Raw genomic sequence first — 113,291 nt, 5'->3', positions numbered from 1 at the left:
TCGCCGTGTTCGCGTTCGGTATTGCCGGGTGGGGCGCCTGGTATGCGCTCGTCGGCCGGTGGTACGAAACGACCGACAACGCGTACGCGCAAGGCAACGTCGTCGAGCTGACGCCGCAGGTGACGGGCACCGTCGTGTCGATCGACGCGGACGACGGCGACCTCGTGCATGCAGGCACGCCACTCGTGCGCCTCGACCCGAGCGACGCGCAGGTCACGCTCGCGGCCGCACAGGCCGATCTCGCGGCAACGGTGCGGAAGGTGCGCGGCCTGTACAGCAACGAGCGCGGGCTCGCGAACAGCATTGACGGCGCGCGCGCCGAACTCGCCGCGCGCCGCACCGCGCTCGACAAGGCGAAGGCCGACTACCGGCGCCGCGAGGATCTCGGCCGCTCCGGCGCGATTTCGCACGAGGAGCTCGCTCATGCACGCGACACATTGACATCCGCGCAAAGCGCGTATGCGGCCGCACAAAGTGCGCTCGCCACGTTGAGCGAACAGCATCAGACGAGCAAGGCGCTGGTCGACGACACCGCTGTCGCCTCTCACCCCGACGTTCAGGCCGCGGCGTCGCGCCTGCGTGCCGCATACCTGGCGCGCACTCGCACCGATATCGTCGCCCCCGTTACCGGCTATGTCGCGAAGCGCACGGTACAGGTCGGCCAGCGCGTGTCGCCGGGTGTGCCGCTGCTCGCGGTCGTGCCGTTGCGCGAGTTGTGGGTCGATGCCAATTTCACCGAGAAGCAGCTCGACCATATGCGGATCGGCCAGCCTGTCGAACTGACGGCCGACCTGTACGGCAGCAACGTCCGTTACAGCGGCCGCGTGCAGAGCCTCGGGGTCGGCACCGGCAGCGCATTCTCGCTGCTGCCCGCCCAGAATGCGACCGGCAACTGGATCAAGATCGTGCAGCGGCTGCCGGTTCGCATCGAATTGACGGACCCTGCACAGCTCGACGCGCATCCGCTGCGCATCGGCCTGTCGATGCACGCAAGCGTCGATCAGCACGATCGCAGCGGCGCAATGCTGTCGCAACGCGCGCAGCGAGATCCCGTGTTCCGCACCGACGTATACCGTGAGGAGCTCGCGCGCGCCGACGGACTGATCGCCGATGTCCTGCATGCAAACCTGCCGGCGACGGCGCGCGCGGAGCGTGTGCGATGAGCGGGCCGATGCCGGCCGCCGATGGCGGCTTTCGCCCACCGAGCGTCGCGCTGACGACGTTCGGTCTCGCGCTCGCGGTCTTCATGCAGGTGCTCGACGGCACCGTCGCGAACGTATCGCTGCCGACGATCGCCGGCAATTTCGGCGTGAGCACGACGCAGAGCGCATGGGTCGTCACCACGTTCTCGGTCAGCAATGCAATCGCGCTGCCGCTGACCGGGTTTCTCGTCAAGCGCATCGGGCAGGTCCGGCTGTTCGTGTGGGCCACGCTCGCCTTCACGTTCGCGTCGCTCCTGTGCGGCCTCGCGCAAAACCTGCCGCAGCTCGTCGCGTTTCGCGCGCTGCAGGGCCTGGTAGCCGGGCCGATGATCCCCACCACGCAAGCGTTGATGCTGTCGATCTATCCGCCGCAGCGACGCGGCTTCGCGCTGTCGATGATCGCGATGGTCACCGTCGTCGCGCCGATCGCGGGCCCCGTATTCGGCGGCTGGATCACCGAGCATTACTCGTGGCGCTGGGCGTTCCTGATCAATCTGCCGATCGGCGTGTTCGCCGCGCTCTGCGTCTTCGCGCAGATGCGTGCGCGCGTCGAAACGACCGTCGCCGCGCGCGTCGACTATGTCGGCCTCGCCGCGCTCGTGGTCGGCGTCGGCGCGCTGCAGATCGTGCTCGACAAGGGCAACGAGGCCGACTGGTTCAACTCGACGTTCATCGTCGTGATGTCGGTGGTCGCCGCATTCGGCATCGCGCTGTTCCTGATCTGGGAACTCAACGAGCCGAATCCGATCGTGAATCTGCGGCTCTTCGCCCATCGCAACTTCGCGGCAGGCACGCTGACGCTCGTGCTCGCATACTCGGCGTTCTTCGCGGTCAACGTGATCGTCCCGCAATGGTTGCAGCGCACCCTCGGCTACACGGCGTTCTGGGCCGGGCTTGCCGTCGCGCCGATGGGCGTGATTCCGGTGCTGACGACGCCGTTCATGGGCAAGTACGCGCCGCGCTTCAACATGCGCGTGCTCGTGTGCTGCGCATTCGCGATCCTCGGTGCGTCGTCGTTCCTGCGCGCAGGGTTCGTGCCCGACGTCGACTTCACGCACATCGCGCTGATCCAGCTGCTGCAGGGGCTCGGCCTCGCGCTGTTCATCATGCCGATCAACAGCATCCTGCTGTCCGACCTGAAACCCGACGAGATCGCCGCAGGCTCCGGCCTGTCGACCTTCCTGCGCACGCTCGGCGCGAGCTTCGCGGTATCGATCACGTCGTTCCTGTGGGATCGGCGCGCCGTCGTGCACCACGCGCAACTCAGCGAGCACGTGAGCGCGTTCGATCCGGCCGTGCGCGCCGAGGTCGCGCGGCTCGGCGGCGGCGACCCGCAACGGGCCGCCGCGCTACTGGGCAATCTGGTCGACGCGCAGGCCTATCAGATTTCGTTCAACGACGTTTCATTCGCGCTCGGCTGCGTCTATCTCGCCGTGATGGCGGTGGTATGGCTCGCCCGCCCGCCGTTCGGCCCCGGTGCCGGCGCGAAACGATGAAACGGGCGCCGCGCGGCCCGTTTCGACCCATGCTGTTCAACTCGAAGGAGATCGACCTGATGCATACCCAACACGCTGGAAAGATGTCGTCCGCACTGGCGACGCTCGCCGTATTCGATGTCACCGACTTTCCGCTCGTCGTCGTACGCAACGACGCGATCGCTTCCGACGGCTATGCGCAGCGCTGGCTCGACGACATGGATGTGCTGCTGCGGCACGGCGAGCCGTTTGTCATGATCTTTCCGCCGGCCCGCCCGGACGAAGCGCACGACGATCGCAAGCAACGCGGCAAGTGGCTCAAGGAGAACCGTGCCGCGCTCGCCGCGGTCTGCCGTGCGCTGATCACCGTCGAACCGGACCCGAAGGAACGCGACGCGGCCGTCGCAAACGGGGCTGGAATCGAAAAGGCATTCGGTGTTCCGTTCGACGTGGCGGCTTCGCTCGACGATGCAAGGCAGGCAGGCCGGCGACGCCTGACTGGGGCGGTCTAGCGCGGCCCGTGCGCGCGCAACGCCTCGAACCGGTTGCGCAAGTCCGCCTGAATGCAGATTCCAACGAATAAACGGGGTGGCTTGTATGAATGGACTGGAATGTCTGAATTGGTTGGTACCCGGCGACACGGACGCGTCATGGCAGCGGATGACCGACGCGGCCGCCGGAATGGGGTTCGACAAGGTCGTGCTGATCGTCTTGCCGTTTGCCGGCGCATCGTTCGATCTCGCGCGTAAATGGAGCAGCGGCGTGCCCGGCTGGACGGCACTGTACCGACAGCGCCAGTTCGACCGCGTCGACCCGATGCTGCGGCATTGCTTTCGTTCGGCGCTGCCGCTCGTATGGGACGGCGAGCTGTTCGCGCTGCCTGAGCAGCGGCGGTGTTACGAAGCGGCGTCCGCGTACGGCATGCGCACGGGGGTCGTGCTGCCGGCACGCGGCGCGAAAGGGGAGGTCGGCATGCTGTCGTGCGCGAGCGTGGACGACATCACCACGACGCGTGCGCGCTGTAACCGCCATCTGGCGGTGCTGACGCTGCTGCGCGACGTCGCGTGCGAAGCGATTGCCGGCACGCCCTGCCATGCCCCGCCCGACAGCGTGCCGCGGCTCAGCCGACGGGAAGTCGAATGCCTGCGATGGCATGCGGCCGGCAAGACCTCGTGGGAGATCGGCCACATCCTGAATGTGACCGAGTCGTGCATCAATTTCCACTTCATGAACATCCGTCGCAAGTTCAACGTGTCACGTCGACACGAAGCCGTGCTGCGCGCGGTCGAGTGGGGGCTGATCAGCATCTCCGACGTGACGGTGCCCGGCTAGTGCCGCAGCGGGCTCACCAGCGACCCAGCGGTCCAGAAACGCGCTGAGCCACGCTGCCGTCGCGCGATCGTGCCGCCGACCCTCGCGATTCTGCGTCGCGAGATCCTGCGCGCCGGGTGCCGACAGCTTGTGTGCGGCGGCCGTGCTCCAGCGTCGCATCATCGGATAGCTCACTTCCGGATGAAACTGGACGCCATATGCGCACGGTCCGTAGCGAACCGCCTGGTTCTCGAAATGCTCGCCGGTCGCGAGGACCTCGAGCCCCGCGACACGTTCGAAGCCCTCGCGATGCCATTGATAGACATGCGACGGCCATGAACCGAGCCGCCGCCCGGCGGGTGTCGCGGCAATCGGCCAATAGCCGATTTCCGCGCGCCCGTCCCGATGCGCGCTCACGCGGCCACCCAGATGGCGAATCATCATCTGCGCGCCGAGGCACACACCGAGAAACGGCGCGCGTTCGCGCAGCGGCACGCCGATCCAGTCGATCTCGTCGCGAATCCACAGATCGTCGTCGTTGGCGCTCATCGGCCCGCCGAACACCACGGCACCGGCATGCCCGGCGAGCGTCGCCGGCAACGGATCGCCGAGCGGCGGACGGCGAATGTCGAGCGGATGACCACGCGCGGCCAGCAAGCGCCCGATCCGGCCGGGGCTCGATTGTTCGCGATGCAGCACGATCAGGATCGGGCGAAGTGTGGAGTGCGTCATCTTGTGTGGACGGATGGAGGATCAACCCGGCTGGCCGCGCAGCGCGTCGAACGACACCATCACGTGTTCGCGATAGGCGGATCGACGGCACAGGCGAGCGTACCAGGCCTCGACATGCGGCAATGGCGGCCGCTCGACGTCGAGCGAGAAATAGCGGAACAGCGTCGCACCGGCCGGAATGTCGGCCAGGCCCGGCGTCGCGCCACCGAGAAACGGCTGCGTCGACAGCAACCGGTCGAGCAGCCGGTAATGCATGGCGCAGCGTGCGGTTTTGTCCCGCACGATCGCATCGTCGCGTTGCGCCGACGGCGTTCGGATCAACGCCCAGAACAGCCCGGTCATCACATCGGGTTCGAGCGCGGTCTGCGACCAGTCCATCCAGCGCTCCGCGCGCGAACGGGCGAACGTGTCGCGGCACCAGAACGGATTGTTCGGCACGCGCGCGGCGAGATAACGCAGGATCGTGTGCGATTCCCACACGACGTCGCCGTCCCAGTCGATCACCGGAATCCGGCAGGCAGGATTCAGCGCCGCGAATGCGGGCGTCTGCAGCGAACCGTATTCGCCGCCGGCCGGGATGTGCCGGTACGGCAGTCGCAGCTCGCCGACGAGCCATAGCACCTTCTGCACGTTGAACGACGTGCGGCGCCCCCAGACGGTCAGCATCGCGCGGCATCCTCGCAGCTACCGGTGCGCGCGAATGCAGCGTAGCGATCGAGGCCGGCGGCCAGATCGGCGATCAGGTCGTCCGCATCCTCGAGTCCGATATGCAGCCGCACACCGCGGCTGCCCGGTGGCCAGCGCTGCGCAAGACGATGCGCATCCAGCTCGAAGGGCAGTGCGAGGCTCTCGTAGCCGCCCCACGAGTAGCCGAGCCCGAACAGCGTCAAGTGATCGAGAAACGCGTCGACCGCCTGCCGCGGTGCGGGCTGCAGCACGATCGAGAACAGCCCGGACGCGCCGCGGAAATCGCGGCGCCACAGTGCGTGTCCGTCATCGCCGGGCAACGCGGGATACAGTACGCGCTGCACTTGCGCGCGTGTCGTCAGCCAGGTCGCGACCGCGAGCGCGTTGCGCTGGTGCTGCCGCAACCGCACACCGAGCGTGCGCAAGCCGCGCAGCGCGAGATAGACGTCGTCCGGGCCGACACATAGCCCGAGGTCGCCATGCAATTGCTTCAACGCGGACCACGCGCGCTCGTTCGCCGAGACGACGCCGAGCATCGCGTCGGAATGCCCGACCAGATACTTCGTGCCGGCCTGGATCGACAGATCGATACCGAGTGCATGCGGCCGGAAGAACAGCGGCGTCGCCCAGCTGTTGTCCGCGATGACCAGTGCGCCGTGCGCGTGCGCGAGCCGGACGAGCGCACGCACATCGTGCATGTCGAACGTGTAGGATCCCGGAACTTCGACATACACCGCGCGCGTGTTCGGCCGGAATGCGGCTGCAACGGGCGTATCGGCGTCGTACCAGCTCGTCTCGACGCCGAGCCGCGCGAGCACGCCTTCGCATGCGTGGCGCACCGGACCATACACCGATGCGGTCATCAGCAGGTGGTCTCCCGGTTTCAGACACGATAGCAGCGCGAGGGTGCACGCGGACAACCCGGACGGACACAGCACCGTACCGGCGCCACCTTCGAGACTCGTTATCGCCTGCTCGAGCGCTTCCGTAGTCGGCGTGCCGCGCCGGCCGTAGATGTATGGTTGCGTGCGGTTCAGCAGATCCGACACGGTCGGGCTGAGCACGGTCGACGCGTGGTAGACGGGCGGGTTCACGAAGCCGTGCCATGCCGCGCTGTCGCGGCCCGCATGCACGAGTTGCGTGTCGTCGTGCATCCCGCCGTACAGATCGTCGCACGGCTGCGATCGGCGTTCGGCAGGCGTCAAGGCCATAGCGCGCACCGGTCCCAGCGCTGGCCGGCGCGGCGGTACGCCTGCCGCGCAAAACGCCGCACACTGTCGGCACGCCAGAATTCAGCTTCGTCCGGCGCGAGCGCGTACAGGTGCCAGTCGTCCGATGCCAGATCCGGATCGGCGGCCAGCCGCGCCAGCTGCGCATCGATTGCGCGCGTGAGGTCGGCCGGATCATCGAGCCGTTCGCTTTGCCGGCCGGCCAGAATGCTCGCGCGCGAGCGTTCCGGGCGGCTTGCGAAATCGGCTCGGCCGGCCGCGGCCGGTAGCCGCTCGACCGGGCCGCTGAGCCGGACCTGACTGGCGATCGCCGGCCAGTAGAACGTCAGCGCGGCGTACGGCCGGTGTTCGAGTTGACGCCCCTTGGGACTGCGTGCATTCGCCGCGAAATGCCAGCCGCGCACATCGACGTTCAGCAGGACGACAGCGCGCGCATCGGGCCGCCCGTCTGGGCGGACCGTCGACAGCGTCATCACCTGCGGTTCAAGCGCGCCTGCCGTCACGGCCTCGCCGAGCCAGCGCTCGAATTGCGCATGCGGCGTGTCGGGCCAGTCGTGCGGGGCAACATGGGGCGCGGCATGTGCGAGTGTTTTCAGCGCCTTCAGACGCATTGCGATCGTGTCCATGGCGTGGCTCATGCGATACCGAATTGCGTTGCGCGGGCAATCAGTCGATGCGCGGCGAGATAGTCGGGAACTTCCGCGAGAAAGCCGTCGACGACGGCCGCTGCAACGCGGCGCCCGCCGGATTCGCGCCGTGCGGTATCGAACGCGTCGATCACGCGGCGGGCGAGGGCGACTTCGTCGGACGTCGGCGTGAGCACACGATTGACGACCGGCACGAACTGCGCGTTGACGATCGCTTTCGCCTGGTAACCGAGGCCGCGCGATACATGCATGTCGCGTTCCGCGCCCTCGTTGTCGGCATAACTGTACGGGCAGTCGATCGCGGTGACGCCGACCGCCGCACACTCGACGCGAAAGCGCGAGCGAACGTAGTCGAGTTCGCGGCCCGCGCGCGTGCGTTCGGCACTCATGTCGGCCACCATGTCCTCGGTCGCGACGAGCACGGCCGACACGCGCGGGCTCGAACGGGCGATCGCCATCGTGTTCACGAGACCGAGCGTCGTCTCGACGTTCGGCACCAGTTCAGTCGAGCCGGGCGCGATCTCATATTCGTGCTCGAAACGCGTCACCGCTTCGTCGAGCGCGGCGGCCTGCTCGGGTGTCGCAACGTAGGACATCATCACGATGTCCGGGCGGCCGCGCATCGCGGCACGCAAGTCATCGATTCCGCCCGCATCGAGCGGATTCACGCGCACGGCCGCCAGCACGCCGGCGTCGCGCCAGCCGGCCAGCACGCGTTCGCTGAGCTCGCGCGCGGCCGGACGGCGCTCGGGCGGCGTGAAGGTTTCGAGCTCCTGGATCAGGACGTCTGCGCCGCTCGCGGCACCGGCAACGAGCGCGGCGTGATCCGCACCGGCGAGGAATAGCCAGGAGCGGCGCAAGCGGGAAGGGCGTCGGTTCGTCGATGTCATGCTGGATTTCCTGTAACGCGCGTGGTGCGCATATCGATGACGCGGGCGTTCAGCCGGCACGCATCATCTGGTTGAAGATGTTCTTGCGGTGCATTTCCTCGGTTCCGCCGACGCTCATGAAACCCAGCGCATCCGATGCAAAAGCCGCCACCGGCCCGGCCTGATAGCCGAGGCTGCCGTACAACCGCACGAGGCCGAGCGCGCCGTCGACGAGATCCTGTGCGCCGACCAGCTTCGCGATCGAGCACGTCATCAGAGCTTGCGGGTGATTCGTCAGCAATTGCGCGAGGGCGCCGCGCGCGAGCCACGTACCGCGTTCGATACCAATCTGCAGGTCGACGAGACGCCGTTGCACGTACTGGTGAGCATCGATCGTGCTGTCGAAGCTGCGCCGGTTGCGGCAGTAGCCGATCGCGTCGCGCAGATACGGCACCGTCACCTGTGCGGCGACGAGGCCGTAGTAGAGGCGGCCGAGCGAAATGATGTCGATCAGGTTGCCGAGCCCCGCACCGGGGTCGCCGAGCAGCTGGTCGCGCGCAATCGGGCAGTCGTCGAAATGCAGCGCGCCGGTCGGCAGGTCGTCCAGGCCGAGCTTGCGGTCGGGCGCGGCGATGGTCATGCCCGGCTGGTCGTGATCGACGATCACGAGCGCGGTATTGCGCCGGTCCTGCGTTTCGATGCGCGTGACGACCAGGACGAAGCGCGCGAGCGGCGCATGCGCGATATTGAATTTGCTGCCGGCCAGCCGATAGCCGTTACCGTGCTCGACCAGCTTCGTCGCGATGCTGCGCACGTCGGTGCCGGTGCCCGACTCGGCAATCGCAGTCGCACTCAGCTCGCCACGCAGGATTGCGCCGAAATAGCGGTCCTGCTGCCTAGCGCTGCCGTATCGTTCGAGCGCGCGGACCATGCCGGCCTGCGCGATCACCGACAACAGCAGCGCCGGGCGGCGGACCGCCGATGCGAGCCCCTCGAGCGCAGCGGAAAAGTGCCACCAGCCATGGCCGTCGCCGCCGTACGTTTCCGGCACGATCATGTCCCACAGTCCTTCCTGTCCGAGTCGTGCCCACCCGGCATCGTCGAATCCGGCGGGCGCGTGGCCGTCGCGATCCGCGGCGGCTGCGATTTCCGCGCCGATTTCGCGAAAGCGCGCGAGCGTCGCGTGCTGTTCCTGCGTCCAGTCGAATGGCATCTGTCTTGTCTCCGATCGAGTCGGCGCAGCCTTCGATGGCGCGCCTGCGATGCCGACAAGATTAAGTGGGCACGGACAGCGGAGGTACTGGCAGTAGTGGTAGTTTCGGGGCCAACGACTGTCGGCCCGCGTGGGATTCGCAGGACCGCAGATCCGGCGATAACACCCGTGACGGTCTGCGTCGATCTGGTGAATTCTCGTCGGCCGCCGACGGACAGTGGCGGCGACCGCGACGATCCGCGCTGGTGCGGTCAGCCAGACTTACGCGGTTCGCCAATCTCGGGGCAGCGCCGGAGACAAACCACCGCCCGGATCTGAATGCCGGCCATTCTGTAGTAACGGAGCAGCAGGGGGTTGACGATCACCGGCCCCGGTTCACACGTATCGCCCGTCCCCGACCGCCACGACGGACATCACCCGCGCTCGTCCGTTCGTCCCCGATCGTAGAACATCGCAAACAGCTCGGATTGCGATCCGACGCCGAGCTTCGCGTAGATGTGCTTTTTATGCGCACGCACGGTCTCGAACGAGATCGACAGCTTCTCCCCGATCGCGCGTGACGAGAATCCGCTCAACGACAGCATTGCGACTTCGATTTCGCGCGTCGTCAATGCGCCGCGCCCGTTCTTTCCGGTCAGCATGCCGAAGCGCGCATGCGGATCGGGCGCGTCGATTTCCGCCGGGCGCGACGCGCCTTTGACCGCGAACGTTTCGAACCGCAAGCGCTGCTGCATCAGCGACAGCACCCATGGTGTGTACAGCGTGAGCAGTGCCATCTCACGCTCGTCGTACTTGCTCGTCTTGCCGAGCGAGAAGCCGAGCGTGTGATCGCGATCGATCACGACGTTGAAATGCACTTCGTCGCCGACGATATTCTTCTTGAAGTACCGCTCGTAGTACTCGGTCATCCGGAAGTTGTCCGGCGCGACGTCGGCAAGGGTATAGAAGCCGGGCGCCTGCGTTTCGAACGCGGCGAGATAGAACGGATCGAGCTGATAGAGCGCGGCCAGATAGTCCTGAAACATCAGGTCGATCTTGCCGTCGGGCATCGCCTGTTCGGCGAGCACGAGTGGGGCGGCGTCGCCCGCGAAACACAGCGCGACCCAGTTGTCGAAAGCGACGTGCCGTTCGAGCACCCGCGTGAGGCGCGCCCAGAAATGCGGGCCATCGAGGGCATCGATGGCCGAACCAATCTCCCGGTGAAAAGCGAGATCTCGCCATTCGAAGTCCATCGTGTCCTCCGGTGAGGGTAACCCTGGCGGGGAATTTCAGGTCAAAAATAATAACCCGATAATCAGCCTCACTTCGTCACGCAGCAGACCATGCAGCGCTTTGCTCGGCGCGAGTGGGATGAGACGTGCAACTGAAAGGCGATTGGAAGGAGATGACTTCATGCAGGTGGAACTCGCGCAACTGATGCTCGTCGACGGCGACGTCGCGCACAACACGCGCAAGGTGATCGATACGATCGAACACGTCGACAGCGCAGGCGGTACCCGGCTGATCGTGTTCCCCGAAACGACGCTGTCCGGCTTTCCGACGCGGGACACGGTCGCCGACGTCGCGCAGCCGCTCGATGGCCCGGCATTGTCCGCGGTACGCGACGCGGCTCGGCGAAAGGGCGTTGCCGTGGCCGTGGGCCTTGCCGAGCGCGACGGCGGCCAGTTCTACAACACCACGGTGCTCGTCGACGAGCAGGGCGATATCGTGCTGCGCTATCGCAAGACGCATCTTTGGGCGTCGGATGTCGGCGTCTTCACGCCGGGCGACCGATTCGAGACCTGCCGCTGGAACGGTCTGACGGTCGGCCTGCTGATCTGCTACGACATCGAATTCCCCGAGACGGCACGCGCCGTCGGGGCGCTCGATGCCGATCTGCTGATCGTCACGAACGGCAACATGGACCCGTTCGGTCCGGTGCATCGCCGTGCGATCGCCGCGCGCGCGATGGAAAACCAGATGTTCGCGGTCATGGTGAACCGCTGCGGTTCCGGCGACGACAACCTGACGTTCGCCGGCCTTTCCACGCTCGTCGATCCCTTTGGCGACACGGTGATCGAACTGGGCCGGGACGAGGCGGTCGTGCATGCGAGCGTCGATCCGACGCGTCTCGAAGCGAGTCGCGAGCACTACAACTATCTGCACGATGCCCGTGTGGCGCTCGGTCTGTCGCCCGTCGAACGGGCGGGCGGGAACCGCGCGGTCATGATCGAACCGCGCCGTCCTCGCACCGAATAGCCGGAATCCACGGTCCATTCGACGCATGGGGCACGGCGCAATGCCCTGCACGTGCTCGCCCGTCCCATTGAAATGCCGGCCCGACGGCATACAGCCATTCGTATCGGCCGCCGAGGCCCAGGAGACAACATGCAAGCGTCATCATCACCCCATGAACCAGCACGCCTGAAGCGCACACTCGGCCTGCCGTCCGTGCTGCTGTTCGGGCTCGCCTACATGGCACCGCTGATCGTCTACGGTACTTACGGCGTGCTGGCCAAGGCCAGCGACGACACGGCCGCGCTTGCCTATCTGCTCGCGCTGGTCGCCATCGCCTTCACCGCGCTCAGCTACGGCAAGCTCGCGCGGCTCCATCCGGCCGCAGGCTCGGCTTATACGTACACGCGCAAGACGTTCAACCCGCATCTGGGTTTCATGATCGGCTGGGCAACGCTGCTCGATTACTTCTTTCTGCCGATGGTGATCTGGCTGATCGGCGCGGCGTATCTGAACGCGGCATTTCCGCACGTGCCGACCTGGATCTGGATCGTGGCGTTCATCGTGTTGACGAGCGGCCTGAACATCGTCGGCATCGATCTGGCCGCGCGGTTCAACATCGTGCTGATGGTCGTGCAACTGGCGGTCGTCGCGATGTTCGTCGTGCTGTGCGTGCACTATGCGTCGGCTGCGGCAGGCGCGGGCGGTATTGCCATGGCGCAGCCGCTCTTCAAGCCGCACGTGCCGTTCGGCGCGACGATGGCAGGCGCCGCGATTGCCGCCTATTCATACCTCGGCTTCGACGCGGTCTCGACGCTGACTGAAGAGACGATCGATCCGAAAAAGAACATGCCGCGCGCGATCCTGCTGATTGCACTGATCGGTGGAGCGATCTTCGTGATCGCGGCGTACACGATGCAGCTCGCGCACCCGGGGGTGGACTTCGAGGATACGGATTCGGCCGCGTTCGAAGTGGCGAAGATGATCGGGGGCGATCTGTTCGTCACCGTGTTCCTCGCCGGCCTGATCCTCGCTCAGTTCGCGTCGGGCATCTCCGCGCAAGCGAGTGTCGGCCGATTGCTCTATGCGATGGGCCGCGACGAGATCCTGCCGAAGCGGATCTTCGGTTTCATCCATCCGCGTTTCAAGACGCCCGCGATCAACATCGTGCTGGCCGGCAGCGTCGGGTTGATCGCGCTGAAGCTGGATGTCGCCACGTCCACGTCGTTCATCAACTTCGGCGCGTTTCTTGCCTTTACAGCGGTCAATCTGTGCGTGATTCGCTTGTACCTGCGGGGGCAGTCAGGCGAACGCCGGATTGGCGTGATCGGCGGACTCGTGTTTCCTGCGATCGGCGCGGTATCCGATATCTGGCTGCTCGTGAGCCTCGAGAAGGCTGCACTCGTGCTCGGCGTCGCGTGGTTCGTGCTCGGGCTGGTGTATCTGTGCTGGATTACGCGCCTGTTCCGCCAGGCACCGCCGGAAGTTGCGATTTAAGCGGGTCGCGGAAGGATGGGCAGCGGGTATTCGAATTCGGCTGGGAACATCACAAACCTTCGGCGGTCGGTATCGGCGCGGAATCAACAATCCGGCGTTCGATCCGTTGCAGCGATCGCAGCGTCCGGCGCCGGACACCCGGCGGCCGGTCGCTTTACACGGCGCGAAAAATCCCGGATTTTCATCCGGGTTGGACATGGTGCGACATGGGCCTTACAAACAATTTTAGGGTCCCATCATTGAACCGCAATTCAACTTTGATAATTATGATTATGTCAAATACGAAATTGAGCCGGAAACATAGCTGGATCGACAGCCCGCAACGCCCCAACGGCGCCCATCAGACGCCGTTCTCATTCAACAAACCTCCCGCACCAACGCAATCAGGAAACCCACATCCCCTGCATCTTGTGCGAGAAATGCGCGCGCTCGGCCGTCTCCATCAGCGACAGGAATTCGTCCTGCGTCATATGGATCAGCGCTTCGTGGTCGCCGGCCTCGAAATACACTTCCGGCTGCTGCGCGAGCTGTTCCTCGAGGAACGTCTTCATCCCGTACGCCATGCACACCGGCGGCAACGCGCCCAGGTCGCAATCCTTGAACAGTTCGCGCAGTTCCATTTCCCTGGCGAGCACGAGATGGCGGCCGGTCTTGACCCAGAGATCCGACAATCGCACCGCGTGCGATGTCGGCAACACGGCGGCGACGTAGCCTTCGTCGTCCTCGAGCAGCACGGTTTTCGCGAGGCGATCGCCCGGGATATGCGCGGCGGCGGCCGTCTCCATGCTGGTATGGCTATACGGGTGGTACACGACTTCGTACCGCGATGACTTCTGGCGCAGGCAATCCTGCAGGGTGGCTGATACAGGCATGGCACACCTCGTCTGGGCGAATCGGGCGAACGGAGTTCGCTCCGGATTTGTTCAGCATAGGTCGCATTGCGGCCAATGGAAACGCCCTCCCGCGGCACCCCGTCCGGACGGCCCACACCGGCTTCGGCCCCTTTTCCGCTAACGCGACCGCCCTCGCCGGCATGTGAAATCCCGGGCCGGAATGCGCGTCCCATATGCTTCCCCAACCCACCTTGCCTGAAGACCAAACCTGCGATCAGCCGTCCGGTGCGATAACGCAAAATCATGCGACGGCGGAGTCGCGTTAGACCGTTAGTTGCATTAAAAGGACAGGTAACGAGATATCGAAATCATCCCCGGCAGCCGCCAAGGTCAGCCAGCCACGAGCGGCAAGCCGTCGCCAGCCGTCCCGACAAAGCCCGAATCGCGCCCTATACTGAGCCCAAGCGCCCGCCATCCCGCGGCGGCCGATTCCGGGAGCGACCATGCATTACCAGCTGATCTACGAACTCGTCGACGATTACCTGTCCCGGCGCGAGCAATACCGCGCCGAGCACCTCGCGCTTGCGAAGGCGGCAACCGAACGCGGCGAGCTCGTGCTCGCCGGCGCGTTGCAGGATCCGTCCGATCAGGCCGTGCTCGTGTTCGAAGGCGATTCGCCCGAAGCCGCCGAATCGTTCGCGCGCGCCGATCCGTACGTGCAGAACGGCCTCGTCAAGTCGTGGCGCGTGCGGCCGTGGCGCGTCGTGGTCGGCAAGCACGCACCGCACTAGGCGTCGCGGCTACAGCCACCCCGCCCGCTTGAAGCGCCACCACAGCGCGAGATCGGCCGCGACCATCACCGCGATGCAGCCGTAGAAACCGTACTTGAGGTGTAGTTCGGGCATGTTCGCGAAGTTCATCCCGTAGATGCCGGCGATCATCGTCGGGATCGCGAACAGCGCGGCGAACGAGCCGAGCCGCTTGGTCACCTCGTTCTCGGCGAGCGAGATCATCCCGAGATTGACCTGGACCGCGGTCACGACCATCTCGCGGCGCCCTTCGATCGTCTTCACGATCCGCTGCAGGTGGTCGTACACGTCGCGGAAGTAATGCTCCATGCCGCTGCAGAGCTGCGGAATGCGGCCGCCGGTGAGCTTCGCGAGCGGCTCCATCAGCGGCGCGGTGTGCTGGTGCAGCATCACGAGCCGGCGTTTCAGCGAATAGAGATCCTCGATGATCGCCCGCGACGACGCGAGCGTGGCCTTCGCGAAGATGCGATCCTCGAGTTCCTCGAGCTCGTTGCCGAGCGTCTCGAGGATCGGGAAATAGCGGTCGACGACCTGGTCCATCAACGCATAGAACACGAACGCCGAGCCTTCCTGCAGCAGATGCGGCTCGCGCTCGCAGCGCTTGCGCACCGCGCGGAAGTCCTGCTCGGTATGGTTGCGGATCGACAGCACGTAGTTCGGGCCGACGAACACGTTCAGCTCGCCGACATTGAATTCGCCGTCTTCCTCGAGCTCGACCGTATGCAGCACCGCGAACAGCGAGTCGCCGTACTCCTCGATTTTCGGGCGCTGATGCCCCTTGCGGGCATCCTCGAGCGCGAGTTCGTGCAGCGCGAACTCCTCGCCCATCAGGTCGATCTCTTCCGGTGTCGGATCCTTCAGGGCGACCCACACGAAACACTCGGGCTTCGACACGTAGTCGCTGATGGCATCGATATCGATGTCGGCCAGCTTGCGGCCGTCCTGGTATGCAGCACAATTGATCAGCATGGTGTCTGTAATGTTGCGGTTTGCGCATTAGTTTACCGGTTTGACGCGCGGGCGGCCCGGCTTGCGCGGCGCGCCGATATTGGTCATGATCAGGCTGCCTGCGCCGCGGCACACGCGCGGCACCGCTTCGGCAAACGCACGGCACGGCCGCGCGGCCCAACCATCAAGGAGACAGACCCATGTGGTATTTCTCGTGGATCCTCGGCATCGGCGTGGCGCTCGGCTTCGGCATCATCAACGTGATGTGGCTCGAGGCGGAAGTGTTCCCGCGCGACGACAAGCGCACCGACGCGGCGCGCGCGGGCGCGGGGAGCCGGTATTCGTGACGCACCTGGTGTTCTTCTGCGGTCATGCCGGCACCGGCAAGACCACGCTCGCGAAGCGGCTGATCGGGCCGCTGATGCGCGCGACCGGCGAAGCCTTCTGCCTGCTCGACAAGGACACGCTCTACGGCCGCTACAGCTCGGCCGCGATGGGCGCCCTCACCTCCGATCCGAACGATCGCGACAGCCCGCTCTACCTGAAGCATCTGCGCGATCCCGAATATCAGGGCCTGCTCGACACGGCCCGCGAGAATCTCGCGCTCGGCATCGGCGCGCTCGTGGTCGGCCCGCTGTCGCGCGAAGTGCGTGACCGGCGCATCCTCGACCGCGCGTGGCTCGGCATCGGGCCGGAGATCGCGCTGACGGTCGTCTGGGTGCATACGGCGGAAGACGTCGCGCACCAGCGGATCGTCGCGCGCGGCAACCCGAACGACGCGTACAAGCTCGCGCACTGGGACGAATACCGGCAACGCCGCTTCGTGCCGACCGGCCACGAATGCGACGGCATCGTGATGTTCGACAACACCGCGCCGTCCGACGCGGACATCGATGCGCTGCTGTACCGCATCGTGCCGCCGGCGCCGCAGGCAACGATGGTCCCGCCGCTGCCCGCCTGAGCCGCACACGCACCGCCCTGCTCCTGCCTGCTTCGACCAGCCTCAAAAAAAACGCCGGAAGCGCTGTTTGCGCTCCCGGCGTTGCACGGCCCTCGTGCCGGAGATCCGTCAGGCGACTTCGTGCACGCGCTCCATCGTGCCGCCTTCGTACAGCTTGCCGAAGCGGTTCGACAGGAACGCCTTCAGCGACACTTTCTCCTGAGGAATGAAGCCGCTCTGCGGCAGCTTCTTTTCGCGGAACAGATCCAGCACCGCGCACATCGCGCCGGCCGTCGTGATCTGGATCGCGCTCATGTGCATCCCGCACACGTCCTTCGCGAAGATCTTGCGCGTGAACACGTCCTGCACGAGCTGGCCGTCCTTCACGCCCGTCACCGTGACGAACACGAGCACGACGTCCTGCTTGGTCGACGGCACCGCGCGGCGCATGATCGATTTCAGCGTGTCGCGGTCGCTCGACAGGCGCAGGTCCTCGAGCAGGAACTGCACGAGTTCGCGGTGGCCCGGATAGCGCACCGACTTGTAATCAAGCGTCTCGACCTTGCCCGACAGCGTCTCGCACAGCGTGCCCAGGCCGCCCGACGTGTTGAACGCCTCGTATTCGGTGCCGTCGAGCGAGAAGTGCTCGAGGCCTTCGAGCGGCTGCACCCACTGCTTGCGGCCGTCGCGGATCGCTTCGCACGGCTGACAGTATTCGTTGATCAGTCCGTCGACGCTCCACGTCAGGTTGTACTTCAGCGCGTTGGTCGGATACTCGGGCAGCGCGCCGACGCGCATCTTCACGTCGCGCACTTCGCTGAAGCCGTTCACGAGCTCGTGCGCGGCGATGCCGATGAAGCCCGGTGCCAGGCCGCACTGCGGCATGAACGCACGATCCGAACCGTCGGCGAGTTCGCGGATCGCGTGGGTGGCGCGGACGTCCTCGGTCAGGTCGAAGTAATGGACGCCGGCCGCCTTGGCCGCCGCGGCGACGTTGACCGCGAGGTAGTACGGCAGCGCGTTGACGAGCGCATCGAAGCCCTTCACGGCCTCACGGATCGCATTGGCGTCGGCCGAATCGACGCGTTGCGTCGCGATCCCTTCACGCGACAGCTTGGCGAGCGCATCCGCATCTCGGTCGAACGCGACGACTTCGTAGTCGCCCGTTTCACGCAGCATGTGAGCAATGGTGTGGCCGATCAGACCTGCGCCGACGATGGCGATTTTCATGCGCTTATCTCCTGATGATGGGTTTGGTGTTGGTGTACGGCGTCGAGCCATGAACACAGTTTAGGGACGCGCAAAATCAGTTCCAAGACGAAGAATGATGCGAAACGACCGATAAATTCGACTAAATGACGATGCATTTCGTCATAACGACCAAAACGCCTAAAAATCGCGTATACGGCGCGCCGCAAACGGGTCGCCATCGAGGCGTGTGGACGGACAGGAAGAACAAGCAAAGGAGGACACGCGCCCGGCGAAGAAATCGTTACGCGCATGCAGGCCGGCATTCGACCCGACGACGCTCACGTGACGATGCACAAGGCAACTCCCCGCCCTTCGGCGAACGCCGACGGCCGGGGGTCAAGGAAAGGTAAAGGAGTAACAGCCTGCGCGACGATGCGCGAGAACGCCCCGCCCTGCGGCGAACGCAAACGGCGAGGGTTCAACGGAAGGTAAAGCAGCAACAACCTGCGCGACGAATCGCGCTGCGGCGTCAAGCCCGACGCCGCATGCGGCGCATCACCCGCCGATCGTGCCGCGATCGATCTTGCGCGACAGAATGATCGACGTCGTCGTGCGCTCGACGCCCTCGAGCGTGCCGATCTGATCGAGCAGGTCGTTGAGCCGCTCCGGCGAATCGGCGCGCAGCCACGCGACATAGTCGTATTCGCCGCTCACCGCGCACAGCAGCTGCACTTCGGGCATCCGGTCGAGCTTGCGCAATACGTCCTTGCCGAACTTCGGCGTGAGGATGATGCCGACATACGCATAAATGCTCGCATCGAGCACGTCCTGCCCGAGCCGCACGCTGTACCCGGCGATCACGTTCGTGCGCTCGAGCCGCGCGATGCGCGCGACGACCGTCGTGCGGGCGACGTCGAGCTGTCGCGCGAGATCGGCGACGCTTGCGCGCGCATCGGCTTGCAGCAGCGCAACGAGTTGCCGGTCGAGATCGTCGAGTTGGTCGAGGCGAGGTGGACGCATGAGGCTGGGCCGGCGGCAGCGCGCCGGCGAAATGGAACGTGACGCGATGATAGCGCCGAACGCCGGTGCGCCCAAACGGCGTCGCACGCCATCGCAGGTTCATGCGTTCGAACCGCGCTCCTCGCTCGCGCGCGACGCCCGGCGTGCCGACACACGCACAACCGAACGCCATCGCACGCCATCGTCCGCCGCCCATCCGCTATGTGCGTGACCCTTCAATTTCGATTCGTTTCGGATGTAAGCAAGTGTCGCTTTCACCGCCGCGTGACACGCAACGTGCTACTAATAGCAGGCGACGCGAGATGCGTGCTCGCGGCACAGGCCGCGGCGCCCGCTCGCACGACACCACCCCGGAGAGCCAACCATGAAGAAAATCTCGCTCACCCTCGCGATGCTCGCCGTTGCAGCAGGCGCATTCGCACAAACGCCGCCGCAACCGCAAACGCCCGCCTCAACGACGGCAGGGGCCGCGTCCGCGCCGAGCGCCGAACAGCGCGCGGCACGCCATGAAGCGCGCATCGAGCAGCGCATCAAGTACCTGCACGATCAGCTGAAGATCACGTCGGCGCAGGAGTCGCAATGGAAGACGTTCGCCGACACGATGCGCGAGAACGGTGAAACGATGGGCCACCTGTATCGCGCACGGATGGAAAACCACAACGTGTCCGCCGTCGACGACATGAAGCAGTACGCGGAACTCGCGCAGGCGAACGCGGACGGCGCGAAGAAGCTCGCCGACGCATTCGCGCCGCTCTACCAGAGCTTCCCGGCCGAACAGAAGGCGCTGGCCGACACGACGTTCCGCAGCTGGCTGCACCATGGCGGCGAACACCGCGGTTCGGGCAAGGGCAAAAAGGAAGGCAAGGCAGCCGCCGCGCCGGCCGCCAGCGCGCCCGCGCAACCCTGAGGTCCGCCTCGCCGGCGCCGCGTTGCCCAGACGGGCGAACGGCGTCGCGCATCCCGCGGGAATTCGGCGCGTCACACGGCGCGCCGAATTCGGGATAAGCTCCCGGCTTTTCCCGCACTTCCCCCCCGCCATGCTCGAACTCAAGCACATCGATCTGCGTACCGACCCGCAGGCCCGTCGCGTCGTCAAGGACGAAACCGTCACGGTCGCGTTCGCGGCTGCCGATGGCGAACTGATGAGCCTCGAAGGCCCGAACCGCTATGTCGCGGGCGACGCACTGATCACCGGCTCGACCGGCGACCGCTGGGTCGTGTCGCGCGCACGCTTCGACGCGAAGTACCTGCCCGCCGACCCGGCGCTCGCGCACGGCACGCCGGGCGCGTACCGCAATCGGCCGGCCGTCGTGCTCGCCCGCCGCATGGACGAGCCGTTCACGATCGCCCGCTCGGAAAACGGCGACACGCTGCGCGGCGTCGCTGGCGACTGGGTGATGCAGTATGCGCCCGGCGACTACGGCGTCGTGCAGGCGCAGCGTTTCGCGCAGGTCTACCGCGACGCGTGACCCACCGCAGGCGCGCGAGGAATCGCGTGCTGTCGTCGCGCGTCGCGGCCTGAACGTTGGCGTCATGCCTGCGTTGCCACAGCGGCGCTCCGCCGGCATCGCGCCGGCGCGCGCTCACGTTCACGCGAAGTCTTCGTCGAGTTCGAGTTCCGCGTCACGCTCGACGGCCTCGCCGGCCGCGTGGCGCTCTTCCAGCGAGCCCAGCATCGCTTCCGTGTACGCATGCAGCACCGCATGGCTGCGGGCGCGCTGCATCGGCTTGAGCGCCAGATAGCGCGCGAGCGCGGGCGGCACGATGCGGATGTCGAGCGTCATCCGTTTCGGCGCCGAGCCGAAACGCATCGCCAGCCAGTGCACGGACAGGAACCGCCCGCGCTCGTCGCTGCTTTCGGCAAAGCGCGTCTGCTCCGGAAAGAGATCGCAGATCACGCGCGCGAGCGCATCGAATTCGCTGCTCTGGCACTCGATCAGATAGTCGTCCATTCCGTCCTCCCGTCAGGCCGACGCACGCGGCGACCGGCCTGCCTTCACCAGCACGGCGACCAGGATCGCGGCCAGCACGACATATACCGCCTCGAGCGATCCGGCCGGCAACACGCGCACCTGATACAGCAGCGCGGGCGCGACCGCCAGCGCATGCAGCACGATCGCGAGCGGCAGCACGCCCGCGCGGCCGGCGCGCACGCCGCGCCACACCAGCACCGACAGCGCGAGCTGCACCACGAACGCCGCGCAGCGCTCGAGCAGCAACAGCAGGATCGACTGTGCCGACAGCGTCGCCAGCATCACGTGCAGCCGCACGACGGTGTCGCCGGGGAGATCCGCGAGCTGCGTCTCGAGCTGCCCGCGGCTCGCGAGCCATGCGAGATACGACCACTGGCCCCATACGAGCACGCCGACGAACCAGGCTTCGGCGCCGGCATGGCCGATCCCGTAGCCGATGCCGCGCCCGTCGCCAACCGACGCGCCGTAGCGGCGGTTCAGGATCCGCATCCCGAGATAGCGGCCGACTTCCTCGAACACGGCGGTGGCGAGCGCGCTGTACGCGACGAACGCGAGCGGCTGCGTGAGCCAGCCGCCGGCGGGCGTCTGGCTCAGCACGAAGCCGTGGAACGCGCGTTCGACGATCATCGCGAACAGCGTGAAGACGGCGACGCCGACGATCGTGTCGCGGCGGTCGAGCGCAAGCGGCTTGCGCAGGATACGGAAGAGAACGAACGGCAGTAGCGCGATGATCAGCGTGGCGGCGATCAGCACCGCCAGCGTGACGGGAGCGACAGTCATGAATTTCCTTGTTCGGGGCAGCGCACCTGGCGCGCTGCGTGCCCCGAATGATACTCAGCTTGCGGTCGACGCGCGCGCAATCAGCTCGCCGGGCAGCATCGCGACGCGCACGTCGCCGGCCGCGCCGTCGATGCGTTCGTGCACGAATTCGACGGCCTTGTAGCCGATCTCGTAGGTCGGCTGGCGGATCGTCGTGATGCCGATCAGTTCGGCCCATTCCGGATCGTCGATCGACAGCAGCGCGGCCTTTTCCTGCCACGCGGCGCCGAAACGCGCGCGCAGATGGCGCGCGATCGCGAGCGCGACCGGCGCGTTCGCGGCGAACAGTGCCGCCCGCACGCCGCGCCGGGTCGCGTCGTCGAGGCGCGCGTCCAGGTCAGCCAGCGCCGCGGCGGCCGCCGCAGGCTCGTTCAGGTCGAGCACGACCGTCGGCGGCACCGGCAGCCCGCGTGCGCCGAGCGCCGCGCGGAACGCGGCCTCGCGCAGGCGCCGCGAGCTGACGCGCTCGAATGGCTGCACGACGAAATGGATCGCATCGAAGCCGCGCGCGACCAGGTGCGCGAGCGCCGTTTCGATCGCATCGGTGTTGTCGAGCCCGATCAGGTCGGCCTCGAAGCCCTCGACCGTCCGGTCGACGAGCACCGCCGGGATGCCGGCGCCGCGCAGCGGGCGCAGCACGTCTTCCTCGGCGCCCAGCGCGTTGACGATCAGCCCTTCGACCCGGTAGGTCGTGAGCAGCTGCAGGAAGCGCCGCTCCATCTCGACTTCGTTCGCCGCGTGACAGATGAGCGGCATGTAGCCGAGCGCGTGGCACGCGGCCTCGACGCCCTGCAGCACTTCGATGGTGTACGGGTTGGTCAGGTCGGCCGCGAGCATGCCGAGCAGCCGGTTGCGGCCGCGCTTCAGGCCGCGCGCCATCTGGTTCGGCCGGTAGTTCAGGCGCGCGATCGCCGTCTCGATCCGCTGGCGCAGATCGGCGGACAGCACGTGCGTCTCGCCGTTCAGATAGCGCGAAACGCTGGTCTTGCCCGTGCCGGCTTCGCGTGCGACGTCGCTGATCGTCGCGGGACGCTGCGTGGAAGGTTGCGAATCGCTCAAGTCGTGCCTCGCGACGTACGATCCGCGCCGCTTCGTGTGCGGACGGACCTTTGTTGTTGGATACGAAAGCCACCGGGCCGACGCCGCCGATCCCGTGCCGCGCGCTCGCCCGAAGCCGGCGCACTTGCGCCCGCCCCGGTCGCCTGGCACGCACGGCGATCGGCCGCGCCGGACCTGGCACGGATGCCCGTCGTCGAACGCTGCCGGCCGCGTGGCCGGGTCATCGATGCAACGAGCGGGCGATCATAACGCAGCCTGCCCTCCCGCACCAAGACCATCGACTCTAACCGCGCCTGCGGCCCCGCCAGGCGGCCCGCGCCGGTCAAGCGCGCGCGAGCGCGTCGGGATTGACGAGATTCGTGCGCAGCGTGCCGGCCAGCGCGCCGACCAGGTTTTCCGCGGCGCAGCGCGCCATCGCATGGCGCGTCTCGTGCGTCGCCGAGCCGATATGCGGCAGCGCGACCACGTTGTTCATCCGCAGCAGCGGCGAATCGGCCGGCAACGGCTCCTTCTCGAACACGTCGAGCCCCGCGCCGCGGATCGTGCCGGCGCGCAGCGCGTCGATCAGCGCGGCCTCGTCGACCACCGGCCCGCGCGACGCGTTGATCAGGATCGCGCCGCGCTTCATCTTCGTGAATTCGGCCGCGCCGATCAGATGATGCGTTTCGGGCGACAGCGGCACCTGCAGGCACACGAAATCCGACTGCGCGAGCAGCGCGTCGAGCGTCACGCGGCGCGCGCCGTACTGCGTCTCGGCTTCGGCGTGCGCGGAACGGTTCGTGTACAGCACCTGCATCCGGAAACCGAGCGCCGCGCGGCGCGCGACGGCGCCGCCGATCCGCCCGAGCCCGACGATGCCGAGCGTCTTGCCCTGCACGTCGGTGCCGTACAGATCGGGGCCGATGCTGCGATGCCAATTGCCGGCCTTCACCCACTCCGCCAGTTCGACCACGCGCCGCGCGGACGCCAGGATCAGCGAGAACACGGTGTCGGCGGTCGATTCGGTCAGCACGTCGGGCGTATGCGCGAGCACGATCCCGCGCCGCGTGAGATCCGCGACGTCGAAGTTGTCGTAGCCGACCGAAATCGTCGACCAGGCCTTCAGCTTCGGCGCGCGATCGAGCATCTGCGGCGTGACCTTCAGGCTCGCGCCGATCGCGCCGTGCGCGTCGCCCAACGCGTCGGCGAGCGCGGCGGGGCCGTTGGCCTGCACGACGTCCGCATGCTCGCGCAGGTACGCGAGAACATCATCGGGCAACGGCTTGTACGCGACGATACGAGGCTTCATCGTTTTCATTTTCCTTGCAGCGGCGTCGCGAGCGAGTGCGCATCGCGCGCCTGGGGTTTGACGGACAGCGTGAGGATCACTGCGGCGACGAGCGCGGCGCTCATGAACGCATACGATGCGACGGGCGACCCGGTCGCACCGTTCAGGTAGCCGACGAAATACGAGCCGACGAACGAGCCGAGCGCGCCCATGCTGTTGATCAGCGCCATCGCGCCGCCGGCGACGTTCTTCGGCAGCAGTTCCGGGACGATCGCGAAGAACGGGCCGTACGGCGCGTACATCGCGGCGCCCGCGACGACCAACAGCGCATACGAGATCCAGAAATGCGACGAGCCGAGCGCATACGACGCGGCGAACGCGGCCGCCCCGATCAGCAGGAACGGCCATACGAAGCCGCGGCGCGAGCCGACCTTGTCGGACGCCCACGACGCCACCAGCATCGCGATCGTCGCCGCGAGGTACGGCAGCGCCGACAGCCAGCCGGTCGCGACCATCCCGAGCTCGGAGCCGTTCTTCACGATCGACGGCAGCCACAGCACGAAGCCGTACACGCCGATGCTCCAGCAAAAATACTGCGCGCACAGCTTGATCACGGCCGGCGAACGGAACGCCTCGCCGTAATTGCGCACCGGCTTGATCGCCGCCTGCTCGGCCGCGAGCGCGGCGTCGAGGTCGCGCTTTTCCTGTGCGGTGAGCCACGGCGAATCGGCCGGCTTGTCCTGCACGAGGAACCACCAGCACACGGCCCAGATCACGGCCGGCACGCCTTCGGCGATGAACATGTGGCGCCAGCCGAATTCGTGCACCAGATAGCCCGACACGATCGACATCCACAGCACGGTGACGGGATTGCCGAGGATCAGGAACGTGTTCGCGCGCGAGCGCTCGCTCTTCGTGAACCAGTTGCTGATGTAGATCAGCATCGCCGGCATCACGGCCGCCTCGACCACGCCGAGCACGAAGCGGATCACCATCAGCGACGGGATGTCGGCGACCACGCCCGTGAGCGCCGCGCACGCCCCCCACAGCACGAGGCTGACGAACACGAGCTTCTTGACGCTGCGGCGCTCCGCATAGATCGCGCCCGGAATCTGGAAGAAGAAGTAGCCGAGGAAGAACAGCGCACCGATCAGCGACGACAGACCCTTGCTGATCCCGAGGTCCTGGTTGATGCCGGCCGCCGCCGCGAACCCGTAGTTCGCGCGATCGAGGTAGGCAAGGCTGTAGGTGATGAAGACGATCGGCATGATCGTCCACCAGCGTCGGACTGCGAGATTGGCTGCCATCAGAATGTCTCCTAGATAGGTTGGAGTGGCGAGTCGCCTGGCTCCGCTCCCGTCCTGTCGGGAATCGACCGGCCTCGGCGTCTGGTCGCCTCGTCCGGCCTCATGCAAAACCGTGCGTGAAGCACGAAATGGGTCCGCGGATTGTGCCGTGTCCGGCCTCTCATTGCGCGGTGACGGTTTCCTCTAAGCGATCGGCGCGATTGCTGACGTTTTCGAGCTGATCGAGTGCCGCGCGGGTCGGCAGGCCTTCCGAATCGCCGATCACCTGGATCGCGAGCGCCCCGATGCGGTTGCCGCGCGCGACAGCCTGCTCGACGGAGCGCCCTTCCAGCAGCGCGCTGACCACGCCGACCGCGAAGCCGTCGCCGGCGCCGACCGTGTCGACCACCTTCGCGACACGCTCGCCCGCCACCGTGCCCGCGCGGCCGTCGGCCGTGCGGAAATACGCGCCTTCGGGGCCCAGCTTGATCACCACGCCGCGCGCGCCGCGTGCCAGATAGAAGCCCGCGATGTCGGCCGGCGTGTCGTGCCCGGTGAGCTGCCGCCCTTCGGCGAGCCCCGGCAGCACCCAGTCCGCGAGCGTCGCGAGCGCGTTCAGCGTCTTCGCCATCACGTCGGTGGACGGCCACAGGGTCGGGCGCAGGTTCGGGTCGAACGAGATCGTCTTGCCGGCCGCGCGCATCTCGCGCGCCAGCTGGAACGCGAGCTCGCACGACGTCGCGGAGATCGCCGGCGCGACGCCCGTCAGGTGCAGGTGCCGTGCGCCGAGCACGTAATCGGCGACGTAGTCGTCGCACGACAGGTGGCTCGCGGCCGAGCCCTTGCGGAAATATTCGACGGTCGGGTCGCTGCCGTCGTCGTTGCGCGACTTCAGCTGGAAGCCGGTCGGATAGCGCGGATCGACGGTCACGCACGACGCGTCGATGCCTTCGCGCGCGAGCGTGTCGAGCACGTAGGTGCCGAACGAATCGCGGCCGACCCGGCTCATCCAGCCGACCCGGAAGCCGAGCCGCGACAGGCCGATCGCGACGTTCAGGTCCGCGCCCGCGATCCGCTTCGTGAATTGCGCGGCGTGCGCGAGGTGGCACGGCTCGGCGGCGACGAACATCGCCATCGCTTCGCCGTAGGTCACGACATCGAGTGCTGCTTTCATGAGTGCATTCCTCCGTATCCTTCCGGCGTCACGCGGCGGCGAGCCACGCGACGCGCCGCCCGGCGTCGCCCGCCAGGTCGGCCGCATCGAACGGGAACTCGATGCCGCGCGGCACCGCTTGCGGCAGCGCCGCGAGCACGCCCGTGACGAGCGGATCGCCCGGCGCGGGCGCCACCGCGAAGCGGCGCGCGCCGTCGCCCACGACAGCCTTGCAATGAATGTATTCCACATGCGGCGCGAGCGCGTGCGCGCACGCGAGCGGCGCTTCGCCCGGCCACTGCCAGTTGCCGATGTCGAACGTCATGCCGAGTGCATCCGGCGTGCCGGCCTCGGTGAGCGCATCGAACAGCCCGCGGAACTGCGCAAGCGCACCGCCGATCAGCAACTGGCCGTTCTCGACCACCACGCGGGCACGCGCACCGCGCGACAGCGCGACGATTTCCGCCGCATGCGCGTCGCCGGCAAAGCCGCCGAGCTGGAACTTGACGAAGCGCGCGCCGAGCGCATCGGCTTGCTCGAGCGTGTCGCGCAGCGCGTCGGCGTCGAGCGCGCCGGCTTCCGTGTACAACGTGGCCGGCGTCGAATAGACCGACCACAGCCCGTGTGCGGAGAGTGCCGTGCCGAGCGCGGCCAGCGCGGCGGGCGTCGCGTCGTCGTCGGATGTGAACAGCTCGCGGCGCACCTCGAAGCCGGTCGCGCCCGATGCCGCCGCGGTCGCGAGAAACGCCCGGTGGCCCTCCTGACGCACGCGGTCCATCCCGAATGCGCTCGCCACGATCACGATGTCTGCCATTTCTGCCCTTTTTTTACCGGAATGGAACCGGTTCCATTTGCTTGAGACGGATGGTGCGCTTCGCTGCCGGTGCGCACCATAGAGGAAATCCCTAAGGCTGGCGGCCGCGCGAATCCGGTGCGCCGCGCAGCGGCGTCCGGCGTTGCCGGCAAGGGTTCCGCCGCTTATCGGGCGTCGTGCGTGAGGCTCATCTCGAGGAACCGGGCGGCCACGCGCGACGGCGCGGCGCCGTGCGGCACCAGAATCGAGAAATGGCGCGTGAGCGGCGCGGGGGCCAGCGAACGCGGCACGAGCGCCGCCTCTTCGTGACGCAGCGACATCGCGGACACGAACCCGACGCCCATCCCCGCGCGCACGGCCTCCTTCACGGCCTCGACGCCGGCGATCTCGAACGCGACGCGCATCGGCGCGCCGCCGTGCGCGAACACGCGTTCGACGAGCTGCCGCACGCCGGAGCCCTCCTCGCGCAGCACGAGCGGATGCGCGGCGAGTGCGTCGAGCGTGACGCCGGCTTCGTACTCCGGCGCGGCGAGCGGATGCCCGGCCGGCACGACCGCGACGATCTCGTCCTCGTGCCACGCATGCACGGCGGTGCCGGGCGGCAGCGCCTCGCCGGGCGGCCCTTCGATCATCGCGATGTCGAGCGACGCCAGCGCGGCGACCACGTCGGCCGTATTGCCGCTCATCGTCTGGATCGTCACCTGCGGCACGCGCGGCTGGAACGCCGCGATCAGGTACGGCAGCAGGTAGCTGGCCGGCGTCGTGCTCGCGCCGATCCGCAGCGTGCCGGCGTCGAGCCCGCGCACCGCGTCGCGAAACGCGCGCGCCTGCGCGAACGTGTCGCGCTGCGCCTTCGCGTATTCCGCGAGCTGTTCGCCGACCGGCGTCAGGCGGATGCCGCGCCCGTCGCGCTGGTACAGCAGCTCGCCGAACTCGTCCTGCAGCAGGCGTAGCTGGCCCGATACGGCCGGCTGCGACAGATGCAACGCCACCGCAGCACGGCTGATGTTCAGATGTTCGGCAACGGCCGCGAACGTTATCAGTTGATCCGGGGTCATGGGAGTGAATTATCGGATTTCCGGATAGTTTACGTCACAAATCACAATTTTTCATATCGATATATCCAAATTAGGATTAAGCCATCGCAACCTGCTTCGCCACGGTGCCCTTCATGTCCACTGCTCCTGCTCCCCATCTCAGCCACGCCGCGCCGTCGATGCGCGGCCAGTTGAACGGCGTGCTGTTCGTCGCGCTGTTCGCCGCCGCCGTCACGAGCCTGTCGGAACTCCCGGCGATCGCCGGGCTCGGCCTGTCGCCGCTGATCGTCGGGATCGTCGCCGGCGCGCTGTACGGCAACGCGCTGCGCGACGGCATGCCCGCGAGCTGGGCGGCCGGCGTCAACTTTTCCGCGCGCAAGCTGCTGCGCATCGCGGTCGCGTTCTTCGGCTTGCGCGTGAGCCTGCAGGAAATCGCGCAGGTCGGCCTGCCGGGCCTGACGGTCTCGGTGCTGGTGGTCGTCAGCACGCTCGTGATCGGCACCTGGGTCGGCATGAAGGTGATGAAGCTCGATCGCGACGCGGCGCTGCTGACCGCCGCCGGCAGCGCGATCTGCGGCGCGGCCGCCGTGCTCGCGTTCGAGTCGACGCTGCAGTCGAAGCCGCACCAGAGCGCAATGGCCGTGGGCAGCGTGGTGCTGTTCGGCACGCTGTCGATGTTCCTGTACCCGCTCGCGTATCACGCCGGCCTGCTCGGCCTCGACCCGACCGGCCTCGGCCTGTTCTTCGGCGGCACGATCCACGAGGTCGCGCAGGTGGTCGGCGCGGCGAGCGACATCAGCCCGCAGGTCACGCACGTCGCGACCATCGTGAAGATGACCCGCGTGATGCTGCTGGTGCCGGTGCTGCTCGCGCTCGGCTGGTGGCTCGCCCGCTCCGCCCGCTCGGGCAGCGCGAGCGCCGACGGCGCGCACGGCAAGCGCAAGGTGGCCGTGCCGTGGTTCGCGCTCGGCTTCCTCGGCTTCGTGATCGTCAATTCGCTGAACGTGCTGCCCGCCGACGTCACGCATACGCTGAACCTGCTCGACACCTTCGCGCTGACGATGGCGATGACCGCGCTCGGCATCGAGACCCGCGTGTCGCAGATCCGCGAAGCCGGCCCCCGCGCCCTCACCACCGGCCTGATCCTCTACGTCTGGCTGATCGCCGGCGGCTACGGGATCACCTGGGCCGTGCAGCGCTGCCTTGGCTGAGCCGCACATCCACGCCGCGACACGCGCCGCGCCCGACGGGAAGGTCCCGCGGGCGCGGCGCAGTGCTATGCTTCGCGTCGTTTTCCTTCGTCCCCTTCATCAATCTCTTTCAGCCGTGCTCTCGTTCCTGCTGAAGCTGCGCACTCGCGCACAGACGCTGTTCCGCCTGTCGGACGCCCATACGATGCTGATCTGGTCGGCCGTCGTCGGCGTCGGCGGCGCCTTCGCCACCATGACGTTCCGCGAAGGCATCGACCTGATGCAGCACCTGATCTCCGGGCACAGCGGCAGCTTCGTGCAGATGGCGAGAAGCCTGCCGTGGTACGTGCGCTTCTGGATGCCGGCCGCGGGCGGCTTCCTGGCCGGCTGCGTGCTGCTGCTCGCGACGCGCGGCGACAGCAAGGCCGCCAAGACCGACTACATGGAAGCCGTCGCGCTCGGCGACGGCGTCGTGCCGGTGCGCCAGAGCCTGTGGCGCAGCGTGTCGTCGTTGCTGACGATCGGCAGCGGCGGCTCGATCGGCCGCGAAGGCCCGATGGTGCAGCTCGCGGCGCTGGCCGCGTCGCTGGTCGGCCGCTTCGTGCACTTCGATCCGCCGCGCCTGCGCCTGCTCGTCGCATGCGGCGCGGCGGCCGGGATCACGTCCGCGTACAACGCGCCGATCGCCGGCGCGTTCTTCATCTCCGAAATCGTGCTCGGCACGATCGCGATGGAGAGCTTCGGGCCGATGGTCGTCTCATCCGTCGTCGCGAACATCGTGATGCGGGAATTCGCCGGCTACCGGCCGCCGTACGAGATGCCGGTGTTCCCGGCCGTGACGGGCCCCGAGGTGCTGCTGTTCGTCGTGCTCGGCGCGCTGTGCGGCGTGCTCGCGCCGCAGTTCCTGCATCTGCTCGATGCGTCGAAGAACCAGTTCAAGCGGCTGCCCGTGCCGCTTCCGCTGCGGCTCGCGCTCGGCGGCCTCGTGGTCGGCGTGATCTCGGTGTGGATTCCGGACGTGTGGGGCAACGGCTACAGCGTCGTGAACCAGATCCTGCATTCGCCGTGGACCTGGCAGGCGCTCGTCGCGGTGCTGGTGTTCAAGGTGATCGCGACCGCCGCGACCGCCGGCTCGGGCGCGGTCGGCGGCGTGTTCACGCCGACGCTGTTCGTCGGCGCCGTGTTCGGCTCGCTGTTCGGCCTCGCGATGAACGCGCTGTGGCCGGGCCACACGTCCGCATATTTCGCGTATGCGATGGTCGGGATGGGCGCGTTCATGGCCGGCGCCACGCAGGCGCCGCTGATGGCAATCCTGATGATCTTCGAGATGACGCTGAGCTACCAGGTCGTGCTGCCGCTGCTGGTGTCGTGCGTGTTCGCGTATTTCGTCGCGCGCGCGACCGGCACGACGTCGATGTACGAGATTACGCTGCGCCACCATCAGGACGCGCAGGAACGGCTGCGGCTGCGCACCACGCAGATGCGCGAACTGATCCAGCCCGCGCAGACGGTCGTGCCGCTCGCCGCAAGCGTCGCCGACATGACGCGCGTGTTTCTCGAATATCCGGTGAAGTATCTGTACGTGACCGACGACGCCGGGCGCTTTCGCGGCGCGGTCGCATTGAAGGACATCACGTCCGACCTGCTCGACAAGCGCGACACGACCGACAAGACGGCCGCGCACTACGCGCACACGCCGTTTCCACTGCTCACGCCCGACATGCCGCTCGCGACCGCGCTCGAACGCTTCATGGCGTTCCAGGGCGAACGGCTGCCGGTGATCGAAAGCGAAGCCGAGCCGACGCTCGCGGGGGTCGTCTACAAGACGTCGCTGCTCGACGCGTACCGGCGGATGACCGGCGAGCGATGACGCATTAGGTGCGCGGCGCCCGCCCGAGCGTTCAGCCCGGCTCGCGGCCCAGCACGACCCGTGCGAAGAACCCCGCCAGCACCGCCTCGGCCGCGTCGGCCGACACGTGCTGCGGATCGGCCGTGTAATACGACTGCACGCCGTCGCACAGGCACATCAGCCCGAATGCGAGCGTGTCCGCCGGCAGCAGCAGCGGCGTGCCGGCGCGCTCGGCGAAGCGCTGGATGAACTCGGCCATCTGGAGCCGCTTGCCGTGCAGGAACTGGTTGAAGCGCACGCGAAACTTCGCGTCGCGCGCCGCCTGCAGCTTCGCCTCGCCCCACAGCAGCGAATACTCGTCGTCGCGAAACAGCGTGCTGTAGTACGCGAGCGCCGTCGACTCCATCTGCTCGCGCGGCCCGCCTTCCTCGAAGATCGCCTCGAAATCGGCCCGCACCGAATCGTGGTCGCGCTCGAGCAGCTCGAGCAGCAGGTCCGACTTGCTGCGGAAGTTCGAGTAGAACGCGCCGCGCGTATAGCCGGCGGCCGCCGCGATGTCCTCGACGCTCGCGGCGACATAGCCTTTCTTCAGAAAAATCCGGTGCGCGGCTTTCAGCAGACGTTCGCGCGTCTGATCCCGGCTCTGCTCGCGAGTTAAGCGCTGTGGTTTCATGGCGCGCAGTCTAGCATCAACCCCCATTCGGATTCATCTTTGCATTCAGATACAGGTGTGTATTAGAATTCGCCGCAGTTTCCGAACGACTTCGTTCGGCACTGTCCGTGCGCGCCCACCCGGCGCCACTCGGGGCAAGCGCCCATCGCGCTTGCCGGCTTCGTTCCGCTCTCATCTGATCTGGGGGTTTCGTGAATCGCTCCGGTTCCCGCGCCGTGCTGCTGGTCGGCACCGCGCTCGTCCTTGCCGCCTGTCATCCGAAGGAAGCCGCGCCGCCCGCGCCGCGCCCGGTCGTCGCGCTGCCCGCGCACGCCGACGGCGCCGCGGTCGCGACCACGCTGCCCGGCGAGATCCAGCCCCGTTATGCGACGCCGCTGTCGTTCCGCATCGCCGGCAAGATCGTCGAGCGCAAGGTGCGGCTCGGCGATACGGTCAAGGCCGGCCAGGTCGTCGCGCTGCTCGATCCGTCCGACGTCGAGAAGAACGCCGCGAGTGCGCAGGCGCAGTTCGATGCCGCGACGCACAGCCTCGCGTTCGCGAAGCAGCAGCTCGACCGCGATCGCGCGCAAGCGCACGAGAACCTGATCGCGACCGCGCAGCTCGAACAGACCCAGAACAGCTACACGTCGGCGCTCGCGCAGCGCGACCAGGCGCAGCAGCAGCTCGCGCTCGCGAAGAACCAGCTCCGCTATGCGACGCTCGTCGCCGATCACGCGGGCACCATCACCGCGGAACAGGCCGACACCGGCCAGAACGTGTCGGCCGGCCAGGCCGTCTACCAGCTCGCGTGGTCGGGCGACGTCGACGTCGTCAGCGACGTGCCCGAGGCCGCGCTCGCGTCGCTCACGCCCGGTCATGCGGCGAGCGTCACGCTGCCGTCGCTGCCGGGCCGCCAGTTCGCCGCGAAGGTGCGTGAGATCGCGCCGGCCGCCGATCCGCAGAGCCGCACCTATCGCGTGAAGCTCACGCTCGCCGCGCCCGATCCGGCTGTCCGCCTCGGGATGACCACGAACGTCGCGTTCGACGGCGCACCGGTTGCCGGCAACGCGCCGAGCATCACGCTGCCCGCGACCGCGCTGTTCCACGACGGCCCGCATCCCGCCGTGTGGGTCGTGCGCACCAAGGACGACACGCTCGAGTTGCGCCGCGTCGACGTCGCACGCTTCAACGAACGCACCGTCACCGTGTCGCACGGGCTGCAGCCTGGCGAACGCGTCGTGCTGCAGGGCGTGCATACGGTCAGCGCGGGCGAGAAGGTGCGGCCGGTCGCGCCGCTCCACCCGCAGGACTTCGCATCATGAGCGGCCCCCGCGAAGAAGGCCGCTTCAACCTGTCGGCATGGGCGCTGCGCCACCAGGCGCTGGTCGTCTATCTGATCGCGCTCGCGACGCTCGCGGGCATCCTCGCGTACACACGGCTCGCGCAATCCGAGGATCCGCCGTTCACGTTCCGCGTAATGGTGATCCGCACGTTCTGGCCCGGCGCGAGCGCGCGGCAGGTGCAGGAACAGGTGACCGACCGGATCGGCCGCAAGCTGCAGGAAACGCCGGCCATCGATTTCCTGCGCAGCTATTCGCGGCCCGGCGAATCGCTGATCTTCTTCACGATGAAGGACGCGGCGCCCGTGAAGGACGTGCCCGAGACCTGGTACCAGATCCGCAAGAAGGTCGGCGACATCGGCTATACGCTGCCGCCCGGCGTGCAGGGCCCGTTCTTCAACGACGAGTTCGGCGACGTCTACACCAACATCTGGACGCTCGAAGGCGACGGCTTCACGCCCGCGCAGCTCCACGACTATGCGGACCAGCTGCGCACCGTGCTGTTGCGCGTGCCGGGCGTCGGCAAGGTCGACTACTTCGGCGACCCCGACCAGCGGATCTTCATCGAGGCCGACAACACGCAGCTCACGCGCCTCGGCATCTCGCCGCAGCAGCTCGGCCAGGCCATCAACGCGCAGAACGACATCTCGTCGGCCGGCGTGCTGACGACCGCCGACGATCGCGTGTTCGTGCGGCCGAGCGGCCAGTTCGACAACGTCGCGGCGATCGCCGACACGCTGATCCGGATCAACGGTCGCACGTTCCGGCTCGGCGATCTCGCGACGGTGAAGCGCGGCTACGACGATCCGGTCGTCACGCAGATGCGGGCGAACGGCCATGCCGTGCTCGGCATCGGCGTGACGATGCAGCCGGGCGGCGACGTGATCCGGCTCGGCAAGGCGCTCGATGCCGAATCGAAGAACCTGCAGGCGCAGCTGCCGGCGGGCCTCAAGCTGACGCTGGTGTCGAGCATGCCGCACGCGGTCGCGCATTCGGTCGACGATTTCCTGGAAGCCGTCGCCGAAGCCGTCGCGATCGTGCTGGTCGTGAGCCTCGTGTCGCTCGGCCTGCGCACCGGGATGGTCGTCGTGATCTCGATTCCGGTCGTGCTCGCCGTGACCGCCCTGTTCATGTACCTGTTCGACATCGGGCTGCACAAGGTGTCGCTCGGCACGCTGGTGCTCGCGCTCGGGCTGCTCGTCGACGACGCGATCATCGCGGTCGAGATGATGGCCGTGAAGCTCGAGCAGGGCTACAGCCGCGCGCGCGCCGCCGCGTTCGCGTACACCAGCACCGCGTTCCCGATGCTGACGGGCACGCTCGTCACGGTGTCGGGCTTCCTGCCGATCGCGCTCGCGAAGTCGAGCACCGGCGAGTACACGCGCTCGATCTTCGAGGTGTCGGCGATCGCGCTGATCGCGTCGTGGTTCGCGGCCGTCGTGCTGATCCCGCTGCTCGGCTATCACCTGCTGCCCGAACGCAAGAAGCACGCGCACGAAGCCCACCTGCCGGACGATCACGAGCACGACATCTACGACACGCGTTTCTACAAACGGCTGCGCGGCTGGGTCGACTGGTGCATCGAGCGGCGCTTCGTCGTGCTGCTGATCACCGGCGCCCTCTTCGTCGTCGCGCTGATGGGCTTCTCGCTCGTGCCGCAGCAGTTCTTCCCGAGCTCGGATCGCCCCGAGCTGCTCGTGGACGTGCGATTGCCCGAAGGCGCGTCGTTCGCGGCGACGCTGCGCGAGACCGAGCGCCTCGAGAAAATACTCGACAAGCGGCCCGAGATCGATCATTCGGTGAACTTCGTCGGCAGCGGCGCGCCGCGCTTCTACCTGCCGCTCGACCAGCAGCTGCAGTTGCCGAACTTCGCGCAGTTCGTCGTCACCGCGAAATCGGTCAAGGATCGCGAGAAGCTCGCCACCTGGCTCGAAACCACGCTGCGCGACCAGTTCCCGGCCGTGCGCTGGCGCCTGTCGCGGCTCGAGAACGGGCCGCCCGTCGGCTACCCCGTGCAGTTCCGCGTGAGCGGCGACGACATCGCGACGGTGCGCTCGATCGCCGAGAAGGTCGCGGCGACGATGCGCGGCGACGCGCGCACGGTGAACGTGCAGTTCGACTGGGACGAGCCGGCCGAGCGCTCGGTGCGCTTCGAGCTCGACCAGAAGAAGGCGCGCGAGCTGAACGTCACGTCGCAGGACGTGTCGAGCTTCCTCGCGATGACGCTGTCCGGCACGACCGTCACCCAGTATCGCGAGCGCGACAAGCTGATCGCGGTCGACCTGCGCGCACCGCGTGCGGACCGTGTCGACCCGGCGAAGCTCGCGGGCCTCGCGCTACCGACGCCGAACGGCCCCGTGCCGCTCGGCTCGCTCGGCCGCTTCACGCCGGCACTCGAATACGGCGTGGTGTGGGAGCGCGACCGCCAGCCGACGATCACCGTGCAGTCCGACGTACGCGCGGGCGCCCAGGGCATCGACGTCACGCATGCGATCGACGGCAAGCTGAATCCGTTGCGCGCGCAACTGCCGGTCGGCTACCAGATCAACATCGGCGGGTCGGTCGAGGAAAGCGCGAAAGCGCAGTCATCGATCAACGCGCAGATGCCGTTGATGGCGATCGCCGTGTTCACGCTGCTGATGATCCAGCTGCAGAGCTTCTCGCGCGTGCTGATGGTCGTGCTGACCGCGCCGCTCGGGCTGATCGGCGTGGTCGGCACGCTGCTGCTGTTCGGCCAGCCGTTCGGCTTCGTCGCGATGCTCGGCGTGATCGCGATGTTCGGGATCATCATGCGCAACTCGGTGATTCTGGTCGACCAGATCGAGCAGGACATCGCGGCCGGCCACGGACGCCTCGACGCGATCGTCGGCGCGACCGTGCGGCGCTTCCGTCCGATCACGCTGACGGCCGCGGCCGCCGTGCTCGCGCTGATCCCGCTGTTGCGCTCGAACTTCTTCGGGCCGATGGCGACCGCGCTGATGGGCGGGATCACGAGCGCGACCGTGCTGACGCTGTTCTACCTGCCCGCGCTGTACGCCGCGTGGTTCCGCGTGAAGCGCGACGAACGCGACCCGCACGAACCGCCGCACGACGGCACGCCTGCCACGCCGTCGGGAGCCTGACCATGGAACTGTCGATGAACCTGAAAACGAAGGCCGCGCGCGCGCTCGCGGCCGCGAGCCTCGTCGGGCCGCTCGCCGGCTGCGCATGGTTCGCGCCGAGCGGCGAGCCGCCCGCGATGCCGTCGCCTGCGCATTACGGCGCGACGCCCCAAGTGCAGCAGACGGTGTCCGCGCAAGGCGTCGCGCAGCAGTTCGAGGTCGGCGCGCAACCGGTGCCCGACTGGTGGACGCAGTACCGTTCCGATGCGCTGAACGCGCTCGTCGACGAAGGGCTGCGCAACAGCCCGACGCTCGGCGCGGCGTCGCATTCGCTGGATGCCGCGCGCGAGCAACTGCGCGGGCAGATCGGCAGCTCGATGCTGCCGTCGATCGACGCGGGCGCCCAGGCCACGCGCCAGCGCGCGCTCGGCGTGCCGATTCCCGCGCTCGGCGCGCCGACGCTGCTGTACGACACGTTCGTCGGGCAATTGCAGGCGAGCTACACGGTCGATCTGTTCGGCGTGTCGCGCTTCGCGAACCGCGCGCTCGCGAAACGCGTCGACGTCAGTGCGTTCCAGCTCGAATCCGCCCGGCGCGCGCTGGCCGCGAACATCGTCACCGCGTCGATCACCGTGGCGGTGCTCAATGCGCAGATCGAGACGACCGAGCGGCTCGTCGCGCTCGCGAACGATCAGGCGCACGACGCCGAACGCCGCCATGCGCTCGGTTCGGCGTCGCGCAGCGACGCGCTGAATGCACGGCAAAGCGCCGACACGTTCGCGGCAAGCCTGCCCGCATTACGCCAGCAACGCGACTCGGCCCGCCATGCGCTCGCGGTGCTGGTCGGCCGCACGCCCGACCGGCCGCCGGCCGATCTCACGCTCGCCGATCTGCACCTGCCCGAGCAGGTGCCTGTCGTCGTGCCGTCGGACCTGCTGCAAAGCCGTCCGGACATCCAGGCCGCCGACGCCGGGCTGAAGGCGGCCGCGGCCGAAGTCGGCCTCGCGACCGCGCAGATGTTCCCGCAGCTGTCGCTGTCGGCGGCGATGGGCAAAGGCGGCTTCAGCTGGCCGACGATGCTGTCGGGCGCCGGCTCGATCTGGAATGTCGGCGCGTCGCTGAGCCAGCCGATCTTCCACGGCGGTGCGCTGCTCGCCCAGCGCCGCGCGGCGAAGGCGACCTACGAGGCCGCGGTCGATCAGTACAAGCAGGCCGTGCTCGGCGCGTTCCAGAACGTCGCCGATTCGCTCGCGGCGCTCGAGCACGATGCCGAGGCGCTCGACGCGTCGTCGCATGCCGCCCTTTCCGCGCGCGGTGCGTACGACGACGCGGCCGCCCGCGTGCGGCTCGGCGCGCTGCCGCCGTCGGCCGCGCGCGCGAGCGAGCTGCAGTACCGCAATGCGCGGCTCGACGAGCTTCGCGCGACCGGCGCACGGTTCGCGGATACCGCGCGGCTTTACCAGGCGATGGGCACGCCGCCGGTCGACGGCGCGGGCGTCGGCGTCGGCAAGGCCGTGAAAACCGACCAAGCCGGCCATCCCGGCAACGCGGATCACGACGCCCCCGCCACCCAGGCGCGCACGGCCGCGCCAGACGCGCCGCCGTCACCACCGTCCCCCCAATAACGCGCGGTTTCCTTCAGACGCACGGCGCGCGGGGCCATCCCGCGCGCCAATCCGCGATCTTCCGCTTGACCCTCACGTAGCGTAACGTTCGAGACTCCAGTGTGCGCACCGAACGGAGGAACGAATGCGACTGAAAGTGGGAGAACTGGCGAAACGCAGCGGGCTGACCGTCCGCACGCTTCATCACTATCACGCAATCGGTCTGCTGACGCCTTCGGCGCGCGCCGACAACGGCTACCGGCTGTACGACCGCCACGACATCGCCCGGCTCCACCAGATCCAGGCGTTGCGTCGCTTCGGACTGTCGCTCGCCGAAATCGGCGATCACCTGAACCAGCCCGGCACCACCCCGCTCGTCGATCTCATCTCGAAGCAGATCGCGCTGCTCGACCGTCAGCTCGCGCAGACCGCGCAGCTACGCGAGCGGCTCGTGAGCCTGCACGCGCAGCTCGCGGCGGGCACGGAGCCGGAACTGGCCGATTGGCTCACCACACTGGAGTTGATGACCGTGTACGACAAATATTTCTCCGAGGAAGAACTCGCGCGCATGCCGATGTACCAGAAGAGCCAGGCGGGCGACGCGGAATGGATTTCGCTCATCGGCGAGGTCCGTGCGCTGTACGACGCGGGCGTGCCGCCCGAGGACGAGCGCGTGCGTGCGCTCGCCGCGCGCTGGATGGCGCTGCTCGTGCGCGACACGAACAACGACCCGCGGCTGCTCGCGAAGCTGAACCTGATGCACGAACGGGAACCGGCGATGCAGTCGAAGATCGGCATTTCGACCGCGCTGCGCGACTATGTGGTGCGCGCGACGGCGGAGACGAAAATGCGCATTTTCGAGAAGTATCTCGCGCCGGACGAGATCCGCTTCATGCGGGCGCACTACGGCGAGCGCGCGCTGGAATGGCCGCAACTGATGGCCGACGTGCGCGACGCGATCGACGCGGGCGCGACGCCCGATTCGCCGCAAGGCCGCGCGCTCGCGCAGCGCTGGCTCGATCTGTTCTGCAGCTATGCGGGCCACGATCCGGCCACGCACGCGAAATTTCGCCATGCGCTGATGAACGAGCCGGCGCTGACGAAGGATTCGTGGACCGACAACACGCTGCTCGGTTTCGTGCGCGATGCGATGGCGCATCTTGTGCCTGCGCGTTGAGCGTGTTGAGCGCATGAAGGTGCGGGCGGCACGCGGGTTTCCCGCATGCCGCCCGCCCGTATCGCCCACCACGGCCCGGCGGCCGCCTACTCGTACTCGCGCCTGCTGATCGCGCGCCAGTGCTTCGTCATGTAGCACAGGAACACCGGCTGGGCCTTCAGGTCCGCATTCGGCACCGGCGCCGCGCCGCCGTCCACGAACTTGCCCTTCACCGTGACGGTTTCCTCGCCGCGCAACACGTATTTCGTGCCGGCGTCGATCAGGAAGTACTTGACCTGGTCGGCGCTGACGTCGCCGCGGCAGCCGATCCTGTAGGCGAACAGGAACTGCTTGCGGCCGTTGCCGAGCAGGTCGCGCATCTCGATCGATGCGGGCACGACGTCAAGGATCACGTCGACCGGACACGCCTTCACGTAGTCGCGCACGGTCCAGTCGGGCCGGCCGTCGAGCGCCGCCGACACCTTGAGCTCGACGTCATCGCCGGACGCGGTTCGGGCCAGCGTCACCGCATGCGCGCCGGCCGCATCGGTCCACGTGTAGTCGGCGGCGCGGGCCGGATTGGCCAGAGCGGCGGCTGCAAGCAACAGGCAACGCGAAAGGAAAGGTCTTTTCATCGGCGATGGCAGTGGAATCGAACGCGCCATTATCGACAAAGCCGCGCACCGCCACCAGCCTCGCGCCACCGCTCAGCGCTCGCGCGAGCCGAGGCCGAGTGCCTTCATCCGCCGGTACAGCGTCCGTTCGCTCATCCCGACGTGCTCGGCAAGCGCCTTGCGCGTGCCGTCGAACGTGCGCGCGATGCGCACGAGCTCCGCGTCCGACAGGCCGCGCGCGTCCGCGTCACGCTCCTGCGGCGCCGCTGCCGCCGCGACGAGTTCGGCCGGCAGGTGCTCGGCCCGGATCGTGCCGTCGTCCGCGAACAGGCACGCGCGTTCGAGCACGTTGCGCAGCTCGCGGATGTTGCCGGGCCATGCATACGCATCGAGGCACGCGCGTGCGCGCTCGGTCAGCGCGAACGGTCGTGCACTCGCGTCGCCCGCGTTGCCGCGCGCGTTCGCGATGCGCCGCAGGATCGATTCGGCCAATAGCGCGACGTCGCCCTGTCGTTCGCGCAGCGCCGGCAGCGGAATCGGAAACGCGTTGATCCGGTAGTAGAGATCCTGCCGGAACCGGCCGTCGTCGATCATCTCGCGCAGCGGCTTGTGCGTGGCCGCGACGAGCCGGAAATCCGCGCGCAGCGCCTCGACGCCGCCGACGCGCCGGAACGTCCCCGACTCGATCAGCCGCAGCAGCTTCACCTGCATCGGCAGCGGCACGTCGCCGATTTCATCGAGAAACAGCGTGCCGCCCTGCGCGGTCTCGACGAGGCCCGGCTTGCGCTGGTTCGCGCCGGTAAACGCGCCCTTCTCGTAGCCGAACAGCTCGCTCTCGAACAGCGTCTCGGCGATGCCCGAACAATCGACGACCACGAACGGCCCCATCGCGCGCGCGCTCGCCTCGTGCAGCGCCCGCGCGAACAATTCCTTGCCGGTACCCGATTCCCCGAGCAGCAGCACGGGCAGCATCGACGGTGCGACGCGCTGCAGCGCGCCGAGCGCCGCATTGAACGCGTCGGCGCCGCCGACGAGCCCTTCCGCGCTGGGCTGCGCGGACGCGCTGCGCACCGTCGTCAGCCGCTCGACGTACGCGATCACGTCGCCGCGCGCGTCGAAGATCGGCCGCAATTCCACGTCGACGTGCTCGGGGCCGCGCGGCGTATGGTGAATGTGCAGCACGCGGTTCAGGCTGCGCGACTCGAGCGCCTGCTTCATCGGGCAATGCTCGCCGGCCTGGTCGCACGGCACGTCGTAGTGATGCGACACCTGGAAGCAGTGCCGCCCGACGTGCTCGACGCCCGCCACGCCGAACTGGCGCCGGTACGCATCGTTCGCCGCGAGGATGCGGTAGTCGGGATCGAGGACGATCATCGGCTGCGGATCCTGTTCCAGATACGCGACGAGCGCACGCACGTCGGGCATGACGGCGCGCGACGGCGCGGGAACGATCGGAATGGTGTCGTGCGAATTCATGGGGAGGCGAGAGAACGGATGGCCGGACGAACTGCCAGGCGGACTGCCAATTCTGCCACGACACTGCCAGACATGGCAGTCCGCGCTGGCGACGATCCGCCGGCCGTGCCTGCGACGCATCGCGATCGCGCCGAAAATCCGAACCGAATCAAGCACCTGCCGGATCGCCCAGCCTCATGGCACGGATTGGCACGCTTCTTGAACATCGGATTGCCGATTGCCTATGCAGAACCCGATCGAGGACATCCCGTGAGCCATGCCCCCATGCTGTCGGTCGAAGGCTTTTTCGACCCGGCGACCCACACCGTCAGCTATCTGCTGCTCGATACCGAGAGCCGCGCGTGCGCGCTGATCGACAGCGTGCTCGACTACGACCCGAAGTCCGGACGCACGCGCACCGCCAGCGCCGACCGGCTGATCGCCCGCGTCGCCGAACTCGGCGCGACCGTGCACTGGCTGCTGGAAACGCACGTGCACGCCGACCACCTGTCGGCCGCGCCGTATCTGAAGGCGCACGTCGGCGGCCGGATCGCGATCGGCTCGCACGTGCGCCGCGTGCAGCACGTGTTCGGCACGCTGTTCAACGCCGGCCCCGGCTTCGCCCAGGACGGCAGCCAGTTCGATCGCCTGCTCGACGACGGCGACACGCTCGCGCTCGGCGCGCTGACGATCCGCGCGCTGCATACGCCGGGCCATACGCCCGCCTGCCTGACCTACTGCGTCGACGACGCGACGCAGCGCGCGGCATTCGTCGGCGACACGCTGTTCATGCCCGACTACGGCACCGCCCGCTGCGACTTCCCCGGCGGCGACGCACGCACGCTGTACCGCTCGATCGCACGGGTGCTGGGCCTGCCGCCCGACACGCGCCTGTACCTGTGCCACGACTACCAGCCGGGCGGCCGCGACGTGCAGTTCGTGACGACGGTCGCCGAGCAGCGCCGCGCGAACGTGCACGTGAAGGACGGCGTGACCGAAGACGATTTCGTCGCGATGCGCACCGCGCGCGACGCGACGCTCGACATGCCGGTGCTGATGCTGCCGTCGGTGCAGGTCAACATGCGCGCCGGCCACCTGCCCGAGCCCGAAAACAACGGCGTGCGCTACCTGAAGATCCCGCTCGACGCGATCTGAGCCGCCGCCCCGACCGGAGAACCCCGACATGACCATCCGCCCGCTGACCGACCTGCTGTCGGTCTCGCCCCAGATCGCCGCGACCGACCTGCACGCGCTGCACGCGGCGGGCATCCGCGCGATCGTCTGCAACCGTCCGGACGGCGAAGGCGCCGACCAGCCGACCGTCGCCGAGATCCGCGCCGCCGCCGCGCCGCTCGGCATCGCCGTGCATTACCTGCCCGTCGATACCGGCAAGGTCACCGACGAGCAGGCCGCGCAGTTCGGCGCGCTCGTCACGACGCTCGCCGGCCCGGTCCTCGCGTACTGCCGCAGCGGCACGCGTTCGGCGACGCTGTGGGCGCTGTCGCAGGCGGGCCGACGCCCGGCCGGCGACATCGTCGCGATCGCCGCCGCGGCCGGCTATGACCTCGGCGCGCTCGCGCCGCGTCTTGCGCAAGGCGTGGCACCAGGCGGCGATCAGGCCGCACCGGCCGTCGACGCGCGGCACGACATCGTGATCGTCGGCGCGGGCGCGGCCGGCGTCGCGGTCGCGTCGAGCCTGCTTGCGCGCGACGCGTCGCTCGATATCGCGGTGATCGATCCGGCCGATACCCACTACTACCAGCCAGGCTGGACGATGGTCGGCGCGGGCGTGTTCCGGCCCGAGACGACCGCGCGCCGGATGGCCGATCTGCTGCCGCGCGGCGTGAAATGGATCCAGGCGGCGGTCGCCGGCTTCGAACCCGACGCACACACGGTCGTGCTCGACGGCTGCCGGCGCATCGGCTACCGCAGGCTGGTCGTGTGCCCGGGGCTCAAGCTCGACTGGCACGCGATCGACGGCCTCGCGCAAACCCTCGGCCGCAACGGCGTCACGTCGAACTATCGCTACGATCTCGCGCCGTACACGTGGGAACTGGTGCAGGCGTTCCGCGGCGGCAATGCGCTGTTCACGCAGCCGCCGATGCCGATCAAGTGCGCGGGCGCGCCGCAAAAGGCGATGTACTTGTCGTGCGATCACTGGCGGCGCACAGGGCGCCTCGACGCCGCGAACGTCGAGTTCCTGAATGCGGGCGGCGCGCTGTTCGGCGTCGCCGACTACGTGCCCGCGCTGATGGAATACGTGAAACGCTATGACATCGCGCTGTCGTTCGGCCACAACCTCGTCGCGATCGACGGGCCGGCGCGGCGCGCGACGTTCACGCGTGCGCTGCCCGACGGCGGCACGGAAACCGTCGAGCGCGCGTTCGACATGATCCACGTCGTGCCGCCGCAGAAGGCGCCCGATTTCGTGCGCGCGAGCCCGCTCGCCGACGCGGCCGGCTGGGTGGACGTCGATCCGGCGACGCTGCGGCACCGGCGGTTCGCGGACATCTTCGCGCTCGGCGACGTCACCAACACGACCAACGCGAAAACCGCCGCGGCCGCACGCAAGCAGGCGCCCGTCGTCGCGCACAACCTGCTCGCGTCGCTCGGCCGCGCGCACGGCAACGCCGCGTACGACGGCTACGGATCGTGCCCGCTCACCGTCGAGCGCGGCAAGATCGTGCTCGCCGAATTCCTGTACGGCGGCAAGGTCGCGCCGACCTTCCCCGCGTGGCTGATCGACGGCAAGCGCCCGTCGCGGCTCGCGTGGCTGCTCAAGGAGCGCGTGCTGCCGCCGCTCTACTGGAAGGCGATGCTCAAGGGCCGCGAATGGCTCGCGAAGCCCGCGATCGCCCGTTGACCGGAACCCGCTGACATCATGCTGATCTCCCTCGTACTCGGCGGCTTCGTCGGCGCGGTGCTCGGCCTCACCGGCGCGGGCGGCGGCATTCTCGCGGTGCCCGCGCTCGTCGCCGGGATGGGCTGGCCGATACAGCAAGCCACGCCCGTCGCGCTCGTCGCGGTCGCGGGCAGCGCCGCGCTCGGCGCGCTCGAAGGCTTTCGCCGCGGGCTCGTGCGCTATCGCGCGGCGCTGCTGATGGCCGTGGCCGGCGTGCCGCTCACGACGCTCGGCGTGCGGCTCGCGCACATGCTGCCGCAGCGCGTGCTGCTGGCGCTGTTCGCGCTGACGATGCTGGTCGTCGCGGGCCGCCTGCTACGGCAGGCGCTGCGCAACGCGCCCGGCGACACGGCCGAATCGCCGCTGTGCGTCGGTCGCGTGAATCCCGATACGGGCCGGCTCGTGTGGTCCTGGCCGGTCGGCGTCGCGCTCGCGTCGACCGGCGCGGTGACGGGACTGATGACGGGGCTGCTGGGTGTCGGCGGCGGCTTCGTGATCGTGCCGATGCTGCGCAAGTTCACGAACGTGTCGATGCACGGCGTGGTTGCGACGTCGCTGATGGTGATCGCGCTGGTCGGCACCGGCGGCGTGTTCGCGACGCTCGTGTCGGGCACGCGCGCGCCGCTCGACATGATGCTGTGGTTCACGGTCGCGACCGCGCTCGGGATGGCCGTCGGCCGCAGCGCGTCCCGGCACCTGTCCGCGCGGCACGTGCAGGCCGGCTTCGCGGCCGTGCTCGTCTGCGTGGCGTGCGGGCTGCTGGCGAAGGCGGCGTTCAGCGCCTAAGCCGCGAACCGCACGCGGCGCGCACCCCAAAACAAAACGCCCGGCCCGACTCGTCGTCGGCACCGGGCGTTGTTCGTTGCGTGCGCAACCTGTGCGTGAGAACGTCAGACGGCGAACGCGGCCATCCGCTTGCGTTCCTGGCGCAGCATCACGAAGTTCGCGATCACGACGCCGGCCGTCACCGCGACGATGAACAGCGTCGCGAGCGCGTTCATCTCCGGGTTCAGGCCGAGGCGCACGCGCGAGAACACGACGAGCGGCAGCGTCGTCGAACCGGGGCCCGACAGGAACGCCGACAGCACGAGGTCGTCGATCGACAGCGTAAACGCGAGCAGCCAGCCGGCGATCAGCGCCTGCGAGATCAGCGGCAGCGTGATCGTGAAGAACACCTTCAGCGGCGTCGCGCCCAGATCGAGCGCGGCTTCCTCGAGCGACGGATTGAGCTCGCGCACGCGCGACTGCACGATGATCGCGACGTACGAGATGCACAGCATCACGTGGCCGAGCCAGATCGTGAACACGCCGCGCTCGGCCGGCCAGCCGATCCACTTCGCCAGCTCGATGAACAGCAGCAGCAGCGAGATGCCCTGGATCACCTCGGGGATCACGAGCGGCGCGTTGATCATCCCGCTGAACAGCGCGAAGCCGCGAAAGCGGCCCATCCGCGCGAGCACGAAGCCGGCCCACGTGCCGATGAACACCGACGCGAACGCGGTCAGCACGCCGATCTTCAGCGACAGCCACGCGGCCGTCAGCAGCTCGTCGTCGTCCACGAGCGCCGCGTACCAGCGCAACGAGAAACCCGACCACACGGTGACGAGCTTCGACTCGTTGAACGAATAGACGATCAGGCTGATGATCGGGATGTACAGGAACGCGAAGCCGGCAAACAGCGCCGCGAACTGCAGGTAGCGATTCGGCTTCATCGACGGCGGCCCTCCTGCTCCTTCGCCTGGAAGTGCTGGAACATCGCCATCGGCACGAGCAGCAGGAGCACCATCGCGCAGGTCACGGCCGACGCCATCGGCCAGTCTGCGTTGTTGAAGAACTCATTCCACATCACGCGACCGATCATCAGCGTGTTCGCGCCGCCGAGCAGTTCCGGAATCACGTACTCGCCGACCGCCGGAATGAACACCAGCAGGCAGCCCGCGATGATCCCGTTCCTCGACAGCGGCAGCGTGATCTGCACGAACGCCCGCCACGGCCTGGCGCCCAGGTCGTACGCGGCTTCGAGCAGGCGCAGGTCCATCTTCACGAGGTGCGCGTACAGCGGCATCACGAGGAACGGCAGGTACGAATACACCATCCCGATGTACACCGCGTAGTTGGTGCGGTACAGCTCGATCGGCGTATGGGTCAGGCCGATCCACATCAGGAAGTTGTTCAGCAGCCCGTTGTTCTTCAGGATCCCGATCCATGCGTACACGCGGATCAGGAACGACGTCCAGAACGGCAGCATCACGCCCATCATCAGCAGGTTGCGGGTCGCCGGGTTCGAACGCGCGATGTAGTACGCCATCGGATAGCCGATCAGCAGGCACAGCAGCGTCGTGATCGCGGCGACCACCACCGAATTCACGTAGGTCGCGAAATACAGGCTGTCGGTGAGCAGGAACGCGTAGTGCGACAGGTTCAGCGCGACGTGCACCACGCCGTCCGTGTACGACGCGAGCTCCGTGTACGGCGGGATGCCGAGCTGCAGCTCCGCGAAGCTGATCTTCACGACCAGCACGAACGGCACGAGGAAGAACAGCACGAGCCATGTGTACGGCCCCGCGACGACCGCCGAGCCGCCGGTCAGGTTGAAGCGCCGCACCGGCCATGCGAGCAGGGACTTGAGCGCGTTCATGACGTCAGCACCACGCCGGCGGTCGCGCTCCAGCGCACGTAGATCTCGTCGCCGAGCGACGGCGTGTCGAGCTCGGTGATCGCGAGGCTCGACACGTTCGCGATCACCGTCTTGCCCGCGTCGAGCTTCACGTGATACAGCGAATAGCCGCCCATGTACGCGACGTTGGTGATCCTGCCGCGCGCCCAGTTGAACGCGCCTTCCGGCGGCTTGCGCGTGAGCGCGATCCGCTCGGGGCGCACCGACACCGTGACCGGCATCCCGAGCGGGCCCGTGATCCCGTGGCTCACGTACAGCCGGCTCGGCAGCTCCGGGGATTCGATGTACACGTAGTCGGGTTCGTCCTCGACCGTGACGCCGTCGAACAGGTTCGTCGAGCCGATGAACTCGGCCGAGAAGCGGCTGTTCGGATATTCGTAGACTTCGTTCGGCGAGCCGATCTGCACGATCTGCCCTTCGCTCATCACCGCGAGCCGGTTCGCCATCGTCATCGCCTCTTCCTGGTCGTGCGTGACCATGATGCAGGTGACGCCGACCTTCTTCAGGATGTTGACGAGCTCGATCTGCGTGCGCTGGCGGATCTGCTTGTCGAGCGCCGACATCGGCTCGTCGAGCAGCAGCACCTTCGGACGCTTGACGAGCGAACGCGCGAGCGCGACGCGCTGCTGCTGGCCGCCCGACAGCTGGTGCGGCTTGCGCTTCGCGTACTTGCTCATCTGCACGAGCTCGAGCGCCGCGGCGACGCGCTCCTTCAGCTCGGCCTTCGGCGTGCCTTCCTGCTTCAGGCCGTAGGCGACGTTCGCTTCGACCGACATGTGCGGGAACAGCGCATACGACTGGAACATCATGTTCACGGGCCGCTTGTACGGCGGCATCTGCGCGAGGTCCTCGCCGTCGATCAGGATCTTGCCCGAGGTGACCGTCTCGAGGCCCGCGAGCATCCGCAGCAGCGTCGACTTGCCGGAACCCGAGCTGCCGAGCAGCGCGAACAGCTCGCCCTGGCGCACCGTCAGGTTCACGTTGCGCACCACTTCGGTCTCGCCGAATTTCTTGACGGCGTCGACGATCTGGACAAAGGTCTCGGCGCGCGCATTCGCGCCGGACGAAGGAACGAAGGACGGCGCGCCCGCAACCGGCGCACCCGACTGGCTATTCATGATGTGCTGCTTCTCTCCTGCGTTTGACGAACAAAGCCCCCGGGGGCACCAGGGGCTTCATGACTGCTGGCTCACTTCGGCTCGCGTCAGCGGCCCGATTTCAGCTCGGTCCACAGACGCGTCTGCAGACGCTGGATTTCAGGCGGCAGCGGCTTGAGCAGGAACAGCGTCTTCACGACGTCGGCCGGCGGATAGACGGCCGGGTCGTTCGCGACGTCCGGCCGCACGTACTTGCGGGCCTCGGCGTTCGCGCTCGGGTAGTACACGGCGTTCGTGATCGCCGCGTGCACCTTCGGATCCTCGATGTAGTTGATCCATTGCAGCGCGGCGTCCTTGTTCTTCGCGTCCTTCGGGATCGCCATCACGTCGAACCAGACCGGTGCGCCGCCCTTCGGAATGTAGTACTCGACCTTGTACGGCTTCTTCGCTTCGAGCGCGCGATGCTTCGCGATCACGACGTCGCCCGACCAGCCGTACGCGAAGCAGATGTCGCCGCCGACCAGGTCGTTGATGTAGCCCGACGAGTTGAACTGCGTGATGTACGGGCGGATCTTCTTCAGCACTTCCATCGCGGCCTTGTAGTCGGCCGGATTCGTGCTCATCGGATCCTTGCCGATGTAGTGCAGCGCCGCCGCGAACATCTGGTCCGGCGCGTCGAGCACCGACACGCCGCAGGTCTTCAGCTTCGAGAGGTTTTCCGGCTTGAACAGGATGTCCCAGTTGTCGAGCGGGACCTTGCCGAGCGCCTGCTGCGCCTTCGTCAGGTTGTAGGCGAGACCGGTCGTGCCGTATGCCCAGGGCACCGTGTACTTGTTGCCCGGATCGGCGCCGGCGACGAGCGCCATCAGTTGCGGATCGAGGTGCTTGAGGTTCGGCAGCTTCGACTTGTCGAGCGGCGTGAAGATGCCGGCCGCGATCTGCTTGCCCGCGTAGTTGCTGGTCGGCACGACGATGTCGTAGCCCGAGCTGCCCGTCAGCAGCTTCGCCTGCAGCGTGTCGTCGCTGTCGTAGTTGTCGTAGCGAACCTTGACGCCCGTCTGTTTCTCGAAGTTCGGGATCGTGTCCTTCGCAATGTAGTCCGACCAGTTATAGATATTGAGCTGCGTATCCTTCGCCGCTGCGGCCGACGCACCCACGCACAGCGCGAGCGCTGCGAACCGGCCCACTACCTTTGCTTTCATCCCGTTCTCCCTCCGGCCGGACCGTGTGTCCGGCTGCCGTCTGCCTCGTCATGGCGGCGCATTGCGGCACGCCACCCCTCGAAAACCCCGAACGCTACCATTATTCGCGCGCCGTCACAAAAAAATCATGCCCGTGTCGCGCAAACGGAACAGATTGCTGTCGCAAGCCGCCCGGGCGGCCCGCACGGCGGGGCGTTCCCGGGGAATTCTATCGGTTAATCGACGCCTGTCCATCAGGAAAAGAAAGCGGTGGCAAAACCGCGTGCGCACCGGCGGCGCGCCGGCATCCGGCCGGCCACCCGGCCTCCATGCATTAAAATGATGCCCTGACGATTTCACGGCGCAAAACCTTCCGATGGCCTCCAATCTCCACGACCTGCCTGACAGCCCCTGCATCGGCGTCTGCTCGACCCTCTTCGACGAAGTCTGCAAGGGCTGCGGCCGCACGGCCGCCGAAGTATCGAACTGGGTGTTCCTGAGCGACGACGAAAAGCGGGCCGTGTGGGAGCGCATCACGCGCGAAGGCACCGCGATGCGCTTCCAGTACGACAAGCTGTAAGCCGTCCCGCGTCGGCGCATGCCGACGCGATGCGCCCGCCCCGGGCGCCGCTGGCCCGATCATGGGCCGGCCGCCGGCGGGCCTGACCCAGCCGCACTTCTCTCCCCCCGCCTCACCACCGCACTCGCTCCGTCGCGATCGAGGGGGCCACTCCGTTTCCGTTCCGACTTCCCGCTGCCGGCAAGCGCCATCGGCGCAATGACGCCGCGCGTCCTTCGTCACGATCGTCCGTTGCCAACCGGCATGCCCGCGCACCCGTTTTTTTTCGATATTGTCCGCTCAGATTGAATCCAATCCGCTTGATCCTTATCGAAGCTGAAAAATATTACATCTGACATTCGTAACGATCAAAACACCAGACCCCATCGATAAACCCGATTATTTTCTCGATTAAATGCCATAAATTCCACTGAAATAGTCGCAAAAATCTGTACAAGTACGATTTCAATTATTAAATCTAATTGATAAATTCCATCCGCTCCCCGGAAATTATGGCGAGCGATTTATCTTCCACCCATCGAAAAACCGGATCACCGAATTACCTTCGGAATTCCGGCTAGTTAAAGGAAACCGCTCCAATGAAATTCATTAAGATGACTAACCAAGCGTCGCATGTCGTGATGGCAGGTCTGCTCGCCCTGGGGAGCGCGTCGGCGTTCGCCGACTCGTTCGACGTCGCGGTCACCGGCAAGATCAAGCCGGGCGCCTGCACGCCGACGCTCGCCGGCGGCGGCACGTTCGATTACGGACTGATCGGCGCGGCCGAACTCAGTCCGACCGCGCCCACGCTGCTGCAGGTTCTGTCGGATTCGATCACGATCACGTGTGACGCTGCGGCCCGCGTCGCACTGAGCGCGCAGGACAATCGCGCGGGCACCGGCGCATTTACCGGCAATATCAATTTCTTCGGCTCGTCCAATCCGGTTAAAACGCAATTCGGTCTCGGAGCGGCCGGCGGCAAGAATATCGGCGCTTTTGCATTCCGTTTCAGAACGAACTCGTTCACGGCGGATGGTGCGGCGGTCGATTCGATTGGTTCGACCACCAGCGGCGCCAGCTGGGCGACGTCCAACGGGGTCGCCACCAACACCGGCGACTACGAGTCGTGGGCGAAGAAAGGCCAGACCGTCCCGGTCGCGGCGAAGGTCTTCACCGGCACGCTCGACGTGCAGGCCGCGATCGACAAGACGTCGAATCTCGACCTGAGCCAGGAAATCAATCTCGACGGCCTCGCCACCGTGTCGCTCGTGTACCTGTAATTCCGGTACGCGTTTTTCCTCCGATCGCGTCGATTGCCTGACAGGCGTCGACTGCACCGCCGCTTCGCCGAAGCGGCGGTGCGCCGCACGATTACCGCCTAGCCTGCTGCCCATGAAATTCCCTGCACGTCATACCCTGCGGGCGTCGTTGCTCGCCCCGCTCCTCGGTTGCCTGATCGGTTCGAGCGTCGTCCACGCGATGGGCGTCGTGCCCGAGACGTCCGTGGTGATCGTCGACGAAGCCGACGGCGAAGGAACGATCTCGGTCAGGAACACCGACAATCACCCGACGCTCCTGCATACGACGGTCGAGCCCATCCCCGAGGACAAGGCCGAGCTCCTCATCGTGACGCCCCCGATCGCGCGTGTCGAAGCCGGTGCGGTGCAGCTCGTCCGGTTCGTTCTCGCCGACAACGCGCCGCTCGCCACGCAGCGCCTCGCCCGCGTCTCGTTCTCCGGCATTCCGCCGAAACGCCAGAACAAAAACGAGATCCAGACGATCATTCGCCAGAACCTGCCGGTGCTGATCCAGCCGCAAGACCTCGCGCGCAACGACCGGCCATGGGAACTGCTGAAGTGGTCGATCGAGGATGGCAAGCTGATCGTGCGCAACGACAGCCGCTATGTGGTGCGTCTCGAACAGAAAGCGCAGTTGCTGCCGTCGGGGCAGATCGTGTCGCTGCCGGCACCCTACGTGCTGGCCGGACAGACCCGCCGGATCGCACTGGCCCGCGACGCCGTGACGCCCGAGCGCGTGCGCCTCTTCCCCGCCACCGTCTACGGCTACTCGGTCGATCACTACGACGCAGCGCTGGTCCCACCAGCTGCGGCCAATGCGGCCGATACGGCCAAGCAACGTTAAGCACCGCGTCGGCGATTGCTGATTTGCCATGTCAGGTGCCATTCATGGCCCGCGCGGCCGCGTCGCGCGTGGCTTCGTCGCGCTCGCGCTGTTCGCCGTTGGGACCTGCATGCGGTGCGCCGCCGCGACCCGCCCGGGCGACACCGCGTCCGACACGGTCGAGTTCGACACCGGCGCGCTGCGCGAGCACGGGATCGACGCCACCGCGAGCCGCTATTTCGCGCACGCGCCGCGCTTCATGCCCGGCACGGCTTCCGTTCGGCTGACGGTCAATGGCAAGCGGGCCGGCCGCGCCGATGCGCGATTCGACGACAACGGCAACCTGTGCGCGACGCCCGGCCTGCTGCGCGCGGCCGGCCTTGTCGTGCCCGACGCGCTACGGGATGCGGCCGCAGCGACCGCAGAGAACGTCAGCGCCGACACGCCGCCATGCTACGACTACCGGCGCGCGTATCCGCAGGCGATCGTCACGCTGCGCCCGGCCGACGGCGCCGTCGACCTCGTCGTGCCGGCCGACGCGCTCGACACGAGGCCGCGCACGCCCGACACGTTCGAGCACGGCGGCTTCGCCGGGCTCGTCAACTACGACCTGCTCGCGATGACGACGCGCAACCCGGCCGGCACGTCGCAATACTGGCAAGCCACGACCGAAGCCGGCTTCAACGCGGCGGACTGGATCGTGCGCAGCAGCCAGATCGCCACGGTCGTGGATGGCCATGCCGGCATCGATCATCAGGCAGCCTACGCGCAGCGCACGTTCGCGTCGCGCGGCACGACGCTGCAGGCCGGGCAGATCGTGCCGCGCTCGACGCTGTTCGCGATCGGCCGGACGTTCGGTGTACAGATGTTTCCGGACGAAGCACTCGCCGTCGCGCCCGGCGCGGCCGCACGCGTGACCGGGATCGCACGCACGCAGGCGCGCGTCGAGGTACGCCAGCTCGGCGTACTGATCCATGCGTCGCAGTTGCCGCCGGGGCCGTTCACGCTGACCGACCTGCCGCTCGTCAGCGGCAGCGCGGATCTCGACGTGACCGTCGTCGAGGCCACGGGCGACGCGCAGCATTTCATCGTGCCGGGTTCGTCGCTGCCCGGTGCCGGGCTCGCCGCGGCGCAAGGGCTGGCGGTCGCGGTGGGCCGCCTGCAGAACGACGGCTACGCACAAGCGCCGTGGCTCGCGACCGCCACGCGCGGCTGGCAGATCCGGCAACGCGCGCGGCTCAACGCCGGCATCCTCATGTCGTCGCCGTTGCAGTCGGGCGCCGCGAGCGTGGAATTCGCACCGCTTGCCGGCGTCGCCGCGGCCGTCGGCGTCGACCTCAGCCGCGCCGCCGGACGCAACGGCGCGCAGACGCGTATCGCGCTGTCGAGCAACGGCGACACGCCATTGCGCGCCAATGTGTCGTTCGTCCGGCGCACGTCCGGATACCGTGAACTGACCGATGCGGTGCGGTCGATCGATGCATTCACGCCGCCGGCGCGCACCCAGTTCGCGGCGGCGCTCGGCTGGCGCGATCGCACGCTCGGCATGCTGTCGTTCGACTACACGCGGGTCGCGGTGATCGACGGCCCCGCGATGCAGCGCATCGCCGGCGCATGGACCCGCCCGCTCGGGCGGGGCTCGCTCGCATTGAACGTGAGCCGGACGTTCGGCACCCGCGGCGCCATCGGCACGCAGGTTTATGTGAGCGCGACCGTGCCGATCGGCACGCGCAGCGTCAGCGCGTTTGCGAACGTCACCGGCGACTCGGTGCGTTCGGGCGCCCGCTATTCCGACACGTTCGGCCGGACCGGCAGTTACAGCGTCGCGGCCGACTACGACACTGCGATCCAGTCGCCGTCGATCCGCGCGACGGTCAGCGCCACGCCGAAGCATGTGCGCGCGATCGTCAACGCGGGCCTCTACGGCGCCGATCGCGCGACGCTCGGTGTCAATCTGCGCGGTGCGGTCGCGCTGCTCGATGGCGTCGGCATGCTGTCGCCGTACGAGATTCGCGACACGCTCGCACTCGCCCGCGTCGGCGATCGCGCTGGCATCGAACTCGTCACGCCGTCGGGCCCGGTCTGGACCGATCGCCACGGCCGCGCCGTCATCGCGTCGCTGCCCGCGTACACGCAAACGCTCGTGCGGATCAACACGAAAAGCCTGCCGCGTAATCTCGACCTGAAGAACGGCATACAGACCGTCGAAGCCGGCCGCGGCTCGGTCAGTCGCGTCGAATTTGCCGTCGAGCAAACGCGGCGCGTGCTGCTGACCGTGACGCTCTCGAACGGCACACCGCTGCCGGTGCTGTCGACCGTCGTCGACGTCGACGACCGGTTCGTCACTGTCACCGGAAGCGAAGGCAGGTTGCTGCTCACGGGCGCGCAACTGACGACGCCGCTGCGGGTCGCGTTGCCGGACGGCGCGTACTGTCGCCTGGCGATCGCGCTGCCGGCCACGCCGCCCGCGACGACGCGCTATTACGAAAGGGCCGACGCGCGCTGCGAATCGGTGCCCGCGTCCGTCGCGCAAGCCGCACAAAAAAAGAGCGGCATGCCGACTGACATGCCGCCAACCCCAACTCTGTTCTTGTCCGAACGCGCCTAGAACTTCATCCCGACGCCCACGCCCACGATCAGCGGATCGATGTGCAGCGTGCCGATGCCCTTGTCGCCGAGCGTCGCATCGGTGCTCATCCAGATCTTCTTCACGTCGACGTTCATGAACACCTTCTTCGTGAGCTGCACGTCGACGCCGAACTGCAGCGCCGGACCGAAGCTGCTCTTGTTGATCGACACGCCCTCGCCGCCGACGTTGAGCCCGTTGTTGTAGAAGTACGTGTAGTTCAGGCCCGCGCCGACGTACGGGCGCACCTTGCCGGCATGGTTGAAGTGGTACTGCAGCAGCAGCGTCGGCGGCAGCACGCCCACGCCGCCGAGATTGCCGAGGCTCGACGTCATCTGGTGCCGCGACGTGCCGAGGATCAGTTCCACGCCGAGGTAGTCGCGGATCATGTACGTGAAGTCGAGCTCCGGCACGATCGCGTTGTTCACGCCCGTGTTGATCGCGCCCAGCGTGTCGCTCGCGCGCTCGTTCGGCTGGATGCTGATCGCGCGCAGCCGGACCAGTACGTCACCCTGGTTGATGCCGTCGCCCGGCGAAGCCGCGTGCGACAGCGAAGGCAGCGCGGCGAGACTCGCCGCGATCGCGGCGGCGGTGACACAAGTTCGAATCGTTTTATGCATGGTGCGGACCCCTGAAGAATGCATTCCATTCTCCCTGTAGGGTCTTTGGCGCATCTTGATATTCGTCAAGCCAGCGTAAACATCGGACGGTTTGTCGCAGGCTCGGCCGCGCGGCCCGTCAGCAGCAGATCGAGCAGATCGCGCACACTGCGGATCGCGTTGCCGAACGGCAGCGCTTCGCGGCCGCGGAAGAACAGGCCGTTCGCGACGTCGCCGCGCAGCGCGGCCGCGAGCCGCGTGTCGATGCAGAAATGGCCGAACTTCTCGATGCCGTCGCGCAGCCCGCAGACGCTCAGGCATTCGAGCGCGGTCGGGCAGCGCTGCCGGAACGCGCCGAGCTTGTTGCGAATGCGCGTTTCGTTGCGCAGATAACGATCGAGCCAAGGGGTCTTCACCGCGCGCGCCGGCAGCCCCGTCACGCTGACGAATTCGACGATGTCATCAGGCAGCGCATCGGCCAGCACGCGCTTGAAGTTCGGATGCGCGTCGCCCTCCTCCGTCACCGCGAACGGGGTGCCCACCTGCACGCCGTTCGCGCCGGCCGCGAGCGCCGCGCGCACCGTGTCGTGACTGTTGATCCCGCCCGCAACGATCAGCGGGATCGTGTCGCGCGTGAGGCCGAGCGACGCCATCACCTGTGCGGTCTCGTCGAGCACGCGCGCGAAATCGAAGCGCGCATCGTGCATGTCGTCGATCTGCGTGACGCCGAGGTGGCCGCCCGCATGCGCGGGATGCTCGATCACGATCGCATCGGGCAGCCGCCCCTTCTTCATCCACTTCTTCAGCACCAGCGCGATGCCGCGGCTGTCCGACAGGATCGGGATCAGCGCGATGTCGTGACCCTGCGTGAGGTCGGGCAGATCGAGCGGCAGACCGGCGCCCATCACGATCGCATCCGCGCCCTCGTCGCACGCGACGCGCACGTAGTCCGCATGCGCGCTCACCGCCTTCATCACGTTGACCGCGATCATCCCGCGCCCTTCGCTGTAGGTTTTCGCGAGGCGAATCTCGCGCGCGAGCGCGTCGAGGTTCGCGGCTTCGAGCGTCGCGCGGTCGGGGTTCGCGCGGCAGCGCGCGAGCAGGTCCGCATGGTGGTGACGCAGGTCGATGCTGGCGATCGTGCCCACCGCGCCTTCGCGCGCGACGCTGCCGGCGAGGCGGTGCGCGGAAATGCCGACGCCCATGCCGCCCTGCACCACGGGCAGCAACGTGCGGCCGCGAATCTCGAGCGGCGGGAAGGAAGTGCGTGCGGTCATCTGAACCTCGTCGAAACATCGAAAATCGGAAACGCGATGATCGACGATCCACCGGCGCGCACCTTGACGGCCGTCAATAAAAAACGGCACGCGAGCGTGCCGTTTCGGGTCATGCAGGGTAAAACGCTCAGGCCGGATTCGCCGGCTTGAGCTGCATCGACTTGTACTCGAGATACTCTTCGAGCCCGTACACGCCGTTCTCGCGGCCGTGTCCCGACTGCTTGTAGCCGCCGAACGGCGCGGCGCCGTTCCACATGCCGCCGTTGATGTCGACCTGGCCCGTGCGGATGCGGCGCGCGACGCGCATCGCGCGTTCGTCGCTGCCCGCCCACACCGCGCCGCCGAGCCCGTACGGCGAATCGTTCGCGATGCGCACCGCTTCGTCTTCGTCGCGATACGTGATGATCGACAGCACCGGCCCGAAGATCTCTTCCTGCGCGATCGTCGATTTCGGATCGACGCGGCCGAACACCGTCGGCTTCACGAAGAAGCCCTTCGCGAGCCCTTCCGGCAGGCCCGTGCCGCCCGTCACCAGTTCCGCGCCGTCGTCGATCCCGCGCTGGATATACGCCTGCACGCGCTGCTGCTGCGCGGCCGACGCGAGCGCGCCAAGGCGCGTCGCTTCCTCACGCGGATCGCCCGCGACATAGGCTTCGGCCGCCTTCTTCGCGATCTCGCGCGCCTCGTCGTAACGCGCCTCCGGCACCAGCATCCGCGTGTGGGCGGAACAGGTCTGGCCCGCGTTCAGGTAGCACGCGTTGACCGTGCCCTTCACCGCCGTCGCGAAATCGGCATCGTCGAGGATCACCGACGCCGACTTGCCGCCGAGTTCGAGCGCGACGCGCTTCACGCCCGCGGCCGCGAGTTCGGCCACGCGCTTGCCGGCACGCGTCGAACCGGTGAACGACACCATGTCGACGTCCGGATCGGTCGCCAGCACCTCGCCGACGACCGGGCCATACCCGCACACGAGATTGAACACGCCCGGCGGCAGGCCCGCTTCGTGAATCGCTTCGGCGAGCATGAACGCATTGAGCGGCGCGACTTCGGACGGCTTCAGGACGACGGTGCAGCCGGCCGCGAGTGCCGGTGCGACCTTCAGCGTGACCTGGTTGAGCGGATAGTTCCACGGCGTGATCGCCGCGACGACGCCGACCGGCTCGCGCACGACCAGCGAGTTGCCGACCGTCGCCTCGAATTCGAACGATTCGGCGAGCTTCGCGTACGCCTTCCAGTTGTAGATCGGGCCGCCGACCTGGATCGCGCGCGACAGCTTGATCGGCATCCCCACTTCGCCGGTGATCGACTGCGCGAGTTCCTCGCTGCGCGCCTGCAGGCGCTCGACGAGCTTGCGCAGGTAGCCCGCGCGCGTCGCGGCCGGCGTCGCGGCCCATGCGTCGAATGCCGCGCGCGCCGCGCGGATCGCGTCCTGCGCGTCCGACGCGACGCCTTCGGGAATCCGGCCGATCACGGCCTCGGTACCCGAGTCGATCACGTCGATCGTGCCCGTGCCGGCCGGTTTGCGCCATGCGCCGTCGATGTAGAACTGGTCGTAGATTTTCATCGTTTTCCGCCTCCAGGGAAGCCAACATTCTAGCGAGCGTTTCCGTCCGCTGGTGTGACGATTGACAGCCATTCGAAAGGACCCGGCGCTATCGCGCCCTTGCTGCGCCGCCGGCGACGCAGGCCGGCGCGCCCTCCGCGCAGCCGCCGCCGCGTCAGCATCCGCCCGGGTGCGCGGGCAGGCTCGCATCGTGCTATGTTTTTATTATCGGCATCGGCCCATCGCGGCCGGCGCCGCCCGGAATCGACGCATTTCGTGAGCGCTGCCATGTCCGACGCATCCCACACTCTCGGCTCGCAAGACCGCCTGGAACTGCTTTGCTGGCTCACCTGCGGCAATCTCGGCGCGTTTTACCTCAACGAATCGTGGCCGGACGCCACGTTCCAGGTCCAGGCCGCGCACCGCTGGCTCGACCGCCATCACCGTCAGGCCGACTGGCTCGCGGTCGCCCGGCTCGCGGCGCTCGCGCAGGACATCGCGAAGCGGCATGCGGGGTTCGTCGACGCGTCGTGGGCGCGCGACGCAGTGGAGGAAATCGTCGATACCGACGATCTCGACTATCGGGCGAAACTCGTGCAATGGGTGTACGAAGACTGCTGCAAGGCGCTCGCGGACAAGCGGCTGGCCGATTGAGCCGCATCTGGAGCCGCATGCGTGCAGGCGGCTCACTCGCTATGCGCCCGGGTTTTATCGTCGATGCGGGCGCAGCAGCCGGAATGGCTGGCGGGGTACGGCGCGCGCGCACCGCCGTCTGAGCCGGCGCGCGCGATGCGCGAAAACCGTCACGCCGCCGGCGAGCGCGCCCCAACGCCGCATGTCGCGACGCATACGGCCGCGAGCACCACGCCGATCGACACGAACGGCGCCGCCGGATGCAGTTCGTACAGCATCGTGCCGGCCAGCGGTGCGACGACCATGCCGAGCCCTTGCGCCATCGACATCGTACCCGCACACGCGGCCTGCTCGTGCGCTTCAACGCGGGTGCTCGCGAGCGCCGCGACCGCGGGGAATGCTGCGCCCATCCCGCACGCCGCCACGAAGTAGCTCGCGCACAGCAGCATCGGGTGCCCGGCCGGTGCGGCCAGCGTCGACACGAACCCCATGCCACCCGCCAGCGCACCCCAGCGCAGCCATTGGAGCGGCGCGACCGCACGCAGGCGGCCGACCACCGACTGCGCCGCGATCAGCCCGATGCCGGCGCTGCCAAGCACGTAGCCGGCCACCCTCGACGCGTCGCCCGTTCGCACGTGCAGCCGGTCGATCACGTAAAAGCCGAGCACGCTGTTCGCGATCATCACCGCGCTGTACAGCGCGAACGCGCTGCACCACGGCAGGCGCACGCGCGGATCAGTCGGCTTCAGCCGCGGCGACGCCCGCCGCACTGCATGCGCGCCGTCGTCGCGCAGCCGTCGCAGCCCCGCCAGTCCGGCGAGCGGCAGGAGCGCGAAAACGGCGAGCGCGAGCGTCATGTCGAACCCGGCCAACCAGCCCGCAAGTGGCGGCGCCAGCACCATCCCGATCGCACCCGCTGCACCGAATCGCGCGATCACGGCCGCGCGCCCCGTGGCCGGCGTCCGGTCCGCGATCCACGCCATGGCCGCGACGGGCAGCCCCGCATAACAGCCGCCCATCGCCGCGCGCGTGACGAGCAGCGCGGCAAAGCCCACCCATACCGGCGGCACGGCGCTGCCGCCGTCGCGCAACGCCCAGCCAACGTAGCCGGTCAGCAGCAGCGAACTCGCAACGAAGCCGCCGATCGCCGCGCGCATCGCCGGCAGCCGCCCGCGGGTGTCCGCCACGCGCCCCCACCGCGGCGCGGCGATCATCCACACGAGCCCGACGATGCCGATGATCGCGCCGACGTGCAGCGGCTCGAGATGCATGCGCCGCGCCATCGGTCCGGCGATCGTGACGAATACATAGGTGCCGGCCACCATCGCGAAATTGGCGAGCAGCAGCGGCAGGAAAGACTTGCCGGCATCGGCCGGCGTAGGCAGCGAGTCAGCGGAAGTCGTCGACATAAGGTGTTCCGATGAAAGAAGGTAAACGTCGGGCAACGGAAGGCGGATGGGCGCTCACACGCCGAGCGTCGCGCCGCCGTCGACGCACAGCGTGTGCAGTGTCACGTGGCGCGCGGCATCGGACAGCAGGAACAGCACGGTGCCGGCGACGTCGTCGGGGGCCGCAATGCGGCCGAGCGGGATGCCCGTGCGATAGGTTTCGAGCGAACCCGCGATGACGCCCGCCGGGCCTTCCGGGCCGCGCCACAGTTGGCGCTGCATCGGCGTGTCGGTCGAACCCGGCGCGACGATGTTGCAGCGAATGCCGTGGCCGGCCAGTTCCAGGCCGAGGCAGCGCGTGAACTGATGCGCGGCGGCCTTCGACGCGGCGTAGGCGGCCATCTGCGTGCGCGGCACGAGCGCTGCATTCGACCCGACAGTCACGATGCTGCCCGCGCGCCGCTCGATCATGTGCTGTGCGACCGCGCGCGACAGGTGGAACACGCCATGCGCGTTCACTGCGAAGCAATGCGCCCAGTCGTCGTCGGTCAGCGACGTCGCGGCCGCGAGCCGCAGCACGCCGGCGACGTTCGCGAGCATGCCGATCGGGCCGACCGTCACCTCCACGTGCTCGATCGCCGCGCGCACGGCGCGCGCGTCGGCCACGTCGACCGCGAACGGATGGACGCGGCCCGGCGCCGGCGGGCGATCCTCGTTCGCACGCGCCAGCGCGTCTCCGTCGGTGTCGAACGCGGCGACGTCGACGCCGCACGCGGCGAGCGCGCGAACCACCGCGGCGCCGATCCCGCGCGCCGCGCCGGTCACGACGGCCACGCCCGCCGGAAATGTCATCTCGGTTTCCCTGCTCATCGATTCGCGTTCCTCATAACGGTTTCCATGTCGGCCCATGCGGCAAGCCGTTCGGTCAGTGCGGCGCCGATCGCCGCCATCGGCTCGGGATCGGACATCCCGTCGTGCGAGCAGTCGAGCGCCACGCAAGTCGGCAACGCCACCGGCCGGAGCGCGGCCCAGCTGTCGGGCGTCGGCGTGCCGGGCCGCTTGCGGGTCGCGTTGAACAGCAGCAGTTCGCCGCCGTAATGCGGGGTCGGCGCCGCGCGGAACTGGCGCATCTGCCGCAGCGTCGCGCCGACCAGCGCGTCGAGCCCCGCGCCGCCGAGCGCTGCGAACGGGCTGTTCGCGCGCAGCAGGCGCTGCCGCAGCAGCACGTCGGACAACGCCGCCGTGTCGAAATCGCCGTTCACCGTCAGCAGGATCCGCAGCGCGTCGCCAGTCTCCGGCTGTGGCTGTGCCGTCCACGCGGACGACGGATAACTGTCCATCAGCGCGAGCACGCCGACCGGCGCGCCCGCGCGTTCGAGGGCCGCGGCGACCGCGTACGCGAGCGCGCCGCCCAGCGACCAGCCGAGCAGGTGGTACGGACCGTCCGGCTGCAGCGCCCGTACGCGCCGCACATAGGTGTCGACGAGCGCGTCGAAATCGGCCGCGCCGTTCGTGTCGCCGACCGACAGTTGCAGCCCGTCGATCGTCGTGTCGGGCAGGTACGCGGCGAGGCGCAGGTAGCTCCACGCGAGGCCGTCGGCCGGATGGATGCAGATCAGCCGCTGCGCGGGCGCGCCGGCCGTCTGGATCGCGAGATGCGGTGCGAACGCATCGCGCTCCGCGCGCGGCCGGTACGGCAGCGGCGTGCGCAGCGCGGCCGTCAGTGCCGCGACCGTCGCATGGCGGAACAGCATCGACACAGGCACATCGCGACCGAGCGCGGTCGCCAGCCGTGCGCTCATCTGGATCGCCTGTAACGACTTGCCGCCGATGTCGAAGAAATTCGAATCCGGCGTCAGCGCGACGCCGCCGAGCACGCTGCGCCACGCGTGCATCACCTGCCGTTCGAGCGCGTCGGCGCGCGGATCGTCGTCCACGCCGATGCGGCCCGCTATCGCCAGTTGCCGCAATGCGTTGCGATCGGTCTTGCCGTTGACGTTGCGCGGCAGCCGTTCGAGCACGTGCCATGCGTCGGGAATCGCCGCGGCCGGCAGCGCGTCGGCGAGCCGCGCCCGCAGCGCGGCCGTGTCGTCGACCCCGGCGACGAACGCCGCGAGTGTCGTCACGTCGGCGTCGCCGCGCAGGGCGACGACCGCCGCCTCGCGCACATCCGGCGTGCGCAGCAGCCAGTCCTCGATCTCGCGCGGATCGATGCGCACGCCGCTGATCTTCACCTCGTGGTCGATCCGGCCGTCGAACACCAGCCGGCCGTCGCGCACGGTGGCGAGATCGCCGGTCCGGTACGCGCGCACGCCGCTCCCCGGCAGCCTGACGAAGCGCCCGGACGTCAGCGCCGCATTGCCCGGATAGCCGAGCGCAAGCGCGTCGCCGCACAGCACCAGTTCGCCCGTGCGGCCCTCGGCCACCGGATAGAGCCGCTCGTCGACGACACACGCGTCGACGCCCGCGCGCGGCGTGCCGATCGGCACCGGCTCGCCGTCGCGCCAGATCGCACCGGGGCCACTCACGCAGGCGGCCGTCGCGATGATCGTCGTTTCGGTCGGCCCATAGGTGTTCAGCAGCGCCAGATGCGGCAGGTGCGCATGCCAGCGCCGGATCCGCTCCGGCAACGCGGCCTCCCCGCCGATGATCGTCAGGCGCACGCCGGCGAGGCGCTGCGCATGGCGTGCGTCCAGTGCGTGGGCGAGCACGTGCCAGTAAGCGGTCGGCAGATCGAGCACCGTGATGCGGCGGCGTTCGACCTCGGCCGTAAACGCGTCGACCGAATCGAGCATCGCGTCGTCGCGCAAGACGAGCGTCGCGCCGTTGCAGAGCGTCGCGAATATCTCCTCGAAGCTCGCATCGAAATGCAGCGGCGCGAACTGCAGCGTGCGGTCGCCCGGACCGATGCGATACAGGTCCCGCGTGCTCGCGACGAAATGCGCGAGCGCGCCGCGCCCGACCAGCACGCCGTTCGGCCGGCCGGTCGATCCCGACGTGTATAGCAGGTACGCGGGCCGGGCCGCATCGGGCGCCACGCACACCACGTCGTGCGGCAACGGCACGCGCGCCGCGTCCAGATCGAGCACCAACCGCTCGCCCGCGCATTCGCGATACGCATCGCGCGTGATCACCAGTGCGGGCGCCGCATCGGCCAGCATCGCCGCGACGCGCTGCGGCGGTCCGTCCGGATCGATCGGCACGATCGTCGCGCCGACCTTCAGCACGGCCAGCATCGCTGCGATCACGTCGGGCGCACGCGGCGCGGCGATCGCGACGCGTGCATTGCACACCACGCCCCGTCGTTCGAGTTCCGTCGCGAGTGCAGCGGCATCGGCGAGCAGCGAGCGGTAGTCGATGCGCCGGTCACCGGCCTCGATCGCCGGGTGCGACGGTGCATCGCGCGCGATGCGCTCGATCCGCGCGAGCACGTCGTCGCACGGCCCGGCGATCGGCGCGCCGCGCACGATCGACGGCGCGGGCATCCCCTCGAGCAACGCGCCGACAGGCACGTCCGGCGCCTGTTCGGCAAATGCGTCGAGCCACTCGGCAAGGTTGCGTGCATGCGCGGCGAGCACGGCCTCGTCGTACGCGTTCGGGTTCGCTTCCAGCGTCAGGTGCCACATGCCGCCACGCACGGTGAGTGTCACGTTCAAATCCTTCACCGGGCCACCGCTCACCGCGCGCGTATCGCTCGCGAGCCCGTGGAACGCGACCCGCCGTTCGAACGGCATCACGTTGACGGCCTGATTGAACAGGAACGCGTTGCGCTCCAGCAGCCCGAGATCGCCGCGAATCCAGCCGTACCGGTAATACAGATGCGGCCGGATCGCGCGCAGGCGCTCCGCGCATTCGCGCGCGAGCGCACGCGGCGAGCGTTCGGCGTCGACGTGCATGCGCAGCGGCACGATGTTCATCGCCATGCACGGCACGCCGAGCGCCGGCGTGCCGAGCCGGTTCATCACCGGCAGCCCGAGCGTCATGTCGTACTGGCCGCCCTGCTTCGCGAGCCAGATGCCGACCGCGCACAGCAGCCACGCATTCCAGTCGACGTCGACTCGCTCGGCGGCCGCGCGCAGCGCGTGCACGCGGTCGGCGTCGAACACGCGCGTCGCTCGCCGCGCGTCGGCGGCGATGTCCTGCTTCGGCGCGAGTACGAGCGGCGCGGGCACCTCGCGCAGATGCGCACGCCAGAACGCGCGATCGGCATCGAAGCCGCCGTCGGCGCGATAACGCGCCTCGGCCTCCACAACGCGATCCAGCCGCCAGTCGGGCAGCGCCGGCAGCGGCCCGCCGCCGACGCGCGCGTTGTAGCGGGCGACCACGGCCTGCTGCAGCAGCCCGTAGCCGAAGCCGTCGAGCGCGATGTGATGCACCTGCAGATACCACCAGTGCCGGGTCGGCGACAGCCGCAGCAGCGCGGTCCGGTACAGCGGATCGGCTGTCACGTCGCAGCAGACCGACAGCGACGCCTTCATCCACGCGTGCGCCGCCTGCACGGGATCGGCTTGCGCCGACAGGTCGACGAGCGGCAACCGCGTGCGCGGCGTCCGGCGCGCCTGCCACAGCGCATCGTCCTGCCACACGAACCGCATGTGCAGCGCGTCGGCGTGATCGAGCACGGCCTCGACGCTGTCGGTCAGCGCGGCGACGTCGAGCGCGCCGTCGAGCTCGACGGTCTCGGCCGTCAGATAGCCCGGATCGTCGGAGTCGACCTGTTGCGCGACCCAGATTCCGTATTGCGCGGCAGTCGCGCGGATCGGCAAGGATTCGTTTTTCATCGGCAGGCTTGCTCCGAAGTTCGTTGAGCCGGCGGCGGGCCGAGTCATGCGCCCCGCTCCCATGCGACTACCAGCGCCCGGTTGCGCGACATCAGCACGAGGTGCTCGTCCATCACGTACTGGATCTGCTCGAGCCGCTCCGAAGAATCGGCTTCGCAGCGCAGCTGCAGCACGTCGTCGATGCGCAGCATCCGGCAGACGCCGTACGGGAAATCGATGGTCGCGCGATGTTCGTCGAACACGACCGGTACCTTGATCGCGTAGTGCTTGCACAGCTTGAACAGCACGCGGTCTGCCTGCGGCACCGACACCTGCGCCGTGCTGACGAACGACGCCGGACGGGCATCGGGCATCGCCGGATGCGCCGTCATGCGCTCACCTGCGCCGCGCGCTGCAGCACCTGCGTCCATGCGCCCAGCGTCGGCTGCTCGGCGAGCTGGACGAACGTGACGTCGTAGCCTTGCGCGCGCCACTGCTCGACGAGCGCCATCATCCGGATCGAATCGAGCCCGCAATCGACCAGATTGTCGTGCTCGCGCAGGTCGGCGGCCGGTATCCGAAGGCTGCGGGCGACCTGCGCCGCGATCGCGACGAGCATGGGTGCCGAATCATCCGCCGGCGCGACGCTTACGAGCGCGTCCGTGGTCACCGCCATCCCGCAGCGGCCCGCCACGTAGTCGAGCGCCATTCGGTGCTCGCGCTCGGAGAAATCCGCGAGCGCGTCGGCGACGAAGAACGGCTGCACGTCGCGCATGAACGCATCGCAAGCGGTCATCAGACAGCCGATGTGCGCATAGATCCCGCAAATCGCAAGCTGGTCGCGCGCCTGCTCGCGCAGGCACGTCTCGAGCGGCGAGCGCCGGAACGCGCTGTAGCGCCACTTGTCGAGCACCGTGTCGCCGGACGCCGGTGCGAGCGCGTCGCAGATCGCCGCGCGCGACGGCTGCGCGGTGAGGCCCGGTCCCCACATGTCGGTCAGGAGCGCCCGGTCGGCCGCTGCCTGAGTCGCCGGCTGCGCGGTGTAGTAGACCGGCATCCCGGCCGCACGCGCGAAATCGATCAGGCGGCGTACATGCGCGACGAGCGTCGGCACGGGCGCGGCCGCACGGTCATAGAAGTCGAGGAAGTAGTCCTGCATGTCGTGCACGAGCAGCGCCGCGCGGTGCGGGTCGAACCGCCAGTTCACGCGGTTCGCCGGCAGCTCGGCCGGCATCGGATAGGAAGCGATTTTCGGAATGGCCATGATGGACAGGATTGGAATGGAGGAATCGACCGGACGTCGCCGCGCCCGTCAAGCGGCGGCGGCGAGCCGATCCGCGATGTGCTGTCGAAGCGCGCGCTTGTCGATCTTGCCGACCGGCGTTTTCGGGAATGCGTCGACGAATTCGATCCGGTCGGGCACCTTGTACGCCGCCACGCCCTGTTCACGCACGAAGCGCACGAGATCCGCCACGGCCGGCGCCGGCACGCCGCGAATCACGTACGCACAACTGCGTTCGCCGAGATACGGGTCGGGCATCGCGACCAGCGCCGCGTCGACGACACCCGGATGCGCGAGCAGCAGGTGTTCGATCTCCTCGGCCGGGATCTTCTCGCCGCCGCGGTTGATCTGGTCTTTCGCGCGCCCCTCGACGACGAACTGGCCGCCCGCCGTCAGGCGGACGCGATCGCCGGTGCGATAGAAGCCGTCCGCCGTGAACGCGCGCGCGTTGTGCGCGGCTGCGTCGTAGTAGCCGCGGATCGTGTACGGGCCGCGCGTCAGCAGATGGCCGACCTCACCGGGTGCGACCGGGCGGTCGTCGTCGTCGACGATGCGGACCTCGTCGTCCGGCGAGATCGGGCGCCCCTGCGTGGCGATCACCACGTCGCGCGGATCGTCGAGCCGCGTGTAGTTGACGAGCCCTTCGGCCATCCCGAACACCTGCTGCAATTGCGCGCCGAAGCCGTCGGCCGCGCGGGCCGCCAGCGCCGGATCGAAGCGCGCGCCGCCGACCTGCACGAGTTCGAGGCTCGCGAGCGCGCCGCGCCGCTGCGCGGCCGCTGCCAACCACACGGGCACGAGCGGCGGCACCAGTGCCGCCACTGTCACGCGCTCGCGCTCAATCAGCGGGAACGCGGCATCAGGGCTCGCGCCGTCGCTCAGCACGACGGTGCCGCCTGCATCGAAGACGCCGAGCGAACCCGGCGAACTCAGCGCATAGTTATGCGCGGCCGGCAGCGCCGCGAGATAGACGCTGCGCTCGGTCAGCCCGCAAATGCGCGCGCTCTCGCGCACGCTGTACAGGTAGTCGTCGTGCGTGCGCGGGATCAGCTTTGGCGTACCCGTGCTGCCGCCCGACAGTTGCAGGAACGCGATCTCGTGCGCGCCGGGCCCCGGCGGCAGCGCGACGCCGGGCGCCGGCTCCGGCAGTGCGACGCGCGTATTGCCGGGCGCGGTGAACAGCATGTGACGCAGCGTCGGCGCATCGGCGCGGATCTCGCTCGCGAGCGCCCGGTAGTCGAACCCGTCGTGCCGTTCCGCCGCGACATAGGCGACCGCGCCCGCGTGCCGGCAGAAGTAGCCGATCTCGCGCCGGCGATGCGCGGGCAGCGCAAACACCGGCAGTGCACCGATCCGGAACAGCGCGAACGTCACCGCGAAGAAAGCGACGCAGTTCGGCAACTGCACGACGACGCGCTCGCCCGGCACGATCCCGCACGCGGTCAACGCACGGGCCGTGCGTTCGGCTTCCGCCGCGAACGTCCGGTACGACCAGCGCAGATCGCCCTGTACGAGCGCGACGCGTTCGGCGTGCCGCGCGACGCGTTCGTCGAACCATTGCGCGAACGACTGGCCGAGCCAGTACCCCTTCTGCCGATACGCCGCGGCGAACGCGTCCGGCCACGGCGTGCATTTCGCGGACGTCATGCGAACTCCCGCGCGGCGCCCGTTGCGGCATCGTGATCGATACCGAGCGCATCCAGCATCGTCCGGAACTTGGCGGCGGTTTCCGCGCGTTCGCCGTCGGGCGTCGATTCGCCGACCACGCCCGCGCCCGCATAGAGCCGCAGCGTGCGGTCGAACGCCTCGGCGCAGCGGATCGTGACGACCCACTCGCCGTCGCCCCGTGCGTCGACCCAGCCGAGCATCCCCGCGTAGAAGCCGCGATCGAACGGCTCGGCATCGCGAATGCAGTCGCGCGCCGCCGCGCGCGGTGCGCCGCAGACGGCGGGCGTCGGATGCAGCGCGAGTGCGAGCGTCAACGCATCCGCATCGGTTTCGCCGCACACCTCGGTCGACAGATGCCACATCGTTTCCGTATGGACGAGCGACGGGCGCGCCGGCACGTCGAGCCGCCGACACAGCGGCGCGAGGTTGTCGCGCACGGCTTCGACGACGACCCGATGCTCGTCGAGATCCTTCGCGGACGCCAGCAGCGCCTGCGCGCGGCGCCGGTCCTCGACCGGATCACGGCTGCGCGGCGCGGAGCCCGCGAGCGGATTCGCGCGCACGACGCTCCCGAAGCGGTTCACGAGCAGCTCCGGGCTCGCGCCCAGCAGCGTGCGACCCGCGCCGAGATCCACGGAGAACGTATAGCCGTGCGGATTACACGACGCGAGTCGCGCGACGAGCGCCGCAACGTCGACCGGTGCGTCGCCGGTCGCCTCCAGCGTGCGCGCCAGCACCACCTTGTCGAGCTCGCCCGCGCGAATCCTGGCGACCGCCTGCGCGACCGCGTCCGCATAGGCATCCGCGGACGGCACCTCGCGCGTCGCGTAGCGCGTACCGGCACGCACGGCTGCCCGCTGCGCGCCGAGTGGCCGCGCGCGCAGCATCGTGCGCGCGACCCGCAGCACGGCCGGCGCGTCGACGTCGAACGGCACCGCACCGACTACCGCCGCGCCCGCGTGGCCGTCGGCCCGCGCGCGGTGCAACGCGTGGTTCACGCGCGCCGCGAGCGGTGCGTCCGCAGGCGGGATCGCCTCCGCGACATCGCAGACCAGCAGCGTATGCGCCGGCGTTGCGAGAAACAGCGGGGTATCCGCGCGATACACATCCCACACACTATGGGGTACTAATAATTCATCAGGTCGGGAAATCGCATTCATGATATTGCCTCCAGATTGAATGAGCCGGCGTGCCGGCCATGCCGTCACATTTCCGCGGTCATGCTCACTGCGATGCGGCGCCCCTGGTCGACGAGCCAGTTGCCGCTCAGCCCGGTCGTGCGCGTGCGATCGTCGATCGGCACCATCTTGTTGGTCAGGTTCAGCACCGCGAAATTGACCGAGAAACGCTTGTCGATCCGGTAGCGCCCGCCGAGATCGAAGGTCGTCGTCGACGGCCGCTCGCGCACGCCCTGCGCGCCGTTGCGGAACGCGGCCCAGTATTCGCTGCCGCTGTAGTTCGCCGTTGCGTAGAGATCGAGCTTGGCTGTCGGCGCCCAGTCGACCTGCACGTTGAATTTGTGCTTCGGCGTCTTGTCGAGCGGATAGCCGTCGAGCGAACTGCCGTTGAACGCCTTCTCGCCGCTGCCCTCCCGCCGCGATTCGGTCAGCGTGTATCCACCCGACATCTTCAGCGTGCGCGACAGGCGCGTGCCCGCGCCGATCTCGAGCCCGTACAGCTTGACCCGGTCGATGTTGTCGTACACGTAGATGTTGCGGCCCGGCGAGCGCGGATCGGCGTTGCCCGTGTCGTAGCTCGCCACCTTGTTCTTGAACAGGTTGTTGAACAGCGTCAGGCCCGCGTACGTGTCGCCAAGGTCGTAGCGCACGCCGAGTTCCTCGGTCAGGCTCGTCTCCGGCTTGAGATCCGGATTGCCGCACAGCGTGCCGGGGACCGCGCCCGCCGCGCCGCCCGACGTCATGCAGTAGCCGGCCGTGCTCTGGCGCAGCGAGGGCGGACGGAAACCGGTCGATACGCCGCCGCGCACCGTCCATGCGTTGCCGAGCTGGTACACGCCGTAGACGCGCGGGCTCACGTGGCTGCCGTAGCGATCGTCGTGATCGAGTCGCACGCCGGTCGTCAGCGTGAGGCGGGCGTTGAAGAAGTAGTCGTTCTCGCCGAACAGCGCCCACGCGTTGCGTGCGACGCGATCCGCATTGGCCCCATGCCCTTTCGGCACCGCGTCCTGCACGCTGACGCCCGACAGCCTCGACCAGATGTGCTGGCCGCCCACGGTCATGATGTTGCGCTCGCCCCACCACGGCACCGCGGTCTTGGCTTCCAGGATCGTGTCGGTCAGCGCGGGCTTGACCGGCGAACGCCCGGCCGGCGTCCACTGGTCCTGCACGCCGCGCTCGCCGTACAGCGACACCGTCGTGTCGCCGAAGCCCCAGCGGCCGTCGTGCGTGATGCCCCAGTAATCGCGGACATGACGCGTCTCCGTGAGCGCGGTGGCCGCCGTGCGCGGCGTGAGCGGCGCGGCGCTCTTGCCCGGCGTGCTGAGATAGGTGAGCTGCTCGCGCCCGACGTTCACGCTCACGTCCTGGTTGCTTACGGGTTTCGCGGACAACTTCACGTCGAAGCTGCCGATCCGTTGCCCGTTCGCCCCGCCCGTTCCGCTGTTCGGGTAGTAGATGTCGTCTTCGCCGCGATGCAGGAGACGCCCCGATGCCTGCAGCCCGAGCACGTCGGATTTCAGCGGGCCGCCGAGCCAGAAGTCGACGCTCTGCGTGTCGCCCTGGTTCGATTCGAGCTGCCATACGCTGCCGGCCGTGATCGTGCCGCCCCAGCGCTTCGGCACCTTGCGCGTGATCACGTTGATCACGCCGCCCATCGCGTCGGCGCCGTACAGCGACGACATCGGCCCGCGCACGACCTCGATCCGCTCGATCGCGGACAGCGGCGGCATCAGGTTCGACTGCACGCCCGCCGTGCCGCGGTTCATCGTTTCGCGCGTGTTCTGGCGACGGCCGTCGACGAGAATCAGCGTGTACTCGCCCGGCATCCCGCGAATCGAGATGTCCTGGTCGTTCGGCGATGCACCGACGACGCTCACGCCCTCGACGTTGGCGACGATCTCGGCGACCGACGTATACGGCTTCGCCTCGATCTCTTCCCGGGTGATCACCGAAATGCTCGCGGGCGCCTCGCGGATCGCCTGCTCGCGGCGGCTCGCCGTGACGACGATCTCCTTCATCGCGGCCGGATCGGCGGCGGCCTCCGGCGACGCGGATTTGTCCGGCTTGGCCGGCTTGGCCGGTGTGGCGACGGCGGATGCGGCGGCGGGTTCCGCCGTTGCGTCAGGCGTCTGCGCCCACGCGCACGGCGCACCCATCAGATACAGACCGGCGACGACGACCGGCTTCAATACAAAGCTTGCGGCTTGACTCGACATGGTGGCGCTTTCGACGTTTCGTAATGTGATTGATTCTCATTTGCATTATGAAACATGTAATCCACCGAAATCTTTGCGTAAGCATCGAAGTCGTTTGAGCGCCGTCGCCGGCCGTCGTCAGCGCTTGTCGCTGCGTCGCGCGAGCGTCGGCGTGACGCCGAAGCGGCGCTTGTAGGCTGTCGCGAAGTTCGCGGCGCTCGTATAGCCGGCCAGCGCTGCGGCCTGCTTGACGCTCACCGCGTCGCGTTCGAGCGCGAGCCGCGCGCGTTGCAGATGATGTTCGCGGACGAAGTCGAACACGGTCGTGCCGTAGGCCGCACGAAACTGGCGCTGCATCGCGTTCGCGCTCATCCCGGCGTGCCGTGCGATGTCGTCGATCGACAGTGCCTGCGCCGCGTCGCTCGCGAGGAACGCGCGCAGTTCGGCCATCCGTCGAAAGTCGCGCGAGCCGAGCGACGCGTCCGCCGCCTGTGCCGCGTCGGTCTCGAGCGGCGTGAACGCCTCGGCGAGCAGTTCGAGCACGCGGCTCTCCAGATAGATCGCCTGCAGCATCGGCTGATAGGCGGGTGGCCGCACGATCTGCTCGGCGAGCGCCGTCGCGCGCGGCGTCGGCTGCCAGAAGCGGATCGCGAGATGGGCGGACAGCATCGTGCCGAGCTGTTCCGGCAGGACACCGCGGCTGGCTGCCTGCAGATGGCCGAGCCATTCGCCCGACATCGCGAGGCTCAGCCGCCGCGCATAACCGCCCTTGCTGAGCCGCCTGCGGAACGTGTCCGGCTCGACGGCGTTAAGCAGGAACGACTGCATCCGCACCGCGGGCCGCGCGGCTTCACGATCCGCGCGACCGGTGCGGCGCCCGTCGGTCGTCAACACCACGCGCCGGCTGCCGTACGACACGTCGAGTGCGCCCTCGAGCAGCAGCACGAGATGCAGGCCCGGCGAACACTGCCCCGACATCACGGCGTCGAATTCGTCCGTTGCATCGTCCGAATGGATCCGCAGCCCGGGCCGCACCTCGCGGATCCGCGCGACGTGCGCGTCGTGTCGGTTCCGATCGGAATGGAAAGCGGCTGGCGTCAGCGCTGTCATGTCGTCATACCCCCGCGCGCAGGCGTCGTGCGCCTGCACAAACTATTTTCGCGTTCAATCAAACATCCGACGCCCATGCCGCGGCTTCGGCTCGGCTACAATTAAATGAGAATTATTCTCGTTTATAGAGTATCGGGAGTCACGTGAAAAAGACAAGCGGAATGTGGGCCATGCTGGGCGTATGGCTGTGCGGATGGCTCATGGTGCATACCGCACAGGCGGACACGACGACCGTCACCGACCTGGCCGGGCGGCAGGTCCGGATTCCCGCGCGCGTCGAGCGCGTGCTGCTCGGCGAGGGCCGTCTGCTGCCGGCGCTGGCGGTGGTCGACGGCGACGATCCGACGCGCCGCCTCGTTGGCATGATGGGTGATTTCGAGCAACTCGATCCCGCGAGCTACGCGCAATGGCTCGCGCGCTTCCCGCGCCTGAAGGACGTGCCGCGCATCGGACGCTCGCAGACCGGCAGCTTCAGCGACGAGCGCGCGCTCGCGCTGCGTCCTCAGGTTGCGATCTTCGGGCTCGGCGGCGGCCACGGCCCCGGCGAGCGCGATCGCGAAACGCTCGCGCGGCTCGAGGCGGCCGGCGTCGCAATCGTGTTCGTCGACTTCCGGCACGACCCGCTCGTCAACACGCCGCGCAGCATCGCGCTGCTCGGCCAGGTATTCGGCTCACCGCAGCGCGCGGCGGAATTCAACGCGTACTGGCAACAGCAGCTCGACCTCGTCCGCACGCGGCTCGCGACCGCGCACCCTGCCGCGCCGAGCGTGTTCCTCGAAAGCCGCGTCGGCCTGTCGAGCGACTGCTGCGACACGATGACCGGCATGATGGGCCGCCTCCTCGACGCCGCCGGCGGCAACAACGTCGCGAAAGGCCGCGTGCCCGGCGAGCACGGCACGCTGAACCCCGAATACCTGCTGAGCCGCCAGCCCGATTTCTACATCGGCACCGCGATCGGCTCGCTCCAGACGCTGCAAAGCGCGCCGCAACGCATCGCGCTCGGCGCCGGCGTGCCGCACGACGCCGCCGTCCGCTCGCTCGACCGGTCGCTGAAGCGGCCGCAGATCACGCGGCTGCGCGCGGTCCGTGAGCGGCGTGCGTATGCGATCTGGCATCACTTCTACAATTCACCGTTCAACGTCGTCGCGGTGCAGGTGATGGCCAAGTGGCTGCATCCGGCACTGTTCTCCGATCTCGATCCGCGCACGACGTTCGACACGATGGTGCGACGCTTCCAGCCCGTTCCGCTTCAAGGCGAATACTGGATGCAGGAAGGATCCTGACATGCAGATGCCCGCCTCCTCCATGCGCCGCGCCCTCCTCGTCGCCGGATTGGCCGGCCCGCTCGGCGGCCGGCTCGCGCCCGCCTGTGCCGCCGATGCACCTGCGTGGCCCGGCCTCGACGCCGCGCCCCCGGTCTTCGTGCCGGACAGCTGCCAGTTCGACGTGACGATCGCCGGCCGCACGCGGCGCCTGTTCGTCGCGTTGCCGGCCGAGCGTTCCGGTTCGGCGCCCCATCCGGTGCTCACCGTGCTCGACGGCAATGCGCTGTTCCCGCTCGCGGCGCAGCTCACCCGCAATCGCCACGCACGGCCGGACGGCACGCGCGACGCCGAGGCCGTCGTGATCGGCATCGGCTATCCGGTCGACGGGCCCTACGACATGGCCGCGCGCGCCGACGACTACACGCTCGCGCCGTTGCCGAACGGCCGCGGCGTCGTCGCGGACCGCTTTCTCGACTTCATCGAGCACGACCTGCAGCCGTGGCTCGCCCGCCAGTTGCCGGTCGATCCCGAGCGGCAGACGCTGTTCGGTCACTCGTACGGCGGCCTGCTGACGCTGTACGCGATGCTCACGCGCGCGCACCTGTTTCGGCGCTACGTGGCCGCGAGCCCGTCGATCTGGTGGGGCGAGCGCGCGCTGCTGCCCTATGCCGACCGGTTCGCCGCGCAAACCACCCCGCTCGCATGGCCGCTGCGCGTCCTCGTGACCGCAGGCAGCCTCGAGGAAGGTGCACCGAACCCCGACGCCGAACGGATGCGCCGCCAGCAGGCGCGCAAGCAGGTCAGTTCCGCCCGCGACTTCATCGCGCGCGTGGGCCGCCGCCCAGGGCTCGACGCCGCGTTCCGGCTGATCGACGGCGAGGATCACGGCGGCGTCGTGCTGCCGAGTCTCGCGCTGGCGTCACGCGTGGTGTTCGAGCCCGCGTCCGGAGCGCCCGCATGAGCACGACGACCCCCGTTTCGCCTTCGTCGCTGCGAGTTCGCTATCGCGCAGTCGCCGCGCGGCGTGTCGGTGCACTGGCCGCGCTCGCATGCGTGCTCGTCGCGCTGCTCGTCGTCGACGTCTCGACCGGCCCATCGCCGTTTCCGCTCGCCGATGTGGTCGGCGGCCTGGTCCGGCCCGACGGGCTGCCGCTCGAACAGCGCGTGATCCTGTGGGACGTGCGGCTGCCCTATGCGCTGATGGCCGTGCTCGTCGGCGCGTCGCTCGGGTTCGCCGGCGCCGAAATGCAGACCGTGCTGAACAACCCGCTCGCGAGTCCGTTCACGCTCGGCATGTCGGCCGCCGCGAGCGTGGGCGCGTCGCTCGTCGTGATTTCCGGCTGGCACCTGGTGCTGTGGAACGAGAACGTCGCGCTGTCGCTCGGCGCGTTCGCGTGCGCGTGCGTCGCGACGCTGCTGATCGTCTGGCTCGCGTGGCGCCACGGCGCGACGACCGAAACCGTCGTGCTGTTCGGCATCGGCCTGATGTTCAGCTTCGAGGCCCTGCAGTGGCTGCTGCAGTTCATCGCCGATGCAAATGCGTTGCAGCAGATCGTGTTCTGGAGCATGGGCAGCCTGGCGCGCTCGACGTGGGGCAAGATCGCGCTGCTGACCTGCGTGTTCACCACCTGCACGCTGTGGGCGAGCGTCGACGTCGCGTCGTTGACGGCGCTGCGCGCCGGCGACGAGCAAGCGCGCAGCATGGGTATCTCGGTCGAGCGGCTGCGGCTCGTCGCGCTCGCGCGCATCAGCCTGCTGTCCGCGACGGCGCTGTCGTTCGTCGGCACGATCGGTTTCGTCGGCCTCGTCGGGCCGCACGTCGCGCGGCTGCTGGTCGGCGACGAGCATCGCTACTACCTGCCGGGCGCGGCGCTTGCCGGCGCGATCATGCTGGCCAGCGCGTCCGTGCTCAGCAAGACGCTGATTCCCGGCGTGACGCTGCCGATCGGCATCATCACCGCGCTGGTCGGCGTGCCGTTGTTCATGCTGCTCGTCAGCCGGCGCAGGAGGCTCCATGGCTGAGCCGATGCTGCATCTCGACGCGCTGTGCGTCCGCTACGGCGCCCGGGTCGTGCTCGACGGGCTGTCGCTCGCGCCGGTCGAGCCGGGCACGACGGTCGGGCTGCTCGGGCCGAACGGCGTCGGCAAGTCGACGCTGCTGCGCGCGCTGGCGCGGCTTGCGTCCGCGACCGGTCGCGCGACATTCGGCAGCTTCGACCTGCTGGACGGGTCGCGCCGCGAACACACGCGGCAGGTCGGCTATCTGCCGCAGACCTTGCCGCAACCGTCGTCGCTACTCGTGTACGAAGCCGTGCGCAGCGCGTTGCGCGCCACCTGCGGCGGCCTGTCCGACGCGACGCGCGACCGGCGTTTGCAACAGGTGTTCACGCGGCTGCGGCTGCACCCGCTGGCAATGTCGCCACTCGACCGGTTGTCGGGTGGCCAGCGGCAGATGGTCGGGCTCGCGCAGGTGCTCGTGCGCGACACGCCGCTGCTGCTGCTCGACGAACCGACCAGCGCGCTCGACCTGCGCTGGCAATTGCTCGCGCTCGAGGCGGTGGGCGAGGCGGCCCGCCAGCGTGGCGCAATCGTGCTGGTCGCGATGCACGACCTGAATCTCGCCTCGCGTTTCTGCGACCGGCTCGTGCTGCTGAGCGCCGACGGACTCGTCGCGGACGGCGCGCCTGCCGACGTGCTGACGCCGCCGAACCTGCGGCGCGCGTACCGCGTCGATGCAAGGGTCGAACGCACGGCGTCGGGCGATTATGTCGCGCTGGCAGAGCGGGCAATTCCGGACGAGCCGGCGCTTGCTTGCGACAATTGAGCGATTCGACGCTTGAGCACGGGCGGTTGCGCGCGCATGCTTTCGCTCGCTGACAACGCACGACCGATCAGCCTCCGGATTGCGCTATCGTTCAGGTTCCACTCACACGACGCGCCGTCCACGCGATGTCCATTCACCTCAGTTTCGACGACGGCCCCGGCCCGTCGACGCCGTCGTTGCTCGACGTCCTGCGCGACGCATCGTGCACGGCGACCTTCTTCCTGCTCGGCACGAACCTGGCGGACGCGCTCGACGTCGCGGCGAGAATGGCGCACGAAGGCCACCGGCTCGGCAATCACACCCATTCGCACGCGAGACCGGGCGCGCTGGCGGACGACGTGCTGATCGACGAGATCGAGGCAACCGACGCGCTGATTCGCGAGGCCTGCCGCCGCGCCGGCGTTCCTGCGCCGGACGCGATCCCGCTGCGCCTTCCGTACGGGTTGATGCCGCGGGACAATCGCGCAGCCGTGCTCGCGCGCCTGCAACGCGAACACACCGGCTGGACCGCGATACTGGATGACTGGCAGCGGCCGGCGCCGTCGCCGCAGGCGCTATTCGACGCAATGTGCGCGCATGTCGACGCCAGCGCGGCGCGGCATCGCGACGTGCTGTTCTGCATGCACGACGGATCGCGGCACGGCGAAGCGCGGCCCAACACGGTCGAAGCCGTGCGCCTGTTCCTGAATCGGCAGCGCTGACGCGACGGCCGGCTAGCTTTCGGGCGCCGCCTCGTCCAGCAACTGGCGCCAGCCGCCGAGAAATCCGATGCCCGGCCCCGGCATCCACAGGCCGCGCTGCGCGGCTTCGAGATGGATCAGCGTCTGGTCCGCGCAGAACAGCACCCTCAGCGCATCCCGCCTCACGCGCATCCAGTCCGGCGCAGCGTCAGGCCGCGTCGCTGCGTAGGCTTGCAGGCCGGCTTCCCAGCGCCGTGCATCGAATACGAAGCGATCGTCCGTGGCCGCATCGCGCGACAGCGCGAACAACGCAAAGGCCGCCTCGAGCCATTGCGCGCCCTGCCCCACATCGTCGAAATCCAGCACGCCGTTCACCGCATTGCCCACATACAGCAGGTTACCCGCGTGATAGTCGCCGTGCAGCCACTGCACCGGCCCCGTCAGCCAGCGTGCGGCGGCGTCGAGATGCGCGCGGATTCGCCCGATCACCGTGGCGTAGTCACGGCCCAGATCGCCCGCCAACGACGGCATCGCCCGCGCGGCGACGCGCGCATGGCGCGCCGACAGCCACGCCAGCGGTGCCGATTCGCTTACGGGTATCGACGCCAGTGCCGCATGCAGATGCGCGAGCGCACGCATCGCATCGATCGCGCCGGCCTGCGCATCGTCGGGCAGTCCGGGATGTCCGTCGATATGCTCGAACAGGTGCAGCCAGCTTCCATCGGCGGCCTGCACACCGGTTTGCGCATCCACGGTCGGCCGCAGCCGCGGCAGCGCGGGCAATGTCGGCGCCGTGCGCAAACGGCCGAGACGCCCGAGTATCGACGCCTCGCGATGCACCTGCGCGACCGGCTTGCCGGACCACGACACGCGCAGCACCGTGCGCCCCGCGGCGCACTCGACGAGGTACGTTTTGTTAGTATGGCCCGACGCCAGCGCCTGCAGGCGCGCCGGCGCGATGTTCCAGTACCGGTGAAGCCACGGTTCCAGCGTTTTCACGTCATTCCTACTCGTTGCATTGACCATGTCAGAGCGTCCTTCGGCCCGCATGCGGGACATCAACATCGAATGGCTGACGCGCGCCGCCGAATTCGACCATCTGTTCCAGACGCGCTGGCTCGGCGAGCGCTTCTTCCATCTGCCCGGCGACATGCTCGCGCTGCAGGAACTGATCTGGCGCGCGCGTCCCGACTGCATCGTGCAGACCGGCATCGCGGCGGGCGGCGGCGTCGTGTTCTCCGCGTCGATGCTGGAATTGACGGGTGGCCACGGCCGTGTGGTCGCGATCGAACCGCGCCTGCGCGACGAGGTCAGGCAGCGCCTGCAATCGCATCGGCTCGCCCATCGCATGGTGCTGATCGAAGGCGAATCGTGCGCAACCGACACGCTCGCGTCGGTACGCGCGCAGATCGGCGACGGGGCGCGCGTGATGGCGATCCTCGATCTCACGCATACGCACGCGCACGTGCTGCGCGAACTCGCCTGCTATGCGCCGCTCGTGACGCCCGGCAGCTACGCGATCGTGATGGATACCATCATGGAGTATCTGCCCGAGTCGATGTTCGACGGCAAGCCGTACGGCAGAGGCAACAACCCGGCCACGGCCGTGCATGCGTTTCTCGCCGGCGACGACCGGTTCGAAGTCGACCACGACATCGAGGACCGCGTGCTCATGACGCTGTCGCCAGGCGGCTTCCTGAAGCGAGTGCGCTGATCAGGCGGGCGGCCTGCGCCGAACCGTCGCGCGCGTAGCTCGCGCGGATCCGCGCCGCCTGCTCGCGCAACGATCCGGGACGCAACAGGCGTTCGAGCGCGTCGGCAATTTCCGCGACGCCGGCCTGCTGCAGATCGAGCACGCATCCCGCGCCGGCCCGCTCGACGAAGTGCGCCGAATGGAACTGGTCGTTGCAGAACGGCGACAGCAGCATCGGCACGCCGCACGCGAGCGACTCCATCACCGAATTCGCGCCGCCGTGGCTGACGAACGCGTGCGTGCGCCGCAGCAGCGCCAGCTGCGGCGCGTAACGCACCGCGACGACGCGCTCGTCATCGACCGGCAGCAAATCCGAATCGGCCAGTTCGCCCACCGACAGCACCAGTTGCGCCGACGTCGTGCGCGTCGCGTCGATGACTTTCGCGAACAGGTCCGGGTGGTAGTAAAGCTGGCTGCCGAGCGACATGTAGACGAGCGGGCGATCCGCGTCGAGGCGTTCCCACGGGAACGCCGTCTCGTCGCCGCGCGGGCCCGAAGGCATCGCCGGGCCGACCAGTTCGACACCGGGCGGCGGCGTACCGACCAGCGCGTCGGTCGTGAACGCGAGCGTCAGATGCGGCGACAGGATGTCGCAACCGCGAAAACGCGCGTCGAGACCGTAGCGCGCGAACAGGCGCGTGCGTTCCGGCTCGAGCCATCGCACCGTACGGAGCAGTTCCGAATCGAGCGCGTCGGGCAGCACAGGATTCAGCGAATTGGACATCGAGACCCACGGCAGCCCTTCCAGCTCCGCGGCGATCGCCGCTGCGTAGAGCAGCGGATCGATCACGACCACGTCGGGGTGCCATTCGCGCAGCACGGCGCGGATGCCGTCCACCTGAGCGGGCGCGAGGTCGATCAGCAGCGTGCGGATCCAGTGCCTCAGCCAGTCGGCGTCGCGAATGTTCGCGGCGAAGCTCGCGCCGCGCGACAGATCGTGGCGTTCGGGCGTCTCGCGCGGCCCGACGAATGCAAAGCCGCCGGCGCCGTCGAGCTGCGCGCTGATGTCGGCCGGCGCGTAGAACGCGACGTCGCAGCCGGCCGCGCGCAGATGCTGGGCCGGGCCGATGCACGGATTGACGTGGCCCTTCTCGGGCACCACGCAGAACAGGATGCGTTTCATGAGCGACTCAGGTTGGGCGATGCGCGGCATCGAGATGAAGGCGGTCGAGATGATCGAGGATCAGCGTCAGCGTTACCCACAGCACGCGCTCGGTATCCGCCCGCAACGTGGGCGCGGCCAGACCGAGCGTGTCGGCCAGTGCACGCGTGCGGTCGCGATCGAGCAGCGGCGCGAGATCCATCGGCGGTGCGAGCCGCCCGCGCTTCGGGCCGTGCACGAGACGGTCCGGCAGGTTCAGGCGCGCACCGAGATCGCGCAGGCACTGCTTGTTCGGGTCGGGTGCGATGCTCGTCAGATGCGCGACGACGTCGGCATCGACGAACGGCGGATGCAGATCCACCGACGCCTCGTCGAACAACGCATGGCACAGCGGCAGATAGTTGGCCGACCGGTCGCGGCGCAAGACCTGATCCGCGCCGTCGCCGGTGATCGCCACCTCGACGCCGTCCGCGGCGATCGCCTCGGCCAGCAGCAGCTTCGCGACCGGGTGCAGGTTGAACATCGGCTCCTCGACCGCATGGGTCGTTCTCGGCAGCGCCGCGACGAAGTCGGCCTCGTTCGCGCGCACGATCTTCACGTTCGCCTGCATCTGCGCGGCGAGTTCGAGCGCCGCGTCGAGTTCGCAGTAGTCGGGCATGTCGGTCGCGAGGATATAGGACGTCACGTGCCGCTGTGCGCCGAGTTCGCGCAGCAACGCGAGCAGCAGCGCCGAATCGAGCCCGCCGCTCAGCGCCAGCGCGACGCGCTTGCCGCTGTCGAGCGCGCGTTGCAGCGATGCGCGCAGCACGGTGTCCAGATCGGCATGCCGGGGCCGCTCGGGCGCCGGCCGCACCGCCAGGCCGTGCGGCGCCCGGATCAGTGCATGACCGGGCGGCACCGCGAGCACGTCGCGCAGCACCGTGCGGCCGATCAGGCGCTCGCCGCTCAGGTAGCCCGCGATGGCGGCCGGGTCCGGCGCGCCGGCCGCTTGCCCCGACGCCTGCAGTACGGCGCGGATGCCGGACGCCGCCACGCCGCTGCGCGGATGGTAGTGCAGACGATCGAAACCGAACGGGTCGCGCGTGCCGACGATCATGGATAACGAGCCTTCAAGGTGTCCACTTCAATGCGTTTCAGGATGCGATGCGGCGCGACCGGCGCGCTGCCGCCGCGGCAATGCAGGCATGCTTCGAGCGGTGCCTCGCGCTGCAGATAGGCGAGCATCGCATCGAGCATGCCGGCGTCGTCGCGCAACGGCAGGCCGTCGGCCTGGAAATCCTTCTCGCCCTTGTAGAGCGTATGGAAATGCGCCGGACGCGTACACGTGTAGAACATGCCGTCGCGAATCATATGGCAGCGCTCGCGGATCCAGCAATCGTGATAGAGACGCCGCGCGTCGTCGAGATCCGTGCCGGGCTGTGCACGATTCATCGTCGTGAATACGTCCTGCACCTTCCAGTTCAGGCGCACGTCGAAACGCGCGGCCTGGTGCTCGACATGCGCGATCAGGTCGGGCGAAAGCGCCGGCTTCGGATAGCGGGAGATCGTCAGCGCATCCACCGCTTGCCAGAACGCGTCCGGCATCTCGCCGAGCTTCAGGCCGTTCGTCGTGACGGAGATTTCGGGCGCGATGCCCGTGGCGCGCACGCGTTCGACGAGTTCGACGAGCGCCGGGTGCAACAGCGGTTCGCCGCCGACCAGCTTGAAAATACGCGGGCTCAGCACCTTCACGGCCTTGCGCAGATCGGACTCGATCGATTCGGGGCTCGCATACCACTCGGGCAGCAGCGGCGACAGCGAGCAGCATTCCGCGCAGGTCAGGTTGCAGTGGTCGACGATATGCGCTTCCAGCGAGCGCGTCCGGACGCGCCCATCGGCGACGCGGTAGTCGCGATCCAGCGGCGGCGGGAAGACATGCTGTCGCTCGCCGGAGCGCGGCGGATTCGGGATGTCGTTCGGATTCGCACTCACTTCAGCTTCCTGCTTCCACGCAACGGGAAAAGAAATCGATCAGACGCTCGCGCGCGTCCACCATCGCGGACGCCATCGTCACCGCGCCGCTCAGGTGCGACGCGAAGCGCGACGGATCGTCGAGCCAGCCTTGCACGACCCACAGCTTGAGCGCGTGCTGCAGGCACGCGGCATCGACGGCCCACGCGAGGTGCGCGGGATTCACCGGCCGGACCCGGCCATACGCGCGCACGAAGGCTGCCGCCAGATGCGGCGCCTCCAGCGGCAAATGATTCAGGCATCGCACCAGTTCGTATTCGCGCGGCGCGCCGATCGCTGCCTCCCAGTCGAGAATCAGCGGCGGCAGCGTGCCCGTGAACAGATAGTTGAACTGGTTGTAGTCGTTGTGAATCGGGTGCTGCGGATCGTCGGCGGGAAACGCGTCGAGACTGCCCGGATAGTAGCGCTCGAGCATGCGCAGTGCGAGATCGACATAGCGGCGCAGGTCCGCGCCGCCGTCGTTCGCGTACGCACGATCCCGTGCGTCGAGCAGGCTGCGGCGCACCGCGTCCGCATCGATCGCGGTCAGCCGCGCGCGGATCGTGTCGAGCGACGGCAGATGCAGCCGGTCGAGGCTCAGGTGCAGCGCGGCCAGACTCGCGCCGAGCGCATTCCACTCGGCCGGCGAAAATGTATCGTAGGTTCTGAACTGCCCGGCTTCCCAGCGCGTGAGCATCGCGTGCGAGTCCTGCCCCGTCCACAGCGACGCGCCGGCTGTCGTGCGTTTGAGCGTCTGGACACGAACGCGGGCATCGCCGTGCATTTCCAGATGCGCGAGGACGGCGGCCTCCCTGGCCGCGCGCGCATGGTGTTCGAGCGCGTAGAGCTTGACTGCCACACCGCCGCTGTCAGCCGGCAGATACCACACGCGTTCGCTGACCTGGCGCGGCGCGTCGCTTCGGCCCAGCGCGTAGGCGTCGCGAATCTCGTCAAAGGGGATTGCAAGCCGGTCCATTCAGATGTGCTCCGCCGGCCCGTGTCGATACGGATGACCGGTCAGGAACGTGTTGTGTCCGACGTAGCGCAGCTTGTACATCGCCGGCCGGAACAGCACCGACGGATCGTTGTTCGCGATGCCGAGCAGCGGGTACAGGTCCTGCCGCACGAAGAACGCGTTGTTGCCCATGTCGTCGCAGCAGACGAGTTCATAGCCCTTCCGCCTGCCGAGATGAACGAGCGATTCAAGGCTTGCACCGTAGTAGGTCGAGCCATCCCATTCGTGCTCCGGATTGAAGCACATGACCCAGCGTTCGGGCGGCGTGTAGTACGGGTTGTATTCGATCACGACGATGCGCGGCTGAAACGCTTGCAGGCCGCGCCACACCCAGTAATCGTTGCCGTCGATGTCGATCGACAGCAGGTCGAAGTCGGCCGGCGTGTTCGCATCGGCGAGCAGTCGATCGACCGTATCGGGTTGGACGCGGTCCTGATACAAACGGACGCGCTCCGCGCCCGCGTAGTGGGCGGCAAGCTTGCCGAACCGATATGCGCTGCCTTCCACCAGCACGCCGGCCCAATCGTGTTCGTGCAGCAGCCGCGCGGTGTTGCTGTTGCGCAGGCCGTCGCTCGCGCCGATGTCGACGCAGAAGCGGTTGGCCGGCGCGATCCGCTCCATCAGGCGCGCCAGGATGCCCTCCTCGGTGCCCTGCGCGTAAAGGCTTTGCGCAAGGCCGGACAGGTCGAGCGGGAGGGGATGGTCCTGCATCGAGGGACGGCTCCGGGTCGAAATGGGGAATGATGAATGGCGTTCGGCGGTAATTTACCTGAAGTCGGTCAACGGGAGGAAACCGGAATTCGCGATGCGGTCGGGCCCGGCCGCGAGCGGAAATGAAAAAGCCCGCATCGACACTGCTGTCGATGCGGGCTTGATGCGCTTGTGACGGTTCGCTCCGGGCGTTCTCGTCGGTGCCGCACCGGAACTCATGCGCGGAGGAAACCTCCGGGCACTTACTCCTGCCCCTGACTCGTCAGGAACTCCTCGTAATTGCCACCGAAGTCGTACAGCGTACCGTCCGTGCGCACTTCGATGATCCGGTTCGCCAGCCCGCTCACGAACTCGCGGTCGTGCGACACGAAGATCAGCGTGCCTTCGAACTGCTCGAGCGCGATCTGCAGCGACTCGATCGACTCCATGTCCATGTGGTTGGTCGGCTCGTCCATCAGCAGCACGTTGTGGCGGCCGAGCATCAGCTTGCCCCAGATCATGCGGCCCTTCTCGCCGCCCGACAGCACCTTCACCGACTTCTTGATGTCGTCCGACGAAAACAGCAGGCGGCCCAGCGTGCCGCGCACCATCGTCTCGTCATCGCCGTCCTTGCGGTACTGGTCGATCCAGTCCATCAGCGTGATGTCGTTCGGGAACTCCTCGTACGTATCCTGCGGCATGTAGCCGACATTCGCGTTCTCGGACCACTTCACCGTGCCGTGATCGAGCGGCAGCGCGCCGAGCAGCGAACGCAGCAGCGTCGTCTTCCCCGCGCCGTTCTCGCCGATGATCGCAATGCGCTCGCCCGGCTGCACCGACAGGTTGAAGTTCTGGAAGATCGTGCGCTCGTACTTCTTCGTGATGTCTTCGGCAACCACCGCGACGTTGTGCAGCTTCTTGTCGAACTCGAAGCGGATGAACGGGTTCTGACGCGACGACGGCTTGAATTCCTCGATCTTGATCTTGTCGATCTGTTTCGCGCGGCTCGTTGCCTGGCGGGCCTTCGACTTGTTCGCCGAGAAGCGGCGCACGAAGTCCTGCAGCTCGGCCACGCGTTCCTTCGCCCGCGTGTTCGCCGCGGCCTGGCGCTCGCGCGCCTGTGCCGATGCGAGCATGTAGTCGTCGTAGTTGCCCGGCCAGACCTTCAGCGTGCCGAAGTCCATGTCGGCCATGTGCGTGCACACCGAGTTCAGGAAGTGACGATCGTGCGAGATGATGATCATCGTCGAGTTGTACTCGTTGAGCGTTTGCTCGAGCCAACGGATCGAGTTGATGTCGAGGTTGTTGGTCGGTTCGTCGAGCAGCAGCACGTCCGGCTTCGAGAACAGCGCCTGCGCGAGCAGCACGCGCAGCTTCCAGCCCGGCGCGACGTCGGCCATCGTGCCGGTGTGGAACTTCTCCTCGATGCCGATGCCGAGCAGCAGCGCGCCCGCGCGCGCCTCGGCGTCGTAGCCGCCGTATTCGGCGAACTTGCCTTCGAGCTCGGCCGCGTGCATGTAGTCGTCGTCGGTGGCTTCCGGGTTCGCGTAGATCGCGTCGCGCTCGGTCATCGCGGCCCACATCTCGGTGTGACCCATCATCACGACGTCGAGCACGCGCACGTCTTCATACGCGAACTGGTCCTGGCGCAGCTTGCCGAGACGCACGTTCGGCTCCAGCGCGACGTTGCCGCCGCTCGGCTCGAGGTCGCCGCCGAGGATCTTCATGAAGGTCGACTTGCCACAGCCGTTCGCGCCGATCAGACCATAGCGGTTGCCCTCGCCGAATTTGACCGAGATATTCTCGAACAAGGGCTTCGGCCCGAATTGCATCGTGATGTTGGCAGTAGAAAGCACGGCAGGTCCCGTAAGAGAGAAATCGACGGAAAACCGTGTATTTTAGCAGGTGTCGGAGAAACTGCCGACCACGCCGCCGCGGCACCCGCGCTACGGTCGTTGCCCGGTGCCCGCTGCCCCGTCAACACGACGGCATACGCGCCATCGCCGTCACACCGGAACCCCGCATGCCAACCAGCCAGCTTCGAGAACAACTCGTCGGCGCATGGCGCCTCGTTTCCTACGAAATCCGCCCGCGCGACGGCGGCACCGTCACCTACCCGCTCGGCCGCGACGCGCGCGGCTGGATCCTGTACACGCCGGACGGCTACATGTCCGCGCAGTTGATGGCGCCCGGCCGCCCGCCTTATGCGGACGGCGACCTGCAGGGCGGCAGCGTCGAGGAACGCGCCGCCGCGGCGCACGGCTATATCGCCTATTCGGGCCCTTTTAACGTCGACGACGACGGCACGCTGACCCATGAAATGGACGTGAGCCTGTATCCGAACTGGATCGGCAACGTCCAGCAGCGCGTGGTGAGTATCGACGGCGACCGGCTGCAACTCGGCACCGCCGGGCCAGTCGTCATCAGCGGCCGGGAGGTTGACGCGGTACTCGTCTGGGTGCGCGCCCGCCGCTGAGCAGCGGCCGCTGGAGATGCCGCGCGACGGCGGCGGGACCTAGAGGCGGCGACCGGGAGCGGCGCCCCAACGAGCGCGGCCAGCCAGCGCGGCGCCGCGCCGTCCCGCCTGCCCCACCGCCGTCGCCGGTCACTTGCCGGCTTTCGCCGCTTCTTTCTCCGCCGCCTTGGCCTTCATCTGCGCGAACAGCTGCGAACACGGCACGTCGCGGTTGTTGCTCGGCGCGATCAGCGGGATCAGCGCCGCGAACGGGTTGATCAGCCCGAGCCCGACCGCCGCGCCGGCGCGCAGCGCGAGCGCGCCCGCCTCGACGCCGACCTTCGGATTCTTGAACGTGCCCTTCGCGTACAGCGGCGAGCGCAGCGAGAAGATCCGGAAACCCTTCGTGTGCGGATGGATCTTCAGGTCGACCGATTCGTCGCGCAGGTTGACCGGGCCGTCGACGTTGATCAGCGCGTCGTCCGTATCGAGCGCGAAGACCTTCGGCTCGAGCATGCCGTCATTCGCGACGAAATCGAACGCCGCGCAATTGATCTTCACGTCGCGGGTGCCGAACAGCTTCTCGTAGACGACGTTCGCGACGTTCAGGCCCGCCGCCTCCATCAGCAGCAGGCTGATGCGGCCGTCGGTGATGAGCGCCTTCACCTCGCCGGTCGACGTCGCGGCGAGCGCGGCCGGCGAGTTGCCGGTCGCCGACAGCGACGCGTCGCCGTTGATCTCGCCGAGCGCGGTCTGCATCACCTTCTGCGTCGGGAACAGCTGCTTGAGCTTCAGGTGGCGCGCGCTCAGCGTGAAACGGCCCTTGAGCGGCGTGCGGCTGCCGTCGAGATGCGCATTCGTCGCGAGCGTGCCGCCAGCGACGCCGAATTGCAGCGGCTCGAGCGTCAGCACGCCGTCCTGCAGCAGGATGTGCGTGTACAGGTTGGTGATCGGCAACTGCGGGCTCTTGATCAGCCTGCGGCCGGTGAATTTCACGTCCGCGTCGATCGCGCTCCAGCGCTCGGTGCGGAACGCCGCGACCGGCAGCACGCGGTCCGGCGGCTGGCGCGTCGTGTCGCCGCGCTTCGCCTTGCTCGCGGGAGAATCGGCGCCGATCACCGGCGCGAGGTCGGAGAACTGCAGCAGGTTCGACACGACTTCGCCCGACAGCTTCGGCCGCGGCTTGCGCTGCGCCCAGGTGAGCGTGCCGTGCAGATCGCTGCCGCCGACGCGGCCCTTGAAGTTCTCGTAGCGGAACGTGCTCGTGGGCGGATTGAAGTTGCCGATCAGCCGTCCGTCGGTCGCATACGGCGGCGTGTCGGGCAACGTGATGCCGGTGAGCTGGTAGAGGTGCGACATCGACGTGCCCTGCAGCCACAGCCGCAGGTTCAGCGCCGCGAGATGCCGCGGATCGGTCAGCGTGCCGACGATCGCGAGCCGCGTATCGCCGGCCTTCACGTCGGCCTGCAGCGGGAACGGCTGCGTCGCGCTCTCGACCGCCAGCACGCCGCCCACCTTGCCGGTGCCGGTCACCGGCACGTTCTTGTAGCGGCCGTCGACCTTGAGGCCGAACGCATACGTCGGCTCCGATTTCGCGGGCACCGCGGCGCCGGATGCACCGCTCGCGGCGGATGCGGGCACGGCCGTCGATGCGGACGAGACCGGCTTGGCCGCGGAGGCAGACGCCGCCCCCGATGCGGCCACGGCCGTCGACGCCGCGCTCGCGCCCTGTGCGGCGGATGCGCCCGACGCAGCGGACGCGGCCTCCGCATGCGCCTTTGCGGCCATCTGCGCGGCCCCCTGCTTGCCGACATGCTGGGCGGACGCCGCGAGCGAGGTCTGTTCCTGCTCCTTCAGCACGTCGCCGATCGGAATCGGATGGCCGAGCGTATCCACCGCGATCGTGAGATCGGCCTTGGTAATCGCATCGCGATAGACGATGGTCCCCTTCGCGAACGCGAAGCTGTCGAGCCGCAGGTTCCACCGCGTCGGCTTGCCCGATTGCTTGAATTCGAAGGTCCACGTGTTGCGGCCATCGGCGAGGCGCTCGAGGTCGACTGCGGGATTGACGGCGTCGATCGACGGAATGACGATCTGGTGCGTGAAGAGCGGGAGAATCGCGAGATCGAAGTGGGCGGCGTCGAGCGTGACGAACTTCGGGCCCTTCGCCCAGTCGGGGTTGCCGATCTCGAGCTGCGTGGCCGAGAAGCGCGGCCAGGGCACCCAAGCGCGCCAGCCGGTCTCGCCCTGCGGGCGGTGCCAGTCCACCCTGAGATCGCCGTGGATCGCAAACGAACGGCCAAGTGCGGTGCTCACATGTTCGTTGACCCACGGTTTCGCGTGGTTCCAGTCGAACGTGAAAATGAAGATGCCGGTTGCCGCGATGATCAATGCGACGATACCGACAATCCATGCAGCCGACTTGCCAATGGCTCGAGCTAGCGTCATGGCGGTTCCGTTGTTGTTCTGCAGAGTTTGCGCGCCATGTCGGGCCCCTCCCGTGAGTGAATCGAACACGACACCGGCGGCTTTCAATCGGTATTATGGCGCACGCTGCGCCAATGCTTCGGCGCCATTAACGCTTTTTTTCATTTGTGACATGACCGTCCCCACCGGCCTCATCGAAGCGCAACAGATCACGCGCCGCGACGCCAGTAGCGGCAAGACGTTGCTGACGCCGACCGACTTCAGCCTCGCCGCGGGATCGCGAATTGCTATCACGGGAGCGTCGGGTTCCGGCAAGAGCGTGCTGCTGCGCGCGCTCGCGTTGCTCGATCCGCTCGATGGCGGTCACATCCTGTGGCGCGGCAAGCGCATCCGGCGCGGCGCGATTCCGGGCTACCGGCGCCGTGTCGCATATGTGCGCCAGCGGCCTGCGCAAATGGACGGTACCGTCGAAGCGCAATTGCGCTACCCGTACTCGCTCGCGATCTATCGCGACGCGACGTTCGACCGTGCGCGCGCCGAAGCGCTCGCCGCGCGCGCCGGTCGCGGCGCCGACTTTCTCGACAAGCGTGCGAGCGAACTGTCGGGCGGCGAAGCGCAGATCGCCGCGCTGCTGCGCGTGCTGCAGCTCGACCCCGACGTGTTGCTGCTCGACGAGCCGACGTCCGCGCTCGACCCCGAGTCGACGCGCGCGATCGAAGCGCTCGTCGGCGCGTGGTTCGACGCGGCGCCCGACGCGCGCGCGTACATGTGGATCTCACACGATCCGGCGCAGGCCGCACGAATCGGCACGATGCGGCTCGTGATGCAGGCCGGCGTGCTGCACGCCGCGCGCGCGGCGCAGGCGGCGCAATGAGCCCGTCGTTGCAGGAACTGAGTCTCGTCGACGTCGGCATCGCCGCCGGCCTCGTCGCGGTCAACGGCGCGATCTCGGCCGCGCTGTCGCTCGGCCTCGGGCGCAAGCTCGCGCTCGCCGCCGTACGCACCGTCGTGCAGCTGCTCGCGATCGGCTACGTGCTCGGCTGGGTGTTCGGCCACCCGCACTGGAGCGTCGTGCTGCCGATCACCGCGCTGATGACGTTGATCGCCGGCTTGGCGGGCGCCGGTCGCGGCAAGCATGCGTATCGCGGACAACGCGTCGACAGCATCGCGTCGATCTGGTTCAGCAGCTGGTTCGTCGCGGCGGTCGGCCTGTTCGTCGTGATCCGCATTCATCCGTGGTACACGCCGCAATATGTGATCCCGATCCTCGGGATGATCCTCGGCAACACGCTGACAGGCGTGTCGCTCGGCGTCGAGCGGATGATGGAGGAACTGACCGCGCGGCGCGATCGCGTCGAGACCGCACTCGCGCTCGGCGCAACGCGCTGGGAAGCCGCGCAGGACGCCGCGCGCCAGGCCGTGCGCGCGGGCATGCTGCCGACGCTCAACCAGATGGCCGTGGTCGGCGTCGTGAGCCTGCCGGGGATGATGACGGGTCAGGTGCTGGCCGGCCAGTCGCCGCTGCAGGCCGTGCGCTATCAGATCGTGATCATGTTCCTGATCGCCGCGGCATCCGCGCTCGGTACCGTCGGCGCAGTGCTGATGACGTATCGCCGGTTGTTCTCGGCCGACCACCGCTTTCTCGCGTCGCGGCTCGAGGAACGCGCGCCGTGACGGGCGCCTGCCGACACGCACGCGGCCTTCGCGTGGCGTGCGGTCAGCGCGTCGCGCGGCGCTTTCCGAGCGCCTGACGCAACGCGGCCGTCACATCGGCGTCGGGCGGCAGCCCGTCGACCGACGCGACGAGCCGCACCGCGCGCGGCGTCGTCACATAGGCCTGCGCACCGACATAACCGCCGCTGCCGGCCGAGCGCGTCGTGACGACGAGCGCCTGCGGCGCACGCGCGCCGAGGTCCGTGGTAAACGCATCGGCGACGGTGCCGTCACGCGCATGCAGCACGCCCGTCACGTAGTCGTCCGTATCGAAGCCGGGCGTCGCATGCGCGGTCGAATACACGCGCACCGCATAGCTGCCCGTCGAGCACGGTTCGAGCGCGCCGCTCGACACGACGGCGGTCTGCTGCCGTGACGGCAGCTCGACTTTTTTCACGAAGCTGCAATCGTCGGCCGCCTGCGCATGTGCGGCGACGAACGCAGCGGCCGACAGCAGCGCGCACATGCGATGTTTCATGGAATGTCGTTCGGGGAAGGAGGTGGCGGATGCCGCGAGGATAGCGTGACACCGGCATGACGTCACGCACGCCGGGCTCGACGAAGTCGACCATCGAGGATGAAAAGCCCGAAGCCGCGCGCCACGAAACCGTCGCGCGCGGCGCTGCACACCGCGATTGGTTGCGCGCGCACCGGCCGCGGCCGGCCCGCGCATTGCGCTCAGTGCTTGATCGACACCGTCACCCTGGTGCCGTCGCTCATCGTGACCGTCTTCGAACCGCCATTGGTCGAAAGCGACACCCACTTGACCTGGCTCACCGACACGACGTCCGGGCATTGCAACGACTTGCCGCCCGCGCTCGCGTTGCGCGTGCCTTTCGGCGCGGCCGCCTGGAAGCTCATCTGCACGTTCGCGTTCCCCTTCGCGTCGACCGACGGCGCGAGCCGCACCTGGGTCTGGCGCACCATCGCGCCGTTCGCGTCGCGCGGCAGGTTGTCGGCGTTCGGGCAACCGTCCGGCATCGCGACCGCACCGCTCGGCGGCACCGACTTCCAGTTGAAGTCGTCCGTTTCGCCCGAGCGGATCTTGCGGGTCTCCTGCGTATTGCCGAAGGTCTTCGAGTCGACCTTGACGGTGTATTCGAGCTGCCCTGTCCCGCCGCCCTTCAGGCTGCCCTTGACCGGCGGCGCCGCGAATACGCTCGCGCTGACGCACGCCGCCACGAACACGGCCGACCACGATGCGGCGACTGACAAGCTGCGTTGGCTCATGCTGACCTCCTTGTAATGCGGCGGCACGCGCGTGCCGCGCGGTTTTCGATGCATGATGCGTTGCCAGTCTACCGCCAAGCGGGATGCAATGCGCCGCAAACGCATCGGGTGTTACCCCGCTTGCGTTCGCGACGCAGCCGCCCTTACGCGCGACGCCGGCTCAGAAGCCGCTCAGCACCAGCTTGCCGATCGCGCGGCCGCCCTCGAGCAATTGATGCGCGCGCCGCACGTTCGCCGCGTTGATCGTGCCGAGCTGTTCGCCGACGGTCGTGCGCAGCGTGCCGCCGTCGACCAGCCGCGCGACCTCGCTCAGGATCTTGTGCTGCTCGATCATGTCCGGCGTCTCGAACATCGCGCGCGTGAACATGAACTCCCAGTGAAACGCCGCGCTCTTCGCCTTCAGCAGTTCGACCGGCACCGGCTTGGCGTTCTCGACGATCGTGCAGATGCCGCCCTGCGGCCGGATGACTTCCGCCGCGGCCGGGAAATGATGGTCGGTGTCGTTGAAGATCAGCACGTAATCGACTTCCGGATGGCCGATGTCACGCAACTGCGCGGGCAGATCGCCGAAATGGTCGACCACGTCGTCCGCGCCGAGCGAGCGCACCCATTCGGCCGACGCCGGGCGCGACGCGGTCGCGATCACGCGCAGCTTGCCGAGCGTCTTCGCGAGCTGGATCGCGATCGACCCCACCCCGCCCGCGCCGCCGATGATCAGCACCGACTTGCCCGCGTCCGCACCCTGCGGCGACACGCGCAGCCGGTCGAACAGCGCCTCCCATGCGGTCAGCGCGGTGAGCGGCAACGCGGCCGACGCCGCGAAATCGAGCGTGCGCGGCTTGCGTGCGACGATCCGCTCGTCGACCGCGTGGAATTCGCTGTTCGCGCCGGGGCGCGTGATGCTGCCCGCGTAGAACACCTCGTCGCCGGGCCGAAACAGCGTGACCTCGGCACCGACCGCGACGACCGTGCCCGCCGCATCCCAGCCGAGCACGCGCGGTACTTCCTCGACCTGCGCCTTCGGCGCGCGCACCTTGGTGTCGACCGGGTTCACGGAAATCGCCTCGACCTTCACGAGCAGGTCGCGCGGGCCCGGCACCGGTTGCGGCAGTTCCACGTCGAGCAGCGCCTGCGGGTCGTCGATCGGCAGGTAACGGGTCAATCCAACGGCTTTCATCATGAAGCTCCTTCAGGGAAATCGGGCGGGCCGCGGCGCAGCCCCATGCATGCCATCGTAGGTGGCCCGATCCTTCGAGAAAACCGCTATATTTCCTGAAACATTTTCAGGAATTTCAGAATAATGAGTGCCGATCCGATTCCGGCCCCCGACAAGCCGCTCGACCTGCTCGACGTCGGCCTGTTCGTGCGCGCCGCGCTGCTCGCGAACGTGACGGCCGCCGGGCGGGAGTTCGGCGTGTCGGCCGCGGTCGCCAGCGCGCGCATCGCGCAGCTCGAGCGCCAGCTCGGCGCGCGATTGCTGCACCGCACCACCCGCCGCATCAGCCTCACGCAGGACGGTGAAGTCTTCATGGCCCGGGCCGAGGCGCTGCTGTCGGCCGCCGACGCCGCGCGGGCGTCGGTCGGCCACGGCCGCAGCGAGCCGTACGGACGGCTGAAGGTGTCGATGTCGTCGTCGTTCGGCCGCCAGCACGTCGCGCCCGTGATTCCCGCGTTCCTGCGCCGCTACCCGTCCGTGTCGCTGGACCTGCGGCTCTCCGACGAGATCGTCGATCTCGTCGACGACGGCTACGACGTCGCGATCCGCCTCGGCGCGCTAAAGGATTCGACGCTGGTCGCGCGCAAGCTCGCCGCGAACCGGCGCGTGCTGTGCTGCTCGCCCGCGTATCTCGCCGAACACGGGACGCCGCGCCATCCGGCCGATCTCGCCCAGCATGAATGCGTGATCCTCGGCGACCAGCGCGACTGGTCGTTCGTCACGCCGCAGGGCCCGCTCACCGTTCGGGTCGGCGGCCGGCTCGTCGCGAGCAACGGCGAGGCGATCCGCGAAGCGCTCGTCGACGGCTTCGGCATCGCGATCAAGTCGACCTGGGACGTCGGCCCGCTGCTCGCGGACGGCACGCTCGTCACCGTGCTCGACGACTACCCGTTCGCGCAGGACGTCGCGATCTGGGCCGTCTATCCGAGCCGCGCGCACGTGCCGCTGAAGACGCTCGCGTTCATCGCGTTCCTGGCCGAACACTTCGGCGATCCGCCCTACTGGGATCGCGCGGACGAACGCTGAACGCCATCCGGCGAGCGGCGCTGACGCCAACGCTGGCCGGCCATTCGCGGCGATCCGGCCGCGACCGGATACCAACCGGCTACAATGGCGCGTTCGCGACGCAGCGGCCCGACGCCGGACAGGGCCCGCGTTCGCAGGCGGCCGCATGCCGGCCGCGCACGCGTTTCATTCGCTTTCAATCATTCCGCCATGACCCACAACCTCGTCATCCAGAGTCTCGCGCCGCTGTCGGACGCGCATCACAAACCGCTGCTCGCGCTGTCGCGCGGCACCCGCATCGTGCAGACCGACGAACATGCGCTGCGCATCGAAAACGTGAACCCCGCGCAGCGTCTCGACATCGACGCGTACTGCGGCACGCATGCGCTCGACTTCGGCTTCGTCGAAGCCGGCCGCACGCTCGGCGACTTCGGGCTCGCCGTGATGGACATGGATTCGACGCTGATCACGATCGAATGCATTGACGAGATCGCCGATTTCTGCGGGCTGAAGACGCAGGTCGCGGAGATCACCGACGCGGCGATGCGCGGCGAGATCCGCGACTTCAACGAAAGCCTCACGCGCCGCGTCGCGCTGCTCGCGGGCCTCGACGCGCACGCGCTCGAGCGCGTGTACGAGGAACGGCTGCAGTTGTCGCCGGGCGCCGAGAAGATGCTCGCCGGCGTGAAGGCCGCGGGCCTGAAGACGCTGCTCGTATCGGGCGGTTTCACGTTCTTCACCGAGCGCCTGAAGGCACGTCTCGGCATCGACTTCGCGCATGCGAACACGCTCGAGATCGTCGACGGCAAGCTGACCGGCAAGGTGCTCGGCGAGATCGTCAACGCGGACGTGAAGGCGCGCCTGCTGCGCGAGACCTGCGCATCGCTCGGCATCGAGCCTACCCGCGCGATTGCAATGGGCGACGGGTCGAACGACATGAAGATGATGGCCGAAGCCGGGCTGTCGGTCGCGTTCCACGCGAAGCCCGTCGTGCGCGGTGCGGCCACCGTCGCATTCGACCATGTCGGCCTCGACGGGCTGCTGCAGCTGTTCTGATCCGCGCAACCCGCCCATGAAAAACGCCGGCGCGAGGTTGCCTCACGCCGGCGTTGTGTTTTTTTGCCGCGGTTTCGTTATCGGCCGAGCGTCGCCTGCATCGCGCGCTCGATGTCCGCGCGCAGGTCGGCTTCGTCCTCGAGACCGACGTAGAAGCGCACCAGCGTGCCGCGATGCGGCCAGTCCGCACGCATCGACGCGACGTCGTAAGGCATCGCGAGGCTGCACGCGCCGCCCCAGCTCCAGCCGATCGCGAACAGCTCGAGCGCCTCGACGAAACGATCGATCTGCTCGCTGCTGTAGCGTTCATCGAATACCACCGAGAACAGCCCGCCCGCGCCGGTGAAGTCGCGCACGAACGACGCGTGTCCCGGGCAATCGGCCAACTGCGGATGCAGCACGGCCGCGATCTCCGGCCGCGCCTTCAGCCACTGCGCGAGCGCGAGCGCGCTCTTGCTGTGCGCATCGAAGCGCACCTGCATGCTCGGCAGGCTGCGCAGCACGAGCGAGCAATCGTCGACCGAAACGCCGATCCCGCAGCGCATCCGCGCGAGCTTCAGTTGCGCGTGCAGCTCGGCGTTCGCGGTGATCGTCGCGCCCATCAGCACGTCGCTGCCGCCCGATTGATACTTGGTCAGCGCCTGCACCGAGATGTCGACGCCATGCTCGAACGGCTTGAACGCGAGCCCGGCCGAATACGTGTTGTCGATCGCGGTGACGATGCCGCGCGCCTGCGCGACCGTCGTGATCGCACGCACGTCGGGCACTTCCATCGTCACCGAGCCCGGCGCCTCGATCCAGATCAAGCGCGTGTTCGGCTGGATCAGCTCGGCAATGCCGGCGCCGACGAGCGGATCGTAGAAGCGTGAGGTGATGCCGAAATCCTTCGCGAGCCAGTTGCCGAAATCGGCGTTCGGCCCGTAGACGTTGTGCGGGATCAGCACGTCGTCGCCCGCCTTCACGATCCCGAAATAGACGTTCATGATCGCCGCGAGGCCCGACGGCTGCAGCAGCGCATGCGCGCCGCCCTCGATCTCGGCCAGCCGCTGCGCGAGCGCGAGCGACGTCGGGGTCGCGTGCAGGCCGTAGCGCCACTGGTTGTCGTTGTGCCAGACCAGCGCGCGCATCGTCGCGAGATCGGGGAACACGACCGTCGATGCACGCGCAACCGGCGGCACGAACGAACGGAAGCCGTCCGGAATGACGTCGTCGGGTTGAACGATGCGGGTCTGGAGTGCGCGCTTCGGAGTGGATGCAGTCATGGCAGGAGGCCCGGGGAAAGGCCGTTCGGTTGCGGAATGTGTCGCTAGATTAGCCAAATTCGGCGCGGTTGGCCCGGTACAATGCGCGCCGCACGCACCGAGCCAGCGCGCTCAGTCGTCGGTGCGCAGATTGACGATGCCGCTGACCGTCTCGATTTCCTGCACGCGGCCGTCGCGTACCTGCAGCGCCGCGCGCTTGCCCGGCGCCGCGCGCAGCACGACCGGTTGCGGATCCGATTCGTCCGAGTTCATCCGGTCGGCCTTCAGCTCGCCCGTCGAATCGAAGCGCCCGATCCACACGCCCGTGATGTTCGTGCCGTCGTTCGATTCCTCGATTTCGAGCGTGTCGCCGTCGCGATCGCCGGCGAGCAGGATCACCTCGCCCGTATCGGTGAACTGGTATTCGCCGTGCACGCCTTCCTCGTCCGTCTTCGGGCCGAGATGCGCGACGATCGGCCGGTCGCCGAGCGTGCCCTCGTAGCGCGGCAGGCGGGCGAATTCCGGGTTCGGCCGCAGCGGCCGTACGGGCGCCGCTTCATCCTGCTGCGCGCCCGGCGCGACCGGCTGGGCCGCGACCATGCCAGGCATCGCGAGGCCCGCCGCCAGCGCGCCGGCGATTACCAGCGCCCGTTGCCATTCCAGATATCGACCCACCTTGTGTTGCTCCCTTGCTTCAGATTCGCTCGAAAAACCTGGCGATGAGTTGCTGATCGCCGATGCACATCGTCACGAGCGTATAGCCGCGCTGATGCGGTACGCGTGCCGTCCGCCCCCGCTCACGTCGCGCGCGCCATCCGAAGGTTCGAATGAGCGCAGCGCATGGCCGGCGTGCGGGATCCGCGTCAGCCCTGCACCAGACGTTCCACCGCATCGCGGTGCGGAATCGGCGCGACCGCGCCGTAGCCCGTCGTCGACAGCGCCGCCGCCGCGTTCGCATAACGCGCGGCCGTGAACGGATCGTCGCCCGCGACGATCCGCGCGACGAACGCGCCGCCGAAGCAGTCGCCCGCGCCCGTCGCGTCGACGGCCTCGACCGCGAAGCCCGGCACCACGCGCCGTTCGTTCGGCGTCGCGACATACGCGCCTTCCTTGCCGAGCTTCAGCGCGACGACCCGAGGCCCGTGCTCGAGCATCGCATCGACGATCGCGTCGCGATCATTCGCGCCCGTGAGCGCCGTGACATCGTCCCAGCTCGGCAGGCAGATGTCCGTCTGGCGCAGCGCCTCGCGCATCACCGCGCGGGCGCGCGGCAGCGGCCACAGCTTCAGGCGCAGGTTCGTGTCGAAGCTGACTTGCGCACCGTTGCTGCGCGCATGGTCGATCGCTGCGAACGCGGCGTCGCACGCGGCCGCGCTGATCGCGAGGCTGATGCCCGACAGGTGCACGGCCTTCGCCGCGGCCAGCGCGTCGAGCGGCAGGTCGGCCACCGTGTAGCGGCTCGCCGCGGAGCCCGCGCGCAGATAGTCGAACTGGTGGCCGGCGGCGCCGTGCGTGACGAAATACACGCCGGTCGGCGCCGTCCGGTCGATCCGCACATAGGTCGTGTCGACGTGTTCCGCCGCCCACATGCCGGTCAGCAAGCGGCCGAACGGATCGTCACCGATCGCCGACACGAAGCCTGTCGACGCGCCCTGGCGCGCCGCGGCGATGCAGAAGTTCGACGTGTCGCCGCCGAAGCCCTGCAGAAACTCCGGACGCCCCGGCTGCGACTGGTTGAATTCGATCATCGCCTCGCCGAGCGCGAGGATCTCCGGAAACGCGGCCGTCATCGCTTAAACCTCGCCCCACAGGTCGTGGCCGTCCGCGCCCGTGATCTTCACCGACACGAAGTCGCCGACCTTGTAGCGCTTCGACGCCTTCGTCGCCGGCTCGACGTAGACGACGCCGTCGATCTCCGGCGCATCCGCCGCCGTGCGGCCGATGCCGCCTTCCGCACTGACTTCGTCGATCAGCACCTTGAGGGTCTTGCCGACCTTGCGCTGGATGCGCTGCGCCGACACTTCCTCGGCGACTTCCATGAAGCGCGCGCGGCGCTCTTCGCGAACGTCGTCCGGCAGCGCGCCGTCCAGTTCGTTCGCGGTCGCGCCTTCGACCGGTGAATACGCAAAGCAGCCGACGCGATCGAGTTCCGCCTCGCGGATGAAGTCGAGCAGCGTTTCAAACTGCTCTTCCGTCTCGCCGGGGAAGCCGGCGATGAAGGTGCTGCGGATCGTCAGGTCCGGGCAGATCTCGCGCCACTTCTGCACGCGCTCAAGCACTTTCTCCGCGTTGGCCGGGCGCTTCATGCGCTTCAGCACTTCCGGATGCGCGTGCTGGAACGGCACGTCGAGATACGGCAGCACATGGCCCTTGAACGGACCTTCGGCCATCAGCGGGATGACTTCGTCGACGCTCGGATACGGATACACGTAGTGCAGGCGCACCCATGCGCCGTACTGCGCGGCGAGTTCGCCGAGCGCGGCGACCAGGTCGGTCATGCGCGTCTTGATCGGCTTGCCGTTCCAGAAGCCCGTGCGGTACTTCACGTCGACGCCGTACGCGCTCGTGTCCTGCGAGATCACGAGCAGTTCCTTCACGCCCGACTTGAACAGGTTCTCCGCCTCGAGCATCACTTCGGCGACCGGACGCGACACGAGATCGCCGCGCATCGACGGGATGATGCAGAACGTGCAGCGGTGGTTGCAGCCTTCGGAGATCTTCAGGTATGCGTAGTGGCGGGGCGTGAGCTTGATGCCGGCGGCCGGAACGAGATCGACGAACGGGTCGTGCGGCTTCGGCAGGTGCGAATGCACGGCCTGCATCACTTCGCCCACCGCGTGCGGGCCAGTGACGGCGAGCACCTTCGGGTGGACTTCCTCGATGAGATTCGAGCCGCTCGCGCTCGACTTCGCGCCGAGGCAGCCGGTGACGATCACCTTGCCGTTCTCGGTCAGCGCTTCGCCGATCGCATCGAGGCTTTCCTGCACCGCTTCGTCGATGAAACCGCAGGTGTTGACGACGACGAGGTCGGCGCCGTCGTACGTGCCGGAGATTTCATAACCTTCGGCGCGCAGCTGCGTGATGATTTGTTCGGAGTCGACGAGGGCTTTCGGGCACCCGAGCGATACGAAGCCTACTTTGGGGGACTGAGACATCTGGAATGTGGGGGCGTGGCGGCAAAAGCGTGAGTTTACAGCTATTTATGGGCGGCGAGCCAAAATGAGCGGCTGGCGACGGCATGGGCCGCCCGCTCGAATACGCGACATGATGGGCGGCGGGTCACGAATCGTGAGTTTGATACGACCTTTCATTTCGAGGGAGGGCTGTCGGCCTACCACCAGCGCCACGTCCGGCAACGCGCGCTCGGCGTGTTCCTGCGCGCATTCGCAGGCATCGGCGCCGGCCTGTCCGGCCTCTCGCTGATGGAGGGCGGCTGCGTCGTCGACACCAGCTTGCGGTCGCGCAACAATCGCCGCGGATTCGCGGCGCTGCCATGCGAAAATCGAAGCCATCGCTCTCTTCCATCCACTCAACGGGGCTCGCATGACCACCCACATCACGATCGAATTCACCGAGCACGCGGCAGAAGCCATCGGTGAGCAAACCAGCACCAGCTTCTCCTACGACCAGGGTGCCCACGTGCCGCAGCCCGGCGATTTCGTCGAGCTCGAAAATTCCCGGCAGACGTTTTTCGTGATCGGCCGCGTGTTTTCGCTCAAGGCCAACTACAGCGCGGTCAAGCTCGTTCTCGATCTACCGCCGTCGGATGGCGAAGACGGATTCGATCCGGCGTCGTGACGCATCCAGTCCCGTGACGAAATCGCAAAAAGTCCACCGAAGCAGGCCCGTACTCGATCCGATGCTCACTTCGGATACGTCGCGGCCGTCAGGCACCGGTTGAACCAGATCGCCTCGTCGCCATCGCCGACCAGCCACCGCGCCGCATCGAGTTGCGGCCGGCCGGTTGTCGGCGCAGCCGCGTGACTATCGCTATCGACCGTACCCGAACGCACGCAGCCTGCGCGCCGCCGTTATCGCGTGCCTCCGCCAGCGCCTCGCAGAACGCCACCGGGCGAAGCTTCCCACCATCGACCGCACTCACCGCGCGGTACTGACAAACCGCACCGGCGCCCCAATCCTCGCTCCGGCTGCAGACACGTGCACGATGCTGCACGAGTACCACACCGAAACACGCCTATGAAACGTATGCGCCCGGCGGCACGCTCGTCGATGGCCTTGCGCACTTCGTCGGTGGCGGCTGCCAGCCTCAATACCTAAGGCAATTATTCAAAAAAAATCGGCCGAGCAAATAAAAATAAATAAAACACAAACCGCGCCACAACCGAAAATCATAAAACAACAATGATCGGTAGATTTATTTTACTCCAACCATCATTAACCCCAGCCTTTGCCGGACCGCACAACACACAATTCACCAGAATATTTTAAAACACTCAACAATCCACAAAAACCATTGCCAAATCCGCCACTCCCATTCAACACCCAATTAATCTCCGATATATTTCACGTCGATCAGACATCGGCGCCTGTTCGACCAGCCAATACTGAACCGTGCATTACCTGTATCACAACCCCAGCAATCCACTCATTCACCAAGGAAAGACCATGAGAAAACTCGCGACCACCCTCGTTTTCGCGATGATGCTTGCCGCATCCTCGTACGCCTCCGCGGAATCGCTTTGCAAGGCAGGTAAGATCGACAAGATCGAAACCGATACGAGCGGCAACCTCCTCGTATCCATCAACGACGGCATTTACTCGTTCAGTGCCAAGGAAGTTTTTCCGATCATCTACTCGGCATTTTCCGAAAATAGAAATCTCTTTATTTACGGAAATAACTGCGCGAACGGATCGACAGCAAGCCGCTTCGCGATTCGATAAGCCGGCCGAAAATCCGGCCATCGGCATCTTTTACAATCAGCGCTTTATCTGATATTCGGCCGACCGGGCTTTGCCGGTCGGCCTTGTGCGTTTTAATCTGCACTGATGTGCTACGGTACGACAACGCCCATGCACTCGCGGGCAATGCCACCGGGCGGACAATCATTCCGCGACGCGCCCCGTTACCGTCCCGTACGGGCCGTCCCGCGCGATGCCGGCGCGACACTTTGCGCGTCCACACCGGATCGCCGCTTACTTCTTCTCCGGCTCCGTCGCGCCCGGTTGCTTGAACGGGAACGTGTTGAACATCGACTTCGCCTGGTTCTGCATCTGCTCCTGCATCTGCACGAACATGTTCTTCGACTGCTCGATGTAGCTCGTCATCATCCCTTGCATCATCGGCGCCTGCATGTTCATGAACTGCGACCAGACTTCCGGATTCATCGCGTTGCCTTCGTACAGGTTCTTCGACTGATCCGTCAGCTTGTTCTGGATGTCGATGAACGCCTGGATGTTCTTTTCCAGGTACGTGCCCATCATGCCCTGCATCGCATGACCGTAGAAACGGATGATCTGCGACAGCATCGACGACGAGAACATCGGCACGCCGCCACTCTCCTCCTCGAGGATGATCTGCAGCAGGATGCTGCGCGTCAGGTCTTCGTTGGATTTCGCATCGACGACCTTGAAGTCCTCTTGTTCCAGCACGAGTTGCTTGACGTCGGTCAGCGTGATGTACGTGCTCGTCTCGGTATCGTAGAGCCGGCGGTTCGGGTACTTCTTGATGAGCCGCTCGGCCGTTTTCTTTGTAGTAGTCATGTAACGCCTTTGAGTGCAGCGTAGCGCAAGTGACAAATCCCCGCCGCCCGGATCCGGGAGGCGGGGGCTTTCGGAAACGCCAGGCTGCGCGGCCAACCGGGCCCGGGCAGCCCGACGTTCAGCCCATGTGCAGGCCGCCGTTCAGCGAGAAGTCGGCGCCCGTCGAGAAACCCGATTCGTTCGACGCGAGCCACGCGACGATCGAACCGATTTCCTCCGGCGCGCCAAGACGACGCACCGGGATCGTCGCGACGATCTTCTCGAGCACATCCGGACGGATCGCCTTCACCATGTCGGTGCCGATGTAGCCGGGCGAAACGGTGTTGACCGTCACGCCCTTCGTTGCGACTTCCTGCGCGAGCGACATCGTGAAACCGTGGATGCCGGCCTTCGCGGTCGAGTAGTTCGTCTGCCCGAATTGCCCCTTCTGGCCATTCACCGACGAAATGTTGATGATCCGGCCCCAGCCACGCTCGACCATGCCGTCGATCACCTGCTTCGTCACGTTGAACAGGCTCGTCAGGTTGGTGTCGATCACGGCCGTCCAGTCTTCGTGCGTCATCTTGCGGAACACGACGTCCCGCGTGATGCCCGCGTTGTTGACCAGCACGTCGATCTCGCCGACTTCGGCCTTGACCTTGTCGAACGCTGCCTTGGTCGAGTCCCAGTCGCCGACGTTGCCTTCCGACGCGATGAAATCGTAGCCGAGCGCCTTCTGGTCCTCGAGCCATTTCACACGGCGCGGCGAGTTCGGGCCGCAACCCGCGACCACCTTGAAGCCGTCTTTCAACAGACGCTGGCAGATGCTGGTGCCGATGCCGCCCATCCCGCCCGTTACGTACGCAATTCGCTGAGACATAAATCTCACTCCATTTTTTGGTTTCGAGACCCGCCGGAGGCCCCTCTGACTTCACGTGGTGCCGGCCGAAGCCGCAATCGGCCGGCGCACGGATTGGTTTGGCGTTGACGGACGACCTTACGGACGTTCGACCGCGAGTGCGACACCCATCCCGCCGCCGATGCACAGCGACGCCAGCCCGCGCTTCGCATCGCGCTTGACCATCTCGTGCAGCAGCGTCACCAGGATCCGGCAGCCCGACGCGCCGATCGGGTGACCGATCGCGATCGCCCCGCCGTTCACGTTCACCTTCGACGTGTCCCAGCCCATCTGCTTGTGCACCGCCAGCGCCTGCGCCGCGAATGCCTCGTTGATTTCCATCAGGTCCAGGTCGCCCGGCGTCCAGCCCGCACGCTCCAGCGCGCGGCGCGATGCCGGCACCGGGCCCATGCCCATCACGCTCGGATCCACGCCCGCATTCGCGTACGCCTTGATCCGCGCCAGCGGCGTCAGGCCCAGCGCCGCCGCCTTTTGCGCCGACATCACCAGCACCGCTGCCGCGCCGTCGTTCAGCCCCGACGCGTTCGCCGCCGTCACCGTGCCTTCCTTCGCGAACGCCGGCTTCAGGCCCGCCAGCGATTCCGCCGTCACGCCGTGACGCACGAACTCGTCGGTCGCGAACTGCAGCGGCTCGCCCTTGCGCTGCGGAATCGACACCGGCACGATCTCGTCGTTGAAGCGGCCGGCCTTCTGCGCGGCTTCCGCCTTGTTCTGCGACAGCGCCGCGAACGCGTCCTGCTCGTCGCGCGTGATCCCGTATTCCTTCGCGACATTCTCCGCCGTGATGCCCATGTGGTACTGGTTGTACACGTCCCACAGGCCGTCGACGATCATCGTGTCGACCAGCTTCGCGTCGCCCATCCGGAACCCGTCGCGCGAGCCCGGCAGCACGTGCGGCGCCGCGCTCATGTTTTCCTGGCCGCCCGCGATCACGATCTCCGCGTCGCCCGCCGCGATCGCGTTCGCCGCCAGCATCACGGCCTTCAGGCCAGAGCCGCACACCTTGTTGATCGTCATGCCCGGCACCGCGCTCGGCAGGCCGGCCTTGATCAGCGACTGACGCGCCGGGTTCTGTCCCGAGCCTGCCGCCAGCACCTGCCCCATGATCACTTCGCTCACCTGCTCGGGCTTCACGCCCGAGCGCTCCAGCACCGCGCGAATCACCGTCGCGCCCAGTTCCGGTGCCGCGATCTTCGCGAGCGAGCCGCCGAATTTGCCGACCGCGGTCCGCGCGGCCGATACGATCACTACGTCCGTCATTTCCCTTTCCTCCAGGCCCGCACGACACGGCGCATCGTTACCGGCCCTGTTAAAAAAAACTGCGGTGCACCGGACAGCGTGCGCTGCCGTCCGGCTTTCGTCAATCGCGCTGCAACACGTAACGGCCCGGCGCCGGCTCGATCACCGGGAACTGCGCGGAACCGGGCTGGGCAGGCGGCGCCACCTTGCGGCCGCCGTACTGATCGAGCCACTCGACCCAGGTCGTCCACCAGCTGCCCGGCTGCTCGGTCGCGCCGGCCAGCCAGTCGTCCGCGGATTCGGGCAGGTCGCCTTCGTTGACCCAGAAGCTGCGCTTCTTCTTCGCCGGCGGATTGATCACGCCCGCGATGTGACCCGACGCGCCCAGCACGAACTTCAGCGGCCCCGTCAGGATCGACGTCGACGCGTAGGCGGTTTCCCACGGCACGATGTGATCCTCGCGCGACCCGTAGATGAAGGTCGGCACGTCGATGCGCGACAGGTCGACGGATTCGCCGCACACGGTCAGCGCGCCCGGCACGCGGAGCTTGTTCTCGAGATAGGTATTGCGCAGGTACCACGCGTACATCGGACCGGGCAGGCTCGTCGAGTCGCTGTTCCAGTACAGCAGGTCGAACGGCGCGGGCGTGCGGCCCTTCAGGTAGTTGTCGACGACGTAGTTCCACACGAGGTCGTTCGGCCGCAGGAACGAGAACGTGTTCGCGAACTCGACGCCGCGCATCAGCCCCGGCGCCGTGCCGTTCTTGCCGCCGATGGTCTGCTCGCGCATCTGCACGTGCGCCTCGTCGACGAACACGTCGAGGATGCCGGTGTCGGTGAAGTCGAGCATCGCGGTCAGCAGCGTCATCGACGCGGCCGGATGTTCGCCGCGCGCGGCGAGCACCGCCAGCGCGGTCGCGAGCATCGTGCCGCCGACGCAGAAGCCGAGCGTGTTGATCTGCTCGCGGCCGCTGACCTGCTGCACCGCGTCGATCGCGGCGAGCAGCCCTTCGTTCATGTAGTCGTCCCACGTCTTGTGCGCGACCGATGCATCGGCATTGCGCCACGACACGAGGAACACCTGATGGCCGCTCGACAGCGCATGCGCGACGAGCGAATTCTCGGGCTGCAGGTCGAGGATGTAGAACTTGTTGATGCACGGCGGCACGATCAGCAGCGGCCGCTCGAACACCTTGTCCGTCTTCGGCGAGTACTGGATCAGCTGGATCAGGTCGTTCTCGTACACGACCGCGCCTTCGGTGCACCCGAGGTTCTTGCCGACGACGAATTGCGATTCGTCGGTCTGCGAAATCTTGCCGCGCTGCATGTCGCCGAGCAGGTTCATCATCCCCTGCCGCAGGCTTTCGCCCTGCGTCTCGAGGATCGACTTCTGGGCATCGGGATTGAGCGCGAGGAAGTTGCTCGGCGCGGCGGCGGCCGTCCATTGCTGGACGGAGAAACGAATGCGTTCGCGCGTCTTCGGATCGGTCTCGAGCGCGTCGGCCAGTTCCTGCAGGTAGCGCGCGTTGAGCAGATACCACGCCGCCGCGAACGCATGCGCGGGCGAGGCCTTCCACGCATCCGAGCTGAAGCGGCGGTCCTTCAGTTCGGGCGACTCGAGCTTCGCGGCGGCCGCCTGCTGCATCAGCGTCACGCAGTCGCGCGCATAGTCGGCCTGCAACTTCTGGAGCCGTTCGGGCGAGATCGCGGCTGCCGGCAGCTTCAGCCCCGCGAACGGAGACGCCATGCCGCCGAAGCTGCTCAGATCGGGCATCGACGGCATCTGGAACGGAAGCGATGTCGGGAACTGGAATGCGGCGAACGGGTTCGCGGTGGTCGCGGCCGTGGCGGCCCGTGCCGGATCGGCGAAACCACGCCAGGCATTCAGCCATGCTTCGAACATCTGCTGCATCGGCTGGACCGCCTGGCCGAATCCGGCGCTACCTGCGGAAGTGCCCGCCTGAGCGGACGTCGACGAATTTTTCGATGCTGTCATTACCTGCCTTACCGGTGATTCGTGAGCGTCAATCGTGAAATCCTGCTCGCGCGCGGCGTGCCGGCTGCGAGCCGGGCCGTCATGCTCTGGAGAGGCGTCTCCAGATTCTGCCGCAGTGCGGTATTTTTATCATTATCGTTTTCCCCATGTGAAGGCCTGGGTCAAACCACTGAACGTTTCTGCCCGGAGATAATCCACGCGCAACAGGCGGGACAAGGCTTCCGGCGAACCCTCAAATATTTTGGTTGACTTGACTTCGGGATTATTCATTCGGTTGTCCATGCAACGCCGCATTGCCGCGTCAATATCGAGATAAACCGATTTTGCAGCGCAATAAACCGCGCGCGCAAGCGCGCGATCCGTCGTCAATCGGCCAGCCAGATCGCCGCCGCCATGCGGCCGGTCACGCGGTCGCGCCGATATGAATAGAAGCGCGTGCGTTCGGTGACCGTGCAGGCGGACCCGCCGCTCACGTGCGCAACACCCGCACGCGCGAGGCGCAGGCGCGCGAGCGCATGGAGGTCGGCGAGGAACTTGCCGGGCGCGCCGTCGATCGCGACGAACGCTTGCCGCGTCTCATCATGCTCCGACTGCGCAGCCGTGTCGAGAAACGCGTCGCGCACGTCGGCGCCGACTTCGAACGCCTGCGGGCCGATCGCCGGCCCGAGGTACGCATGGACTTCATCCGCCGCGCCGCCGGCGAGCGCCGCGACGCGAGCCGCGGTCTGTTCGATGATGCCGGCCGCGAGCCCGCGCCAGCCCGCGTGCGCGGCACCGACCGCCCGGCCCTGCGCGTCGCACAGCAGCACCGGCAGGCAATCCGCGACCATCACGACGCAGACCGCGCCCGCGCGGTCCGTCACGCTCGCGTCGGCCTGCACGGGCGCCGCGGCATCCGGCGCGGCGTCGATCACCTCGTCCGCGCGCACGATCCGCGCGCCGTGAACCTGCTCGAGCCACGCCGCGCGCGCCTGGCCGGCCAGCGCGAGCAAGCGCGCGCGATTCGCGGCGACATGGGCCGGATCGTCACCGGTATGCAAGCCGAGATTCATCCCGCCCGGCAACGCGGCGCCGTCCCGCCAGCGCCCGTACGGACCTTCGCTCACGCCGCCGTCGCGCGTCGTGATCAGCGCGCGAACGCGCGGCGACACCTGCCAGTCGGGCTGCACGCAGTCCTGCCACGTCAACGGCGCCAGGTTCGTCATCGGCACTCACTCCTCCTCCTCGTCGTCCGGATCCGACTCGTCGTCGTAATCCTCGTCGTGATCCTCGTGATCCTGATATTCGCCGGCGAAATCGTCATCGTCGTAGACGCCTTCCTCATCGTCGAATTCCTCGCTGGCCTGGCCGAAACCGAGCGCCGCGATGAGCGCGTTCATGTCGTCCGGCAACGGGCAGCGCCACTGCATCGTCTTGCCCGTGAGCGGATGCACGAGGCCGAGCCGCCACGCATGCAGCGCCTGCCGCGCGAACCCGTCCGGCAGCGGCGCGACCGAGCGCTTGCCGCGCGCGCGCCCGTACACCGGATCGCCGAGCAGCGGATGCCCGACATGCGCGCAGTGCACGCGGATCTGGTGCGTGCGACCGGTTTCGAGGTCGCACTGGATCGCGGACACCGGCTGACGTTGCCACAGGCATGTGTCAACCGTACGGAAATGCGTGCGCGCGGGCTTGCCCGACGCCCCGGTGACGACGGCCATGCGCGTGCGCTCGCGCGGATCGCGGCCGATCGGCGCGTCGATCGTGCCGTCTTCGGGCATCGTGCCCCACACGAGCGCGAAATAGCGGCGCTTCACCGTGCGCGCCTGCAGCTGGCGCACGAGGTCGGTCTGCGCGGCAAGCGTGCGCGCGACGACCATCAGGCCGGACGTTTCCTTGTCGAGCCGGTGCACGATCCCGGCGCGCGGCAGGCCGGCCGCGGCGTCGCCGTAGCGATGCAGCAGCCCGTTGAGGATCGTGCCGCTCCAGTTGCCGGCGGCGGGATGGACGACGACGCCGGCCGGCTTGTTGATGACGAGGAGCGCGTCGTCCTCGTAGATCACGTCGAGCGGCACCGGCTCCGGCGTGAACGCCAGTTGCTCCGGCAGCAGGTCGGGCACGAGCTCGATCCTGGCGCCGAGCGGCACGGGCTGGCGGATCTTCGCCGGCGCGCCGTCGATCAGCACGCGCTGCGCCTCGATCCAGCTCTGCAGGCGGCTGCGGGAGAATTCGGGGAACAGCTGGGCAAGCGCCTTGTCGAGGCGCTCGCCCGCGAGCGACAGCGGCACTTCGACGACGCGCGGCGTCTCATCGGCCGCCGCGGACGGCACGACAGGCGGTTGCATCGCGCCTGCGGCCAGGCCGTCATCGGGAGAATCCCCCGATGCGGCGTCGGCGGGCCGATCGCTTGGGCTATAATCTTCGCGATTTGACTTGCCCCGCGGGGCATTCTGCGAACTTGAACGGGTCATTTAGACTGGGTCACCGAGACTTGAAGCTAGGACATGCGAGCATGATGAATTCGACCAAACGTACGGCCAAAACCGTCGCCGCCCGAGCTGCGGCGGTAGCGGCCGCGGCCCTCATCGCCGGCTGCCACGGCTTACCGCAGAAGCAGGACGAGACGGCTACCTGGTCGAACAACAAATTATACTCAGAGGCCCAGGATGCACTGTCCGGCGGCGACTGGGGCAAGTGCGCGAAATATTTCGAATCGCTGCAAGGCCGCGATCCGTTCGGCCATTTCGCGCAACAGGCGCAGATCAACGTCGCGTACTGCAACTGGAAGGACAACGAAGCGGCAGCCGCCGACCAGGCCGTCGACCGCTTCATCCAGCTGCACCCGGATCACCCGGATATCCCGTACGCGTACTACCTGAAGGGGATGATCCACTTCAACGACGATCTCGGCCTGTTCGGCCGCTTCTCCGGCCAGGACATGAGCGAGCGCGATCCGCAGGCACTGCGCGAATCGTACGACGCGTTCAAGGTCGTCGTCGACCGCTACCCGAAGAGCAAGTATGCGCCCGACGCCGCGGCGCGGATGCGCTACATCGTCAACGCGCTCGCGTCGCACGAAGTCCACGCGGCCGACTACTACTATCGGCGCGGCGCCTATGTCGCGGCAATCAACCGCGCGCAGCTCGCGATCAAGGACTACAAGGGCGCGCCGGCGATCGAGGACGCGCTGCACATCATGATCCTGTCGTACGGCAAGCTGAACCAGCCGCAACTCGCGGAAGACACGAAGCGCGTGCTCGCGGGCACCTTCCCGGACAGCCCGTACATCACCGGCCATTCGCGCCCCGGCACGAAGAAGTCGTGGTGGCAGTTCTGAGCGACGCTCACCGCACAAAAAACCCGGCCATCGAGCCGGGTTTTTTATTGGCGCCGCCCGTAGCGGGCGGCGGTGCGTCACGCGCGCTTTTGCGCGCGATGTTCGTCGAAGAAGTCCTGCACGACCGCGATCTCGCGCGTGCGCTTGAACGGCGGCAGGCTCTGCCAGATCCGGCGGCCGTACGGCTTGTCGACCAGCCGCGTGTCGCAGATCATCAGCACGCCGCGATCCGTCTCCGCGCGAATCAGGCGGCCCGCGCCCTGCTTCAGCGTGATCACGGCCTGCGGCAGCTGGTGAACCGCGAACGGGCTCAAGCCCTTCTTCGTTAGCGCATCGAGTCGCGCAGCGAGCACCGGATCGTCGGGCGGCGCGAACGGCAGCTTGTCGATCACGACGAGCGACAGCGCGTCGCCGCGCACGTCGACGCCTTCCCAGAAGCTCTGGCTGCCGACGAGGATCGCATTGCCGTACGAACGGAAGCGGTCGAGCAGCTCGGTGCGGCTGGCATCGCCCTGCACCAGCAGCGGCGTGTTCCAGCCGCGCGACTCGATCACGTCGCGCAGCTTCGACGCGATCCGGTCGACCGCACGCAGCGTCGTGCACAGCATGAAGACGCCGCCGCCCGATGCCTCGATCGCCGGCAGCGCCGCATCGAATACGGCATCGGTAAACGCCGGCGACGACGGCTGCGGCAGGTTGCGCGGCACGTACAGCAGGCCCTGCGTCTGATAGTCGAACGGGCTCGCGAGCGTCATCGAGCGCCGCGAGCTGAGGCCCATCTGGGCCGCGTAGTGCGTGAAGTCGCCGCGCACCGACAGCGTCGCCGACGTGAACACCCACGCGCGCGGCACGCCGGCGCGCTGCTTCGCGAAGATCGGCGCGACCGACAACGGCGTCTCGTGCAGCTGGACGGTATGCGCAAACACTTCGACCCAGCGCACCTTCTCGTTCGGGTCGTCGGCACCCGCCTTGTCGCCGGCTGCCGCGGCATCGGCCTGCGCGGCCGCCTGCGCCGCGCCGGGCGCGACCCAGCCCGCGAGCAGGTCCTGCAGTTCGCGCGCGCGCCGCAGGCACGCACCGAGGGATTCCGCCCGCTCGGCCTGGCTCGCGAGCGCCGATGCGAGCGCATCGAGCGCCGCTTCGAGCGCGTCGAGCGCGCCGAACATCGGGTGATCGTCGCCCAGTTGCGCGAGCGACATGCGCACGATCTGGTCATTTGCGAACGCAAGGCGCAGGTCGCGCGCCGCGCGTTCGAGATCGCCGCCGAGCTTCACCCACTCGACCGCATCGCGCGCATGGCTCAGGCCTTCGGCGACCGTGTCGCGTGCGAGTTCGAGGATCTGCGTGGTCGATAGCGTCTCGCCGAAGAACAGCGTCGCCGTCTCCGGCAGCTGATGCGCTTCGTCGAAGATCACCGTGTTCGCGTTCGGCAGCAGCTCGGCCATCCCGGTGTCGCGCAGCATGATGTCCGCGAAGAACAGGTGATGGTTGACGACGACGACGTCGGCCTGCTGCGCTTCGCGCCGCGCCTGCATCACGAAGCACTCCTTGTAATGCGGGCACTCCTGGCCGAGGCAGTTGTCGCGCGTCGACGTGACCATCGACCACACCGGCGCCGTCTCCGGCACGCTCGCGAGCTCGGCCTTGTCGCCGCTTTTCGTGATCTTCGCGAACCGGACGATTTCCTGCAGGTAGGCGGTGTCCTGTCGCGACGGCAGGCGGCCGTTGTCGGCCGTGCGCTGCAGATAGTAATGGCACAGGTAGTTCGAGCGGCCCTTGAGCATCGCGACCGTCACCGGCACCGCGAGCGCGTTGCGCACGGTCGGGATGTCGCGCTGGAACAGCTGGTCCTGCAGGTGCTTCGTGCCGGTCGACACGATCACCTTGCCGCCCCACAGCATCGCGGGCACCAGGTATGCATAGGTCTTGCCGGTACCGGTGCCGGCCTCGACGATCAGCGTGTTGTCGCCGGCGTCGCTGTCGGTGTCGGCCGCCGCTCCGTCAGCGGCGGATTCGGCCGCCTTGTCGCCTTCGCCGAGGCGGCGCGCGGGCCGCTTGCGGGTTTCGAAGATTTCCGGTTCGGGCAGCCGGCGCGCGGACGCCTCCATCGCGGACGCGACCGCGCGCGCCATCTCGATCTGCGACTGACGCGGATGATAGCCGTCGAGCGCGCGCGCAAGCAGTCCGCCTTCACCGAAGATCGTGTCGAGTTCGTCGACGCGCTTGCGGCTCAGCTCGAACGTGCCTTCGGGCGCACGAACGCGCCCGGCAGACGACGCGTCAGGCCGGGCATCGGGGTTGGCTTCAAGCGGTGAATTCAAGGCAAGCGTTCCTGTGTCCAGCGCCGAGGCGGCGCCGGCGCTTGCCAGGCCGCGCTCAGGCGCGCTTATCCGGTTCCAGCTGCGATTGCAGCAAAATGATTTTGTCCTTGGCTGCCAGCTTTTCCTTCTTCAGCCGGTGCAGCGTAATGTCGTCGATGTCGGAGTGTCCTTCCTTCAGCTCGATCTCTCGAGCGAGCTGCTGGTGCTGCTCCTGCAATGCTGCCAAACGGTTGTGCAATTCCTGCTGCTGTTCCGTGGGACGGTTTTGCATATGCGCCTCCTCATCGAAGCAGCGCGCCGACTGGCGTGCCGGCACGCATGAGACTGAGTCCGGATCAATCCGATACGTTACTGCCCCTGCTGTTGCTGCTGCTTGGCCTTTTGGGCCGCTTCCTGCTGACGCCGCTCGACATCAGCCTTGTGCTGCGCGGCTTCCTTCTGCTTCTGCTCGTAGCGCGTGGCGTTGTCCGCCCGCTCCTGCGCCTTTTGCGCAGCCTGCTGGTGCGCCTGGTCGAGCTTGCGCTGGAAGTCGGCCTGCTTCTGGTCGTAGGCCTGCTTGCTCGCGGCATGCTGCGGCGCTTCCGCGCCGCGCTGCGCCCGCTTCAGTGCATTCTGCTCCTGCTTGTCGCGGAACGCAGCCGCGTTGGCCGCGTCGTTCGCCGCGCGCTGCGGCGCTTCCGCCGCATTCTGCGCCTGCTTCAGCGCCTGCTGCTGGTCGCGCTGCTGCGCCCGCACCGCACGCTGCTCGTCGTCGAGCGCGAGCTGCTCCTGGCGGATGCTCGCCCGCTCCTCGCGCATCCGGTCGCGCGCATTGCCGAGACAGTGATTGACGAAGAACTTGCTGTAGCAATCGTGCTCCGCCACCGCATAACGATAATCGTTTTCCGCGGAGCGTTGATTGAGCACTTTTTGACGGGCGTCAAAATCCTGCGTGGCGGAGGCTGCGACGGGCACGGCGGCAGCGGCGTCAGGCGCGCTTGCGCCCGATGCCTGTGCGTACGCGACGGTGGACCCGGCGGACAAAGCCGCGGCAAGCGCTGCGCCGAGCGCGACGAGAGAAATGCGGGAAGTTGGCAACGTCGTAGGAAAGCTGCGGGACATGTGTCAAATTCTATCACCCCCGGCTGGACGCTCCGCCATTTATGGCAAAATGCCCCGCTTCACCCACCCGCGGCATCTGGTCCGGCGGGCCCGTCTCGCAGCCCGCCGCGCGCGGTCTGCCGGCCCGCGCCGCGATTTCAGCAGGCACATCATCCACGACATGACGGAAACCGTAGCACTCAAGATCGTACAGCGCATCGCCACCGAACTGTCCGTCCAGCCGCGCCAGGTCGCGGCGGCCGTGCAACTCCTCGACGAAGGCTCGACCGTTCCGTTCATTGCCCGGTACCGCAAGGAAGTGACGGGCAACCTGGACGACACGCAGCTGCGCCAGCTCGAGGAGCGCCTCCTGTATCTGCGCGAACTCGAGGATCGCCGCGCGACGATCCTGTCGAGCATCGACGAACAGGGCAAGCTGACCGACGAACTGCGCGCCGCGATCGACGCGGCCGACAGCAAGCAGGTGCTCGAAGACCTTTATCTGCCGTACAAGCCGAAGCGCCGCACGCGCGCGCAGATCGCCCGCGAAGCCGGCCTCGAGCCGCTCGCGCAGGCGCTGCTCGCGAATCCGCTGCTCGACCCGCAGGCCGAAGCCGCCGCGTACGTCGATGCCGACAAGGGTGTCGCCGACGTGAAGGCCGCGCTCGACGGCGCGCGCGACATCCTGTCCGAACAGTTCGGCGAAACGGCCGAGCTGCTCGGCAAGCTGCGCGACTACCTGCACAGCCAGGGCGTCGTGTCGTCGGCCGTGGTCGAGGGCAAGGAAAACGAGGAAGGCGAGAAGTTCCGCGACTACTACGACTACGCGGAGACGATCCGGACCGTGCCGTCGCACCGCGCGCTCGCGCTGTTCCGCGGCCGCAACGCCGGTGTGCTGACCGTCAAGCTGGGCCTCGGCGAAGAACTCGACGCGCAGGTTCCGCATCCCGGCGAAGCGATGATCGCGCGCCATTTCGGGATCGCGAACCAGAACCGTCCCGCCGACAAGTGGCTGTCCGACGTGTGCCGCTGGTGCTGGCGCGTGAAGGTGCAGCCGCACATCGAGAACGAACTGCT

Annotated in this window: 104 protein-coding genes (2 of these 104 cut by a window edge); 40 read left to right on the top strand and 64 right to left on the bottom strand. The window is 67.8% G+C overall.

Annotated features, from left to right (window positions below):
* From SB771_RS10360 to SB771_RS10345, 4 genes are all read left to right on the top strand, one after another.
* On the top strand, positions 1-1,163 hold the 3' portion of the coding sequence (locus SB771_RS10360) for an HlyD family efflux transporter periplasmic adaptor subunit (protein WP_175660820.1). It extends 199 nt beyond the left edge of the window; only the last 1,163 of its 1,362 coding nucleotides appear in the window; its start codon lies beyond the left edge, outside the window; the stop codon is at positions 1,161-1,163.
* Positions 1,160-2,698 (top strand): DHA2 family efflux MFS transporter permease subunit, encoded by a 1,539-nt coding sequence (locus SB771_RS10355; protein ID WP_175660821.1) that lies wholly within the window; start codon positions 1,160-1,162, stop codon positions 2,696-2,698. The genes SB771_RS10360 and SB771_RS10355 overlap by 4 nt, the downstream gene beginning before the upstream one ends.
* 59 nt (positions 2,699-2,757) lie before the next feature.
* Positions 2,758-3,189 (top strand): hypothetical protein, encoded by a 432-nt coding sequence (locus SB771_RS10350; RefSeq protein ID WP_175660822.1) that lies wholly within the window; start codon positions 2,758-2,760, stop codon positions 3,187-3,189.
* A gap of 85 nt (positions 3,190-3,274) precedes the next feature.
* Positions 3,275-4,009 carry an autoinducer binding domain-containing protein gene (locus tag SB771_RS10345; RefSeq protein ID WP_175660823.1) on the top strand — a complete coding sequence of 245 codons (735 nt, stop codon included), beginning with the start codon at positions 3,275-3,277 and terminating at the stop codon, positions 4,007-4,009.
* On the opposite strand, the gene SB771_RS10340 is transcribed toward SB771_RS10345, so the two are convergent.
* From SB771_RS10340 to SB771_RS10310, 7 genes are all read right to left on the bottom strand, one after another.
* Positions 3,932-4,720: a glutamine amidotransferase gene (locus SB771_RS10340; RefSeq protein WP_175660824.1), complete on the bottom strand. Its 789-nt coding sequence runs from the start codon at positions 4,718-4,720 to the stop codon at positions 3,932-3,934. The genes SB771_RS10345 and SB771_RS10340 overlap by 78 nt on opposite strands.
* Positions 4,721-4,741: 21 nt before the next feature.
* The gene (locus tag SB771_RS10335) at positions 4,742-5,386 is read right to left on the bottom strand and encodes a glutathione S-transferase family protein (RefSeq protein ID WP_175660825.1); all 645 of its coding nucleotides are present in this window, start codon (positions 5,384-5,386) and stop codon (positions 4,742-4,744) included.
* Positions 5,380-6,561, bottom strand: a complete 1,182-nt coding sequence (gene metC, locus SB771_RS10330) for a cystathionine beta-lyase (RefSeq protein ID WP_175660892.1) — start codon at positions 6,559-6,561, stop codon at positions 5,380-5,382. The genes SB771_RS10335 and metC overlap by 7 nt, the downstream gene beginning before the upstream one ends.
* Positions 6,562-6,608: 47 nt before the next feature.
* Positions 6,609-7,262, bottom strand: a complete 654-nt coding sequence (locus tag SB771_RS10325; protein WP_175701367.1) for a pyridoxal 5'-phosphate synthase — start codon at positions 7,260-7,262, stop codon at positions 6,609-6,611.
* 8 nt (positions 7,263-7,270) lie between these two features.
* Entirely contained in the window at positions 7,271-8,173 is a 903-nt protein-coding gene (locus SB771_RS10320) for an HpcH/HpaI aldolase/citrate lyase family protein (RefSeq protein WP_175660827.1), read from the bottom strand.
* A gap of 49 nt (positions 8,174-8,222) precedes the next feature.
* Positions 8,223-9,365: an acyl-CoA dehydrogenase family protein gene (locus tag SB771_RS10315; protein ID WP_175660828.1), complete on the bottom strand. Its 1,143-nt coding sequence runs from the start codon at positions 9,363-9,365 to the stop codon at positions 8,223-8,225.
* 413 nt (positions 9,366-9,778) lie between these two features.
* On the bottom strand, positions 9,779-10,597 hold the full coding sequence (locus SB771_RS10310) for a response regulator transcription factor (RefSeq protein ID WP_175660829.1): 819 nt from the start codon (positions 10,595-10,597) through the stop codon (positions 9,779-9,781).
* A 160-nt stretch (positions 10,598-10,757) separates the two neighbouring features.
* Between SB771_RS10310 and SB771_RS10305 the strand changes: the two genes are divergently transcribed.
* Both SB771_RS10305 and SB771_RS10300 read left to right on the top strand, forming a co-directional pair.
* Positions 10,758-11,603 carry a carbon-nitrogen hydrolase family protein gene (locus tag SB771_RS10305; RefSeq protein ID WP_175660893.1) on the top strand — a complete coding sequence of 282 codons (846 nt, stop codon included), beginning with the start codon at positions 10,758-10,760 and terminating at the stop codon, positions 11,601-11,603.
* A 129-nt stretch (positions 11,604-11,732) separates the two neighbouring features.
* Positions 11,733-13,076 carry an APC family permease gene (locus SB771_RS10300; protein WP_175660830.1) on the top strand — a complete coding sequence of 448 codons (1,344 nt, stop codon included), beginning with the start codon at positions 11,733-11,735 and terminating at the stop codon, positions 13,074-13,076.
* 383 nt (positions 13,077-13,459) lie between these two features.
* On the opposite strand, the gene SB771_RS10295 is transcribed toward SB771_RS10300, so the two are convergent.
* Positions 13,460-13,948: an aminoacyl-tRNA deacylase gene (locus SB771_RS10295; RefSeq protein ID WP_006755037.1), complete on the bottom strand. Its 489-nt coding sequence runs from the start codon at positions 13,946-13,948 to the stop codon at positions 13,460-13,462.
* A 464-nt stretch (positions 13,949-14,412) separates the two neighbouring features.
* On the opposite strand from SB771_RS10295, the gene SB771_RS10290 reads away from it, so the two are divergent.
* Positions 14,413-14,700, top strand: coding sequence for a YciI-like protein (locus tag SB771_RS10290; protein ID WP_011656925.1), 288 nt, complete (start codon positions 14,413-14,415; stop codon positions 14,698-14,700).
* Between the two features lie 9 nt (positions 14,701-14,709).
* Here the strand turns inward: SB771_RS10290 and corA are convergent, their stop codons facing one another.
* Positions 14,710-15,687, bottom strand: coding sequence for a magnesium/cobalt transporter CorA (gene corA, locus SB771_RS10285; protein ID WP_165751445.1), 978 nt, complete (start codon positions 15,685-15,687; stop codon positions 14,710-14,712).
* Between the two features lie 179 nt (positions 15,688-15,866).
* On the opposite strand from corA, the gene cydX reads away from it, so the two are divergent.
* Both cydX and SB771_RS10275 read left to right on the top strand, forming a co-directional pair.
* Positions 15,867-16,013 (top strand): cytochrome bd-I oxidase subunit CydX, encoded by a 147-nt coding sequence (cydX, locus tag SB771_RS10280; protein ID WP_175660831.1) that lies wholly within the window; start codon positions 15,867-15,869, stop codon positions 16,011-16,013.
* Entirely contained in the window at positions 16,010-16,627 is a 618-nt protein-coding gene (locus SB771_RS10275; protein WP_041491177.1) for an AAA family ATPase, read from the top strand. Before cydX ends, SB771_RS10275 begins: the two co-directional genes overlap by 4 nt.
* A 108-nt stretch (positions 16,628-16,735) precedes the next feature.
* Here SB771_RS10275 and SB771_RS10270 read toward each other — a convergent pair whose 3' ends face one another.
* Together SB771_RS10270 and SB771_RS10265 are read right to left on the bottom strand one after the other, a co-directional pair.
* Entirely contained in the window at positions 16,736-17,836 is a 1,101-nt protein-coding gene (locus SB771_RS10270; RefSeq protein ID WP_006755042.1) for a saccharopine dehydrogenase family protein, read from the bottom strand.
* Positions 17,837-18,352: 516 nt separating this feature from the next.
* Positions 18,353-18,817, bottom strand: coding sequence for an Lrp/AsnC family transcriptional regulator (locus SB771_RS10265; RefSeq protein WP_006481526.1), 465 nt, complete (start codon positions 18,815-18,817; stop codon positions 18,353-18,355).
* A 364-nt stretch (positions 18,818-19,181) separates the two neighbouring features.
* Here SB771_RS10265 and SB771_RS10260 point away from each other — a divergent pair, with 364 nt between their 5' ends.
* Both SB771_RS10260 and SB771_RS10255 read left to right on the top strand, forming a co-directional pair.
* Positions 19,182-19,724, top strand: a complete 543-nt coding sequence (locus SB771_RS10260; protein WP_175660832.1) for a Spy/CpxP family protein refolding chaperone — start codon at positions 19,182-19,184, stop codon at positions 19,722-19,724.
* A gap of 130 nt (positions 19,725-19,854) precedes the next feature.
* Entirely contained in the window at positions 19,855-20,286 is a 432-nt protein-coding gene (locus SB771_RS10255) for a PGDYG domain-containing protein (protein WP_175660833.1), read from the top strand.
* A gap of 120 nt (positions 20,287-20,406) precedes the next feature.
* Here the strand turns inward: SB771_RS10255 and SB771_RS10250 are convergent, their stop codons facing one another.
* The 8 genes from SB771_RS10250 to SB771_RS10215 form a co-directional block, all read right to left on the bottom strand.
* Positions 20,407-20,769, bottom strand: coding sequence for a DUF3022 domain-containing protein (locus tag SB771_RS10250; protein ID WP_175660834.1), 363 nt, complete (start codon positions 20,767-20,769; stop codon positions 20,407-20,409).
* Between the two features lie 12 nt (positions 20,770-20,781).
* On the bottom strand, positions 20,782-21,570 hold the full coding sequence (locus SB771_RS10245; RefSeq protein WP_175660835.1) for a YhfC family intramembrane metalloprotease: 789 nt from the start codon (positions 21,568-21,570) through the stop codon (positions 20,782-20,784).
* A gap of 54 nt (positions 21,571-21,624) precedes the next feature.
* Positions 21,625-22,668 (bottom strand): LacI family DNA-binding transcriptional regulator, encoded by a 1,044-nt coding sequence (locus tag SB771_RS10240; RefSeq protein WP_011656933.1) that lies wholly within the window; start codon positions 22,666-22,668, stop codon positions 21,625-21,627.
* A 322-nt stretch (positions 22,669-22,990) separates the two neighbouring features.
* Complete coding sequence (locus SB771_RS10235; RefSeq protein ID WP_175660836.1) at positions 22,991-23,956, bottom strand: NAD(P)-dependent oxidoreductase; 966 nt, start codon at positions 23,954-23,956, stop codon at positions 22,991-22,993.
* A 5-nt stretch (positions 23,957-23,961) separates the two neighbouring features.
* Positions 23,962-25,242: an MFS transporter gene (locus SB771_RS10230; protein ID WP_006754795.1), complete on the bottom strand. Its 1,281-nt coding sequence runs from the start codon at positions 25,240-25,242 to the stop codon at positions 23,962-23,964.
* Between the two features lie 160 nt (positions 25,243-25,402).
* The gene (locus SB771_RS10225) at positions 25,403-26,395 is read right to left on the bottom strand and encodes a sugar kinase (RefSeq protein WP_175655689.1); all 993 of its coding nucleotides are present in this window, start codon (positions 26,393-26,395) and stop codon (positions 25,403-25,405) included.
* A gap of 28 nt (positions 26,396-26,423) precedes the next feature.
* Positions 26,424-27,188 (bottom strand): TIM barrel protein, encoded by a 765-nt coding sequence (locus tag SB771_RS10220; protein ID WP_175660837.1) that lies wholly within the window; start codon positions 27,186-27,188, stop codon positions 26,424-26,426.
* Between the two features lie 164 nt (positions 27,189-27,352).
* Positions 27,353-28,246 carry a LysR family transcriptional regulator gene (locus tag SB771_RS10215; protein WP_175660838.1) on the bottom strand — a complete coding sequence of 298 codons (894 nt, stop codon included), beginning with the start codon at positions 28,244-28,246 and terminating at the stop codon, positions 27,353-27,355.
* Positions 28,247-28,359: 113 nt separating this feature from the next.
* On the opposite strand from SB771_RS10215, the gene SB771_RS10210 reads away from it, so the two are divergent.
* Both SB771_RS10210 and SB771_RS10205 read left to right on the top strand, forming a co-directional pair.
* Entirely contained in the window at positions 28,360-29,436 is a 1,077-nt protein-coding gene (locus tag SB771_RS10210; RefSeq protein WP_175660839.1) for a YeiH family protein, read from the top strand.
* Between the two features lie 115 nt (positions 29,437-29,551).
* A complete protein-coding gene (locus tag SB771_RS10205) occupies positions 29,552-31,285 on the top strand; it encodes a ClcB-like voltage-gated chloride channel protein (RefSeq protein ID WP_208446597.1) in 1,734 nt (577 codons plus the stop codon).
* 31 nt (positions 31,286-31,316) lie between these two features.
* Here SB771_RS10205 and SB771_RS10200 read toward each other — a convergent pair whose 3' ends face one another.
* Positions 31,317-31,937: a TetR/AcrR family transcriptional regulator gene (locus SB771_RS10200; protein WP_011656941.1), complete on the bottom strand. Its 621-nt coding sequence runs from the start codon at positions 31,935-31,937 to the stop codon at positions 31,317-31,319.
* Between the two features lie 191 nt (positions 31,938-32,128).
* Between SB771_RS10200 and SB771_RS10195 the strand changes: the two genes are divergently transcribed.
* From SB771_RS10195 to SB771_RS10180, 4 genes are all read left to right on the top strand, one after another.
* Positions 32,129-33,238 (top strand): efflux RND transporter periplasmic adaptor subunit, encoded by a 1,110-nt coding sequence (locus SB771_RS10195; RefSeq protein WP_175660841.1) that lies wholly within the window; start codon positions 32,129-32,131, stop codon positions 33,236-33,238.
* On the top strand, positions 33,235-36,378 hold the full coding sequence (locus SB771_RS10190) for an efflux RND transporter permease subunit (protein WP_175660842.1): 3,144 nt from the start codon (positions 33,235-33,237) through the stop codon (positions 36,376-36,378). Before SB771_RS10195 ends, SB771_RS10190 begins: the two co-directional genes overlap by 4 nt.
* Before the next feature lie 2 nt (positions 36,379-36,380).
* A complete protein-coding gene (locus SB771_RS10185; RefSeq protein WP_175660843.1) occupies positions 36,381-37,982 on the top strand; it encodes an efflux transporter outer membrane subunit in 1,602 nt (533 codons plus the stop codon).
* Positions 37,983-38,106: 124 nt separating this feature from the next.
* Positions 38,107-39,138: a MerR family transcriptional regulator gene (locus SB771_RS10180; protein ID WP_175660844.1), complete on the top strand. Its 1,032-nt coding sequence runs from the start codon at positions 38,107-38,109 to the stop codon at positions 39,136-39,138.
* Positions 39,139-39,224: 86 nt separating this feature from the next.
* Here SB771_RS10180 and SB771_RS10175 read toward each other — a convergent pair whose 3' ends face one another.
* Together SB771_RS10175 and SB771_RS10170 are read right to left on the bottom strand one after the other, a co-directional pair.
* Positions 39,225-39,752 (bottom strand): M949_RS01915 family surface polysaccharide biosynthesis protein, encoded by a 528-nt coding sequence (locus SB771_RS10175; protein WP_175660845.1) that lies wholly within the window; start codon positions 39,750-39,752, stop codon positions 39,225-39,227.
* Positions 39,753-39,824: 72 nt separating this feature from the next.
* Positions 39,825-41,207 (bottom strand): sigma-54 interaction domain-containing protein, encoded by a 1,383-nt coding sequence (locus tag SB771_RS10170; protein WP_175660846.1) that lies wholly within the window; start codon positions 41,205-41,207, stop codon positions 39,825-39,827.
* A 264-nt stretch (positions 41,208-41,471) separates the two neighbouring features.
* On the opposite strand from SB771_RS10170, the gene SB771_RS10165 reads away from it, so the two are divergent.
* The 3 genes from SB771_RS10165 to SB771_RS10155 are packed head-to-tail and all read left to right on the top strand — an operon-like array spanning position 41,472 to position 44,874.
* The gene (locus tag SB771_RS10165; protein WP_249203526.1) at positions 41,472-42,341 is read left to right on the top strand and encodes an MBL fold metallo-hydrolase; all 870 of its coding nucleotides are present in this window, start codon (positions 41,472-41,474) and stop codon (positions 42,339-42,341) included.
* 28 nt (positions 42,342-42,369) lie between these two features.
* Positions 42,370-44,049 carry a bifunctional protein tyrosine phosphatase family protein/NAD(P)/FAD-dependent oxidoreductase gene (locus SB771_RS10160; protein WP_175660847.1) on the top strand — a complete coding sequence of 560 codons (1,680 nt, stop codon included), beginning with the start codon at positions 42,370-42,372 and terminating at the stop codon, positions 44,047-44,049.
* An 18-nt stretch (positions 44,050-44,067) separates the two neighbouring features.
* Positions 44,068-44,874 carry a sulfite exporter TauE/SafE family protein gene (locus tag SB771_RS10155; protein ID WP_175705025.1) on the top strand — a complete coding sequence of 269 codons (807 nt, stop codon included), beginning with the start codon at positions 44,068-44,070 and terminating at the stop codon, positions 44,872-44,874.
* Positions 44,875-44,978: 104 nt separating this feature from the next.
* On the opposite strand, the gene SB771_RS10150 is transcribed toward SB771_RS10155, so the two are convergent.
* The 4 genes from SB771_RS10150 to SB771_RS10135 form a co-directional block, all read right to left on the bottom strand.
* Positions 44,979-45,800 (bottom strand): ABC transporter permease subunit, encoded by an 822-nt coding sequence (locus SB771_RS10150; RefSeq protein WP_175660848.1) that lies wholly within the window; start codon positions 45,798-45,800, stop codon positions 44,979-44,981.
* On the bottom strand, positions 45,797-46,726 hold the full coding sequence (locus tag SB771_RS10145; protein WP_175660849.1) for an ABC transporter permease subunit: 930 nt from the start codon (positions 46,724-46,726) through the stop codon (positions 45,797-45,799). Before SB771_RS10145 ends, SB771_RS10150 begins: the two co-directional genes overlap by 4 nt.
* On the bottom strand, positions 46,723-47,883 hold the full coding sequence (locus SB771_RS10140) for an ABC transporter ATP-binding protein (RefSeq protein ID WP_105834461.1): 1,161 nt from the start codon (positions 47,881-47,883) through the stop codon (positions 46,723-46,725). Before SB771_RS10140 ends, SB771_RS10145 begins: the two co-directional genes overlap by 4 nt.
* Before the next feature lie 86 nt (positions 47,884-47,969).
* Positions 47,970-49,064 (bottom strand): polyamine ABC transporter substrate-binding protein, encoded by a 1,095-nt coding sequence (locus SB771_RS10135; protein ID WP_105788906.1) that lies wholly within the window; start codon positions 49,062-49,064, stop codon positions 47,970-47,972.
* A 355-nt stretch (positions 49,065-49,419) separates the two neighbouring features.
* On the opposite strand from SB771_RS10135, the gene SB771_RS10130 reads away from it, so the two are divergent.
* The 4 genes from SB771_RS10130 to SB771_RS10115 all read left to right on the top strand — a co-directional run bounded on the left by SB771_RS10130 (position 49,420) and on the right by SB771_RS10115 (position 54,331).
* On the top strand, positions 49,420-49,623 hold the full coding sequence (locus SB771_RS10130) for a DUF1289 domain-containing protein (RefSeq protein WP_006493160.1): 204 nt from the start codon (positions 49,420-49,422) through the stop codon (positions 49,621-49,623).
* 593 nt (positions 49,624-50,216) lie between these two features.
* Positions 50,217-50,882, top strand: a complete 666-nt coding sequence (locus SB771_RS10125) for a DUF1120 domain-containing protein (RefSeq protein WP_244096787.1) — start codon at positions 50,217-50,219, stop codon at positions 50,880-50,882.
* 112 nt (positions 50,883-50,994) lie between these two features.
* On the top strand, positions 50,995-51,744 hold the full coding sequence (locus tag SB771_RS10120) for a fimbria/pilus chaperone family protein (RefSeq protein ID WP_175660851.1): 750 nt from the start codon (positions 50,995-50,997) through the stop codon (positions 51,742-51,744).
* Between the two features lie 28 nt (positions 51,745-51,772).
* Positions 51,773-54,331: a fimbria/pilus outer membrane usher protein gene (locus SB771_RS10115; RefSeq protein WP_175660852.1), complete on the top strand. Its 2,559-nt coding sequence runs from the start codon at positions 51,773-51,775 to the stop codon at positions 54,329-54,331.
* On the opposite strand, the gene SB771_RS10110 is transcribed toward SB771_RS10115, so the two are convergent.
* The 3 genes from SB771_RS10110 to SB771_RS10100 all read right to left on the bottom strand — a co-directional run bounded on the left by SB771_RS10110 (position 54,328) and on the right by SB771_RS10100 (position 57,789).
* Positions 54,328-54,969, bottom strand: a complete 642-nt coding sequence (locus SB771_RS10110; protein ID WP_012363958.1) for an OmpW/AlkL family protein — start codon at positions 54,967-54,969, stop codon at positions 54,328-54,330. The genes SB771_RS10115 and SB771_RS10110 overlap by 4 nt on opposite strands.
* Before the next feature lie 65 nt (positions 54,970-55,034).
* Positions 55,035-56,225: an NAD(P)H-dependent flavin oxidoreductase gene (locus tag SB771_RS10105; RefSeq protein WP_175660853.1), complete on the bottom strand. Its 1,191-nt coding sequence runs from the start codon at positions 56,223-56,225 to the stop codon at positions 55,035-55,037.
* 127 nt (positions 56,226-56,352) lie between these two features.
* Positions 56,353-57,789 (bottom strand): aldehyde dehydrogenase family protein, encoded by a 1,437-nt coding sequence (locus tag SB771_RS10100; protein ID WP_175660854.1) that lies wholly within the window; start codon positions 57,787-57,789, stop codon positions 56,353-56,355.
* Between the two features lie 267 nt (positions 57,790-58,056).
* Between SB771_RS10100 and SB771_RS10095 the strand changes: the two genes are divergently transcribed.
* On the top strand, positions 58,057-58,422 hold the full coding sequence (locus SB771_RS10095) for a hypothetical protein (protein ID WP_011656964.1): 366 nt from the start codon (positions 58,057-58,059) through the stop codon (positions 58,420-58,422).
* 149 nt (positions 58,423-58,571) lie between these two features.
* Here SB771_RS10095 and SB771_RS10090 read toward each other — a convergent pair whose 3' ends face one another.
* From SB771_RS10090 to SB771_RS10050, 9 genes are all read right to left on the bottom strand, one after another.
* Complete coding sequence (locus SB771_RS10090) at positions 58,572-59,810, bottom strand: MFS transporter (RefSeq protein ID WP_175660855.1); 1,239 nt, start codon at positions 59,808-59,810, stop codon at positions 58,572-58,574.
* A gap of 54 nt (positions 59,811-59,864) precedes the next feature.
* Positions 59,865-60,659 carry a 2,3-dihydro-2,3-dihydroxybenzoate dehydrogenase gene (locus SB771_RS10085; RefSeq protein WP_208446596.1) on the bottom strand — a complete coding sequence of 265 codons (795 nt, stop codon included), beginning with the start codon at positions 60,657-60,659 and terminating at the stop codon, positions 59,865-59,867.
* Positions 60,656-64,570 (bottom strand): non-ribosomal peptide synthetase, encoded by a 3,915-nt coding sequence (locus SB771_RS10080; protein WP_175660856.1) that lies wholly within the window; start codon positions 64,568-64,570, stop codon positions 60,656-60,658. Before SB771_RS10080 ends, SB771_RS10085 begins: the two co-directional genes overlap by 4 nt.
* 44 nt (positions 64,571-64,614) lie before the next feature.
* Entirely contained in the window at positions 64,615-64,941 is a 327-nt protein-coding gene (locus tag SB771_RS10075; protein WP_175660857.1) for a DUF2218 domain-containing protein, read from the bottom strand.
* A complete protein-coding gene (locus SB771_RS10070; protein ID WP_175660858.1) occupies positions 64,938-65,813 on the bottom strand; it encodes an isochorismatase family protein in 876 nt (291 codons plus the stop codon). The genes SB771_RS10075 and SB771_RS10070 overlap by 4 nt, the downstream gene beginning before the upstream one ends.
* A 48-nt stretch (positions 65,814-65,861) precedes the next feature.
* Entirely contained in the window at positions 65,862-67,478 is a 1,617-nt protein-coding gene (locus tag SB771_RS10065) for a (2,3-dihydroxybenzoyl)adenylate synthase (protein ID WP_175660859.1), read from the bottom strand.
* Positions 67,475-68,659 (bottom strand): isochorismate synthase, encoded by a 1,185-nt coding sequence (locus tag SB771_RS10060; protein WP_175660860.1) that lies wholly within the window; start codon positions 68,657-68,659, stop codon positions 67,475-67,477. Before SB771_RS10060 ends, SB771_RS10065 begins: the two co-directional genes overlap by 4 nt.
* 44 nt (positions 68,660-68,703) lie before the next feature.
* Entirely contained in the window at positions 68,704-70,893 is a 2,190-nt protein-coding gene (locus SB771_RS10055) for a TonB-dependent receptor domain-containing protein (RefSeq protein WP_175660861.1), read from the bottom strand.
* A gap of 117 nt (positions 70,894-71,010) precedes the next feature.
* Positions 71,011-71,982: a helix-turn-helix transcriptional regulator gene (locus SB771_RS10050; RefSeq protein ID WP_175660862.1), complete on the bottom strand. Its 972-nt coding sequence runs from the start codon at positions 71,980-71,982 to the stop codon at positions 71,011-71,013.
* Between the two features lie 161 nt (positions 71,983-72,143).
* On the opposite strand from SB771_RS10050, the gene SB771_RS10045 reads away from it, so the two are divergent.
* The 5 genes from SB771_RS10045 (at position 72,144) to SB771_RS10025 (ending at position 76,772) form a co-directional block, all read left to right on the top strand.
* The gene (locus SB771_RS10045) at positions 72,144-73,265 is read left to right on the top strand and encodes an ABC transporter substrate-binding protein (RefSeq protein ID WP_175660863.1); all 1,122 of its coding nucleotides are present in this window, start codon (positions 72,144-72,146) and stop codon (positions 73,263-73,265) included.
* Between the two features lies 1 nt (position 73,266).
* A complete protein-coding gene (locus tag SB771_RS10040) occupies positions 73,267-74,208 on the top strand; it encodes an alpha/beta hydrolase (RefSeq protein ID WP_175660864.1) in 942 nt (313 codons plus the stop codon).
* Positions 74,205-75,269: a FecCD family ABC transporter permease gene (locus SB771_RS10035; protein ID WP_175660865.1), complete on the top strand. Its 1,065-nt coding sequence runs from the start codon at positions 74,205-74,207 to the stop codon at positions 75,267-75,269. The genes SB771_RS10040 and SB771_RS10035 overlap by 4 nt, the downstream gene beginning before the upstream one ends.
* Positions 75,262-76,071: an ABC transporter ATP-binding protein gene (locus SB771_RS10030; protein WP_175660866.1), complete on the top strand. Its 810-nt coding sequence runs from the start codon at positions 75,262-75,264 to the stop codon at positions 76,069-76,071. The genes SB771_RS10035 and SB771_RS10030 overlap by 8 nt, the downstream gene beginning before the upstream one ends.
* Before the next feature lie 125 nt (positions 76,072-76,196).
* Positions 76,197-76,772 carry a polysaccharide deacetylase family protein gene (locus SB771_RS10025; RefSeq protein ID WP_175660867.1) on the top strand — a complete coding sequence of 192 codons (576 nt, stop codon included), beginning with the start codon at positions 76,197-76,199 and terminating at the stop codon, positions 76,770-76,772.
* A gap of 12 nt (positions 76,773-76,784) precedes the next feature.
* On the opposite strand, the gene SB771_RS10020 is transcribed toward SB771_RS10025, so the two are convergent.
* Entirely contained in the window at positions 76,785-77,777 is a 993-nt protein-coding gene (locus SB771_RS10020) for a phosphotransferase (RefSeq protein WP_244096788.1), read from the bottom strand.
* Between SB771_RS10020 and SB771_RS10015 the strand changes: the two genes are divergently transcribed.
* Positions 77,776-78,465 carry a cephalosporin hydroxylase family protein gene (locus SB771_RS10015; RefSeq protein ID WP_105834481.1) on the top strand — a complete coding sequence of 230 codons (690 nt, stop codon included), beginning with the start codon at positions 77,776-77,778 and terminating at the stop codon, positions 78,463-78,465. The two genes, SB771_RS10020 and SB771_RS10015, sit on opposite strands and share 2 nt — an antisense overlap.
* Here the strand turns inward: SB771_RS10015 and SB771_RS10010 are convergent.
* The 6 genes from SB771_RS10010 to SB771_RS09985 all read right to left on the bottom strand — a co-directional run bounded on the left by SB771_RS10010 (position 78,422) and on the right by SB771_RS09985 (position 85,156).
* Entirely contained in the window at positions 78,422-79,627 is a 1,206-nt protein-coding gene (locus SB771_RS10010; RefSeq protein ID WP_175660868.1) for a glycosyltransferase, read from the bottom strand. The two genes, SB771_RS10015 and SB771_RS10010, sit on opposite strands and share 44 nt — an antisense overlap.
* 7 nt (positions 79,628-79,634) lie before the next feature.
* On the bottom strand, positions 79,635-80,702 hold the full coding sequence (locus tag SB771_RS10005; protein WP_175660869.1) for an asparagine synthase-related protein: 1,068 nt from the start codon (positions 80,700-80,702) through the stop codon (positions 79,635-79,637).
* Complete coding sequence (locus SB771_RS10000) at positions 80,699-81,577, bottom strand: radical SAM protein (RefSeq protein WP_175660870.1); 879 nt, start codon at positions 81,575-81,577, stop codon at positions 80,699-80,701. The genes SB771_RS10005 and SB771_RS10000 overlap by 4 nt, the downstream gene beginning before the upstream one ends.
* 1 nt (position 81,578) lies before the next feature.
* Positions 81,579-82,571, bottom strand: a complete 993-nt coding sequence (locus tag SB771_RS09995) for a phosphotransferase enzyme family protein (protein WP_175660871.1) — start codon at positions 82,569-82,571, stop codon at positions 81,579-81,581.
* Complete coding sequence (locus SB771_RS09990; RefSeq protein ID WP_175660872.1) at positions 82,572-83,321, bottom strand: FkbM family methyltransferase; 750 nt, start codon at positions 83,319-83,321, stop codon at positions 82,572-82,574.
* Positions 83,322-83,563: 242 nt separating this feature from the next.
* The gene (locus tag SB771_RS09985) at positions 83,564-85,156 is read right to left on the bottom strand and encodes an ABC-F family ATPase (RefSeq protein ID WP_105834487.1); all 1,593 of its coding nucleotides are present in this window, start codon (positions 85,154-85,156) and stop codon (positions 83,564-83,566) included.
* Between the two features lie 167 nt (positions 85,157-85,323).
* Between SB771_RS09985 and SB771_RS09980 the strand changes: the two genes are divergently transcribed.
* On the top strand, positions 85,324-85,776 hold the full coding sequence (locus tag SB771_RS09980; RefSeq protein ID WP_175660873.1) for a lipocalin-like domain-containing protein: 453 nt from the start codon (positions 85,324-85,326) through the stop codon (positions 85,774-85,776).
* A gap of 129 nt (positions 85,777-85,905) precedes the next feature.
* On the opposite strand, the gene SB771_RS09975 is transcribed toward SB771_RS09980, so the two are convergent.
* Positions 85,906-88,203, bottom strand: a complete 2,298-nt coding sequence (locus SB771_RS09975) for an AsmA family protein (protein WP_175660874.1) — start codon at positions 88,201-88,203, stop codon at positions 85,906-85,908.
* 151 nt (positions 88,204-88,354) lie between these two features.
* Here SB771_RS09975 and SB771_RS09970 point away from each other — a divergent pair, with 151 nt between their 5' ends.
* Together SB771_RS09970 and SB771_RS09965 are read left to right on the top strand one after the other, a co-directional pair.
* Positions 88,355-89,056 (top strand): ATP-binding cassette domain-containing protein, encoded by a 702-nt coding sequence (locus SB771_RS09970; RefSeq protein WP_175660875.1) that lies wholly within the window; start codon positions 88,355-88,357, stop codon positions 89,054-89,056.
* A complete protein-coding gene (locus tag SB771_RS09965) occupies positions 89,053-89,856 on the top strand; it encodes an ABC transporter permease (RefSeq protein ID WP_175660876.1) in 804 nt (267 codons plus the stop codon). Before SB771_RS09970 ends, SB771_RS09965 begins: the two co-directional genes overlap by 4 nt.
* 43 nt (positions 89,857-89,899) lie before the next feature.
* Here the strand turns inward: SB771_RS09965 and SB771_RS09960 are convergent, their stop codons facing one another.
* From SB771_RS09960 to SB771_RS09950, 3 genes are all read right to left on the bottom strand, one after another.
* Positions 89,900-90,373 (bottom strand): PliI family lysozyme inhibitor of I-type lysozyme, encoded by a 474-nt coding sequence (locus SB771_RS09960; RefSeq protein ID WP_175660877.1) that lies wholly within the window; start codon positions 90,371-90,373, stop codon positions 89,900-89,902.
* Between the two features lie 200 nt (positions 90,374-90,573).
* Complete coding sequence (locus SB771_RS09955) at positions 90,574-91,125, bottom strand: DUF6013 family protein (RefSeq protein WP_041491361.1); 552 nt, start codon at positions 91,123-91,125, stop codon at positions 90,574-90,576.
* 160 nt (positions 91,126-91,285) lie between these two features.
* Positions 91,286-92,302 (bottom strand): zinc-binding alcohol dehydrogenase family protein, encoded by a 1,017-nt coding sequence (locus SB771_RS09950; RefSeq protein WP_175660896.1) that lies wholly within the window; start codon positions 92,300-92,302, stop codon positions 91,286-91,288.
* 123 nt (positions 92,303-92,425) lie between these two features.
* On the opposite strand from SB771_RS09950, the gene SB771_RS09945 reads away from it, so the two are divergent.
* Positions 92,426-93,367, top strand: coding sequence for a LysR family transcriptional regulator (locus SB771_RS09945; protein ID WP_011656997.1), 942 nt, complete (start codon positions 92,426-92,428; stop codon positions 93,365-93,367).
* 189 nt (positions 93,368-93,556) lie between these two features.
* Positions 93,557-94,402 (top strand): phosphoserine phosphatase SerB, encoded by an 846-nt coding sequence (serB, locus tag SB771_RS09940; protein ID WP_175660878.1) that lies wholly within the window; start codon positions 93,557-93,559, stop codon positions 94,400-94,402.
* A gap of 77 nt (positions 94,403-94,479) precedes the next feature.
* Here serB and SB771_RS09935 read toward each other — a convergent pair whose 3' ends face one another.
* The 5 genes from SB771_RS09935 to SB771_RS09915 all read right to left on the bottom strand — a co-directional run bounded on the left by SB771_RS09935 (position 94,480) and on the right by SB771_RS09915 (position 99,155).
* Positions 94,480-95,664, bottom strand: coding sequence for a cystathionine beta-lyase (locus tag SB771_RS09935; RefSeq protein WP_175660879.1), 1,185 nt, complete (start codon positions 95,662-95,664; stop codon positions 94,480-94,482).
* Positions 95,665-95,775: 111 nt separating this feature from the next.
* The gene (locus tag SB771_RS09930) at positions 95,776-96,318 is read right to left on the bottom strand and encodes a hypothetical protein (RefSeq protein WP_175660880.1); all 543 of its coding nucleotides are present in this window, start codon (positions 96,316-96,318) and stop codon (positions 95,776-95,778) included.
* 188 nt (positions 96,319-96,506) lie between these two features.
* Positions 96,507-97,433, bottom strand: coding sequence for a sugar kinase (locus SB771_RS09925; RefSeq protein ID WP_175660881.1), 927 nt, complete (start codon positions 97,431-97,433; stop codon positions 96,507-96,509).
* Positions 97,434-97,436: 3 nt separating this feature from the next.
* Complete coding sequence (rimO, locus tag SB771_RS09920) at positions 97,437-98,798, bottom strand: 30S ribosomal protein S12 methylthiotransferase RimO (RefSeq protein WP_175660882.1); 1,362 nt, start codon at positions 98,796-98,798, stop codon at positions 97,437-97,439.
* A 45-nt stretch (positions 98,799-98,843) separates the two neighbouring features.
* Positions 98,844-99,155 (bottom strand): hypothetical protein, encoded by a 312-nt coding sequence (locus SB771_RS09915; RefSeq protein ID WP_175660883.1) that lies wholly within the window; start codon positions 99,153-99,155, stop codon positions 98,844-98,846.
* Between the two features lie 31 nt (positions 99,156-99,186).
* On the opposite strand from SB771_RS09915, the gene SB771_RS09910 reads away from it, so the two are divergent.
* Complete coding sequence (locus SB771_RS09910; RefSeq protein WP_011657003.1) at positions 99,187-99,441, top strand: hypothetical protein; 255 nt, start codon at positions 99,187-99,189, stop codon at positions 99,439-99,441.
* A gap of 828 nt (positions 99,442-100,269) precedes the next feature.
* Complete coding sequence (locus SB771_RS09905; protein WP_175660884.1) at positions 100,270-100,545, top strand: hypothetical protein; 276 nt, start codon at positions 100,270-100,272, stop codon at positions 100,543-100,545.
* 252 nt (positions 100,546-100,797) lie between these two features.
* Here the strand turns inward: SB771_RS09905 and phaR are convergent, their stop codons facing one another.
* The 7 genes from phaR to SB771_RS09870 form a co-directional block, all read right to left on the bottom strand.
* A complete protein-coding gene (phaR, locus tag SB771_RS09900) occupies positions 100,798-101,364 on the bottom strand; it encodes a polyhydroxyalkanoate synthesis repressor PhaR (RefSeq protein ID WP_011657006.1) in 567 nt (188 codons plus the stop codon).
* Between the two features lie 118 nt (positions 101,365-101,482).
* A complete protein-coding gene (locus tag SB771_RS09895; RefSeq protein ID WP_011657007.1) occupies positions 101,483-102,223 on the bottom strand; it encodes a 3-ketoacyl-ACP reductase in 741 nt (246 codons plus the stop codon).
* 117 nt (positions 102,224-102,340) lie between these two features.
* Positions 102,341-103,522 (bottom strand): acetyl-CoA C-acetyltransferase, encoded by a 1,182-nt coding sequence (locus tag SB771_RS09890; RefSeq protein WP_165751501.1) that lies wholly within the window; start codon positions 103,520-103,522, stop codon positions 102,341-102,343.
* A 100-nt stretch (positions 103,523-103,622) separates the two neighbouring features.
* Complete coding sequence (gene phaC / locus SB771_RS09885) at positions 103,623-105,497, bottom strand: class I poly(R)-hydroxyalkanoic acid synthase (protein WP_105834135.1); 1,875 nt, start codon at positions 105,495-105,497, stop codon at positions 103,623-103,625.
* 132 nt (positions 105,498-105,629) lie between these two features.
* Positions 105,630-105,866 carry a hypothetical protein gene (locus SB771_RS09880; RefSeq protein ID WP_208446712.1) on the bottom strand — a complete coding sequence of 79 codons (237 nt, stop codon included), beginning with the start codon at positions 105,864-105,866 and terminating at the stop codon, positions 105,630-105,632.
* Complete coding sequence (gene pgeF, locus SB771_RS09875; RefSeq protein ID WP_175660662.1) at positions 105,863-106,702, bottom strand: peptidoglycan editing factor PgeF; 840 nt, start codon at positions 106,700-106,702, stop codon at positions 105,863-105,865. Before pgeF ends, SB771_RS09880 begins: the two co-directional genes overlap by 4 nt.
* 6 nt (positions 106,703-106,708) lie before the next feature.
* Positions 106,709-107,947, bottom strand: coding sequence for an RluA family pseudouridine synthase (locus tag SB771_RS09870; protein WP_175660661.1), 1,239 nt, complete (start codon positions 107,945-107,947; stop codon positions 106,709-106,711).
* A gap of 41 nt (positions 107,948-107,988) precedes the next feature.
* Between SB771_RS09870 and SB771_RS09865 the strand changes: the two genes are divergently transcribed.
* Complete coding sequence (locus tag SB771_RS09865; RefSeq protein WP_006755093.1) at positions 107,989-108,813, top strand: outer membrane protein assembly factor BamD; 825 nt, start codon at positions 107,989-107,991, stop codon at positions 108,811-108,813.
* Between the two features lie 77 nt (positions 108,814-108,890).
* On the opposite strand, the gene SB771_RS09860 is transcribed toward SB771_RS09865, so the two are convergent.
* The 3 genes from SB771_RS09860 to SB771_RS09850 all read right to left on the bottom strand — a co-directional run bounded on the left by SB771_RS09860 (position 108,891) and on the right by SB771_RS09850 (position 112,235).
* Positions 108,891-111,134, bottom strand: a complete 2,244-nt coding sequence (locus SB771_RS09860) for an ATP-dependent DNA helicase (RefSeq protein WP_175660660.1) — start codon at positions 111,132-111,134, stop codon at positions 108,891-108,893.
* A gap of 55 nt (positions 111,135-111,189) precedes the next feature.
* Positions 111,190-111,405 (bottom strand): YdcH family protein, encoded by a 216-nt coding sequence (locus SB771_RS09855; protein ID WP_006755091.1) that lies wholly within the window; start codon positions 111,403-111,405, stop codon positions 111,190-111,192.
* Positions 111,406-111,482: 77 nt separating this feature from the next.
* Positions 111,483-112,235 carry a hypothetical protein gene (locus SB771_RS09850; protein WP_011657013.1) on the bottom strand — a complete coding sequence of 251 codons (753 nt, stop codon included), beginning with the start codon at positions 112,233-112,235 and terminating at the stop codon, positions 111,483-111,485.
* Positions 112,236-112,395: 160 nt separating this feature from the next.
* On the opposite strand from SB771_RS09850, the gene SB771_RS09845 reads away from it, so the two are divergent.
* Positions 112,396-113,291, top strand: the start of a protein-coding gene (locus SB771_RS09845) for a Tex family protein (protein WP_175660659.1). The gene runs 1,429 nt beyond the window's last position; the window shows 896 of its 2,325 coding nt (coding positions 1-896); the start codon lies at positions 112,396-112,398; its stop codon lies off the right edge, out of view.

It is taken from the genome of Burkholderia sp. SIMBA_051 (genome assembly GCF_046534915.1).
Classification (GTDB): Bacteria; Pseudomonadota; Gammaproteobacteria; order Burkholderiales; family Burkholderiaceae; genus Burkholderia; species Burkholderia ambifaria.
This window is presented reverse-complemented; position numbering and strand designations above follow the sequence as displayed.

What these genes read in the sequence shown, in the direction of transcription:
- SB771_RS10355 (WP_175660821.1), top strand. Translation starts at nt 1,160, where the DNA reads ATGAGCGGGCCGATGCCGGCCGCCGATGGCGGCTTTCGCCCACCGAGC.
- SB771_RS10350 (WP_175660822.1), top strand. Translation starts at nt 2,758, where the DNA reads ATGCATACCCAACACGCTGGAAAGATGTCGTCCGCACTGGCGACGCTC.
- SB771_RS10345 (WP_175660823.1), top strand. Translation starts at nt 3,275, where the DNA reads ATGAATGGACTGGAATGTCTGAATTGGTTGGTACCCGGCGACACGGAC.
- SB771_RS10340 (WP_175660824.1), bottom strand. Translation starts at nt 4,720, where the DNA reads ATGACGCACTCCACACTTCGCCCGATCCTGATCGTGCTGCATCGCGAA.
- SB771_RS10335 (WP_175660825.1), bottom strand. Translation starts at nt 5,386, where the DNA reads ATGCTGACCGTCTGGGGGCGCCGCACGTCGTTCAACGTGCAGAAGGTG.
- metC (WP_175660892.1), bottom strand. Translation starts at nt 6,561, where the DNA reads ATGCACGACGACACGCAACTCGTGCATGCGGGCCGCGACAGCGCGGCA.
- SB771_RS10325 (WP_175701367.1), bottom strand. Translation starts at nt 7,262, where the DNA reads ATGGACACGATCGCAATGCGTCTGAAGGCGCTGAAAACACTCGCACAT.
- SB771_RS10320 (WP_175660827.1), bottom strand. Translation starts at nt 8,173, where the DNA reads ATGACATCGACGAACCGACGCCCTTCCCGCTTGCGCCGCTCCTGGCTA.
- SB771_RS10315 (WP_175660828.1), bottom strand. Translation starts at nt 9,365, where the DNA reads ATGCCATTCGACTGGACGCAGGAACAGCACGCGACGCTCGCGCGCTTT.
- SB771_RS10310 (WP_175660829.1), bottom strand. Translation starts at nt 10,597, where the DNA reads ATGGACTTCGAATGGCGAGATCTCGCTTTTCACCGGGAGATTGGTTCG.
- SB771_RS10305 (WP_175660893.1), top strand. Translation starts at nt 10,758, where the DNA reads ATGCAGGTGGAACTCGCGCAACTGATGCTCGTCGACGGCGACGTCGCG.
- SB771_RS10300 (WP_175660830.1), top strand. Translation starts at nt 11,733, where the DNA reads ATGCAAGCGTCATCATCACCCCATGAACCAGCACGCCTGAAGCGCACA.
- SB771_RS10295 (WP_006755037.1), bottom strand. Translation starts at nt 13,948, where the DNA reads ATGCCTGTATCAGCCACCCTGCAGGATTGCCTGCGCCAGAAGTCATCG.
- SB771_RS10290 (WP_011656925.1), top strand. Translation starts at nt 14,413, where the DNA reads ATGCATTACCAGCTGATCTACGAACTCGTCGACGATTACCTGTCCCGG.
- corA (WP_165751445.1), bottom strand. Translation starts at nt 15,687, where the DNA reads ATGCTGATCAATTGTGCTGCATACCAGGACGGCCGCAAGCTGGCCGAC.
- cydX (WP_175660831.1), top strand. Translation starts at nt 15,867, where the DNA reads ATGTGGTATTTCTCGTGGATCCTCGGCATCGGCGTGGCGCTCGGCTTC.
- SB771_RS10270 (WP_006755042.1), bottom strand. Translation starts at nt 17,836, where the DNA reads ATGAAAATCGCCATCGTCGGCGCAGGTCTGATCGGCCACACCATTGCT.
- SB771_RS10265 (WP_006481526.1), bottom strand. Translation starts at nt 18,817, where the DNA reads ATGCGTCCACCTCGCCTCGACCAACTCGACGATCTCGACCGGCAACTC.
- SB771_RS10260 (WP_175660832.1), top strand. Translation starts at nt 19,182, where the DNA reads ATGAAGAAAATCTCGCTCACCCTCGCGATGCTCGCCGTTGCAGCAGGC.
- SB771_RS10255 (WP_175660833.1), top strand. Translation starts at nt 19,855, where the DNA reads ATGCTCGAACTCAAGCACATCGATCTGCGTACCGACCCGCAGGCCCGT.
- SB771_RS10250 (WP_175660834.1), bottom strand. Translation starts at nt 20,769, where the DNA reads ATGGACGACTATCTGATCGAGTGCCAGAGCAGCGAATTCGATGCGCTC.
- SB771_RS10245 (WP_175660835.1), bottom strand. Translation starts at nt 21,570, where the DNA reads ATGACTGTCGCTCCCGTCACGCTGGCGGTGCTGATCGCCGCCACGCTG.
- SB771_RS10235 (WP_175660836.1), bottom strand. Translation starts at nt 23,956, where the DNA reads ATGAAGCCTCGTATCGTCGCGTACAAGCCGTTGCCCGATGATGTTCTC.
- SB771_RS10230 (WP_006754795.1), bottom strand. Translation starts at nt 25,242, where the DNA reads ATGGCAGCCAATCTCGCAGTCCGACGCTGGTGGACGATCATGCCGATC.
- SB771_RS10225 (WP_175655689.1), bottom strand. Translation starts at nt 26,395, where the DNA reads ATGAAAGCAGCACTCGATGTCGTGACCTACGGCGAAGCGATGGCGATG.
- SB771_RS10220 (WP_175660837.1), bottom strand. Translation starts at nt 27,188, where the DNA reads ATGGCAGACATCGTGATCGTGGCGAGCGCATTCGGGATGGACCGCGTG.
- SB771_RS10215 (WP_175660838.1), bottom strand. Translation starts at nt 28,246, where the DNA reads ATGACCCCGGATCAACTGATAACGTTCGCGGCCGTTGCCGAACATCTG.
- SB771_RS10210 (WP_175660839.1), top strand. Translation starts at nt 28,360, where the DNA reads ATGTCCACTGCTCCTGCTCCCCATCTCAGCCACGCCGCGCCGTCGATG.
- SB771_RS10200 (WP_011656941.1), bottom strand. Translation starts at nt 31,937, where the DNA reads ATGAAACCACAGCGCTTAACTCGCGAGCAGAGCCGGGATCAGACGCGC.
- SB771_RS10190 (WP_175660842.1), top strand. Translation starts at nt 33,235, where the DNA reads ATGAGCGGCCCCCGCGAAGAAGGCCGCTTCAACCTGTCGGCATGGGCG.
- SB771_RS10185 (WP_175660843.1), top strand. Translation starts at nt 36,381, where the DNA reads ATGGAACTGTCGATGAACCTGAAAACGAAGGCCGCGCGCGCGCTCGCG.
- SB771_RS10180 (WP_175660844.1), top strand. Translation starts at nt 38,107, where the DNA reads ATGCGACTGAAAGTGGGAGAACTGGCGAAACGCAGCGGGCTGACCGTC.
- SB771_RS10175 (WP_175660845.1), bottom strand. Translation starts at nt 39,752, where the DNA reads ATGAAAAGACCTTTCCTTTCGCGTTGCCTGTTGCTTGCAGCCGCCGCT.
- SB771_RS10170 (WP_175660846.1), bottom strand. Translation starts at nt 41,207, where the DNA reads ATGAATTCGCACGACACCATTCCGATCGTTCCCGCGCCGTCGCGCGCC.
- SB771_RS10165 (WP_249203526.1), top strand. Translation starts at nt 41,472, where the DNA reads ATGCTGTCGGTCGAAGGCTTTTTCGACCCGGCGACCCACACCGTCAGC.
- SB771_RS10160 (WP_175660847.1), top strand. Translation starts at nt 42,370, where the DNA reads ATGACCATCCGCCCGCTGACCGACCTGCTGTCGGTCTCGCCCCAGATC.
- SB771_RS10155 (WP_175705025.1), top strand. Translation starts at nt 44,068, where the DNA reads ATGCTGATCTCCCTCGTACTCGGCGGCTTCGTCGGCGCGGTGCTCGGC.
- SB771_RS10150 (WP_175660848.1), bottom strand. Translation starts at nt 45,800, where the DNA reads ATGAAGCCGAATCGCTACCTGCAGTTCGCGGCGCTGTTTGCCGGCTTC.
- SB771_RS10145 (WP_175660849.1), bottom strand. Translation starts at nt 46,726, where the DNA reads ATGAACGCGCTCAAGTCCCTGCTCGCATGGCCGGTGCGGCGCTTCAAC.
- SB771_RS10140 (WP_105834461.1), bottom strand. Translation starts at nt 47,883, where the DNA reads ATGAATAGCCAGTCGGGTGCGCCGGTTGCGGGCGCGCCGTCCTTCGTT.
- SB771_RS10135 (WP_105788906.1), bottom strand. Translation starts at nt 49,064, where the DNA reads ATGAAAGCAAAGGTAGTGGGCCGGTTCGCAGCGCTCGCGCTGTGCGTG.
- SB771_RS10130 (WP_006493160.1), top strand. Translation starts at nt 49,420, where the DNA reads ATGGCCTCCAATCTCCACGACCTGCCTGACAGCCCCTGCATCGGCGTC.
- SB771_RS10125 (WP_244096787.1), top strand. Translation starts at nt 50,217, where the DNA reads ATGACTAACCAAGCGTCGCATGTCGTGATGGCAGGTCTGCTCGCCCTG.
- SB771_RS10120 (WP_175660851.1), top strand. Translation starts at nt 50,995, where the DNA reads ATGAAATTCCCTGCACGTCATACCCTGCGGGCGTCGTTGCTCGCCCCG.
- SB771_RS10115 (WP_175660852.1), top strand. Translation starts at nt 51,773, where the DNA reads ATGTCAGGTGCCATTCATGGCCCGCGCGGCCGCGTCGCGCGTGGCTTC.
- SB771_RS10110 (WP_012363958.1), bottom strand. Translation starts at nt 54,969, where the DNA reads ATGCATAAAACGATTCGAACTTGTGTCACCGCCGCCGCGATCGCGGCG.
- SB771_RS10105 (WP_175660853.1), bottom strand. Translation starts at nt 56,225, where the DNA reads ATGACCGCACGCACTTCCTTCCCGCCGCTCGAGATTCGCGGCCGCACG.
- SB771_RS10100 (WP_175660854.1), bottom strand. Translation starts at nt 57,789, where the DNA reads ATGAAAATCTACGACCAGTTCTACATCGACGGCGCATGGCGCAAACCG.
- SB771_RS10095 (WP_011656964.1), top strand. Translation starts at nt 58,057, where the DNA reads ATGTCCGACGCATCCCACACTCTCGGCTCGCAAGACCGCCTGGAACTG.
- SB771_RS10090 (WP_175660855.1), bottom strand. Translation starts at nt 59,810, where the DNA reads ATGTCGACGACTTCCGCTGACTCGCTGCCTACGCCGGCCGATGCCGGC.
- SB771_RS10085 (WP_208446596.1), bottom strand. Translation starts at nt 60,659, where the DNA reads ATGAGCAGGGAAACCGAGATGACATTTCCGGCGGGCGTGGCCGTCGTG.
- SB771_RS10080 (WP_175660856.1), bottom strand. Translation starts at nt 64,570, where the DNA reads ATGAAAAACGAATCCTTGCCGATCCGCGCGACTGCCGCGCAATACGGA.
- SB771_RS10075 (WP_175660857.1), bottom strand. Translation starts at nt 64,941, where the DNA reads ATGACGGCGCATCCGGCGATGCCCGATGCCCGTCCGGCGTCGTTCGTC.
- SB771_RS10070 (WP_175660858.1), bottom strand. Translation starts at nt 65,813, where the DNA reads ATGGCCATTCCGAAAATCGCTTCCTATCCGATGCCGGCCGAGCTGCCG.
- SB771_RS10065 (WP_175660859.1), bottom strand. Translation starts at nt 67,478, where the DNA reads ATGACGTCCGCGAAATGCACGCCGTGGCCGGACGCGTTCGCCGCGGCG.
- SB771_RS10060 (WP_175660860.1), bottom strand. Translation starts at nt 68,659, where the DNA reads ATGAATGCGATTTCCCGACCTGATGAATTATTAGTACCCCATAGTGTG.
- SB771_RS10055 (WP_175660861.1), bottom strand. Translation starts at nt 70,893, where the DNA reads ATGTCGAGTCAAGCCGCAAGCTTTGTATTGAAGCCGGTCGTCGTCGCC.
- SB771_RS10050 (WP_175660862.1), bottom strand. Translation starts at nt 71,982, where the DNA reads ATGACAGCGCTGACGCCAGCCGCTTTCCATTCCGATCGGAACCGACAC.
- SB771_RS10045 (WP_175660863.1), top strand. Translation starts at nt 72,144, where the DNA reads ATGTGGGCCATGCTGGGCGTATGGCTGTGCGGATGGCTCATGGTGCAT.
- SB771_RS10040 (WP_175660864.1), top strand. Translation starts at nt 73,267, where the DNA reads ATGCAGATGCCCGCCTCCTCCATGCGCCGCGCCCTCCTCGTCGCCGGA.
- SB771_RS10035 (WP_175660865.1), top strand. Translation starts at nt 74,205, where the DNA reads ATGAGCACGACGACCCCCGTTTCGCCTTCGTCGCTGCGAGTTCGCTAT.
- SB771_RS10030 (WP_175660866.1), top strand. Translation starts at nt 75,262, where the DNA reads ATGGCTGAGCCGATGCTGCATCTCGACGCGCTGTGCGTCCGCTACGGC.
- SB771_RS10025 (WP_175660867.1), top strand. Translation starts at nt 76,197, where the DNA reads ATGTCCATTCACCTCAGTTTCGACGACGGCCCCGGCCCGTCGACGCCG.
- SB771_RS10015 (WP_105834481.1), top strand. Translation starts at nt 77,776, where the DNA reads ATGTCAGAGCGTCCTTCGGCCCGCATGCGGGACATCAACATCGAATGG.
- SB771_RS10020 (WP_244096788.1), bottom strand. Translation starts at nt 77,777, where the DNA reads ATGGTCAATGCAACGAGTAGGAATGACGTGAAAACGCTGGAACCGTGG.
- SB771_RS10010 (WP_175660868.1), bottom strand. Translation starts at nt 79,627, where the DNA reads ATGAAACGCATCCTGTTCTGCGTGGTGCCCGAGAAGGGCCACGTCAAT.
- SB771_RS10005 (WP_175660869.1), bottom strand. Translation starts at nt 80,702, where the DNA reads ATGATCGTCGGCACGCGCGACCCGTTCGGTTTCGATCGTCTGCACTAC.
- SB771_RS09995 (WP_175660871.1), bottom strand. Translation starts at nt 82,571, where the DNA reads ATGGACCGGCTTGCAATCCCCTTTGACGAGATTCGCGACGCCTACGCG.
- SB771_RS09990 (WP_175660872.1), bottom strand. Translation starts at nt 83,321, where the DNA reads ATGCAGGACCATCCCCTCCCGCTCGACCTGTCCGGCCTTGCGCAAAGC.
- SB771_RS09980 (WP_175660873.1), top strand. Translation starts at nt 85,324, where the DNA reads ATGCCAACCAGCCAGCTTCGAGAACAACTCGTCGGCGCATGGCGCCTC.
- SB771_RS09975 (WP_175660874.1), bottom strand. Translation starts at nt 88,203, where the DNA reads ATGACGCTAGCTCGAGCCATTGGCAAGTCGGCTGCATGGATTGTCGGT.
- SB771_RS09970 (WP_175660875.1), top strand. Translation starts at nt 88,355, where the DNA reads ATGACCGTCCCCACCGGCCTCATCGAAGCGCAACAGATCACGCGCCGC.
- SB771_RS09965 (WP_175660876.1), top strand. Translation starts at nt 89,053, where the DNA reads ATGAGCCCGTCGTTGCAGGAACTGAGTCTCGTCGACGTCGGCATCGCC.
- SB771_RS09960 (WP_175660877.1), bottom strand. Translation starts at nt 90,373, where the DNA reads ATGAAACATCGCATGTGCGCGCTGCTGTCGGCCGCTGCGTTCGTCGCC.
- SB771_RS09955 (WP_041491361.1), bottom strand. Translation starts at nt 91,125, where the DNA reads ATGAGCCAACGCAGCTTGTCAGTCGCCGCATCGTGGTCGGCCGTGTTC.
- SB771_RS09950 (WP_175660896.1), bottom strand. Translation starts at nt 92,302, where the DNA reads ATGAAAGCCGTTGGATTGACCCGTTACCTGCCGATCGACGACCCGCAG.
- SB771_RS09945 (WP_011656997.1), top strand. Translation starts at nt 92,426, where the DNA reads ATGAGTGCCGATCCGATTCCGGCCCCCGACAAGCCGCTCGACCTGCTC.
- serB (WP_175660878.1), top strand. Translation starts at nt 93,557, where the DNA reads ATGACCCACAACCTCGTCATCCAGAGTCTCGCGCCGCTGTCGGACGCG.
- SB771_RS09935 (WP_175660879.1), bottom strand. Translation starts at nt 95,664, where the DNA reads ATGACTGCATCCACTCCGAAGCGCGCACTCCAGACCCGCATCGTTCAA.
- SB771_RS09925 (WP_175660881.1), bottom strand. Translation starts at nt 97,433, where the DNA reads ATGACGGCCGCGTTTCCGGAGATCCTCGCGCTCGGCGAGGCGATGATC.
- rimO (WP_175660882.1), bottom strand. Translation starts at nt 98,798, where the DNA reads ATGTCTCAGTCCCCCAAAGTAGGCTTCGTATCGCTCGGGTGCCCGAAA.
- SB771_RS09915 (WP_175660883.1), bottom strand. Translation starts at nt 99,155, where the DNA reads ATGGCTTCGATTTTCGCATGGCAGCGCCGCGAATCCGCGGCGATTGTT.
- SB771_RS09910 (WP_011657003.1), top strand. Translation starts at nt 99,187, where the DNA reads ATGACCACCCACATCACGATCGAATTCACCGAGCACGCGGCAGAAGCC.
- SB771_RS09905 (WP_175660884.1), top strand. Translation starts at nt 100,270, where the DNA reads ATGAGAAAACTCGCGACCACCCTCGTTTTCGCGATGATGCTTGCCGCA.
- phaR (WP_011657006.1), bottom strand. Translation starts at nt 101,364, where the DNA reads ATGACTACTACAAAGAAAACGGCCGAGCGGCTCATCAAGAAGTACCCG.
- SB771_RS09895 (WP_011657007.1), bottom strand. Translation starts at nt 102,223, where the DNA reads ATGTCTCAGCGAATTGCGTACGTAACGGGCGGGATGGGCGGCATCGGC.
- SB771_RS09890 (WP_165751501.1), bottom strand. Translation starts at nt 103,522, where the DNA reads ATGACGGACGTAGTGATCGTATCGGCCGCGCGGACCGCGGTCGGCAAA.
- phaC (WP_105834135.1), bottom strand. Translation starts at nt 105,497, where the DNA reads ATGACAGCATCGAAAAATTCGTCGACGTCCGCTCAGGCGGGCACTTCC.
- pgeF (WP_175660662.1), bottom strand. Translation starts at nt 106,702, where the DNA reads ATGACGAACCTGGCGCCGTTGACGTGGCAGGACTGCGTGCAGCCCGAC.
- SB771_RS09870 (WP_175660661.1), bottom strand. Translation starts at nt 107,947, where the DNA reads ATGACCCGTTCAAGTTCGCAGAATGCCCCGCGGGGCAAGTCAAATCGC.
- SB771_RS09865 (WP_006755093.1), top strand. Translation starts at nt 107,989, where the DNA reads ATGATGAATTCGACCAAACGTACGGCCAAAACCGTCGCCGCCCGAGCT.
- SB771_RS09855 (WP_006755091.1), bottom strand. Translation starts at nt 111,405, where the DNA reads ATGCAAAACCGTCCCACGGAACAGCAGCAGGAATTGCACAACCGTTTG.
- SB771_RS09850 (WP_011657013.1), bottom strand. Translation starts at nt 112,235, where the DNA reads ATGTCCCGCAGCTTTCCTACGACGTTGCCAACTTCCCGCATTTCTCTC.